98 protein-coding genes, 3 tRNA genes and 2 pseudogenes (1 of these 103 running past the window's edge) are annotated in these 115,343 nt (G+C 61.7%); 67 read left to right on the forward strand and 36 right to left on the reverse strand.

What is annotated here, in order from left to right; translation table 11 throughout:
- Window positions 1–88 precede the first annotated feature (88 nt).
- A protein-coding gene (locus Q390_RS18255) for an IS5 family transposase (protein WP_156949847.1) occupies window positions 89–1,031 on the forward strand; the annotation gives its coding sequence in 2 pieces (ribosomal slippage) (window positions 89–244 and window positions 246–1,031; 942 coding nt in all).
- A gap of 177 nt (window positions 1,032–1,208) precedes the next feature.
- Here the strand turns inward: Q390_RS18255 and Q390_RS0111215 are convergent.
- On the reverse strand, window positions 1,209–1,481 hold the full coding sequence (locus Q390_RS0111215) for an acyl carrier protein (RefSeq protein ID WP_027996146.1): 273 nt from the start codon (window positions 1,479–1,481) through the stop codon (window positions 1,209–1,211).
- A 20-nt stretch (window positions 1,482–1,501) separates the two neighbouring features.
- Window positions 1,502–2,182, reverse strand: a complete 681-nt coding sequence (locus tag Q390_RS0111220) for a phosphatase PAP2 family protein (RefSeq protein ID WP_051603192.1) — start codon at window positions 2,180–2,182, stop codon at window positions 1,502–1,504.
- A gap of 324 nt (window positions 2,183–2,506) precedes the next feature.
- Between Q390_RS0111220 and Q390_RS0111225 the strand changes: the two genes are divergently transcribed.
- From Q390_RS0111225 to Q390_RS19140, 15 genes are read left to right on the forward strand one after another with little or no spacing between them, the layout of a single operon-like run.
- Entirely contained in the window at window positions 2,507–2,794 is a 288-nt protein-coding gene (locus tag Q390_RS0111225) for a phosphopantetheine-binding protein (protein ID WP_027996148.1), read from the forward strand.
- Window positions 2,791–3,435, forward strand: a complete 645-nt coding sequence (locus Q390_RS0111230) for a COG4648 family protein (protein WP_027996149.1) — start codon at window positions 2,791–2,793, stop codon at window positions 3,433–3,435. The genes Q390_RS0111225 and Q390_RS0111230 overlap by 4 nt, the downstream gene beginning before the upstream one ends.
- Window positions 3,422–4,036, forward strand: coding sequence for a LolA-related protein (locus Q390_RS18260; protein ID WP_084153881.1), 615 nt, complete (start codon window positions 3,422–3,424; stop codon window positions 4,034–4,036). The genes Q390_RS0111230 and Q390_RS18260 overlap by 14 nt, the downstream gene beginning before the upstream one ends.
- Before the next feature lie 53 nt (window positions 4,037–4,089).
- Window positions 4,090–4,866, forward strand: a complete 777-nt coding sequence (locus Q390_RS0111240; protein WP_245606907.1) for a polysaccharide deacetylase family protein — start codon at window positions 4,090–4,092, stop codon at window positions 4,864–4,866.
- Between the two features lie 30 nt (window positions 4,867–4,896).
- Window positions 4,897–6,090 carry a beta-ketoacyl-[acyl-carrier-protein] synthase family protein gene (locus tag Q390_RS0111245; protein ID WP_027996151.1) on the forward strand — a complete coding sequence of 398 codons (1,194 nt, stop codon included), beginning with the start codon at window positions 4,897–4,899 and terminating at the stop codon, window positions 6,088–6,090.
- Window positions 6,087–6,548 (forward strand): hotdog family protein, encoded by a 462-nt coding sequence (locus Q390_RS18265; protein WP_037472808.1) that lies wholly within the window; start codon window positions 6,087–6,089, stop codon window positions 6,546–6,548. The genes Q390_RS0111245 and Q390_RS18265 overlap by 4 nt, the downstream gene beginning before the upstream one ends.
- Window positions 6,545–7,894, forward strand: a complete 1,350-nt coding sequence (locus tag Q390_RS0111255) for an AMP-binding protein (RefSeq protein WP_027996152.1) — start codon at window positions 6,545–6,547, stop codon at window positions 7,892–7,894. Before Q390_RS18265 ends, Q390_RS0111255 begins: the two co-directional genes overlap by 4 nt.
- A 1-nt stretch (window position 7,895) precedes the next feature.
- The gene (locus Q390_RS0111260) at window positions 7,896–8,195 is read left to right on the forward strand and encodes a 3-hydroxyacyl-ACP dehydratase FabZ family protein (RefSeq protein WP_027996153.1); all 300 of its coding nucleotides are present in this window, start codon (window positions 7,896–7,898) and stop codon (window positions 8,193–8,195) included.
- Complete coding sequence (locus Q390_RS0111265; protein ID WP_027996154.1) at window positions 8,192–9,118, forward strand: lysophospholipid acyltransferase family protein; 927 nt, start codon at window positions 8,192–8,194, stop codon at window positions 9,116–9,118. The genes Q390_RS0111260 and Q390_RS0111265 overlap by 4 nt, the downstream gene beginning before the upstream one ends.
- Entirely contained in the window at window positions 9,115–11,469 is a 2,355-nt protein-coding gene (locus Q390_RS0111270; protein ID WP_027996155.1) for an MMPL family transporter, read from the forward strand. The genes Q390_RS0111265 and Q390_RS0111270 overlap by 4 nt, the downstream gene beginning before the upstream one ends.
- Window positions 11,453–12,175, forward strand: coding sequence for an alpha/beta fold hydrolase (locus tag Q390_RS18270; protein ID WP_037472810.1), 723 nt, complete (start codon window positions 11,453–11,455; stop codon window positions 12,173–12,175). Before Q390_RS0111270 ends, Q390_RS18270 begins: the two co-directional genes overlap by 17 nt.
- A 39-nt stretch (window positions 12,176–12,214) precedes the next feature.
- Window positions 12,215–12,685, forward strand: coding sequence for a hypothetical protein (locus Q390_RS0111280; protein WP_156949890.1), 471 nt, complete (start codon window positions 12,215–12,217; stop codon window positions 12,683–12,685).
- A gap of 6 nt (window positions 12,686–12,691) precedes the next feature.
- The gene (locus tag Q390_RS0111285; RefSeq protein ID WP_027996157.1) at window positions 12,692–13,492 is read left to right on the forward strand and encodes a beta-ketoacyl synthase chain length factor; all 801 of its coding nucleotides are present in this window, start codon (window positions 12,692–12,694) and stop codon (window positions 13,490–13,492) included.
- Window positions 13,493–13,512: 20 nt separating this feature from the next.
- Entirely contained in the window at window positions 13,513–14,232 is a 720-nt protein-coding gene (gene fabG / locus Q390_RS0111290) for a 3-oxoacyl-ACP reductase FabG (protein ID WP_027996158.1), read from the forward strand.
- Window positions 14,233–14,254: 22 nt separating this feature from the next.
- Window positions 14,255–15,415 (forward strand): 1-acyl-sn-glycerol-3-phosphate acyltransferase, encoded by a 1,161-nt coding sequence (locus Q390_RS19140; protein WP_051603193.1) that lies wholly within the window; start codon window positions 14,255–14,257, stop codon window positions 15,413–15,415.
- On the opposite strand, the gene Q390_RS0111300 is transcribed toward Q390_RS19140, so the two are convergent.
- Genes Q390_RS0111300 through Q390_RS0111315 form a run of 4 tightly spaced genes read right to left on the reverse strand, consistent with a single transcriptional unit; the run spans window position 15,382 to window position 19,093 of the window.
- The gene (locus Q390_RS0111300; protein ID WP_027996159.1) at window positions 15,382–16,257 is read right to left on the reverse strand and encodes a class I SAM-dependent methyltransferase; all 876 of its coding nucleotides are present in this window, start codon (window positions 16,255–16,257) and stop codon (window positions 15,382–15,384) included. The two genes, Q390_RS19140 and Q390_RS0111300, sit on opposite strands and share 34 nt — an antisense overlap.
- 24 nt (window positions 16,258–16,281) lie before the next feature.
- Window positions 16,282–17,061, reverse strand: a complete 780-nt coding sequence (locus Q390_RS0111305; protein WP_037472813.1) for a glycosyltransferase family 2 protein — start codon at window positions 17,059–17,061, stop codon at window positions 16,282–16,284.
- A complete protein-coding gene (locus Q390_RS0111310) occupies window positions 17,061–17,810 on the reverse strand; it encodes a lysophospholipid acyltransferase family protein (RefSeq protein WP_027996161.1) in 750 nt (249 codons plus the stop codon). Before Q390_RS0111310 ends, Q390_RS0111305 begins: the two co-directional genes overlap by 1 nt.
- A 23-nt stretch (window positions 17,811–17,833) precedes the next feature.
- On the reverse strand, window positions 17,834–19,093 hold the full coding sequence (locus tag Q390_RS0111315) for a beta-ketoacyl-[acyl-carrier-protein] synthase family protein (protein ID WP_027996162.1): 1,260 nt from the start codon (window positions 19,091–19,093) through the stop codon (window positions 17,834–17,836).
- Between the two features lie 253 nt (window positions 19,094–19,346).
- On the opposite strand from Q390_RS0111315, the gene Q390_RS0111320 reads away from it, so the two are divergent.
- From Q390_RS0111320 to Q390_RS0111330, 3 genes are read left to right on the forward strand one after another with little or no spacing between them, the layout of a single operon-like run.
- The gene (locus Q390_RS0111320) at window positions 19,347–19,613 is read left to right on the forward strand and encodes an acyl carrier protein (protein ID WP_027996163.1); all 267 of its coding nucleotides are present in this window, start codon (window positions 19,347–19,349) and stop codon (window positions 19,611–19,613) included.
- A gap of 10 nt (window positions 19,614–19,623) precedes the next feature.
- Window positions 19,624–20,886 (forward strand): beta-ketoacyl-[acyl-carrier-protein] synthase family protein, encoded by a 1,263-nt coding sequence (locus Q390_RS0111325; protein ID WP_027996164.1) that lies wholly within the window; start codon window positions 19,624–19,626, stop codon window positions 20,884–20,886.
- Window positions 20,883–21,383, forward strand: a complete 501-nt coding sequence (locus Q390_RS0111330) for a 3-hydroxyacyl-ACP dehydratase FabZ family protein (protein WP_027996165.1) — start codon at window positions 20,883–20,885, stop codon at window positions 21,381–21,383. Before Q390_RS0111325 ends, Q390_RS0111330 begins: the two co-directional genes overlap by 4 nt.
- Here the strand turns inward: Q390_RS0111330 and Q390_RS0111335 are convergent.
- From Q390_RS0111335 to pbpC, 3 genes are all read right to left on the reverse strand, one after another.
- Entirely contained in the window at window positions 21,380–22,543 is a 1,164-nt protein-coding gene (locus Q390_RS0111335) for an alpha-hydroxy acid oxidase (protein ID WP_027996166.1), read from the reverse strand. The genes Q390_RS0111330 and Q390_RS0111335 overlap by 4 nt on opposite strands.
- A gap of 80 nt (window positions 22,544–22,623) precedes the next feature.
- Complete coding sequence (locus Q390_RS0111340; protein WP_027996167.1) at window positions 22,624–24,897, reverse strand: diguanylate cyclase domain-containing protein; 2,274 nt, start codon at window positions 24,895–24,897, stop codon at window positions 22,624–22,626.
- A gap of 92 nt (window positions 24,898–24,989) precedes the next feature.
- On the reverse strand, window positions 24,990–27,299 hold the full coding sequence (pbpC, locus tag Q390_RS0111345; protein ID WP_051603194.1) for a penicillin-binding protein 1C: 2,310 nt from the start codon (window positions 27,297–27,299) through the stop codon (window positions 24,990–24,992).
- 46 nt (window positions 27,300–27,345) lie between these two features.
- On the opposite strand from pbpC, the gene Q390_RS0111350 reads away from it, so the two are divergent.
- A complete protein-coding gene (locus Q390_RS0111350; RefSeq protein ID WP_027996169.1) occupies window positions 27,346–27,864 on the forward strand; it encodes an ImmA/IrrE family metallo-endopeptidase in 519 nt (172 codons plus the stop codon).
- A gap of 23 nt (window positions 27,865–27,887) precedes the next feature.
- On the opposite strand, the gene ppc is transcribed toward Q390_RS0111350, so the two are convergent.
- Window positions 27,888–30,731: a phosphoenolpyruvate carboxylase gene (gene ppc / locus Q390_RS0111355; protein ID WP_037472817.1), complete on the reverse strand. Its 2,844-nt coding sequence runs from the start codon at window positions 30,729–30,731 to the stop codon at window positions 27,888–27,890.
- 82 nt (window positions 30,732–30,813) lie between these two features.
- Here ppc and hemC point away from each other — a divergent pair, with 82 nt between their 5' ends.
- From hemC to Q390_RS19145, 12 genes are all read left to right on the forward strand, one after another.
- Window positions 30,814–31,737 (forward strand): hydroxymethylbilane synthase, encoded by a 924-nt coding sequence (hemC, locus tag Q390_RS0111360; protein WP_027996171.1) that lies wholly within the window; start codon window positions 30,814–30,816, stop codon window positions 31,735–31,737.
- Window positions 31,738–31,755: 18 nt separating this feature from the next.
- Window positions 31,756–32,577, forward strand: coding sequence for a uroporphyrinogen-III synthase (locus Q390_RS0111365; protein ID WP_027996172.1), 822 nt, complete (start codon window positions 31,756–31,758; stop codon window positions 32,575–32,577).
- Between the two features lie 10 nt (window positions 32,578–32,587).
- Window positions 32,588–33,655, forward strand: coding sequence for a uroporphyrinogen-III C-methyltransferase (locus Q390_RS0111370; RefSeq protein WP_027996173.1), 1,068 nt, complete (start codon window positions 32,588–32,590; stop codon window positions 33,653–33,655).
- A 20-nt stretch (window positions 33,656–33,675) separates the two neighbouring features.
- Window positions 33,676–34,959, forward strand: coding sequence for a heme biosynthesis protein HemY (locus tag Q390_RS0111375; protein WP_027996174.1), 1,284 nt, complete (start codon window positions 33,676–33,678; stop codon window positions 34,957–34,959).
- Window positions 34,960–35,120: 161 nt separating this feature from the next.
- Window positions 35,121–35,699 (forward strand): cytochrome b, encoded by a 579-nt coding sequence (locus Q390_RS0111380; protein ID WP_156949891.1) that lies wholly within the window; start codon window positions 35,121–35,123, stop codon window positions 35,697–35,699.
- A 65-nt stretch (window positions 35,700–35,764) separates the two neighbouring features.
- Complete coding sequence (locus Q390_RS0111385; protein WP_027996176.1) at window positions 35,765–36,340, forward strand: YceI family protein; 576 nt, start codon at window positions 35,765–35,767, stop codon at window positions 36,338–36,340.
- A gap of 62 nt (window positions 36,341–36,402) precedes the next feature.
- Window positions 36,403–36,975 carry a YceI family protein gene (locus tag Q390_RS0111390; protein ID WP_027996177.1) on the forward strand — a complete coding sequence of 191 codons (573 nt, stop codon included), beginning with the start codon at window positions 36,403–36,405 and terminating at the stop codon, window positions 36,973–36,975.
- A 100-nt stretch (window positions 36,976–37,075) separates the two neighbouring features.
- A complete protein-coding gene (locus Q390_RS0111395) occupies window positions 37,076–39,943 on the forward strand; it encodes a valine--tRNA ligase (protein ID WP_027996178.1) in 2,868 nt (955 codons plus the stop codon).
- A 41-nt stretch (window positions 39,944–39,984) separates the two neighbouring features.
- Window positions 39,985–40,878 carry a UTP--glucose-1-phosphate uridylyltransferase GalU gene (gene galU / locus Q390_RS0111400; protein WP_027996179.1) on the forward strand — a complete coding sequence of 298 codons (894 nt, stop codon included), beginning with the start codon at window positions 39,985–39,987 and terminating at the stop codon, window positions 40,876–40,878.
- Between the two features lie 91 nt (window positions 40,879–40,969).
- Window positions 40,970–41,893 (forward strand): SIR2 family NAD-dependent protein deacylase, encoded by a 924-nt coding sequence (locus Q390_RS18280; RefSeq protein WP_084153883.1) that lies wholly within the window; start codon window positions 40,970–40,972, stop codon window positions 41,891–41,893.
- 112 nt (window positions 41,894–42,005) lie between these two features.
- Window positions 42,006–43,712, forward strand: coding sequence for a DUF262 domain-containing protein (locus Q390_RS0111410; protein ID WP_051603195.1), 1,707 nt, complete (start codon window positions 42,006–42,008; stop codon window positions 43,710–43,712).
- Window positions 43,709–46,102, forward strand: a complete 2,394-nt coding sequence (locus Q390_RS19145) for a DUF262 domain-containing protein (RefSeq protein WP_027996181.1) — start codon at window positions 43,709–43,711, stop codon at window positions 46,100–46,102. The genes Q390_RS0111410 and Q390_RS19145 overlap by 4 nt, the downstream gene beginning before the upstream one ends.
- A gap of 24 nt (window positions 46,103–46,126) precedes the next feature.
- Here Q390_RS19145 and Q390_RS0111420 read toward each other — a convergent pair whose 3' ends face one another.
- From Q390_RS0111420 to cysM, 3 genes are all read right to left on the reverse strand, one after another.
- Window positions 46,127–46,354, reverse strand: a complete 228-nt coding sequence (locus Q390_RS0111420; protein WP_027996182.1) for a sulfurtransferase TusA family protein — start codon at window positions 46,352–46,354, stop codon at window positions 46,127–46,129.
- A gap of 17 nt (window positions 46,355–46,371) precedes the next feature.
- On the reverse strand, window positions 46,372–46,938 hold the full coding sequence (locus Q390_RS0111425; RefSeq protein WP_027996183.1) for an NUDIX hydrolase: 567 nt from the start codon (window positions 46,936–46,938) through the stop codon (window positions 46,372–46,374).
- Window positions 46,939–47,012: 74 nt separating this feature from the next.
- Window positions 47,013–47,915 (reverse strand): cysteine synthase CysM, encoded by a 903-nt coding sequence (gene cysM, locus Q390_RS0111430; RefSeq protein ID WP_027996184.1) that lies wholly within the window; start codon window positions 47,913–47,915, stop codon window positions 47,013–47,015.
- A 38-nt stretch (window positions 47,916–47,953) separates the two neighbouring features.
- Between cysM and Q390_RS0111435 the strand changes: the two genes are divergently transcribed.
- Window positions 47,954–48,038, forward strand: a tRNA-Leu gene (locus Q390_RS0111435).
- Window positions 48,039–48,212: 174 nt separating this feature from the next.
- Window positions 48,213–48,473: a hypothetical protein gene (locus Q390_RS0111440; RefSeq protein WP_027996185.1), complete on the forward strand. Its 261-nt coding sequence runs from the start codon at window positions 48,213–48,215 to the stop codon at window positions 48,471–48,473.
- Between the two features lie 263 nt (window positions 48,474–48,736).
- Here the strand turns inward: Q390_RS0111440 and Q390_RS0111445 are convergent, their stop codons facing one another.
- On the reverse strand, window positions 48,737–51,865 hold the full coding sequence (locus Q390_RS0111445) for a DEAD/DEAH box helicase (protein ID WP_027996186.1): 3,129 nt from the start codon (window positions 51,863–51,865) through the stop codon (window positions 48,737–48,739).
- Window positions 51,866–52,151: 286 nt separating this feature from the next.
- On the opposite strand from Q390_RS0111445, the gene Q390_RS18290 reads away from it, so the two are divergent.
- From Q390_RS18290 to Q390_RS0111500, 11 genes are read left to right on the forward strand one after another with little or no spacing between them, the layout of a single operon-like run.
- The gene (locus Q390_RS18290; protein WP_051603196.1) at window positions 52,152–55,949 is read left to right on the forward strand and encodes a GH36-type glycosyl hydrolase domain-containing protein; all 3,798 of its coding nucleotides are present in this window, start codon (window positions 52,152–52,154) and stop codon (window positions 55,947–55,949) included.
- Window positions 55,934–56,971, forward strand: a complete 1,038-nt coding sequence (gnd, locus tag Q390_RS0111455; RefSeq protein ID WP_027996187.1) for a phosphogluconate dehydrogenase (NAD(+)-dependent, decarboxylating) — start codon at window positions 55,934–55,936, stop codon at window positions 56,969–56,971. Before Q390_RS18290 ends, gnd begins: the two co-directional genes overlap by 16 nt.
- Before the next feature lie 3 nt (window positions 56,972–56,974).
- Entirely contained in the window at window positions 56,975–58,426 is a 1,452-nt protein-coding gene (gene zwf / locus Q390_RS18295) for a glucose-6-phosphate dehydrogenase (RefSeq protein WP_037472824.1), read from the forward strand.
- Complete coding sequence (locus Q390_RS0111465; protein ID WP_211250453.1) at window positions 58,423–59,124, forward strand: HAD family hydrolase; 702 nt, start codon at window positions 58,423–58,425, stop codon at window positions 59,122–59,124. Before zwf ends, Q390_RS0111465 begins: the two co-directional genes overlap by 4 nt.
- Window positions 59,121–60,212, forward strand: coding sequence for a transaldolase (gene tal / locus Q390_RS0111470; RefSeq protein ID WP_027996189.1), 1,092 nt, complete (start codon window positions 59,121–59,123; stop codon window positions 60,210–60,212). The genes Q390_RS0111465 and tal overlap by 4 nt, the downstream gene beginning before the upstream one ends.
- Complete coding sequence (pgi, locus tag Q390_RS0111475; RefSeq protein WP_037472829.1) at window positions 60,209–61,924, forward strand: glucose-6-phosphate isomerase; 1,716 nt, start codon at window positions 60,209–60,211, stop codon at window positions 61,922–61,924. Before tal ends, pgi begins: the two co-directional genes overlap by 4 nt.
- Window positions 61,921–62,904, forward strand: coding sequence for a 2-deoxy-5-keto-D-gluconate 6-phosphate aldolase domain-containing protein (locus tag Q390_RS18300; protein WP_051603197.1), 984 nt, complete (start codon window positions 61,921–61,923; stop codon window positions 62,902–62,904). The genes pgi and Q390_RS18300 overlap by 4 nt, the downstream gene beginning before the upstream one ends.
- On the forward strand, window positions 62,901–65,030 hold the full coding sequence (gene tkt, locus Q390_RS18305) for a transketolase (protein WP_037472830.1): 2,130 nt from the start codon (window positions 62,901–62,903) through the stop codon (window positions 65,028–65,030). Before Q390_RS18300 ends, tkt begins: the two co-directional genes overlap by 4 nt.
- A complete protein-coding gene (gene pgm, locus Q390_RS0111490) occupies window positions 65,027–66,697 on the forward strand; it encodes a phosphoglucomutase (alpha-D-glucose-1,6-bisphosphate-dependent) (RefSeq protein WP_027996191.1) in 1,671 nt (556 codons plus the stop codon). The genes tkt and pgm overlap by 4 nt, the downstream gene beginning before the upstream one ends.
- Window positions 66,698–66,706: 9 nt before the next feature.
- Window positions 66,707–68,011 carry a glucoamylase family protein gene (locus Q390_RS0111495; protein WP_037472831.1) on the forward strand — a complete coding sequence of 435 codons (1,305 nt, stop codon included), beginning with the start codon at window positions 66,707–66,709 and terminating at the stop codon, window positions 68,009–68,011.
- 5 nt (window positions 68,012–68,016) lie between these two features.
- On the forward strand, window positions 68,017–69,540 hold the full coding sequence (locus Q390_RS0111500; RefSeq protein WP_051603198.1) for a mercuric reductase: 1,524 nt from the start codon (window positions 68,017–68,019) through the stop codon (window positions 69,538–69,540).
- 157 nt (window positions 69,541–69,697) lie between these two features.
- On the opposite strand, the gene pepA is transcribed toward Q390_RS0111500, so the two are convergent.
- Entirely contained in the window at window positions 69,698–70,492 is a 795-nt protein-coding gene (pepA, locus tag Q390_RS0111505; RefSeq protein WP_169737279.1) for a flocculation-associated PEP-CTERM protein PepA, read from the reverse strand.
- 218 nt (window positions 70,493–70,710) lie between these two features.
- On the opposite strand from pepA, the gene Q390_RS0111510 reads away from it, so the two are divergent.
- Entirely contained in the window at window positions 70,711–72,204 is a 1,494-nt protein-coding gene (locus Q390_RS0111510; protein WP_027996195.1) for an FAD-binding oxidoreductase, read from the forward strand.
- Between the two features lie 246 nt (window positions 72,205–72,450).
- Window positions 72,451–73,452 (forward strand): glycine zipper domain-containing protein, encoded by a 1,002-nt coding sequence (locus Q390_RS20120; protein ID WP_051603199.1) that lies wholly within the window; start codon window positions 72,451–72,453, stop codon window positions 73,450–73,452.
- Between the two features lie 113 nt (window positions 73,453–73,565).
- Here the strand turns inward: Q390_RS20120 and Q390_RS0111520 are convergent, their stop codons facing one another.
- The gene (locus tag Q390_RS0111520; protein ID WP_027996196.1) at window positions 73,566–74,189 is read right to left on the reverse strand and encodes a Crp/Fnr family transcriptional regulator; all 624 of its coding nucleotides are present in this window, start codon (window positions 74,187–74,189) and stop codon (window positions 73,566–73,568) included.
- A gap of 224 nt (window positions 74,190–74,413) precedes the next feature.
- On the opposite strand from Q390_RS0111520, the gene Q390_RS0111525 reads away from it, so the two are divergent.
- Window positions 74,414–75,442, forward strand: a complete 1,029-nt coding sequence (locus tag Q390_RS0111525; RefSeq protein ID WP_027996197.1) for a porin — start codon at window positions 74,414–74,416, stop codon at window positions 75,440–75,442.
- A gap of 167 nt (window positions 75,443–75,609) precedes the next feature.
- On the opposite strand, the gene Q390_RS0111530 is transcribed toward Q390_RS0111525, so the two are convergent.
- The 3 genes from Q390_RS0111530 to Q390_RS0111540 are packed head-to-tail and all read right to left on the reverse strand — an operon-like array spanning window position 75,610 to window position 81,589.
- Entirely contained in the window at window positions 75,610–77,076 is a 1,467-nt protein-coding gene (locus Q390_RS0111530; protein WP_156949892.1) for an efflux transporter outer membrane subunit, read from the reverse strand.
- Window positions 77,069–80,260, reverse strand: a complete 3,192-nt coding sequence (locus Q390_RS0111535) for an efflux RND transporter permease subunit (RefSeq protein ID WP_027996199.1) — start codon at window positions 80,258–80,260, stop codon at window positions 77,069–77,071. Before Q390_RS0111535 ends, Q390_RS0111530 begins: the two co-directional genes overlap by 8 nt.
- 12 nt (window positions 80,261–80,272) lie before the next feature.
- Window positions 80,273–81,589, reverse strand: coding sequence for an efflux RND transporter periplasmic adaptor subunit (locus Q390_RS0111540; RefSeq protein WP_084153885.1), 1,317 nt, complete (start codon window positions 81,587–81,589; stop codon window positions 80,273–80,275).
- Window positions 81,590–81,770: 181 nt separating this feature from the next.
- On the opposite strand from Q390_RS0111540, the gene Q390_RS18315 reads away from it, so the two are divergent.
- The 4 genes and pseudogenes from Q390_RS18315 to Q390_RS18320 all read left to right on the forward strand — a co-directional run.
- Window positions 81,771–82,436 carry a TetR family transcriptional regulator gene (locus tag Q390_RS18315; protein ID WP_051603200.1) on the forward strand — a complete coding sequence of 222 codons (666 nt, stop codon included), beginning with the start codon at window positions 81,771–81,773 and terminating at the stop codon, window positions 82,434–82,436.
- Window positions 82,437–82,516: 80 nt separating this feature from the next.
- Window positions 82,517–83,005, forward strand: coding sequence for a hypothetical protein (locus Q390_RS0111550; RefSeq protein WP_027996201.1), 489 nt, complete (start codon window positions 82,517–82,519; stop codon window positions 83,003–83,005).
- A gap of 239 nt (window positions 83,006–83,244) precedes the next feature.
- Window positions 83,245–83,550 carry a hypothetical protein gene (locus tag Q390_RS20340; RefSeq protein ID WP_245606910.1) on the forward strand — a complete coding sequence of 102 codons (306 nt, stop codon included), beginning with the start codon at window positions 83,245–83,247 and terminating at the stop codon, window positions 83,548–83,550.
- A pseudogene (locus tag Q390_RS18320) lies at window positions 83,507–84,627 on the forward strand (gamma-glutamyltransferase family protein); the annotation flags it as partial. The gene Q390_RS20340 and the pseudogene Q390_RS18320, both read left to right, overlap by 44 nt.
- Window positions 84,628–84,731: 104 nt before the next feature.
- On the opposite strand, the gene fabB reads toward Q390_RS18320, so the two are convergent.
- Entirely contained in the window at window positions 84,732–85,961 is a 1,230-nt protein-coding gene (gene fabB / locus Q390_RS0111560; RefSeq protein WP_211250455.1) for a beta-ketoacyl-ACP synthase I, read from the reverse strand.
- Window positions 85,958–86,497 carry a 3-hydroxyacyl-[acyl-carrier-protein] dehydratase FabA gene (gene fabA, locus Q390_RS0111565; protein WP_027996203.1) on the reverse strand — a complete coding sequence of 180 codons (540 nt, stop codon included), beginning with the start codon at window positions 86,495–86,497 and terminating at the stop codon, window positions 85,958–85,960. Before fabA ends, fabB begins: the two co-directional genes overlap by 4 nt.
- A 286-nt stretch (window positions 86,498–86,783) precedes the next feature.
- Between fabA and hemE the strand changes: the two genes are divergently transcribed.
- The gene (hemE, locus tag Q390_RS0111570) at window positions 86,784–87,902 is read left to right on the forward strand and encodes a uroporphyrinogen decarboxylase (protein WP_027996204.1); all 1,119 of its coding nucleotides are present in this window, start codon (window positions 86,784–86,786) and stop codon (window positions 87,900–87,902) included.
- Between the two features lie 608 nt (window positions 87,903–88,510).
- Window positions 88,511–90,670 (forward strand): replication restart helicase PriA, encoded by a 2,160-nt coding sequence (gene priA / locus Q390_RS0111575; RefSeq protein WP_425423947.1) that lies wholly within the window; start codon window positions 88,511–88,513, stop codon window positions 90,668–90,670.
- Between the two features lie 104 nt (window positions 90,671–90,774).
- On the opposite strand, the gene kdpE is transcribed toward priA, so the two are convergent.
- The 6 genes from kdpE to kdpF are packed head-to-tail and all read right to left on the reverse strand — an operon-like array spanning window position 90,775 to window position 98,902.
- Window positions 90,775–91,479 carry a two-component system response regulator KdpE gene (kdpE, locus tag Q390_RS0111580; RefSeq protein WP_027996206.1) on the reverse strand — a complete coding sequence of 235 codons (705 nt, stop codon included), beginning with the start codon at window positions 91,477–91,479 and terminating at the stop codon, window positions 90,775–90,777.
- A gap of 15 nt (window positions 91,480–91,494) precedes the next feature.
- Window positions 91,495–94,260, reverse strand: a complete 2,766-nt coding sequence (locus Q390_RS0111585) for a DUF4118 domain-containing protein (RefSeq protein ID WP_027996207.1) — start codon at window positions 94,258–94,260, stop codon at window positions 91,495–91,497.
- 44 nt (window positions 94,261–94,304) lie between these two features.
- Complete coding sequence (gene kdpC, locus Q390_RS0111590; protein ID WP_027996208.1) at window positions 94,305–94,877, reverse strand: potassium-transporting ATPase subunit KdpC; 573 nt, start codon at window positions 94,875–94,877, stop codon at window positions 94,305–94,307.
- 24 nt (window positions 94,878–94,901) lie between these two features.
- Entirely contained in the window at window positions 94,902–97,001 is a 2,100-nt protein-coding gene (kdpB, locus tag Q390_RS0111595; RefSeq protein WP_027996209.1) for a potassium-transporting ATPase subunit KdpB, read from the reverse strand.
- Between the two features lie 13 nt (window positions 97,002–97,014).
- A complete protein-coding gene (kdpA, locus tag Q390_RS0111600) occupies window positions 97,015–98,811 on the reverse strand; it encodes a potassium-transporting ATPase subunit KdpA (protein WP_027996210.1) in 1,797 nt (598 codons plus the stop codon).
- A gap of 1 nt (window position 98,812) precedes the next feature.
- Entirely contained in the window at window positions 98,813–98,902 is a 90-nt protein-coding gene (gene kdpF / locus Q390_RS19550) for a K(+)-transporting ATPase subunit F (RefSeq protein WP_084153887.1), read from the reverse strand.
- Window positions 98,903–99,234: 332 nt separating this feature from the next.
- Between kdpF and Q390_RS0111615 the strand changes: the two genes are divergently transcribed.
- On the forward strand, window positions 99,235–99,567 hold the full coding sequence (locus Q390_RS0111615; RefSeq protein ID WP_027996211.1) for an I78 family peptidase inhibitor: 333 nt from the start codon (window positions 99,235–99,237) through the stop codon (window positions 99,565–99,567).
- 81 nt (window positions 99,568–99,648) lie between these two features.
- On the opposite strand, the gene hemW is transcribed toward Q390_RS0111615, so the two are convergent.
- The 5 genes from hemW to Q390_RS0111640 form a co-directional block, all read right to left on the reverse strand.
- Window positions 99,649–100,899 carry a radical SAM family heme chaperone HemW gene (gene hemW, locus Q390_RS0111620; protein ID WP_027996212.1) on the reverse strand — a complete coding sequence of 417 codons (1,251 nt, stop codon included), beginning with the start codon at window positions 100,897–100,899 and terminating at the stop codon, window positions 99,649–99,651.
- Window positions 100,900–100,920: 21 nt separating this feature from the next.
- A complete protein-coding gene (gene rdgB, locus Q390_RS0111625) occupies window positions 100,921–101,520 on the reverse strand; it encodes an RdgB/HAM1 family non-canonical purine NTP pyrophosphatase (protein WP_027996213.1) in 600 nt (199 codons plus the stop codon).
- 45 nt (window positions 101,521–101,565) lie between these two features.
- The gene (rph, locus tag Q390_RS0111630; RefSeq protein WP_027996214.1) at window positions 101,566–102,294 is read right to left on the reverse strand and encodes a ribonuclease PH; all 729 of its coding nucleotides are present in this window, start codon (window positions 102,292–102,294) and stop codon (window positions 101,566–101,568) included.
- A 78-nt stretch (window positions 102,295–102,372) separates the two neighbouring features.
- Window positions 102,373–103,278, reverse strand: a complete 906-nt coding sequence (locus Q390_RS0111635) for a PP2C family protein-serine/threonine phosphatase (RefSeq protein WP_027996215.1) — start codon at window positions 103,276–103,278, stop codon at window positions 102,373–102,375.
- Window positions 103,275–104,291, reverse strand: a complete 1,017-nt coding sequence (locus tag Q390_RS0111640) for a serine/threonine protein kinase (RefSeq protein WP_027996216.1) — start codon at window positions 104,289–104,291, stop codon at window positions 103,275–103,277. The genes Q390_RS0111635 and Q390_RS0111640 overlap by 4 nt, the downstream gene beginning before the upstream one ends.
- Window positions 104,292–104,365: 74 nt before the next feature.
- Between Q390_RS0111640 and Q390_RS0111645 the strand changes: the two genes are divergently transcribed.
- From Q390_RS0111645 to Q390_RS0111660, 4 genes are all read left to right on the forward strand, one after another.
- Window positions 104,366–105,283 (forward strand): YicC/YloC family endoribonuclease, encoded by a 918-nt coding sequence (locus Q390_RS0111645; protein ID WP_027996217.1) that lies wholly within the window; start codon window positions 104,366–104,368, stop codon window positions 105,281–105,283.
- Between the two features lie 36 nt (window positions 105,284–105,319).
- A complete protein-coding gene (gene gmk / locus Q390_RS0111650; RefSeq protein WP_027996218.1) occupies window positions 105,320–105,940 on the forward strand; it encodes a guanylate kinase in 621 nt (206 codons plus the stop codon).
- A gap of 18 nt (window positions 105,941–105,958) precedes the next feature.
- On the forward strand, window positions 105,959–106,162 hold the full coding sequence (gene rpoZ, locus Q390_RS0111655) for a DNA-directed RNA polymerase subunit omega (protein WP_027996219.1): 204 nt from the start codon (window positions 105,959–105,961) through the stop codon (window positions 106,160–106,162).
- Between the two features lie 94 nt (window positions 106,163–106,256).
- Complete coding sequence (locus tag Q390_RS0111660) at window positions 106,257–108,533, forward strand: RelA/SpoT family protein (RefSeq protein ID WP_027996220.1); 2,277 nt, start codon at window positions 106,257–106,259, stop codon at window positions 108,531–108,533.
- Between the two features lie 12 nt (window positions 108,534–108,545).
- Here the strand turns inward: Q390_RS0111660 and greB are convergent, their stop codons facing one another.
- The 4 genes and pseudogenes from greB to Q390_RS0111690 form a co-directional block, all read right to left on the reverse strand.
- On the reverse strand, window positions 108,546–109,091 hold the full coding sequence (greB, locus tag Q390_RS0111665) for a transcription elongation factor GreB (RefSeq protein ID WP_027996221.1): 546 nt from the start codon (window positions 109,089–109,091) through the stop codon (window positions 108,546–108,548).
- 75 nt (window positions 109,092–109,166) lie between these two features.
- Window positions 109,167–109,243: transfer RNA gene (locus tag Q390_RS0111670), tRNA-Arg, on the reverse strand.
- A gap of 542 nt (window positions 109,244–109,785) precedes the next feature.
- Window positions 109,786–110,529: pseudogene (locus Q390_RS19555) on the reverse strand (IS5 family transposase).
- Between the two features lie 136 nt (window positions 110,530–110,665).
- Window positions 110,666–110,737 (reverse strand) — tRNA-Ile (locus Q390_RS0111690).
- Window positions 110,738–110,883: 146 nt separating this feature from the next.
- Between Q390_RS0111690 and Q390_RS0111695 the strand changes: the two genes are divergently transcribed.
- From Q390_RS0111695 to Q390_RS0111730, 8 genes are all read left to right on the forward strand, one after another.
- Complete coding sequence (locus Q390_RS0111695) at window positions 110,884–112,218, forward strand: tyrosine-type recombinase/integrase (RefSeq protein ID WP_027996225.1); 1,335 nt, start codon at window positions 110,884–110,886, stop codon at window positions 112,216–112,218.
- Window positions 112,219–112,525: 307 nt separating this feature from the next.
- A complete protein-coding gene (locus tag Q390_RS0111700) occupies window positions 112,526–112,705 on the forward strand; it encodes a type II toxin-antitoxin system HicA family toxin (protein WP_027996226.1) in 180 nt (59 codons plus the stop codon).
- Window positions 112,706–112,716: 11 nt separating this feature from the next.
- On the forward strand, window positions 112,717–113,127 hold the full coding sequence (locus Q390_RS0111705; protein ID WP_027996227.1) for a type II toxin-antitoxin system HicB family antitoxin: 411 nt from the start codon (window positions 112,717–112,719) through the stop codon (window positions 113,125–113,127).
- 128 nt (window positions 113,128–113,255) lie between these two features.
- A complete protein-coding gene (locus tag Q390_RS0111710) occupies window positions 113,256–113,450 on the forward strand; it encodes a BrnA antitoxin family protein (protein ID WP_245606909.1) in 195 nt (64 codons plus the stop codon).
- Window positions 113,451–113,559: 109 nt separating this feature from the next.
- Window positions 113,560–114,438: a hypothetical protein gene (locus Q390_RS19950; RefSeq protein WP_156949893.1), complete on the forward strand. Its 879-nt coding sequence runs from the start codon at window positions 113,560–113,562 to the stop codon at window positions 114,436–114,438.
- A 94-nt stretch (window positions 114,439–114,532) separates the two neighbouring features.
- Entirely contained in the window at window positions 114,533–114,736 is a 204-nt protein-coding gene (locus Q390_RS0111715; protein WP_027996229.1) for a hypothetical protein, read from the forward strand.
- Complete coding sequence (locus tag Q390_RS0111720; RefSeq protein WP_027996230.1) at window positions 114,737–115,027, forward strand: hypothetical protein; 291 nt, start codon at window positions 114,737–114,739, stop codon at window positions 115,025–115,027.
- A 76-nt stretch (window positions 115,028–115,103) separates the two neighbouring features.
- Window positions 115,104–115,343: the 5' portion of a hypothetical protein gene (locus tag Q390_RS0111730; protein WP_037472840.1), read on the forward strand. The gene runs 99 nt beyond the window's last position; the window shows 240 of its 339 coding nt (coding positions 1–240); its start codon is at window positions 115,104–115,106; its stop codon lies off the right edge, out of view.

Here is a 115,343-nt window from a genome sequence, read left to right on the forward strand (position 1 = left end):
AGGAAACTCTGCAAAACCTCCTCCGTTGTCTGGCAGGCGTCAGCCTGCCATGGCATCCTCTTTGCCCATGAAGTAATCGAGCCTTGATCTGAACCTGAGCACCAGAAGAACCCGCAAGCAGGAGTTTCTGGCCCAGATGGAACGCGTGGTCCCCTGGACTGCGCTGGTCGAGCTCATCGCCCCGTACTACCCCGAAGGCAAGAACGGCCGCCCACCCTTTGCGCTGGAGACCATGCTGCGAGTTGCATTTCATGCAGCAATGGTTCAGCTTGTCAGAGTCGGCCATGGAAGAGGCCTTCTTCGATACGCCTTTGTTGCGCGAATTTGCCCAGCTTGACGCCCATGGCCGGCTGCCCGATGAGAGCACCATCCTGCGTTTCCGCCACCGGCTGGAGCGCCATAAATTGGCCGATCAGCTCCTGGCCACCGTCAATGACCTGCTCGAGCAGCGCGGCCTGCTGCTCAGGGCCGGCACGGCAGTCGATGCCACACTGATCGCCGCACCCCGCTCCACCAAGAACAAAGCCAAGGAGCGCGACCCTGAGATGCATTCGAGCCAGAAAGGCAAGCAGTGGTATTTTGGGATGAAGGCACACATCGGCGTAGATGCTGACTCAGGGCTGGTACACACCGTGCGCGGCACCTCGGGCAATGTGGCCGACGTCACTGAAGGCAACAGCTTGCTGCATGGCGCAGAAACCGATGTCTACGGTGATGCTGGCTACCAGGGCTCGCACAAGCGAGCTGATGCTAAAGAGGGAGTCACTTGGCATGTGGCGCTGCGCCCGGGTAAGCGCAAAGCGCTGGACAAGGAAAACAATCCCATCGATGCCCTGACTGACTTGCTGGAGAAGGTCTTGGCCGGCATCCGTGCCAAGGTTGAGCATCCGTTCAGAGTGCTCAAGCGCCAAGTTGGCTACGAGAAGGTGCGCTACCGGGGATTGAAGAAGAACACGCTGCAACTCAAGACGCTGTTTGCGCTGTCAAACCTGTGGATGCTTCGCCATACGTTGATGGCGACGCAGGGGTGAGTGCGCCCAAAAACAGGGCGAGGGCTGCGAATGCGGCAGAAACGCTCCCAGCGGGGAGCGAAAAAGCATGAATTCATGCCTGCTCAGTGCAATATTGCATCCAGTGAAAAATCCAGTGCCTGTAGCACGCTCAGTTATGAGTTTTTCAGACCATTACTAACTGACTGGCATTAGGCCTTATGCCGGCTGATGCTGGTGCAAATAATCGGCCAGACTCAGCAGCGAGCTCCAAGCGCGACGCGTATCCTTGCTATCGGGCATACGGACCCGGTATTTTTTCTGAATCGCCATGGATATCTGCAAGGCATCGAGAGAATCCAAGTCCAGCCGGGACTCAGGACCAAACCACGGCTCATCATCGCGCAGGCCACCGGATGGCTCCGTTTTATCTCCGGCTGCCAGAATATGGGCCTTCAGTTCAGCGCGGAACGCCATATCTTTTTCACTCATGGGGATAAATTTTTAACTAATTAATGGGTGACTTGCCGGAACGACTGGAGCTTCAAATCAAAGACCCTGGAGCCCCAAGCAAATACGATGCCCAAGGCAATGCCGGCCCATACATCCAGCGACACATGCTGCTTGGTCGCCAGGGTCGAATACACAATGGCCAGTCCCCAAAATATCTGGAAGGACTGCCAACGCCAGCCCATGCGCACATCTGCCATCAGCCAGTACAGCCAAAAACTCGAATACACCGCAGCTGCCACATGCATCGAAGGGCAAGCATTGCCAGCCGCATCCACTTCTTTCAGAAAAGACACGCCGGGATACTGCGACCAATCGATAGGGGCCACCGGCACTGCACTGGGTAAATAATAAAAAACAGACAGTGCCAGCAAGCTCATGGCGCCAATCCAAAATCCGAAATTGACCAGCCGCAAGCGATCCGGCATCAGCGTCACCGGCAGCGAGCAGTAAATCCAAAGCGATAAATAAGGCACCAGCGCCACGGGCGCAAACCCCACCCAATCGTCCACCGCCGTGAGCGACATGACCGTCACAGGGTATGCAGGATTTTTAAGAATAAAAAAATACGCCGTAAAAAAAATCGACATGAGCACACTGGTGCCGATAAATTTAAACCAGAAATCAAACAATAAGATACTGCGCCAATTCATCACAGATGGGGCATTGAAATCAGAAGGCATACGGGTGAGGAGAGTCGAAAAATATCGGTAAAGCACGACAGGTCCAAGCCAATGGATGGCCTGGACCTCGCCCTTGGGCCGCAGCGAAAGGCCCCTTGGGCCGCAGCGAAAGGCCCTGAGTATCCGGTAAAACCAACGTGCGCCCCGCACCTGCCCATGGCGAGGTCGCTCGGCAAGAGCACCGCCTTAAAATGCAGCCCTGCTACAGATTGCAAGCTGCGCGCCAGCAAAAATCTGCGCCTAGAAACGCGGCTACCTTTTTCAGGCGGGGGCCCTCTGCAACGACACCGGCCACAACACCGATTTCCCTTGATTTTTCACACCATGACCAACCTATCCAATACCGCAGCAATGAATACCGAACTTGAGCGCGAAGTAGCTGCACTCTTGGTTTCGGCGCTGAATCTTGAAGTGGCGCCAGAAGAGATCGAAGCCGACGCCGATTTGTATGGCGATGGCCTGGGGCTCGATTCGATCGATATTTTGGAAATTGCGCTGGTGGTCTCCAAGCAATATGGCATTCAGATGAAGACCGAAGGCGATGACAATTTTCAGATCTTCAAGTCGCTGCGCAGCCTGAGTGCCTATATCGCGGACAAGCGCACCAAATGACCCGTCTCCAGCGACTGTTGATGATGACGACCATCGCGGTCGCAGGCGCTGCGTACCTGACTTTCAACCACCTGCTGACCATCGACACGCATCCCAGCCTGTGGATGCTGGCGCTGGGAGTCACTCCGGTGACAGCGATTGCCTTGCTGGCCGCTTGGAACTCCCGCCTGCGCTGGTTTGCGCTGTCTCTTCTGGCGTTGCTGGCGCTGGCCGTGTGGGTCTATCTGGAAGATTTACGCCACCACGTCAACTGGCTGTATTTCGTCCAACATGCCGGCACCATGCTTTTGTTGGCTATCACCTTTGGCAGCACCTTGGGACAAGGCGACGCCAACGCGCTGTGCTCACGCGTCACGCGCATGATGCTGCCGGGCCCGCCTGATCTGGCCTATATGCGCTACACATGGAAAGTCACCGTAGCATGGACGGCGTACTTTGTGATCAGTGCCATCGTGTCGGTAGGCCTGTTTTTTTTCGGCCCGCTGGCCGTGTGGTCGTATTTCGCCAATCTGCTCACCCCGGTGATCGTCGGGCTGATGTTTGTCATCGAATATGCGGTGCGGGTGCGGGTGCTGCCGGACAGGCCCCACTTCAGCATTACCCAAACGATCCAAGCGTATCGAGCGTATGAACAGCGTTAAAAAGGCATGGCCCTCATGGTTTCGCTGGCTGCGGCTGTGTGCCGCATCCCTCGGCTTGGCTCTGTCTAGCCACAGCTATGCCACAGACTGGACACTGCCCGATTTGATGCATTCGCTGGCGCAGAAAAAACAGGGCAAAGCCCATTTTTTCGAGAAAAAATACATCGGCATCCTGGACAAGCCGCTGGAGTCCTCCGGCGAGTTGTCCTTTGAAGCGCCGAATCGCCTGGAAAAACGCACCCTCAAGCCACGCCCTGAGTCCATGCTGCTGGATGGCGACAAGCTGACGGTCACTTTGTACGAAAAACAACCGCTCTATCTGCGCCTGCAAGACCGCCCGGAGGTGGCGGCCTTGGTCGAAAGCATCCGAGCCACGCTCAGCGGCGATCAGGCCACGCTAGAAAAAAACTACACCCTCGAATTTTCTGGCACACAAGGCAAATGGCAGCTCACGCTGACACCGGCACCCAAAGCCTTGGCCAAAGTCGTGCGCCAAATTCACATTGGCGGCGCCGATGCCAACATCAAGACCATCGCCTTTGATCAGGCCGATGGTGACCGTGTCGAAATGACCATCTCCACGGCGGTCGCTGCGCCGTGATGGGCTCTGCAGTGCCGCCCACGAGGCCGCGCGCATGGCGCCCTGGTTTTTTCTTGCTGTTCCAACTGGCACTCCATGCAGCTGCGCTGTGGCTGCTCGTCATCTCTCCGCAAAAATGGGGGATGGCGTTGGCCACCGTTGTGGCCAGTCAGCTGATGCTGATGGCAGCGGGCTTGTGGCCACGCAGCACCTGCCTGGGCGCGAACCTGGTGCGCCTGCCTGCGGCTGCGGTGCAACGAGGCGAAGTGGCCGTCACCATCGATGACGGCCCCGACCCCGAGGTCACCCCGCAGGTGCTGGCCATTCTGGCGCAGCACGGTGTCCACGCTACTTTTTTCTGTATTGGCACGCGCGCTGCAGCGCATCCGGAACTGTGCCACTGCATCGTGGCAGCAGGGCACCGCATTGAAAACCACGGTGCACGCCACCCCACGCTGCTATCGCTCTCGGGACCCCCAGGCTGGCGCCGCGAAATTTCAGAGGGGCAACAGATTTTGCAGCGCATCACCGGCCAGACACCCCGCTTCTATCGCGCTGTTGCAGGTCTGCGCAATCCCTTTCTCGCTCCAGTACTGCATCACGCAGGCCTACAACTGACCAGTTGGACCCGCCGTGGTTTCGATACGCGGGAGCGGGATCCTGAAAAAGTCTTGCAGCGCTTAACCCACTCACTCACCGCGGGGGACATCTTGTTGTTACACGATGGCAATACAGCACGCACATCGGTGGGCGAAGCGGTCATTGTGTCGGTGCTGCCCAAGTTGCTGGAGGCCATCCGCAGCCGTGGACTGACCCCGATCACGCTAAACGACGCACTACCTGTCAAGTAGAATTTCAGCGTTTCGCAATGTGAATTTTCCGTGTCTCCCTTACTAATAAAAACCTTCACAACGACCACTGCATTGGGGCGCGGCATTGCGGGCACGCTGGATGCCCTGCGTGCGCAGCGCAGCGGTCTGCGCGAACGCGCATGGGAAACAGTGGATATCACCACCTGTCTGGGCGAAGTGGACAGCTTGGACGACGTGGCTCTGCGCACCGATATGCAGGATTTCGACTGCCGCAACAACCGCTTGGCCCAACTTGCGCTGGAGCAGGATGATTTCATGCCAAGCGTGCAAGACGCCGCCGAGCGCTATGGCAGAAAACGTATCGGCGTATTTTTGGGCAGTAGCACCTCCGGCATTCTGAGTTCAGAGCAAGCCTATCGCCAACGCGACCCTATCAGCGGCGCCCTGCCGGCCAACTACAGTTACCAACACACCCACAGCATGTTCTCCGTGGCGGATTTCGTGCGCCACTACGCCGATCTGCAAGGCCCGGCGTATGTGGTCTCGACCGCCTGTTCATCCAGCGCCAAAGTCTTTGGCATCGCCCAGCGCATGATTCACTGCGGGCTGATCGATGCCGCCGTAGTCGGCGGCGTGGACTCCCTGTGCCTGACCACGCTCTACGGCTTCAACTCACTGCAATTGATCTCCAGCCGCCCCTGTATGCCCTTTGATAGTCAGCGCGACGGCATCTCCATTGGCGAAGGCGCCGCTTTCATCTTGCTGGAACGCGCCGACCATGCCCAGGTGGATGACATCTTGCTCAGCGGCGTGGGCGAGTCCAGCGACGCCCACCATATGTCAGCACCCCATCCCCAGGGACTGGGGGCGCGCCTTGCCATGCAGGCTGCTCTGGACATGGCGCGCCTGCAACCAGAATCAATTGGCTATATCAACCTGCACGGCACCGCGACGCCCAGCAACGATGCCGCCGAAGATACGGGCGTGACCTCGGTCTTTGGTCACACCACGCCTTGCAGCTCCACCAAGGGCCACACGGGCCACACGCTGGGAGCTGCTGGCGGCATAGAGGCCGTGGTATGCGCCCTAGCGCTGCACCATAATTTTTTGCCCGGCGGCGTTGGCACCGTCACGCTCGATCCGCGCCTACATTGCAATTACCTTCTGGCAAACCAGGAACGGGCCATTACCCACGCCCTGAGCAACTCTTTTGGCTTTGGCGGCAGCAATTGCAGTTTGTTGTTCTCCCGGAAAAGGGCGTGAAGATCGACCGCGCCTGGATTCAGCGCCACATTCCACACCAGGGAAGCATGTGCCTGCTCGAAGCCGTCAGGTACTGGGACGACACCGAAATTCAGTGCTACGCCCACAGCCACAGAGCGCTCGACAACCCACTGCGCAATGCACACGGCCTGCCCATCAGCGCTGGCATTGAATATGCAGCGCAGGCCATGGCCGTGCATGGCGCCCTGCTGGCACCGCCCCATCAACTGCCGCAAGTAGGCTATCTCACGAGTGTGCGCAACGTGCAATGGTCGGCGTCCCGGCTGGACGATACAGGGGCCGAAATCACCGTGCAGGCCAGCCGCATCTCGGGTAATGAGGTGAGCCTGCTGTACGACTTCCGTGTTCTGTGCCATGAGCGCCTGCTGCTGTGTGGCCGCGCTGGCGTGATGACCCAACCTCCGGCAGCCACCAAGATCATCCTTGCTGTGCTATGAAGACGCTCCCTCTTTTACCCGGGGCCCTTACTACCCAGGCCATCGCCTATCGCCAGCAGCACCCAGTGAGTCAGGCTGAATTTTTAGGCGACATCTTTGCGCTGGCGGCACGCCTGCCCCAGACCGGGCATGTATTCAACCTGTGCAAGGACCGCTACTGGTTCTCCGTAGCCTTGTTTGCTGCCATCAGTCGCGGCATGGTGAGCCTGTTGCAAAACTCCACAGCCTCAGAAAACATGACTGCGCTGTTCAGCGATTTTCCTGATGCCGTCTGCCTGGGCGAGCAGACCACACCGATGCTGGCGCAGATGCCCTACGTGGTGGTTCCGCACGCCACCCTACCGGCAGCGGGCACAGATCCAGAGATGCCGCAGATCCCCTGCCATCAGCAAATCGTCCGCATCTTCACCTCCGGCTCCACCGGCAAGCCACAAGGCCACAGCATGAGCTTCGGGCGTATGCACCACTGCGCCATAGCGGAGGCAGAACGCCTGTGGGACGTGGCTGGCGGCCCCTGCTCGGTGCTGGGCACCGTATCACCCCAGCATATGTTTGGCCTGGAGGCCACCGTGCTGCTGCCGATCTTTGGGGGCGGTCAGTTCAGCGCACGGCAGCCCTTTTTTCCGGCCGATGTGGCCAGTGCTTTGGCAGAGATGCCCGAGCCCCGTCTGCTGGTTTCGACTCCCTTTCACCTGCGCAAGTTGATGGATGCGCAGATCAGCTTGCCACGTGTCAGCGCCATACTCTCGGCCACAGCGCCGCTGTCACAGGAGTTGGCGCAAGAAGTCGAAGCCCAGTTGAATGCGCCTATGGTGGAAATCTACGGCTCTACCGAAACCGGCGCGCTGGCGACCCGGCGTCCAGCCCAGGACGCCGAATGGACGACCTATTCCGGCATTGCGCTGGAACAGGATCAAGATCAGCAGACCCAAGCCCATGCCAAGCACTTTGATGCGCCACAAACGCTTAACGATGCCGTGGAGCTGCTCAGCCCAACCCGTTTTCGCCTGCAAGGCCGCAACTCCGACATGATCAATATCGTCGGCAAACGCAACTCGCTGGCTTTTCTCAACCAGCTTTTGCTTAACCTGCCTGGCGTGAAAGACGGCGTTTTTTGCACACACGACATCAGCACGGCTGACGAAACTGCCCGCCTAGCCGCCTTCATCGTGGCACCAACACGGACGGGCACCGACATCCTGGCGGCCCTGCGCCAGCATGTCGATCCGGTATTTTTGCCCCGCCCGCTGGTTTTCGTGGAGTCCCTGCCGCGCGACGCCAATGGAAAACTGCCAGCTTCCGCGCTGGCCGCACTGCGCGCCACCCACCTTGCCCCGAGAGTCTGAGATGCCCGTCGTACACCTGCCCTTTGCAGCAGACCATCCCGTGTTTGCGGGCCATTTTCCGGGGCAGCCGATTGTGCCCGGCGTGCTGTTGCTAGATTGGGCGCAAGCCGCCATCGAAGCGCAACTGGGTCAATCCGTCGCAGCGCTGTCCGAGGCCAAATTCCACAGCCCAGCGACTCCTGCCGATACGCTGGAACTTGACTTCGAAATCAGCACCACCGCGGTGCGTTTTGAAATCCGTAGCACCGCACGCAGAATTGCCAGTGGTCGCTTTCCATTGCCTTCCAGTTCGCCCGCATGAGCGAATCCAGCAGAACGCAGGCGCTGGACGACAAGCCGCAATGGATGCAGCGCAAGGAGCGCGGCAGTTTTTTCCTGCTCCAGCTGATGCGCCGCATTTCCCTGGCTTTTGGGCGCCGCCTGTCACGCCCCGTGGTCTATGGCATAGCCCTGTATTTTTTGTTGGCCGCGCCTGCTGTACGCAAGACCTCGCGCAGTTACCTGAAGCGGGTCTTGCAGCGCCGCGCCACCTGGGGCGATTTGTACCGGCATATCCTGGCGTTTGCCAGCACCATCCATGACCGCTTCTACCTGCTCAACGACCAAGCGGATCTGTTTAACATCCAAGTATTTGGTGCAGGACCGATCGCGGAGCACCATGAAAAGGGCCAAGGCCTATTGCTGTTTGGTGCGCACATGGGCAGCTTTGAAGTCTTGCTCGCGCATAGCCGCAACAACCATTTCAACTCCTGCGTAGCGATGTACCCAGAAAATGCCCGCCAACTCAACCGCGCGCTGGCCGCCATCAATCCCCAAGCCATCGCCGACATCATCCCCCTGGGCCAGATCGACTCCATGCTTGCCATCCACCACAAACTGAACCACAGCGCCATGGTCGGCGTCCTGGCCGACCGCGCTGCCGGGCCAGACCAATACCTCAGTCTGCCGTTTTTGGGGGCACCTGCACGTTTCCCGACCGGCCCCTTTCGCATGGCCGCCATGCTGGGGCAGCCCGTCTATTTCATGACAGGGCGCTATTGCGGTGGCAATCGCTATGAGGTGCACTTTGAGCCGTTGGCCGATTTCACCGGAGTCGCGCGCAGCCAACGCGACACAGCGGTGCGTGACGCCTTGCAGCAATACGTCGCCACACTGGAGCGGCACTGCAAGGCAGCGCCCTACAACTGGTTCAATTTTTTCGATTTCTGGGAACCGGCCACATGACCCCAAAACACCGTGCACTGCCGGTGGCCCTCTGGCTTGCCGGCATGCTGGCCTGCCTTTTTGTCATCGTGCAAACCCACTTTGTGGCGGATTTGTCGGCCTTCATGCCGCGCACGCCCAATGCACGCCAGCAACTGCTGATCGACCAGCTGCACGATGGCGCTGTGGCGCGATTGATGATGATGGGCATTGAAGGGGGTGACGCGGCCGAACGCGCGCGCCTGTCCCGCGCTCTGGCCCAAGAGCTGCAAAAAACCGAGCTATTTGTGGCCGTGCAAAACGGACAAGAAGAAACCCAGGAGCACGACCGGGCCTATTTCTTCGACAACCGCTACCTGCTCAGCCCGGCGGTCACTCCCGAGCACTTTGAAGTACAAGGCCTGCACGCAGCCATCAGCAGTTCCATCGACGCGCTTTCTGGCGACGCAGGAATGAGCCTCAAGCGCCTGTTTCCACGCGATCCCACCGGCGAAACCCTGAACCTGCTGGAGCAGTTTTCTGGCCTGAACCAACCGCAGACGGTGGACGGTGCCTGGGCCTCGCGCGACGGCCAACGCGCCTTGCTGCTGGCCTTTACCCGCGCGGCCGGGTCGGACACCGACGCACAAGCCCAGGCGGTAGACACAACACGCGCCCTCTTTAACATGCTGCCGGGACGCAGTGCAGATGCCCGTCTGGTACTGAGCGGCGCGGGCGTGTCCTCGGCAGCCTCGCGCAGCACCATTCAAAAAGAAGTCGGGCGCCTTGCCACCACCAGCTTGGTGCTGGTGGTCTGCCTGCTGCTAGCGGTGTACCGCTCACCGACGCTATTGGTGTTGAGTCTGCTACCCGTGCTGGCGGGGGTGGCGGTCGGCATTGCCGCCGTGAGCCTGGCCTTTGGTCAGGTACACGGCCTGACGCTGGGCTTTGGCACCACCTTGATCGGTGAAGCGGTGGATTTCTCCATCTACTTCTTCATCAACCGCAGCACCCAGCAGGCTTCCAGCAACTTTTGGCGCACCATCTGGCTGGGCGTGCTGACCTCCATTGCCGGCTTTGCGGCCCTCTTGAGCTCCAGCTTTCCCGGCCTGGCCCAGTTGGGTCTGTATTCCATCAGCGGCCTGATCGCCGCCGTACTCGTCACCCGCTACGTGCTGCCGGCGCTGACGCCGCAGCGCTTGACCCTGCGTGATCTCAGCCAGATGGCTACCCAACTGGACGATGGCATCGGACGCGCCGCCACGCTGCGCTGGCCGGCAGCGGTGCTGGCGCTGGCGGCTTGCGGCTCGGTGCTGCTACACAACGGCAGCATCTGGAACAGCCAGCTCTCTGGCCTCAATCCCATTCCGAAGTCTGAACAACAAGCAGACGAGCAACTGCGCGCCGATCTGGGCGGGGCCGATACGCGCTACATCATGGCGCTAACAGCGCCGGATCAGGAGGCCGCACTGCAACAAGCCGAGCGCGCTGGCGCCGTGCTGCAAGAGTTGGTGAAACAGAAAATGCTCGCCGGGTTCAACTCACCCGCCACGGTGCTGCCCAGCATGGCGCTGCAACGTGCCAGACAAGCCGCCTTGCCCGACGTGGCACAGGCACCTGTTCGATTACAGCAAGCCCTGCACGGCTTGCCCGTCCGGGCCGAGCGCCTGGATGGGTTTCTGACCGACCTCCAAACGGCACGCCAACGCCCGCCGTTACTGCGCAAGGATCTGGACGGCACCTCCGCCGTGCTGATGGTGGACGCCATGCTGATTCCACGCGCGGCTGACTACCTGGTGCTGATGCCCTTGCGCCCCATGGCCAATGGCCCGTGGGCAGACCACATTCCGCTAGACGTAGTGCATGGCGCACTGCGCGCCAAGGGTCTGAGCAATGCCGTAGTGATCGACATGCTGGAAGAATCCAGCAGCCTGTTTGATGGTTACCGCCATGAAGCCCTGTGGCTTGCGGGCTTGGGCTGTCTGTGCATTCTGGCGCTGTTGATGGTGTCGCTCCGCTCCTGGCTGCGCACCCTCCGGGTGGTTGCGCCAGTGGCTTGTGCCGTGGTGTGCGTGACGGCAGCCCTCCTGCTCCAAGGCACCCAACTCACCATCCTGCATCTGGTGGGCTTGCTGCTGGTGGTGGCCGTCGGGTCCAACTACGCCCTGTTCTTTGACCGGGGCGCACAAACCGGCAGTATCCACTACCGCCAGCAGACACAAGTTTCTCTGGTCGTTGCGAACCTGACTTCCGTGGGCAGTTTTGGCGTCCTGGGTCTGTCCAAAGTCCCAGTGCTGGCTGCCATCGGCAGCACCGTGGCACCGGGTGCCTTTCTGGCCTTGGTCTTTGCAGCCATCTTCACGCGGGAGCATGTGGATGCGCACACGCACTGATCTGTACGCCGTCCCCCAGCGCAGCGAGACGCTGTTGGTGCTGCTGCCCCCCGCTTTATCCAGCATTGACGACTTTGACGCGCAAGGTTTTGTCAGCGCCGTACGCCAGCGCGATCTACCGGTGGATCTGCTGCTGGCAGATGTCACGGCGCAGCAGGTGCTCAACAGCAGCGTGGTGTCTAAGCTTCATTCCGAGGTTTTACAACCCGCACGCGCCAACGGCTACCGCGCGATCTGGCTGGCCGGCATTTCCCTAGGTGCCTTCAATGCCCTGTACTGCGCCGCCAGCCACGCAGACCAGCTGGCCGGCCTTTATTTGATGGCCCCTTACACCGGCACCGGGGATGTGCTGGCGGAGATTAGGGCCGCCGGCGGCGCAGCCCAGTGGTGTCAAAAGCAGCCATCGCACCAGGATGAACGTACCTGGTGGCAATGGCTGGGCCAGGAGTCGCTGAAAGCACAGTGGCCCACCCCGGTGTATTTCGCTACGGGCGATACGGACCGATTTCTGAGCGGTCAGCGTCTGCTCGCAGATTTACTGCCCCCAGAGCGCGTTCGCCTACTTCCTGGCAGCCACCAATGGCCGACTTGGAAGACGCTGTGGGAAGACTGGCTCGATAACGGCCCACTGGCCTGCAGACCGCAACCAAGACGGTTCAGGACACTGCCGGACCAGCCAGATGACTTACAGCAACCCCTACAATAATTAACAAAACCCATCAACAAAGAGAAGACAAAAATGTCCATGGCCCACACACACAGACAATGGTTGATCGGCTTGTTGCTGGGCGCCTGCGCAATGGCGTCTGCAGTAGCGGCAGACGAAATGGATAGCCCTGTCTACAGCTGCCTGAAAGCCTGGGGCAAGCATCCTTTTGGCAAAAATCCGGAATACAAAACACTGTCCACCTCGGTCAAGGTGTTTGGCATCGGCCATGACACTGTCGATGCTGAGCCGACAAACAGTCCCGCCTTGGTACTGGTCAATCCCAGCGTCAACGTCGCAGGGGGCTCGGAGATTCAGGTGCTCAACCCTTATGGCTGGTACTGTTTTCGCACCACGGTCAGCGTGATGGGTGGCTTGACCATCAAAGCGCATTGCAAATCGCACTTGGCAACGACTTCAGGTGACGTGCTGGAGGTCGGCAATGGCGAAGGCGACAAGGGTGTCACGGTCATGGGATCGACGCAAGTGGAACGCGTTGGGTGTGATTAATCCTGCATGACAACGCAAAACATCTACTTGGACGGCGTAGGCCTGTGGGGGCCCGGCCTGACGGGCTGGGAGCAGTCCTGTGACGTGTTGACAGGGCGCCAGCCTTATGTGGCCGCGCCGACAACACTGCCTACCGTAGAAAAACTCCCCCCCGCCGAACGCCGGCGGGTGGGTGTTCCGGTAAAGCTGTCCCTGGCTATCGGCTGGGAGGCGGCACGCCATGCAGGAGCTGATTTGGCTCACTTGGCCACCGTGTTCTCCTCAACGGAAGGGGACTGTGACAACGCCCATGCCATTCTGGAAACCCTGGCATCCGACAACCGTGCCTTGTCTCCGACGCGCTTTCACAATTCGGTGCACAACGCAGCGTCCGGTTATTGGGGCATTGCCACCGGCAGCATGCAGCCCAGCACCAGCCTGAGCGCCTACGACGCCACCTTTGCTGCCGGCCTGCTGGAAGCAGTCACCCAAGCCCGCAGCAGCGGTCAACCTTGTCTTCTGCTGGCCTATGACACCGCGTTTCCGCAGCCCCTGCAAAGCCTGCGCCCCATCCCTGCCGCCATGGGCGTGGCCTTGGTCATCAACCCACACCAGACTCCGTCCACCCGTGCACTGCTCAAACTGACCCTGAGCGATGCGCCCGCAACGCACATGCCACAGGATGACTTGGAGCAATTGCGCCAAAGCATTCCAGCGGCACGCAGCCTGCCTTTGCTGGCGCTGCTGGCGCAAGCGCGCAGTGGATCGGTGGTACTGGAGTATCTGGACAAGCTACGACTGAACATCGAAGTTTGCAGCGTCACCTGACATTTGAAATAACCATGCAGATGAAACGCGCCTTGGTCACCGGTGGCAGTGGCGCCATCGGGGCTGCCATCTGCCGCCGCCTCGCCGCCGATGGCCTGCATGTGGTGATCCACGCCCACCACAATCTGGCCAGCGCCCAAAATCTGTGCGCCGAATTGCGTGACAGCGGTGGCTCGGCAGAGGCGATTCAGTTTGACGTAGCCGATGGCGACGCCACCCAGATCGCACTGGAGGCGCTGCTGGAAAGCGGGCCGATCCAGGTGCTGGTAAACAACGCTGGCATCCACGATGACGCCGTTTTTCCGGGCATGCAGCGCCAGCAATGGCGCCGCGTGATCGACGTGTCTCTGCATGGATTTTTTAACGTCACGCAGCCGCTATCGATGCCCATGATCCGTACCCGCTGGGGGCGCATCATCAGCGTGTCTTCGGTTGCTGGCATCACCGGCAACCGGGGCCAGACCAACTACGCCGCCGCCAAAGGCGCGCTGCACGCGGCCAGCAAGTCGCTGGCTTTGGAGCTGGCCACACGCGGCGTGACCGTGAATGTGGTCGCTCCCGGCGTCATCAGCTCAGACATGACCAAAGCTCTCTTTGACAAGGATGCCATTGCCAATTTGGTGCCGATGAAACGCGCTGGCAAGCCAGAAGAAGTGGCCGCGCTGGTGGGGTTTCTGGCCTCGGACAACGCGGCTTACATCACCGGCCAGGTCATCTCCGTCAATGGCGGCATGGCCTAACCTGCCCTCTTTTCCTCTTTGCATGTTGCCTCCGCACCTGAACCGCACACACCTGCGTACCGTCGATCACCCCTCTGAATTTGCCGACTGTCGTGACCAGTTTTTGACCACTCCACTGGCCAACAGTCTGTTGCGCTGGTGCTTTCCGGGCCTTTCCCGACAGGCTGTCATCGCACAGACGAAGAAACTGCTACGCACGGAAGACTTCCAGTTCGACTATGTCCAGCCGATGTTGCAGCGCGTGCTGCACGAAACCTCGCAGGGTTTGAGCATTTCCGGCCTGGACCAGCTCCCCACCGACCGTAAATTTTTATTCATCTCCAACCACCGCTGCATCGTCACCGACGCTGCGCTGGTCGCACTGAAGCTGCTGTCCAGCGGCCGAGGCACCTGCAAAGTGTGTGTGGGCGACAACCTGATGAGCACTGCCGGCGTGTCAGAACTCATGCTGCTGCTCAATGGCGTGGTGATCAAGCGCAGCGGCACCCGCCGCGATGTCTACGCCAGCGCCAAGCAGGTGTCTGCCTACTTGGCTCAGCAGATTGAAGAACAGCGTTACTCCATCTGGCTGTCGCAAAGCCCCGGACGCACCAAAAATGGCAACGACCGCACCGACCCGGCCATCATCAAGATGCTGGGCTTGGCGGGCACCGGCAACCATGCTGATTTTGAAAAACTGCACATCGTTCCTGTCGCCATTTCCTACGAATTTGAGCCCTGCGCCACCTACAAGGGGCGCGAGACGCTACTAAAACAAGAGCATGGGGCCTACCACAAGGCCCCTGGGGAAGATCTGGCACAAATCCACAGCAGCCTGACCGCCGATAAGGGCCGTGTTCACCTGGCCTTCGGCGAAGAAATCCGCCTGAATGGCTCTGCAGGGGAAGACGCCGTGCAAGAAGTCGCAGACCAAGTCGATGCGCAAATCTGGCGCCTCTATCGCTCCTGGGAAAGCAACCAGATAGCCCACGCCTTGCTGACCCCGGGCAGCCACGATCTAGACACGCCCTACGCCAAATTCTTCTTGGAAATGATCGCAAGCCAAGTTGCCGAATTGACTGCCATGGGCCTGCCCAGCGCCCCAGCGCGCGAGGCGCTGCTGCAGCTGTATGCGCAACCGGTCTTCAACGCACAGCGTGCAGCCGCACTTCAGCCGGCCTCCAGATCGCAGGGCAAGGCGTAGCCACTGAGCCTGAACCACTGCGCCAGACCACGAAAATCATCTTGCTGCTTGGCTGAAAGGCTGGCGAACGCAACCTTGGCGCGCAGCAACGCCTGCCGATCCACCGAGCGTCGAAACGCCGTCCTAAACACCACCATCAACGGCGCCAGCACTGTCGCATGGCGCTGTACGTCCGGCCCCAGCAAGGCCACGGCAGCAGTTAACTCCTCCACGCTGAATGCAGCTTGGAGGGAGTTGAAGTAATCCTCGGTAAATTGCACTGATTGCTGTAGATCATGGGCGAAGAAATGCTGGGTGCTGCGCAACTTGAGCCTCCCAAAATCCACCAGATAAAGGCGACCCTGCGGCTTCAAAACACGGCGAATCTCCTGCAGGGCGGCGCGCAAAGCAGCCTGATCCGGCAAATGGTGCAAAGACATGGTGCACATCACGCAGTCCATGCTGCCATCGGTCTGCCCCACCAAGCGTGTCATATCTCCCTGCACCAGCGCCACGTTTTCAACCTGGGCACGCGCCAAATTTTGTTGCGCACACGCCAGCATGGCAGCAGAGGCATCCACACCGATAAATTGCACGCCAAGATTAAGACTGGCAATTTGCGCCAGCTGATGGGCTGGCCCACAGGCCAGATCCAGCACGCTATCGCCCGGCTGTAGCAGAGAGGTGATCTGCAAGGCGTTGTACAAATAGAGAAATGCCAAGGCCCCGTTCGTTTCTCCCGCCGCAGAAAAAGACGTGGTTTGCGCCACGCTTTCCATGACCAAATCCGGCTCCGGCACCCTGGGCTGTGAGTGCCACGCCAATCGCTCACGCAGAAGATGGATCAGAACGGGAACAGACATAAACCTCGGTGCACTCGGGTCGATTCAGATGCTTTTTTTTCTCATCATGAGCGCCGGCAGGCGCCACAAGAACCCCAGCATCAAGCGGATATGCATCCAGGTCAGCAACAGGTTGTCGCGGCGGTAGTTGAAATGCGAGACGCCCCCTTCATGCGCTTGCAGGTACTTCACCGGCGCTGGCAAATTGATGGGCGGCACGCCCTCCCAGCACAGGCGCACCGCGGCCTCGGGGTCAAAATCGAAGCGGCGCATCCAGCGCTGGCCCTGCATCACGCGGCGCAGCGGCTCTACCGGATAGACGCGAAAACCATACAGCGAGTCACCAATCCCAGCCCATAAAGTTTCCAGATGGGCCCACCCATTCGACACCTTGCGGCCCCAGACCCGTAGCGCAGGGGCGCTGGCATCGAAGACCGGCACGCCCAGCACCATGGCCGCAGGCGTCGCCGCAGAGCACTGCATGAAGGACTCGATCAGGTTCGCCGGGTGCTGACCGTCGGAGTCCATGCACAAGGCATGGGTGAAGCCCTGCTGCGCCGCCTGATCCAGCCCATGCAGCACGGCGGCGCCTTTACCCTGGTTCTGCGGTAGCACCCACACCCGCAAACCGTCATCGCGGGCGGCCATGTCCTGTAACACGGCAGTGGTGCCATCGGTACTGCCATCCACCACCACCCACACCGGATTCCAATGCGCGCGGGCCTGGGCTACGGTCTCATAGACCTTGGCGCCGGAGTTGTAGCTGGGAATCAGCACCAGATGGTTGGTGGAAGGCAAGGTGCGTTCAATGTGCTGGATATGCATCAGTCAGGTCCGCCCGAGAGAGGGGCAATCTCGCTCTTGAAGTAGTCATGCAAGGTCAACGTGAAAGCCTTGGGGTTGGTCGGCGGATCAAAGCGCTGACCCAGGCGAATGCGAAAGTGCATCGGCATATCCGGGCGCTTGAGCCACGGCCAGCCCTTGCCCAAAAAGCGGCTGTCTTGCTCGATGATGAGGGTCTGGATCGGAACGCCCGAGCGATACGACACATACGCCGCACCAATCTGAAACTCACCCAAGGGCATCGGATCGCTGCGCGTTCCCTCAGGAAACAACAAGAGCTGGCTACCGTGGTGCAACTCGTCCACCGCCAGATTGACGGCCCCGAGAAACAGGTCATTGCGAATGTAGCCAGCCAGACGGGCGCCCGCGCCCCACAACGGGTTGCGCATCAGCGAGGCCTTGAAAATGCAGGTCACATTCGGCAAGCGGGACAACACCATCAACGCGTCCAGCAGGCCCGGATGGTTGACGGCCAAGATCAAGGGGCCGGCGCCGCGCAGGGCATCCAGCGCCGTGATGTCAAAGCGCCCCAAGCCAATGGCACCCAAGAGCCAGATATAAGCCCGAAACCCGAGCGTGGCCATCCAGCGCCCCAGCCACTGGCCCCAACGGCGCGGCAAGACCAGTCCCAGCGGCAAGGCCAGCACCGTCCACAACAAACACCCGACGCCCAGCACCACCAGCGCAAAGCGCAGCCGTGCGGCCGCAAACAGATGGCGAAAAAACAGCATCAGGCAATACTTTTCAAGCAGCGTTAGGCAGCGCTGCCAGCACGAAAGGCCAGCACCGCGTTGCTGCCGCCAAAGGCAAAAGAGTTGCTGAGGGCGGCCTGCAACGGCACATCGCGCAATCCCTCGCCCATCACATGGCGCACGCCCAGGCAGTCCTCCGCCACCTGCTCCAGATGGGCCGTGGGGGGAATTTGCTGCTTGGCCAGTGCCAGCACCGTGATCAAGGCCTCCATCGCACCGACCGCGCCCAGCGAATGGCCATGCATCGATTTGGTAGCACTCACTGCCAGCTGCGCTGCATCGGCACCGAACACCTGCCGCAGCGCACTGATTTCAATCGGATCGCCCTCCACCGTCGCTGTGCCATGGGCATTCACATAGCCGACCTGTGCTGGCACGAGTTGCGCTTCACGCAGTGCCGCCCCCATGGCGCGGGCTTGGCCTTGGGCATCCGGTCGCACCAAGTGCGCGTGGTCGCAGCTTTGCCCAAACCCGGCCAGCTCACAGTAGATGCGGGCACCACGCTGCTGCGCATGTTCCCAATCTTCGAGCACCAGCGCCGCAGCGCCCTCGCCCAACACCAAACCTTTGCGCCCTTCTTGAAAAGGCCGACAAGCGCGATAGGCCGTGTGTTCATCGCCGGACGCCACCACCCGCATGGCCTCCCAGGCGCGCATGATGGTGAACGCCAGCGGCGACTCGGAGCCGCCGGCAACGATCAAGGGCGACTCACCGCGCTGAATGCGCCGAAACGCCTCGCCAATGGAAATGGTGGAAGATGCACAGGCCACCGAATAGGTCAGGCAGGCACTGCCCAGTCCCAGGGCCATGGCGATATGGGACGCTGCAGCATTGTTCATCGCCATCGGCACCGACAACGGCGAGACACGCTGCTTGCCCAGCAGATAGATGTCGCCATAGCCCTTTTCATAGGTCAACATGCCGCCGGTGCCGGTGCCCCAGGACACGCCATAGTCGTCAGAACCCGCATCCTCGCGCGTTAGGCCGGCATCGTCCCAGGCCGAAAATGCCGCCGCCACCCCCAACTGGCTGTAGCGATCCGTCACATGCGTCATCGCAGGGCCAATCGCTTTTTTAGCATCAAACGCGGCACAGGTCACCGCCGGCTGCACTAGGCGCGAGGGCGAGGCAGGGTGCTCATACAGGCGGATGGCGGATTCGCCGCGCATGATGCGGGCAAAAAAATCGTCTGTATCGCCACCAAAGGGGCTCACCGTTCCGAGTCCTGTGACAGCGACTCTGCGGCCAAACGTCTTGCTCATGAATTACGGCGACTTCAATCAATTGGTTATTATTTCCAGCGTGACCATAATCCAGACGACGTATGGAATCTGCACACCGGAACACAAAGGCAGTGGATTCTAAGGCACACAAAATCCCGGAAAACCACTGCCAATTCCCCTGGCTGGTAGCGCATGCCAGGGGCGGGCAGCCCTTGCTGCGCAAGGTGCTGTTCATGACGGCGGCCAACCGGCTCCGATACAATTGACTACCAACGTTAATCCGGCAGCCAGCATGTTATTTGACCAAATCAAGAATTATTTAGTGGAAACGGCAGGTGTTGATCCGCAAAAATTCGAGAACCCGGAATTGAAAGTGGCAGATCTGGAGCTGGACTCTCTGGGCTTGGTCGAAATGCTGTTTGAAATCGAAGATAAATACGGTTTTCAGATACCAGACCCCATGATTTTCCTGCCCATGAGCTTTGCCGAGATGGTGGCGTCGATCAACACCACAGTCCAAGAACACACCGCATCCCAGCTCCCGGTGGCCAGCCACTAACTGACCTTTTGTGTATAAGGTTGTTGTCACCGGCTCCGGCATCATTTGCCCTCTCGGCGCCGACAAAGCCAGCGCCTTTGCTGCGGCCCTGCAAGCGCGCAGCGGCATAGCCCCCTGCCCCCCCGATATAGCAGCCAGACTCCCGCACCTCGTGCTGGCCCAGGCCAGCGCAGACCCACACACCTTGCTGGGACGTGCTGACCAAGGGCTGGACCGCGCCACGCAGTTCGCACTGGTGGCTGCCGCACAAGCCCTTGCCGACGCTGATTTTTCTTGCCCACCCACCGACGCACGGCGTGTGGGCGTCTTCGTCGGCATTGGCTTTGGCGGCTCACAAACCAGTGACAGCCTGTACGCGCGCTTTTACAACACGTTGTCCGACCCGACCCTGCAGCACAAAGACCCCACCGTCATGCACCCGCTGACGGTGCCGCGCATCATGGCCAATGCCGCTGCGGCTGCCATCACCATGCGGTACGGGTTGCTGGGGCCGAGCAATACCTATTCAGTCGCCTGTGCCTCTTCGGCCATTGCCATCGGCGAAGCCTATCGGTCTATCCGCCATGGTTATCTGGATGCGGCGGTGGTGATAGGCACCGAAGCCATGCTCAACCCCGGCGCCATGCTGGGCTGGAATGCCTTGCGCGTCATGGCAAAAGCCGATACCCACGACCCATCGCGCAGCTGCCGCCCGTTCTCCCGTGACCGCAGCGGCTTTGTGATTGGTGAAGGCGCCGCCGCGCTGGTACTGGAAAGCGCCGCGCGCAGCACGCAGCGCGGTGCCCGGGCGCTGGCCGAACTGGCCGGCTACGGCTGCAGCAGTGATGCCCAACACCTGACCGCACCCAGTATCGACGGCCAAGCCGATGCCATGCAGCAGGCGCTGCAAGAAGCTGATCTGGCGCCTGAACAGATCCAGTACCTCAATGCCCATGGCACCGCCACAGATGCCGGCGACGTGATCGAAACGCAATCCATTCACCTGGCCTTTGGCAGCGCCGCCCGGCAGCTGGCGGTCAGCTCCACCAAGTCCATGCACGGCCACCTGATTGGCGCCACCGGTGCCTTGGAACTGGCGCTGAGCATCGAGGCGCTGAACAGCGGATCTCTGCCACCGACGGCCCACCTGGACCAGCCCGATCCCCGCTGTGATCTGGACTACATCCCGCTGCAAGCACGCCACGGCTGCCACGTAGAGGCGGTGATGTCCAACTCCTTCGCCTTCGGCGGCAGCAATGTATCACTGATAGCACGCCGATTTACCGCCCCATGACGCCAACCATTCCAGCGTTTCCTTTCACCCTGGATCGCCAGGCGATTGAACAATTGCTGCCCCATCGGGGGCCCATATTTGCCTGCCAGCAACTGATTGCCCAGGGCCCGCGCCGCTACACTGCCACCGCCCACTGGCCGCTGGACAACGCCCTGATTCAAGGGCATTTCCCCGGCTACCCGCTGGTGCCTGGCGTGATGTTGATTGAAGCGGTGACCCAGCTGGCCGGTGCCGGATTGCTGAGTGCCGATGCCTACGTGCAGTCCTTGCCCGGCGAACGCATCGGTGTGCTGGCGTCGGTGCGGCGCTGTGCCTTCAAACACCCGGTGCTGCCAGAGCAGGACGTTGTTTTTGAAATTACCTGCCGCCAGATCGGTACGGAGGCGGTACAGGTCAGCGCCCAGGCGCTGGTAGACGGCATCGAAGTGGCGCAGCTGGAAACCCTGGTGGCCTACGTCGATAGAAACCAGCTGCCCGGCGCGCCTACAGCGGTTTAGGGCAACGGGTAAGTGCCAGGCATCAGGATCGACCGATCCACCGTCTGAATGTCGGTGTGGCCGCAGAACGCCATGGTGACGTCCAGCTCCTTGTGGATCATCTCCAGTGCCTTGGTCACGCCGACCTCGCCGTAGGCGCCCAGGCCATAGACCATGGCGCGGCCAATCATGGTGCCGCGTGCGCCCAGCGCCCACGCCTTGAGCACGTCCTGTCCCGAGCGGATACCGCCGTCCATCCACACCTCGATCTGCTCGCCCACCGCCGCCACGATGGCTGGCAGTGCGCTGATGCTCGACGGCGCACCGTCCAGCTGGCGGCCGCCGTGGTTGCTGACGACGATGGCGTCGGCACCGCTGTGCACCGCCAGCCGGGCATCTTCCACGTCCTGGATGCCCTTCAAAATCAGCTTGCCACCCCACTGCGCTTTGACCCAGGCCACGTCGGCCCACGACAGCGTCGGATCGAACTGCTCGTTGGTCCACGACGCCAGCGACTTCATGTCGCTGACCCCCTTGACGTGACCGACCAGGTTGCGAAACGTATGCCGGCGCGTACCCAACATGCCTAAGCACCAGCGCGGCTTGGTCGCCATGTCCAGCAGATTGCCCAGCGACGGGATGACCGAGGCGCGCATGTTGTTCTTGATGTCCTTGTGACGCTGGCCAATCACCTGCAGATCCAGCGTCAGCACCAGCGCGCTGCAGCCGGCGCTGCGGGCGCGCTCGATCATGGCCGCCATCGCGCTGCGATCGCGCATCATGTACAGCTGAAACCAGAACGGCACGGTGGTGTGCGCGGCCACGTCCTCGATCGAGCAGATGCTCATGGTGGACAAGGTGAACGGGATGCCAAATTTTTCTGCCGCGCGGGCCGCCTTGATCTCGCCGTCGGCGCTCTGCATACCGGTCAGGCCGACGGGCGCAATGCACACCGGCATCTTCACGTCCACACCCACCATTTTGGTCCCGGTGCTGCGGCCCTGCATGTTCACCGCCACGCGCTGGCGCAGCTTGATGCGCTGGAAGTCGTCCGAATTGGCGCGGTAGGTGCTTTCGGTCCACGAACCGGAGTCGGCGTAGTCGTAAAACATGCGCGGCACGCGGCGCTGGGCGATCACGCGCAAATCTTCAATGCAGGTTATTTTGGACAAATCGGTCATGCGGGGGCTCCTGGTATGGCGGCGGGTGCGTGCATGTTAGGGGCGGCGCAGGCTGCTGCCCAGAGCGAAAAAACGCAGCGTCAGGCGGCGTCAGCAACCCGCTGGGGTGCCATCCCTTCGCCCACAAACAGGCGAAACTGCATCCGGCCGGCCCGCTTGGCGGCGTACATGGCTTCATCGGCATTGCGCGCCAGTTCTTCGAAGGTCTCGCCGTGCTGCGGGAACATGGCAATGCCCCCACTCACACCGATGCGCAGCGCGCACTCGTGCACTTGCAGCGACTGCGCGCAGATGGCCAAAATTTTGCGCGCCACCACACAGGCCTGCTCCACGCTCTCCAGTCCCGGCAACAGCACGACAAATTCATCACCGCCCTGGCGACAAACGCTGTCGGACTGGCGCACCACGGCGCCCAGGCGCTGGGCAAACTCGATCAGCAACAGGTCGCCCACCTCATGGCCCAGCGTGTCGTTGATCTGCTTGAAGCCATCCAGATCCAAATACAGCACCGCCACCTGCTGGCCGGCGCGCCGCGCCAGCGCCAGTGCCTGGGCAGCACGGTCTTGCAACAGCACACGGTTGGGTAAATCGGTCAAAGCGTCGTAGTGCGCTAGGCGGGCCAGCCGCGCCGCCATGGCCACGGACTCGGTGACATCGTGCAGCACCATCACGGCGCCGGTCACCTGGCCGTGGCGATCGGTGATCGGGCTGGCCGATTCTTCGACATCAAACTGCTGGCCGTCGGCACGCTGCAGCACCACCCCGGGCGTCGGCCCGACCGTGCGCGCATGTGCCAGCGCCTGGCACAGCGGGCTGGCATCGCTCGCCCCACTGCCGGCCACGCACAGCGGCGCCACCTTGTCAATGTGCTGGCCGGCCGCAGCAAAAGCCCGCCAGCCGGTCATGCGCTCGGCCACGGGGTTGATGTAGGTCACGCAGGCGTTGGCATCGGTACACAACACGGCATCGCCAATCGACTGCAGCGTCAGGCGCATCAGCTCTTTTTCTTCAAACAGCTCGTTCTCCATGCGCTTGCGCTCGGTGATGTCGGTGATCTGGACAAACACGCCGCGCACCGCCGCCGCACCCGGGGGGAGAGCGCTGTCCATATCGGGCACATAAGAGACGATGGTGAAGCGCTCAACGCCCTGGGCATCGCGCATGGTGCGCTCAAACAATTGCCGTTGGCCCTGCAGTGCCCGCTCGATATACGGCTCTGTGTGGGCGTAGGCCACCGCACCCAACACGGCGCTGATGTGCTTATTGCGCAGCGCCTCGGCAGTCACGCCAAACCAGTGCTGATAGGCCTGATTGGCAAAGCGATTGCACTGATCGCAATCCCAATACGACACCATCGAGGGCAAGTTGTCCAGAATGGTGCGCACATCGTGCTCAGCCCGCTGCAGTTGTGCACTGACCCGCTGGCGCTGCCCCAGCTCGCGCACAAACAGCACCGACAGACCAACGCAGGCAGCCATCAGTACCAGCGCAAAACTGCCCAACAACCAGGCGTTGCGCCCCCAATCCGCCAGGATGGTGTCGGTCGCTTGTGCCGTATTGACGATCAAGGGATAGGCGCCGACGTGCTGGAAGGAGTAGAGACGCCGCACGCCATCGAGCGTGGCGGTGCCGATAAATGTCCCCCGGGTACTGGCCTGCAACTGCAGCATGTTCGGCGTACCGGCAATGCTGCGCCCGACATCGGCGCCCTTGTACGGATAGCGCGCCAGCACCAGGCCATCGCTGCGAAACAAATTGGCGCCGCTCTGGGGCCCCAGATCCAGCGCGCGTAATAAGTCATTGAAGTAGCTCAGCCGCACCGCTACCACCACCACTCCGGCGAACGCGCCGTGGCGATCAAAATAGGCCCGGCTCAGGGGCAACGCAAACTCCTCGCTCAGGTGCGTGCTCTGGGGCTTGCCGATATACAGGCCCTCTTGTGCGCCGCTGCTGTGCGCGACGAAATAATCCTTCGCAGCAATGTTCACCTGCCCGGGCAGGGCGCCATTACCGCGCAGCACGATGTTGCCGTGCGCATCGCTGACGCTCACCGCCGCCACCTCCGGCGAGCGCAGTGAGTGGTCAAACAGCACCAGGGCGCGCAAATCGGGCGCCAGCGCCATGACATCAGGCCGGTTGATCGCAGCGGCCATCCCGACCATCGAGCGGTCCAGGCTGTCCAGCGTGCGCGCCACGCTTTTCTCCAAGGCCTGTACCAGATTGCTATTGGTGGTGCGAGCGTAATTCCACTCATCGTCCCGAATGGTCAGGATGGCGCGCGCAAACAGCGCACCAATCCCCAGCGACAGCAGTAAAGCCAGCACGATCAGGCGACGAGAAAGAGACAAGCGCATACGCTCCAGAAAAATTGAAAACCAAAAATTGTAAAAGGTTGTGGTTTTTTGCGTTGACGCACTGCAAAGGCCCCATGGACGTGCCTGCGATTTCAGTGCACCCGCACGCCAGCACCGCGCACTTCCAGGCGAATTTCGTCCAGCACTTGCCCCTTGCCATCGGTCAGCTGCAGCGTGTGGCGTCCCGGCCAAGGGGGCCACGCGCGCTGCGCGCCCTCGCCCAGCAACTTGCCGTCTAGGCGCCAGCGCAGGCGTGCACCGGCCGGCGCCGGCGACGCTACCAGATGCACACGCTGGTGCGCCGGCGGAATGTCCGGATCCAGCGCCACGATGGCGCCGCTGACCGGCTGGGCAATGCGCACCGCCGTCAAATCAGCGTCAGAAACAGCCGCCATCGCCTTCGATTTATGGTCTTTTGGGCCTCTAGCGCTTACAGTTAGTGCGGTATTAGCTCTGTTTTCAATAGCAAATAACGCCTGCTGTGTGCCCGGCAGAAACCATTCTTGGCGCGCTGCTTCCAACGGCACCGACGGTTCTGCCTGGCCCGGCGCCGCCCCAAAGTGCACTGGCGCCGACACCAGCCCACGCGGCGCTGCCGGCGCGCGGCTGGTCTGCTGCGCGTGCAAATAGGCCATGACAGCGGCCCACACCGGCGCGGCGCCGCTGCTACCGCTGACATCGTGCATGGCCGCGCCGCTGGCATTGCCGACCCACACGCCGACGGTGTAGCGCTGCGACCAACCGACGGCCCAGTTGTCGCGCATGTCTTTGCTGGTGCCGGTTTTCACCGCCGTCCAAAAGCGCGTCGCCAGCACGCTGTCGGTGCCAAAAGTGCGGGCGCGGGCGTTCGGGTCGGACAGGATATCGCCGACGATGAAAGCGGCGTTTTCGTCCAGCGCGCGCTGGAAGACCACCGGCGCAGCCCGCGCCGGCAACAACGCCGGCGCCACCGGGCTAAAGCGCCCGCCATTGGCCAAGGTGCGAAAGGCGTTGCCCAGCTGCAGCAACTGCACCTCGCTGCTGCCCAGCGCCAGGCTGTAGCCAAAGTAGCCACCACTCTCGCGCAGCGGCAGCCCGACGGCCTGCAGTTGCCGAAAGAAGGCATCGGGCGACACCATCACCAGCGCGCGCACCGCCGGCACGTTCAGCGACGACGCCAGCGCGGTGCGCAGCGACACCCATCCTTTGAACTGGCGGTCGTAATTTTGCGGAATGTAGAGCCCGCTGCTGGTCGGAATGTGCGCCGGCGCGTCGTCGATCAGCGAGGCGGCCGTCAACCGGCGTTCGGCGATGGCCTGTGCATACAAGAAGGGTTTCAGCGTGGAGCCGGGTTGGCGCAGCGCCAGCACGGCATCGACTTCCGCCGCTTGGCTCAACGACCCCGACGAGCCGACCCAGGCCAGCACCTCGCCGCTGGCGTTGTCCAGCACCAGCACGGCGCCATCTTCCACATGGGCGCCGCGCAGTTCGCGCAACTGCTGCGCCAGCGTCTGCACGGCAAAGCGCTGCAGGGGTGCGCGCAGCGTCGAGGTCAAACGCAGGGCCGAGGGTGATTTTTTATCTGCCGCCGCCTGCGCCGCTTGCACCAACAGGCGCCGGGCAAAGTGTGGCGCCACGCCCTCGCTGGCGGCGTAATCACGGCGCTGCAGCGCGCCGGTAGTCAACAAATCCAGTGCCTCGCAATCGGGCTTGGCCACCGTTCCGCCAGGCGCCGCCATCTCGCGCAGCACTGCACAGGCGCGCTGCGCCACCAGCGCCGCGCGGGCATTGGGCGCACGCACCAGCGCGGCGGCGACGGCGGCCTCGCGTGCGTCCAGCCCGTGCGCCGCCTTGCCAAACAAGGTGCGACTGAGCGCATCAATACCCACCAGTTCACCGCGAAACGGCACCAGATTCAGGTAGGCCTCCAGAATTTGCAGCTTGCTCCAACGCCGGTCCAGCACCTGCGCCACCACCGTCTGGCCGAGCTTTTGCACCACACCGCGCCCGCCGGGGCGCTGGCGCAAGTCCAGCAGCTGCGGGCCATCGAGCAAGCCGGCCAACTGCATGGTGATGGTGCTGGCGCCGCGGGTGCGCTGGTTCCACAGATTGCCCCACGCCGCTGCGGACACCGCCTGCCAGTCCACGCCGCTGTGGGCGTAAAAACGCTTGTCCTCGCTCAGCACCAGCGCGGTGCGCAGGGCGGGTGAGACATCGGCCAGCGCCACCCACTGGCCTCGGCGCACGCTGGCATCGGTGCGCACACGCTGCAGCACCTCGCCCTCGCGCGACAGCACCAGCGTATCGGAGGGTCGAAAACCGCTCTTTATCTCATCAAAAGTGGCTACAGCCCAGGCAGGAAAAGCGCTATATGCTATTAAAACAAGAGTAAAAAAACGCCCCGACCGGAGGCGGCTTCGCATCGACAAGAAAGAACAAATACAGGCAAACATCACCCGATAATGCCCCATGGCATTATTTGCGGAAGGCATCCTGAAACTGCACTGGGACCAGTCGGTACCGGTGAATCTGGCACGCATTGCCAAAAAAATGGGGGTTACCGTCGCCCTGAGCGACACGCTAGAGCCCTGCGTCTGCATTGATATCAGTGCCAGCAACCACGCCCGCATCACCATTGGCACGCGCCACCCGCTGCTGCTGCAGCGCTACGGCGTTGCCCAAGCCCTGGGCCACCGGGCGCTGCACCACCTGCGCCCCGGCACCGGGCTGCTGCTGCACATCCCCGACGACTTCCGGGTCGATCACCGCCAGCGCATCCACAGCGAGGCGCACCAGTTCGCGCTGGCGCTGATGATTCCGGCCTCGGTGCTGGCCTACAGCGTGTGCGATATGCGCGTCGGCGATCTGCAGGCACTGGCGCACCTGTTTCACGTGCCGCCCAGTTTGATCAAGCAGCGCCTGGCTGACCTGGATTTGCGCCTGGCCAAGCCGCTGACCTTGCAGGTCAACCGGCTGCTGCTGGAATAAACAACAGCCCAGGCGCGGCAACCTCAACCGGTATTGCGCAAACCGGCCGCAATGCCGTTGATGGTGATGTGGATGCCCAACTGCACCCGGTCATCGCCCTCGCCGTTGCGCCAGCGGCGTACCAACTCCACTTGCAAATGGTGCAGCGGGTCGATGTACGGAAAACGGTGGCGAATCGAACGCGCCAGCGCGGTGTTGTGCGTCAGGCGCTGCTTGTCACCGGTGATGCGCGTCAGGGCATCGGCGGTGCGGTGCCATTCGGCCTCGATGGCGCCAAACACCTTTTTGCGCAGACGCGCATCGGTGACCAGTTCGCTGTAGCGGGACGCCAGTGCCAGGTCGCTCTTGGCCAGCACCATGTCCATGTTCGACAGCAGCGTGCTGAAAAACGGCCACTGGCGGTACATCTTGCGCAGCAGCGCCAGCTGGGCTTTGGGGTCTTTGCCGGGGGTATTGAGAAACGCCTCAAAGGCCGCACCAAAGCCGTACCAACCGGGCAGGGTCAGGCGGCACTGGCCCCAGCTAAAACCCCAGGGAATAGCGCGCAGGTCTTCAATTTTTTGCGACGGCTTGCGCGACGCGGGGCGCGAGCCGATATTCAGTTCGGCAATCTCGCGGATGGGGGTGGCGCTGAAGAAGTAGTCGGTAAAACCGGGCGTTTCATAGACCAGCTCACGGTAAGCGCCCATGCTGGCGGTGGACAACTGCGCAGCGGCCTCCAAAAAGGCCGGCGTGGCCGATTTGGTTGGCTGCAGCAGCGTGGCTTCGAGGGTGGCGGCGACCAAGGTTTCGAGGTTGCGCCGGCCAATCTCGGGGTTGGCGTATTTGGAAGCAATCACCTCGCCCTGCTCGGTCAGGCGGATTTGGCCGCGTACCGTGCCGGGCGGTTGCGCCAAGATGGCTTGGTAGCTCGGGCCACCGCCGCGCCCGACGGTGCCGCCTCGGCCATGGAACATCCGCAGCCGAATGGGGGTGGCACCGACACCGTTCACACCGCTGGACAGTTCATCAAACAGCGTGACCAGCGCAATCTCGGCGCGGTACAGCTCCCAGTTGCTGGTGAAAATGCCGCCGTCCTTGTTGCTGTCGGAGTAGCCCAGCATGATGTCCTGCTCGGCGCCGCCGCGCACCACCAGCGCGGCGATGCCGGCCAGCGCATAGAACTCGCGCATGATCGGCGCGGCGTTGCGCAGGTCTTCAATGGTTTCAAACAGCGGCACCACAATCAAATCCGCCTGCGCTTGGCCGTCCAGCGTGCCGCGCATCAAGCCGACTTCTTTTTGCAGCAACAGCACTTCCAGCAAGTCGCTGACGGTTTCGGTGTGGCTGATGATGTAGTGGCGAATGGCGTCCGCGCCGTAGCGCTGGCGCATCTGCCGCGCCGTGTCGAAAATCGCCAACTCTGATTGGGTGTGTTCGCTGTAATCGACGCTGTGCACGCGCAGTGGGCGCGCGTCTTGCAACAGGCGCATCAGCACGGCACGTTTACCGTCTTCGGTCAGGGCACTGTAGTCCGGCTCGATGCGGGCGACCGCCAACAGTTCGGCGACGACGCGCTCGTGCTGGTCGGAGCTTTGGCGCAAATCCACTGTCGCCAGATGGAAACCAAACACCTGCACCGCGCGTATCAGCGGCTGCAAGCGCTCCAGCGCCAGCGCCGCGCCGTGGTGCGCTTGCAGCGAGGCTTCGATGGTGCGCAGTTGCAGCAAAAATTCGCCTGCATTGGCATAAGCGTTTTGCGGCATCACGGCATGGAGCGCCGATTCGCCACCGCTCAAATCGCGCAACGTGGCCGCCAAACGCGCGTAAATGCCGGTCAACGCACGGCGGTAGGGCTCGTCTTGGCGGTGCTGGTTGGTGTCGGGTGAGCTGTCGGCCAACTGCTGCATTTCGCGCGTGACTTCGACCAAGTGGTCTGACAGCGACAGCTCACCGCCCAGCAAATGCACTTCGGTCAGGTAGTGGCGCAGCGCGACTTCGCTTTGGCGCTGCAGCGCTTGCACCAAGGTAGCGGCGCTGACGTTGGGGTTGCCGTCGCGGTCGCCGCCAATCCACTGGCCCATGCGCAAAAAGCTATGCACCTTGTCTTGGCCCAAATCACGCTCTAGGTTGGCGTAAATCTTTGGAATTTCACGCAAGAACGTCGCTTCGTAATAGCTCAGGGCGTTTTCAATTTCATCGGCCACCGTCAATTTGCTGTAGCGCAGCAGCCGCGTTTGCCACAGCTGCGCCACGCGGGCGCTCAGTTGCGCCTCGTTGGCGGCCAGCGCGCGCGGCGTCAGGGCGTCGCGGGCGGCGTTGTAGAGCTGGGCGCGCTCGGTGATGTCGCCGCGCTCGGCCAGCAGCCGGGCAATGTCGCGCTCGGCATCCAAAATGCTTTTGCGCTGCACTTCGGTCGGATGCGCCGTCAGCACCGGCGAAACGTAGCTTTCGGCCAGTGTCTGTGCAATTTGCTGCGGCGCAATGCCGGCCCAGCGCAGGCGCGACAGCGCCACTTCGATACTGCCTTCTTGCGTATCCCCGGCGCGCTCGCGGATGGTGCGGCGGCGGATATGGTGGCGGTCTTCGGCCAAGTTGGCCAGATGTGAAAAATAGGTGAAAGCACGGATGACGCTGACGGTTTGATCGGCGCTCAGGCCTTTGAGCAGCTTTTTCAGCGCCTTGTCGGCCTGCGCGTCGGCGTCGCGCCGAAACGCTACCGACAGCTGGCGCACCTGCTCAATCAAATCAAATGCGGCCACGCCGTCTTGAGCGCGGATCACGTCGCCCAGAATGCGCCCCAGCAGGCGAATGTCTTGGATCAGCGGCAAGTCCTTGTCACTCTTGCGGGCAGCGGGGGTGTCTGGAGGCAGTGGGGGCGTAGTCATGCGAGGGCGGCGGCTGGGGGCAACCAGAGGGGTTTTTGCAGCTGGCCATGCTAGCATCCCCAGCTCCTTTCCTTGACCTGCGGTGACGTCTGTGAATCCCTCTCTCCCCCCCATCGTGATCGCCACACGCGAAAGCCGTCTGGCCCTGTGGCAGGCCGAGCATGTGCAAACCCTGCTGCGCGCACGCGGCCATGATGTCTCGCTGCTGGGCATGACCACGCTGGGCGATCAAATTCTCGATCGCTCGCTGAGCAAAGTTGGCGGCAAAGGCCTGTTTGTCAAAGAGCTGGAAACCGCGCTACAAGACGGCAGTGCCGACATCGCCGTGCATTCGCTCAAAGACGTGCCAATGGAACTGCCCGACGGCTTTGCCTTGGCCTGCGTGATGGAGCGCGAAGACGCGCGCGATGCCTTTGTCTCGCCGCAATACGCCAGCTTGCAAGATTTGCCGCACGGCGCGGTGGTCGGCACATCGAGCCTGCGCCGCCAAGTGCTGCTGCAGGCGCTGCGCCCCGACCTGAAGATTGAGCCGCTGCGTGGCAACTTGGACACGCGCCTGCGCAAGCTGGACGAAGGCCAATACGATGCCATCGTGCTGGCCGCCGCGGGCCTCAAACGCCTGGGACTGCACGCGCGCGTCCGCCACGAATTTGCGCCTACCGAGATGCTGCCCGCCGCAGGCCAAGGGGCGCTGGGCATTGAAGTGCGCAGCAGCCGCCAAGACCTGATCGAAGCGCTGGCGCCACTGGCACACCTGCCGACGTGGATTCGCGTCACCGCTGAGCGCGCCGTCAGTCGCTGCATGGGTGGCAGTTGCTCGATGCCACTGGCCGCCTACGCGCGTCTGGAAGGCGCGGTACTGCATTTGGACGCCGCCTGGGGCGACCCGCAAGGCCGCACGCCGCTGGTACGCGCCAGCGGTAGTTCCCATGCCATCACACTGGAGCAGGCCAACCATCTGGGTGAAGGCGTAGCGGCGCAGCTGCGCGCCGGTGGTGCCGGTTAAACAAGCTGCTACGCACACATGACCACCCCGAGCGTCATCGTCACCCGCCCGCTGCACGAAGCGCAGCAGTGGGTGACTGCGTTGCAGCAGCGCAACATTGAAGCGCTGGCGCTGCCCTTGATCACCATTGGCCCGGCGCCCGATGGGCCGGCGCTGCAGGCGGTGCGCGAGCGCGTCACCGACTACCGCGCCATCATGCTGGTCAGTGGCAACGCAGCGCAGTATTTTTTTGATGAAAATACGGCCTTAACCCTTGCTGGTCAAGCGCTATTAGCTATTAAAACAAGAGTATGGTCGCCCGGCCCCGGGACTGCGCAAACGCTGCAGCGGCTGGGCATTCCAGCCGCGCAGATTGACTGTCCGGCGCACGACGCGGTGCAGTTTGATTCTGAAGCACTGTGGGCGCAAGTACACAGCCAAATCATCCCCGGCGACCGCGTGCTGATCGTGCGCGGCGCTGAAGCCGACGCACCGCCGCAGGGCACCGGGCGCGATTGGCTGGCGCAGCAGATCCAAGCCGCTGGGGGACAGGTCGAATTTGTCGTGGCCTACACGCGCAGCGCGCCCCGCTTCACGCCAGCGCAAATCACCCAGGCCCAGGACGGCGCGCGCAGCGGCGCGCTGTGGCTGCTCAGCAGCTCGCAGGCACTGGCGCATTTGCGCGCTGCCTTGCCCGGCCAAGACTGGCGCAGCGCCTGCGCGTTGGCCACGCACCCGCGCATTGCCCAGGCGGCACGAGCCGCCGGCTTCGGCGCGGTACACGAATGCCGCCCCGCGCTGGAAGACGTCGCCGCGGCCATCGAAGCCGGCTGCACTGTGGGCGCGCCCCGAGCCTCCTAAAATCGCGCCCATGAGTTCTGCGCCCACCCCCGACCTGCCCCCACCCGCCGTGCCCACCAGCGCCCGCCGGGCCGGGCTGTATTTCGCCAGCGCAGTGGCCCTGGCGGCCTTGGTCAGCAGCAGCCTGCTGTGGCAAAAACTCGGTGTCATCCAAGAGCAACTGGCACGGCAAAGTGCCGACACCGGCACCCAGGCGATCGAAGCACGCACCATCGCACGCCAAGCGCAAGAGCAGGTCATTGAAGCCTCAGCCCGCCTGACGGTGGCCGAAACCCGCCTGAATGAAGTGACGCTGCAGCGGCGCCAACTGGAAGATCTGATGCAAAGTTTGTCGCGCTCGCGCGACGAAAATCTGGTGATCGATCTTGAATCGGCGATCCGCGTGGCGCAGCAGCAAGCCCAGCTCACCGGCAGCCTCGAACCCCTGGTAGCGGCCCTCAAAAGCGCCCAACAGCGCATCGAACGCGCCGCGCAACCGCGCTTGGCACCGGTGCTGCGCGCCATCGGGCATGACCTGGAGCACCTGAACAGCACCCGCGTGAATGACACCACCGGCTTGCTGGCGCAGATCGACGAATTGGTGCGCCAAGTAGATGATCTACCGGTGCTCAACGCCGTCGCCCAAGCAGCCTCCGCCCGGCGCATGAACGCGCGTATGCAGACCGACGACAGCGCCGACACCAGCGCTGCAGCGGCAGACGCCCCCTGGTGGCGCACCACCCTGGAGCGCAGCTGGGAAGTGCTGCGCGACGAGGCCCGGGGTCTGGTGCGCGTGAGCCGCATTGACCAGCCCGAGGCCGTCCTGCTGGCACCCGATCAAATCTTCTTCCTGCGTGAAAACCTCAAGCTCAAGCTGCTCAACGCCCGCCTAGGCCTCCTGGCACGCCAATACGACTCGGCGCGCAGCGACTTGGCCAGCGCCACCAATGCGCTGAACAAATACTTTGACCCGGCTTCACGCCGCACGCAAAGCGCCGCCACCGTGCTGCAACAAGCCCAGGCCCACCTGAAGGCCGCCGAACTGCCACGCCTGGATGAAACCCTGTCCGCCCTGGCCACTGCGGCCGCCGGGCGCTAAGCACGCCAGGAATCACCCCCATGCGCGCTGCTCTCTGGTTTCTGGCTCTGTTTGGCGTGGCCGTGGCCTCGGCCCTGTTTGCCGGCAACAACCAGGGCACCGTCACGCTGTTCTGGCCGCCCCACCGCATCGACCTCTCGCTCAACTTGGTGCTGCTGCTGCTGACGCTGGGCTTTGTCACGCTGTACGCCGCCCTGCGGGCGCTGGCCACGCTGTTGGCCCTGCCGCGGCGCGCACGCCGCTGGCGTCTGCACCAGAAAGAGCGGGCCATGCACGGCGCCATGCTCGACGCCGTGGCGCTGTTCATGGCCGGGCGCTTTCTGCGCTCGCGCAAAACCGCCATGGAAGCGCTGAGCCAGGAAGTCACACTGGCCCAGGCCGACGCCCACGTGCCGCACGCACACCAATTGCGCGCCCTGGCCCACCTGGTATCGGCCGAAGCCTCGCAGGCATTGCAAGACCAGCCCCAGCGCGACCACCATTTGCAGCAGGCGCTGCTGCACGCCCCCGACAACGGCACGCAGCACGAACGTGAACTGCGCGAAGGCATCCAGATGCGCGCCGCCCACTGGGCCCTGGCCAACCGCGAGCCGCAGGCCGCCCTGGACTGGCTGACCAGCTTGCCGCAAGGCGCCGCACGGCGCACCCTGGCGCTGCGCCTCAAACTCAAGGCCGCCCGCCGCGCCCGCCACACCCAAAGCGCCCTGGACACCGCTCGCCTGCTGAGCAAACACCGTGCCTTTTCTGCCGAGGCCGGCGAAAGCATCGTGCGCGGCTTGGCCATCGAACTGATCAACGACGCCCACGACCCGGCGCAACTGCAACACACCTGGCAAACGCTCGAAGCCGCCGAGCGCGCCATGCCCGAGCTGGTCATCCACGCCGCGCAGCGGTTGGTCGCTCTGGGCGGTACGCCGGCCACGGTGCGCCAGTGGCTGTTGCCGGTATGGCAAAAAATGGTCGATGCGCCTAGCGCCCTGCCCGAGCACCACGCCACCCGGCTGGTGCGCACGCTGGAATCTGCCCTCGACGCCGTGGACAGCAACTGGCTGGCGCGCATCGAAGCGGCCGCGCAAGCCAACCCGCGCGACACCCGCCTGCAATACCTGGCCGGCATGGCCTGTCTTAAGCGCCAACTCTGGGGCAAGGCTCAACAACTGCTGACGCAAGCGGCGCAGCAACTGCCCGACGCCAGCCTACGCCGCAGCGCCTGGCAGCACTTGGCCGAGCTGTCGGAACGGCGCGGCGACCACACCGCCGCCGCCCAGGCCTGGAAATCAGCCGCCTTAGCATCGGCCGATTGAGCCCAGCTGCACCGCCGGCCCACATCCGCCTGTGCGGGGCCGCTGTGAAAGGGCGTCGGAGCGCGTCAATTCAATTTATTTGAAACAAGGCAACAATTCCATTGAAACTTGGAGAAGCATCAGCTTTCTACACTGCGCCTTCGACTCTTTTTTGTTGTATCTTGAATATTTCCACACCCCCCGATTTCGCCGCCAACGCTCCTGCCCGCTACAGCTCCACTGCCATCGTCCTGCACTGGTTGCTGGCACTGGCCCTGGCAGGAATGCTGGGCATGGGTCTGTATATGACCGGGCTGCCGTTTTCGCCCCAGCGCCTCAAACTCTACAACTGGCATAAATGGGCGGGGGTGGCGGTATTGGCGTTGTCGCTGCTGCGCCTGCTGTGGCGCCTGACGCACCGCCCACCCGCCTTGCCCGTCGCCATGGCACAAACCATGCCCGGCTGGCAAAAAGCCGCCCACCATGGCATGCACCACCTGCTGTATGTGCTGTTCTTCGCCGTACCGCTGATCGGCTGGGCCTACAGCTCGGCAGCGGGTTTTCCCATCGTTTTTCTGGGCCTGTGGCAACTGCCTGACTTTGTGCCGGTGAGCAAGGCACTGGCGGCCTCCCTCAAGCCCTGGCACCAGATCAGCGCCTACACCCTGGCCGCCCTGGCGCTGTTGCATGTCGCCGCCGCTCTGAAACACCAGTGGATCGACCGCGATGGCCTGCTGACCCGCATGTCGCTGCGCAACTGAATCGCCACTGAACCTCTGGCGCACTGCCACACTCTGATCTGCCTTGTCCGTTTTTGAAAGCCTCCATGCAAATTTCCTCTATCGTCTCTGCCCTGCTGCTAACCAGCGCCTCCTTGCTAGCCGTCCAGCCCGCCCTGGCGCAACAAAAACTGGCGCCAGCCGACAGCCAGATCGGTTTCACCACGCGCCAGATGGGTGTGCCGCTGGAAGGACACTTCAAAAAATTTGATGCGCAGGTCACCTTCAACCCTGCGCAACTGGCCAGCAGTCACATCACCGTTACTGTGGACACCGCCAGCGCCACGCTGGGCGCGCCCGAGTCCGACGCCGAAATGCCCAAGGCCACCTGGTTCAACGTGCCACAGTTTCCGCAAGCCACCTTCCAGTCCAGCAGCATCAAGGCGCTGGGTGGCGGCAAATTCGAAGTGGCCGGCAAACTCAGCATCAAAGGCATCGCGCGCGACGTGGTGGCACCCGTCACGCTGGTGCAAAACGGCGCGAACACGACAGCGACTGGCACACTCACCCTTCAGCGCCTGACCTACAAGATCGGTGAAAACGAGTGGGCTGACACCTCAATGGTGGCCAACGACGTGCAGGTCAAATTCAAGCTGGTACTGACCGGCATCGCCAAACTCTGACGCTGCGGCCTCGTTTTTCATTTCTCTTTTTTTTCACCACCCTTTTGCAGGAGCCCCTTGCCATGCGCAAAACCTTTTTCGCCCTCGCCGCCGCCACGTTGCTGGCCGGTGCCGCCCACGCCGCACCCAGCGAATACGCCATCGACCCCGCCCACACCTTTGTGACCTTCGAGATCAGCCACTTTGGCGCCTCGGTCAACCGCGGCCGCTTCGACAAAAAGCAAGGCACGGTGGAATTTGACAAAGCGGGCAAGAGCGGCAAAGTGGACATCAGCTTCGATAGCAACTCGATCAACACCGGCACCCCCTCCTTTGACAAGCACCTGCAAAGCGCCGACCTGTTCAACGCCGCGCAGTTCCCGACCATCCATTTCGTCTCGGACAAATTCCACTTCAATGGCGACAAGGTCAGCGAAGTCACCGGCCAGCTGACGCTGTTGGGTAAAACTGCGCCCGTCACCTTCAAGGCCAACCAGTTCAACTGCTACCAAAGCCCGATGCTGAAACGCGAAGTGTGCGGCGGCGACTTTGAAGCCACCATCGACCGCACCCAGTGGGGCATGAACTACGGCATCGACTGGGGCTTTGCCAAGAACGTGCGCTTGGTGGTGCAGATCGAAGCTATCAAGCAGTAAACACCGCCCGCTAAAATCGGCGCATCCCGCCTTCGTCTAACACTACGGCATCCTTTTGGGATGCCGTTTTCATTTGCACTGCCCTAATCCGATGAGCCCCATGAGCGATACCCCTGCCCAACCCGGCCTTGCCAGCCTGTCCAAATCGTTTGAGCCCGCTGCGTTGGAGGCCCATTGGGGGCCAGAGTGGGAAAAACGCGGCTACGGCGCTGCGGGTGTGCGCGGCACCGGCGTAGCACAGGCAGACGCCGCCTCGTTCGCCATCCAGCTGCCACCGCCTAACGTGACAGGCACGCTGCACATGGGGCACGCGTTCAACCAAACCATCATGGACAGCCTGACGCGCTACCACCGGATGCGCGGCGACAACACCGTCTGGGTGCCCGGCACCGACCACGCGGGTATTGCCACGCAAATCGTCGTCGAGCGCCAGTTGCAAGAGCAGGGCATCAGCCGCCACGACATGGGCCCGACACCGCCCGAGGCGCGTAAAAACTTCGTCTCCAAAGTGTGGGAATGGAAAGAGCAGTCTGGTAACACGATTACCACGCAAATGCGCCGCATGGGCGACAGCGTCGATTGGAGCCGCGAATATTTCACCATGGACGACAAACTGTCCAGCGTTGTCACCGACACCTTCGTCAAGCTGTACCAGCAGGGCCTGATTTACCGTGGCAAGCGCTTGGTGAATTGGGATCCAAAACTGCAATCTGCTGTGTCCGACCTCGAAGTCGAAAGCGAAGAAAAAGACGGCTCGCTGTGGCACATCGCCTATCCGCTGGCCGATGGCTCGGGTCAACTGGTCGTAGCCACGACGCGCCCTGAGACCATGTTGGGCGACGTAGCGGTGATGGTGCATCCCGAAGACGAGCGCTACGCCCACCTGATTGGCCAAATGGTCACGCTGCCGCTGTGCGACCGCCAAATCCCGGTGATTGCCGACGACTACGTCGATAAAGCCTTTGGTACCGGCGTGGTCAAAGTCACGCCCGCGCACGACCAGAACGACTATGCCGTCGGCCAGCGCCATAAGCTGCCGATGATTTGCATATTGACGCTGCAAGCCACCATCAACGACGCAGCGCCAGAAAAGTACCGGGGCATGGATCGCTTTGTGGCGCGCAAAGCGGTGGTCGCCGACTTGGAAGCCGCTGGCCTGATGGTCGAAATCAAAAAGCACAAGCTGATAGTGCCGATTTGCACCCGCACCGGCCAAGTGGTCGAGCCGATGCTGACCGACCAGTGGTTTGTCGCCATGACCAAGGTCAGCGACCAAGACCCGACCGGCAAGAGCATTGCGCAAAAAGCCATCGACGCGGTGGCTTCGGGCCAAGTCGAGTTTGTGCCGGAGAACTGGGTCAACACCTACAACCAGTGGATGAACAACATCCAAGACTGGTGCATCTCACGCCAGCTGTGGTGGGGCCACCAAATTCCGGCGTGGTACGACGAAGATGGCAAGGTCTACGTGGCAAAAAGCGAAGCCGAGGCCCAAGTCCAAGCGCCGGGCAAAACCCTGCGCCGCGATGACGACGTGCTCGACACTTGGTACTCGTCTGCGCTGGTGCCGTTCAGCACCATGGGCTGGCCTGACCAAGGCGACAGCGCTACCGACGACTACAACCTGTACCTGCCCAGCAGCGTGCTGGTGACCGGTTACGACATCATCTTTTTCTGGGTCGCCAGAATGATCATGATGACCACGCACTTCACCGGTCGCGTGCCGTTCAAGCATGTGTACATCCACGGCTTGGTGCGCGATGCGCAGGGCAAGAAGATGAGCAAGTCCGAGGGCAACGTGCTCGACCCGGTGGACTTGATCGACGGCATTTCGCTGGCCCCGCTGCTGGACAAACGCACCACCGGCCTGCGCAAACCCGAGACCGCGCCCCGGGTGCGCAAGGACACGCAAAAAGAATTCCCCGACGGTATCCCCGCTTATGGCGCCGATGCACTGCGCTTCACCTTCGCGGCCTTGGCCAGTCTGGGCCGCAGCATCAATTTTGATAGCAAGCGCTGCGAGGGCTACCGCAACTTCTGCAACAAGCTGTGGAACGCCAGCCGCTTTGTGCTGATGAACTGCGAAGGCCAGGACTGCGGTGTCACAGCCACCGACTGCAGCACCATGGAGTTCAGCCAGTGCGACCGCTGGATCACCTCGCAACTGCAAAAAACCGAGGCCGAAGTCGCCAAAGGCTTTGCCGAGTACCGCCTCGACAACGTCGCCAACACGGTGTACGACTTTGTCTGGAACGAGTTTTGCGACTGGTACTTAGAAATCGCCAAGGTGCAAATCCAGACGGGCAACGCTGCCCAGCAACGCGCCACGCGCCGCACGCTGATCCGTGTACTCGAAGCCATCTTGCGTTTGGCGCACCCGATCATTCCGTTCATCACCGAAGAGCTGTGGCAAAAGGTCGCGCCGGTGGCCGGCTTGGCGGGCGAATCGGTCAGCATCGCGCATTACCCCGAAGCACGGCCTGAAAAAATCGACGAAGACGCTATTGCCTACGTCGCCCGTCTGAAAGGCCTGGTCGATGCCTGCCGCACGCTGCGTGGTGAGATGAGCGTTTCGCCCTCGACGCGCCTGCCGATGTTTGCCGTGGGTGACAGCATGTTCTTGCGCGGTGCCACGCCGGTGCTGCAAGCGCTGGCCAAGCTGAGCGAAGTCAAGGTGTTTGACGACGAAACCGCCTGGCAAGCCGCCGCACAAGCCGCCCCCGTGGCCGTGGTCGGCGAAGCACGCGTGTGCCTGCACATGGAAATCGACGTAGCCGCTGAAAAGCTCCGTCTGGGCAAAGAAATCACCCGTCTGGACGGCGAGATCACCAAGGCCCATGCCAAGCTGGGCAACGAAGCCTTTGTCGCCAAAGCCCCGCCCGCCGTTCTCGCCCAAGAGCAGAAACGTGTGGCAGACTTTGTCGCCACCATCGAACGCCTGCGCGACCAATTGGCCCGTCTGGGCTGAGCCCCAGGCACCTCCTCCACCGTCCCCACTCCGATCACACCATGACCCTTCACACCAACGCTCCCGTTCGTAAAGCCGTGTTCCCTGTGGCCGGCTTGGGCACGCGCTTCTTGCCCGCTACCAAAGCCTCGCCCAAAGAGATGCTGCCGGTGGTAGACAAACCGCTGATCCAGTACGCCGTCGAAGAAGCCTACACCGCTGGCGTGCGCCACATGGTCTTTGTCACCGGCCGCAGCAAGCGCGCCATCGAGGACCATTTCGACACCGCCTACGAACTGGAAAGCGAACTGGAGGCCGCCGGCAAGCACGCGCTGCTGGAGCTGGTGCGCTCGCTGATGCCGGACGACATGCACTGCTCGTTCGTGCGCCAGCCGCGCTCGCTCGGCCTGGGCCATGCCGTGCTGTGCGCCGAACCGCTGGTCGGCAACGAGCCGTTTGCCGTACTGCTGGCCGACGACCTGATGGTCGGTCCGGTGGGCGGCGAATCGGTGCTGGCACAAATGGTGGCGGCCTTTCGCCAGCAAGGCCGCTCGATGCTGGCGGTGCAGGAAGTACCGCAAGACCAAGTCAATCGCTACGGCATCGTCGCCGGCGAGCCGGCCGGTGGCGCACTGATGCGCATCCAGCGCATCGTCGAAAAACCGGCCGTCAAGGATGCCCCCTCGCGCATGGGCGTGGCCGGGCGCTACATCCTGACACCGGCGATTTTTGAGCAGCTGCGCACCCAACCTAAAGGCGCCGGCGGCGAAATCCAGCTCACCGACGCCATCGCCCGCCTGATGGCGCACGAAGCGGTGTACGCCTTCCAGTACGCCGGCAAGCGCTACGACTGCGGTAGCAAGGAAGGTTTCTTAGAAGCCACGGTGGAGTTGGCGCTGCAACACCCGCAGGTGGGCGAAGCGTTTCGTGAGTACCTGAAGACGTTAGAACTCTGATATTGATAGCTGTTAGCGCACGTATCTAAAGGGCTAGCGGCTGTTTTGACTATTAAAGTGGCATAGTAACCAACAGAATCAGGACAGCCGCATGACCGCAGACCCGCAATTGGAAGAAAAGCTCGCGCTGGCCGCTGAATGGATTCGCCGCGCCTCTGGCATGGTGGTGGCAGCGGGTGCGGGCATGGGCATCGACTCGGGCATGCCGGACTTTCGCGGTGACAACGGCTTTTGGCGCGCCTACCCGGCGCTGGGGGCCAGTGGGCTGCACTTTGAAGACATCGCCTCGCCGCGCGCCTTTGACGAGCAGCCGCGCACCGCTTGGGGCTTTTACGGCCACCGCCTGCGCCTGTACCGCGCCACCCAGCCACACGCTGGCTTTGAGCTGCTCCACCAGTGGAGCCAGCGCATGGCGCAAGGCGCCTTCGTCTTCACCAGCAACGTCGATGGGCATTTTCGCAAAGCCGGCTTTGCGCCGGCGCGCATCTACGAATACCACGGCTCCATCCACCGGCTGCAATGCACGGCCAACTGCAACGGCCATATCTGGGACGCCGCCGCCATCCACCCCCAGGTGGACGAAGCCGCCTGCCAAATGCTCGGTGATTTGCCCCGCTGCCCGGATTGCGGCGCACTGGCGCGACCGAATATCTTGATGTTTGGTGATGGCGACTGGAACAGCATGCGCAGCGACACGCAGCAAACGCGGCTGGCGCAGTGGTTAAGTAGCGCCCCAACGCCGCCGCTGGTGATAGAGATTGGCGCCGGCCGCGCCATTGCCACCGTGCGCCACTTCAGCCGGCAGATGCAGCAGCGCGGCAGCCAGCTGGTACGCATCAACCTGCACGAATCGAATATCGACAACCCCGATGCCATCGAGATTGCACTGGGGGCTAAAGAGGCGTTGCAGCGGATTCAGCAGCATTTGACAGATTGGGAATATGTGCTGCCCCCTGTGGTGTCGCGGCCGCTGCTGCCGCTGGAGTCAGTGATGACGCCGAAGCAATTGGAGTAGCTGCCCAGATGTGTTGGCCATCGCCGCCGTCTGAATTGGTGGGTTACGCAGGGGGCGATGAATAAATCAGCTAAGCGTGCAAGATTTTTTAAATACCAAAGAGCAGCAAAAGATGGACTACAAACTGGAACACAGAACCATAGGTTTTGGTATCGACTCTGTCAGTAGGAGGCCAACCACGGGCATCGAGGGGGTTTTTTTCATTCCTGCTTACCAGCGCGGCTACCGCTGGACTGAAGACGAAATCAAAAAACTGCTTGACGATATCTGGGAAACCGAAGGCAAGCCCTATAGCTTGCAACCGGTCGTTGTTAAAAAGCGGGAAGATGGTGCTTGGGAGCTGATTGACGGCCAGCAGCGGCTCACAACTCTCTGGTTGATTCTGCGTTTTATGCAGAAAGGAGATGCGCGCTATACCCTCGAATACGCAACTCGTACTGGCAGCCAGTCATATCTGGCAAGTTTGGATCCGGCGCAGGCGGACAGCAATATTGACTACTTCCACCTCCATAGAGCCCACACCACTATTGCCGACTGGTTTGAAAATAAACTGGGCGCGCAATACAAGCAATTCTTAATCGATGAAATTTTCCGGTTTCTATGCACCTCAGTGCGCGTCATCTGGTACGAGGTGCCAGCCAGCGAAAAGCCCATTCCTCTGTTTACCCGTCTAAATCAGGGGCGTATCCCTTTGACAGATGCCGAACTCCTCAAGGCAGTGTTGCTGTCAAGCGTTGCTAAAAGCAAACCCGGACGTGAAACCGAAATCGCTGCGCAATGGGACGGCATGGAGCGCGATTTGCAGCGCACTGAGATATGGGCCTTCGTTGCGGGAAACGTACAAGACGATGATCGCTATGGCACACGCATCAGCTTGTTGTTAGACACATTGGCGCAGCAGAAAAATCCTGTCAGCGGCACAGCACCTCGCTATCACACCTTCGATACATTACGCGAGCGAGCGGAGAGCGATAGCCTACTATTCTGGCGAGAAGTGGAGACACTGCACGCCCAGATTCTTGGTTGGTTTGAGGATTCACGCGCATATAACAAAATCGGTTTTCTGGTGACGTGTGGCATGTCTATTGGACACATCCAGCGCTGCGCCTTAGAGAGAAATAAAAGCGCTTTTGATGTGTGGCTGATCGAGCAGATCAAAAATATGCTGAAAGTCAGTGCCGACAATCTGGATGAAGGCCTGCGCTACGAAGGCGCCAAGGGCGACTCCAGCGCACTGCAGCAAATACTGCTGCTGTTCAACGTACAAGTCTGTCGTGAACGATTTCCGTTTGAAAAGCATGTGGGGCAAGACTGGACGTTAGAACACATCCACGCGCAGAACGCGCAAAGCCTGAACCGTGCTGAGGAGTGGAACACTTGGCTGATTGAACACCGCAAAGCTCTGGTAGCTATTCAGACGGTCAACAATGCGTCTGATATCCCGTCTTTGATCAACGAGATCGACGATGCTCTCCCAGATATTCATAACTCCCGTTTTGGTGAGCGTTTTCACGCCTTAGCGGCGCGGATACAAAAAATTCTGACTCTTGACGATGAAGGTGCTGACCACACCATCGCTAACTTGGCCTTGCTATCCCGTGGAGACAATGCCGCTCTGAGCAACTCGGTATTCGAGGTCAAGCGGCAAAAAATATTGGCGATGGACAAGGACGGTTATTACATCCCAGCGGCAACCCGTAATGTATTCCTGAAGTACTACACCCAAGCAGATGGTCTGCACCCTCATTTTTGGGGCAGTGCGGATAAGGCGGAATATTTGCAGGAAATAAAAACTCAACTGGCTCCCTACCTGCAATGAATGCTCCTGCCATGACGATAGCCGCCTCGACCTCCAACGCCCCTTCGTTTCATACCAGTCTGGCCCAGCTGTTTGAACAGGCTCAAATTCGGGCTATAGAAATCCCGCTTATCCAGCGCGACTACGCCCAAGGACGCCACAGCGTGCAGGTGGAGGAAATCCGCAAGCGTTTCATCGATAGCATGTATGCCGCACTAGAGAGCCAAAACGGTATTGACTTGGATTTTGTATTTGGCGATGTGGTGGACGGCACTCTGTACCCTCTGGATGGCCAGCAACGCCTAACCACCCTCTTTTTGCTGCACTGCTATCTGGCGTGGCACATCCCCGAAACCAAGAATATCAAGCAGTCTTGGCACGCCTTTAGCTACTCCACCCGCCCCGGCGGACGGGAGTTCTGCCAGTTTCTGACCAATTGCCGTCCCGACATGGAGCAAACCACAATATCTGAGTGGCTGAAAGACCAGACCCGCTATCTGAAAGACCAGACTCGCTATTTGCCCACTTGGAAGCACGACCCCACCATCCAAGGCATGCTGGTGATGTTGGACGCATTGCACCAGCGCTACAGCAATTCACCACCGGAAAGGCGGTACGCACACTGGGAGCGGCTGATCCATCCCACCCACGCCGCAATTCGCTTTCACTTGCTACCCGTTCAGGCGCAAAGCCAAGACACCACCCTGTACGTGAAGATGAACTCACGGGGCAGGCCGCTGACTGATTTTGAAAACTTCAAAGCCGAACTGGAAGCACTGATGCGCGCCAATCCAGCTATCCCCAAGGAGATGCAGGTCGGTTTTTCGCACAAAATCGACACCGATTGGACGGATCTTTTCTGGTCTTATCGAGGAAAAAGCCAAGCGATAGACGAAAAATTTATGCGCTACTTTCGCTTTCTTGCTGAAGTGCTGGCGTGGAAAGCAGGCTGCGACATTGATCAGTCAAAAACTGACCGACAAGCGCTGACCGACTTGGCTGAATACCTCTTGAGTAACAAGGCTGCACAGGCCAGTACGCATACAGACTGGATGGTGCAAGCACTGGATATTTGGATAGAAGCTGATGCCAGCGGAATTAACCGTCGCCGCGCTATCGAGCCTATGTTCAAGCAGCTCTTTAGTCGTGCTGAGGCATCTGCTACTCAACCCTTGCGCGTTTTCAATTTCAAAGATTTTGATGAGTCTCGCATTGGTGTGGATATGCTGCACGCCTGCTGCGAGATGTATGGCACCCGCACCTGGACTCTGGCGCACACCTTGCTTTTTTACGGTGTGCTGTGCGGCTACATAGCATCAATGCCTACGGAGGATTTCCAGCAGCGTCTGCGTCTACTGCGCAATCTGACGGAGGCATCACGGGCCGAAATTCGTGCTGGTTGGCCCAATAACATGCCAAGTTTGCTTGCTGAAGTGGAAAGCGTCATGGCTGGAGGGCTGCTCGATGACATCAAGACCTTCAACCAAGTGCAGGTGGCTAACGAGCAGATAAAGTGTCGCTTTTTGGCTGCCCACCCTGCACTGCAAGAAACTTTGCACCAACTGGAAGACCATGATCTGCTACGTGGCGGACTGACCGTCTTTGATTTGGATCCAGGGCAGGCAGGTACCATCTTTGAGCGCCGCGCTACACAATTCCCCCTGCTTTTCGCATCACCCTACAGCCAAGTCACCGCCGCACTGCTAACCAAAGGCCACGAAGGCCGTGGCCGGTCGCGCAATGCTGGCTATCGTCTTGCCTACTTGGGTGCTCCTCAGCAACGAGACCCATGGGAAAACCTATTTCGTGCCAGAAAAGGGGAGGATCATCCAACCTGCGCGCCTTTAATGGCTTTGCTGGACGACTTGGCTTTTGGAAAGACGCTGGAATTTGTCATAAACGATTTTTTAAACAACCTAGCCGTACCAAAAGACTGGCGCTACTACATGGTGAAGTACGAAGCGATGCGCCAAGGCTATTTAGGCAATCACGTCATCGGCCCTGGTGCTGGTTATGCAATGTGCATGCTCCAAGGTACTTCCTGTGATTTGCGTGGTTACCACTTTGATAGCTACCTTTTGGTCTTGACTGAGTTGGCAGGCCTGACTGCAGAGCAGATTGGCAATGACGATTGGCCTCGCTGTTTTACTGGCGATGGAACTGATGCACGCCACCTTAAGTTGCGCAAAAGTGGGATCAAGATTCAGTGCGTGGACGCCGGATGGCAGTTCAGTAACCTCCCGGCAGATGCCCAACAACGCCTAGTATTTGAGAGCGTAGTAAGTAAGCACCCCGGCTATCAAATTCAAAATTTGCTACACGCTGTACAGCAAAAAAATGGCATTGACACTGAAGACCGACTTGCGCTGGGTGCGCAACTGCTGCGAGAGCTGACAGTAGCAGGGCTCTAATTTTGATTTTTAGCAGCATTGCCCTCAGCGCCGGCGCAGGATGTGGATGAACTCCTTGCCCACCGTCTGCTGCTCCACCAGCTCGTTGCCGGTCTGTTTGGCAAACGCCTGAAAATCGCGCAGCGAGCCGTTATCGGTCGCCACCACCTTGAGCAACTGGCCGCTCTCCATGCCGGCCAGCGCTTTTTTGGCTTTCAAAATAGGCAGCGGGCAGTTCAGCCCGCGCGTGTCAACTTCGGTGTGGATGTCCATGGGGTGTTCTTCAATCTTCAGTCTTTAAGGTCTGCATTCTCGGTGCGGAAAAAATCCACAAACTCTGGCTCAATGCCGCGTCCGCGCAACCAATCGGCCAGCGCGTAGCCGGTGCCCGCCGGCCAGCATTGCAAGCGCTCGGGCCGCACCAAGCGGTAATCGACCAGCTCGGGCGACAGCTGCACGGTGCCGCGGGCCAACGTGTGGAAGGCAATGATGACTTGGTTCATGCGCTGGAAGTCGTAGACGCCAATCAGTTGCAGCGCGCTGATGTCCACGTCCAGGCTGGTTTCTTCCTTGATCTCGCGCGCAATGCCCTCTTGCGGCGTTTCGCCCGCTTCCATGAAGCCGGTGATCAGGCCAAACGCTGGCATCTTCCAAGCGGCATTGCGCGCCAGCAGAATGCGCCCGTCCAACTCGACCACCGCCGCCAGCACCGGCGTCGGGTTGTTCCAGTGCGTCCAACCACAGGCCGGGCAGCGCAGGCGCTCGACATCGCCGCTGTCCTCGGCCTGCGTGATCAGCGCCAACGGCGTGGCGCAGTGGGTGCAAAAGCGGGTTTGGTAAGCTAAAGCGTCATTCATATACTATGAATTTAATAGCTGTTAGCGCATATATCTAAAGGGCTAGAGGCATATTTGGCCATTATTTATCCGTTTTACATCGGAAACACGCCAGTAGACAAATACCGGTCACCCCGGTCGCAAACCACAAACACAATGTGCGCATCGTGCTCGCGCAGCGCAATCTGCTGCGCCACCCAGCAGGCGCCGGCGGCCGAAATGCCGGCAAAAATCCCTTCCTCGCGCGCCAGACGCCGGCACATGTCCTCGGCGTCGTCTTGGCTGACCAGCATCAGCTCATCGACCGCGCGCGGGTCGTAAATCGCCGGCATATACGCCTCGGGCCACTTTCGGATGCCCGGAATGCGCGAGCCCTCTTGCGGCTGCGCGCCAATGATCAGCACGTTGGGGTTCTTCTCTTTCAGGTAGCGCGACACGCCGGTGATGGTGCCGGTGGTGCCCATCGCCGAGACAAAGTGCGTGATGCGCCCGCCAGTCTGCTCCCACAATTCGGGGCCGGTGGTCTCGTAATGGATGCGCGGGTTGTCGGGGTTGGCAAACTGGTCGAGCACCCGGCCCTTGCCCTGCTTGACCATGCTCAGCGCCAAGTCACGCGCGTATTCCATACCGCCGCTTTTGGGTGTCAGCACCAGCTCGGCACCAAACGCCTTCATGGTCTGCGCGCGCTCGATGGACAAGTCCTCCGGCATCACCAGCACCATGCGATAGCCCTTGATGGCGGCGGCCATCGCCAGCGCAATGCCGGTGTTGCCAGACGTCGCTTCGATCAGCGTGTCGCCGGGGGCAATTTCGCCGCGCTCCTCGGCGCGGCGGATCATCGCCAGCGCCGGACGGTCTTTGACCGAGCCCGCCGGATTGTTGCCCTCCAGCTTGCCCAAAATCACATTGCCACGCGCCGCGTTGTCTTGCGCACCAATGCGTTGCAGCGCCACCAAGGGCGTGGCACCGACAGTATCTTCAATCGTCTGATATTTCATGCGCGTACTGTGCCATAATTCGCGTCTTCACAAATACCGCCCGGGTGGTGAAATTGGTAGACGCAGGGGACTCAAAATCCCCCTCCGAAAGGAGTGCCGGTTCGATTCCGGCCCCGGGCACCATCTGATACTCCCAGATAGCATCAAGACGGATCAAACCCGCTACATCTCATAGGTGTAGCGGGTTTTTCTTTGTCTCACGTCACCTCACTTCCCCTCACCTCGTACCATGACATACCGGCAAAGGGATCGTGATGGTCCCTCAAGTCCAAATGTTTTCCACACTAAAGTCTTCTTATGGCTACTAAAACGACGCAATCTAAAGACGCAGCAATTTCCGATGTGCTCAATCAGAACATCGAAGCTGCCGAGCAGATCAAATCTTCTGCCAACGAGTTGGTAGTAGTTCATGCCGTGCTGTCCACGAAAGTGGCAAAGCAGGGAGACGAGGTTGACTTACAGGCTGCAGTGAAGCGCACAGCAGAGATTGAGCAGCAACTGAGCCAGACCGCAGAAGCCTTAGATAGCTCGAACCAGCGACTGAGTGAGATTGATTAAAACAAGACCACAGGGATTCTCACTAAGCAAGAAATAACAGATCAGCTCAATTGATTTTGATCTGGAGGCAACGCGGGTAGCACCCGGTTTATCTCATTCGTCAGGTGGCCGCGATCTACGACATCCGCAATTCCAATCCAGTCGTGGTCTGGAAGCCAATCAACTCACGCCCCCGCGCCATCACTCAAGATGGGCGGCGCCAGGGGTGTTTTCAAAATAAGAACCATCGTTTTTGAATTGAAAACGTATTGGGTATAAAACAGCTATGCCCCGCGCAACACGCTGAACTCCCGAAACCGCCGCGCGGGCAGCGGGGTTGTCAACTGCCAGACGATATTCATCGGACGGGCACCAGTGCTCTCCACCAAGTGCACCGGTCCGCAGGCAATGAACGGCGATTTGCGGTCGGCGCGGACAAATAGCTGGAAGCGCCAGCCGTTGCCGGGGCTGTTCAGGTATTGCTGACCGATGTGCGTTTCTGGCGCAGCGCTGTTCTGGCTTTGCCAGTGAAAGCGCGATGGGCTCATGGCGTAGTCGTGATAGTTCACCGTCTCGTGGTAGCCGCTGCTTTTATCCAGCGTGACAAACATCAGTTCAATGCGCTGGGCTTTCAGGCGCAGCACGCCTTCGCGCGCGGCGGGTCGGGCGACATCCGTCAGCCAGCCGACGGCGGTTTGAATTTCGCGTGAGCTGTATTGGCCATGCAACAGCAGCGGTGTGGCTTCCAACCCCGGCAGCGGCACCGATGGCAGGGTGCTGCGCACTTCCAACACGTCGGCGAGTTCGCGCAGTTCGGTGATGGCGTTCGGATTGCTTCCCAGGCGCGTCAGAAATGGCACGGGGCCGCCGACTTGGCTGCTGGTGCCGTCCACTTGGTAGGCCAGCATTTGCACCAGAGCGGCGTCATGGGAGCTCAAAGACGTATGGGGTGCAGCGGCGCGTTCAGCACCCAGGCGCAGGGCGTCAATCTGGTTTGGTGCGTCGCGGTGGCACAGGCTGGCAAAGCGCCGAGAAAAATAGGCTTCCTCGGGCCCTGGCTCAGACACCAGCAGGCCCGCATCGCGGCGCAGTGCGGACCAACCTGCGCGCCCGCTATCGCGGTAGATGTCGGATAGCTCCAGCCCTTGCTCGTGCAGAAATTCCGCCAAAACCGGCGGCTTACCTTGCAGCGCAGTCAGGGCCTGCAATTCGCGTTGCAGGTTGCGCCAGCCTTGGTTCACATGGCTTTTCAGATGGGCCAGCACGCGCTGGCGTACTTGGTGCTGTAGCTGGATATGGCAGCCGGCAGGCAGGGCCGAAAACTCGTGCTCCAGGCTGTCAATCAACACGCGCCGCGATTGCCCGGTGATGCTGGAGAGCAACCGGTCGTAGCGAAATGCGGCGTTGTGCTGGCCGACAAAATCCAGCACCAAACAGCTTTCTTTGTTCGCGCTCAAGCGCAGCCCGCGGCCCAGTTGCTGCTGGAACAGCAGGGCGCTTTGCGTTGGGCGCAGCAGCAGCAAGGTGTCTACCGTCGGCAGGTCAATACCTTCATTGAACAAATCCACGGTGACCAGCGCACACAGTTCGCCCGACTCCAGCCGCTGGCGCGTACGGGTGCGCTCGTCGCTGGCGGTGTTGCCGTGCACGCACGCGGCGGGCAGGCCAGCGCGGCACAGAAAGTCGGCCATGAAAAGGGCGTGCTCCACCGACACGCAAAACACCAGCGCCCGGCTGGCGCGCGGGTTGGCGCTCAGGCGCGCCCATTCGCGCAGCACCAGCTTGGCACGCACATCGTTGTTGCTGACCAAGTTGGCGACGGCCTGCTGCTCGCCGACGCGGTTCCACGGCACGGCAGAAAAGTCGGTCGCGTCGTCGCAGGCGTAGTACTCAAACGGTGCCAGCAGTTGCAAATCCAGCGCATCCCACAGGCGCAGTTCGACTGCCGGGCTACCGTCGGGCCGTTGGTTGAAATAGCGGTGGATCGGCTGGCCGTCGGTGCGCTCGGGCGTGGCGGTCAGGCCCAGCAAAATCGTTGGCTGGATCGCCGTGGCAAGGGCGTCGAAGCGGTGGCTGGCAATGCGGTGGCATTCGTCCATCACCACTGTGTGCCAGTAGTCCGCGCCCAAAGTGTCCAGCAGCCGGCGCGTGCTCAGCGTGTCAATAGTGGCGAAAAGGTGGTTGTGGTTGTCGGCTTGGTGGTGGCCGCTGAGCAGCTGGCCGAAGCTGCCGTCGCGCAGCACTTCGCGGTAGGTGCGCAGGGCTTGTTGCAGGATTTCGATGCGGTGCGCTACGAACAGCAGGCGCGGCGGGTGTCCCAGTTGTTGGCAGCTTCGGCGGTAGTCGAAGGCGGCCACCACGGTTTTGCCGGTGCCGGTCGCGGCCACCAGCAGGTTGCGCATGCGGCCATGGGCGCGCTCGTTGGCCAGTTGCTCCAGCATGTCTTGCTGGTAGGTTTTGGGCTGGAGCTCAAAGAACGACGTCAGGCTGCTGGACTGCCCCAACTGTCCCGACTCGCGGCCCAAGGCTTGCTCCAGCGCGGTGCGGTGCTCGGTATTGGCTGGGTCGTAATGCTCAAATTCCGGGTCTTCCCACAAGGTGTCGAAGTGCGCAATGGCGCGGGTGTAGAGCTCGCCTTGCGTGCGTTCGGTGAATTTCACCGTCCATTCCAGGCCACCGGCCAGCGCTGCGCCGGTCAGGTTGGCACTGCCGACATAAGCTGAACCAAACCCCGTAGCGCGCCGGAATATCCAAGCTTTGGCGTGCAACCGCGTGCGGCGTCCATCGAGTGACACACGCACTTCGCAGCCGGGCAGGCTGGCGAGTTCATGGACTGCGGCGGCGTCGGTCGCACCGATGTAGGTGGTGGTCAGCACGCGCAGCCGTACCGGTGGTTTGCCGTCAGCCCCCACAGCGGTGATGCGCGTGAGCACGTCGCGCAGCTTGCGCACGCCCGACACGGTGATGAAGCTGACCAAAATATCCACCTGCCCGACGGCGCTCAGCTCGCGGCGCAGTTCGCTCAGCAGCGACGGCGTGCCTTTGCCGGCCGTGAACAGCCACGGCGTCGCCAAGCCGGTCTGCGGCGCCTCGGGGTGTACGCCGTGGTGCAACACCGATGTCAACACGCGCGGCGGGACAGCAATCAGGTCCAGCACTTCGGCCGACTCAGGCGCCAGCCGGCGGCGCAACTCGGTCAGCAGGCCATTGACCAGCGCCAGCTGCGGCTCTATCTGGCCGCCATCTGCCAAGTCATTGAGCACACCGGCCAGCTGGCGGTGCAGCACTTCGGCCAAGCGTGCGCTGTCGGCAATACCAAGAGGGTGAACTTGGCTGGCCGCTGCATCCAGCGCTGTGTGCGCGCGCTCAGTGAGCAAAAGGTCATAGAAGCCCGAAGGCAGTGCACTGGTCAATCTCTACTCCTGCGGGCGATGGGGGTTACGGATGTTACGCAGTCCCTTCAATCATCTGCATTGGCGGCAGAACAAAATATGGGTCAAATCAGCCTCTAAGCCATACCCAACTTGCGCTCATAGCTATCAAATACAAAGTAAACACAGCCTCTCTGATTACGCCTTGCCAGCGCCGCGAGGGGCGGCGTTGTCCTACCCGGTTTCGGCTCCTTGGGTAGAAGACTGGCGGCGCACTGGGGCGTAGCGTGGAGAACCCTCCCCGCTTGCACGCTGTGCGCTCCACGCCATGCCTGATCCTGCTGTGTTGCTTCTCTCCAATGGCCGCTACCACGCCTTGCTGACCGACAGCGGCAGTGGCTATAGCGCGTGGAATGGGCTGGCGCTGACCCGCTGGCAAGAAGATGCGGTGCGCGACCCATGGGGCGCGTTTTGCTATCTGCGCGACAACGCCAGCGGCGTTGTGTGGTCGTCTACCGTGCAGCCGACCTTGCACCGCCCGGAGGCTTGTCAAAGCACTCTGGGGGCCGGGACGGCGCAGTTTTTGCGCGAGGACGATGGCATCCAGGTGCGCAGCACGGTGGTGGTGTCGCCGGACGATGACGTGGAGTTGCGTCGGGTGTGCATTCGCAATCTGTCCGACCGCCCGCGCTTACTCAGCGCCACCAGTTTTGCCGAGATCGTGCTGGCGCCGGCGGCGACCGATGCGGCGCATCTGGCGTTCAGCAAGCTGTTTGTGGAGACGCGCATTGACCCAGCGCTGCACACCATTTTTGCCACCCGGCGCCCGAGTACGCCGCAGGAGACGCGGTGCTGGTGGTTTCACCGGGTGCTGGTCGATCAGGCCGGCGCCAGCGATGCGGCACAGGTAACGCTCGGCGAGGTGTCGTATGAGACCAACCGGATGCGCTTCATCGGTCGGGGGCGCTCTGCCCGTGACCCGCTGGCATTGCAAAGCGATGCACCCTTATCGGGCAGCGACGGCCCGGTGCTGGATGCGGTGGCTGCCATTCGCGTGCCCTTCACGCTGGCGCCCGGCGCGTCCATCACCCTGCACTGGCTGACCGGTGCGGCGCCGTCGCAGGAGGCCTGCACGGCGCTGGCGCAAAAATACGCCACTGCCAGCGCTGTGCAACCGATGCAAGAACACGCCACGGCGTACCGTCAGACCACGCTGGCGCAGTGGGGCGCCAGCGAAGCCGATGCGAAGCTGTACGAGCGTGCCGCCGCCGCCATCGTGTATGCCAACTCGGCTCTGCGCGCGGACGCTGCCACGATTGCCAGCAATCACCGTGGCCAGTCGGATTTGTGGGGGTTTGGCATTTCTGGCGATGTGCCGATCGTGCTGCTCCAGCTCAGTGCCGCCACGCCGGCGCCGGTGTTGCAGCAGGTGGTGCAGGCGCAGGCGTATTGGCGTGCGTTTGGCATTCGGACGGAGTTGGCGCTGCTGTGCGCGCCCCCGCTTTTTGCGCAGGTGCAAGAACTGCTCGGTGCCGGCGCCCATGCCGCGTGGCTGGGCAAACCGGGTGGTATTTTTGTGCTGGACAACGCGCGGTTGGATGACGGTGACCTCACCCTGCTGCAAAGCGTCGCACGACTGGTTTTAAGCGATGCGCGCGGCACGTTGGCTGAGCAGTTGGCGCACGGCGTGGGCGCCGATAACGGCCTGGGCAGTTTTAGCGCGGACGCACGCGAGTACGTCATCACGGTTTCGCCAGCGCAGATGACGCCCGCGCCTTGGGTGAATGTACTGGCCAATCCGGGCTTTGGCACGCTGGTGTCCGAAAGCGGCAGCGCCACCAGCTGGAGCGAAAACGCGCACGAGTTTCGCCTGACGCCGTGGTCAAACGATCCGGTCAGCGATGCCAATACCGAGGCGTTTTATATCCGCGACGATGCCAGCGGGCGCTTTTGGTCGCCCACGCTGCTGCCCACGCGCAGCAGCACTGCGCCCTACACCACGCGCCATGGTTTTGGCTACAGCGTGTTTGAGCACTGCGAGGAGGGCATTGCGTCGCACCTGTGCATGTACGTGGCCATCGACGCGCCAGTCAAATTTGTTGTGCTCAAGCTGCACAACCAGTCCGAGCAGCAGCGGGAGTTGTCGGTCACCGGTTATCTGGATTGGGTGCTGGGCGATGAACGTGTCAAAACGCTGATGCACGTCGTGACGGAACTGGACGCCGGCACCGGCGCGCTGCTGGCGCGCAACAGCTACAACACCGACTTTGCTAGCCGCACGGCGTTTTTTGATGTGGATGCGGGCGCGGCTTCAGTGTGCGCCGACCGGGGTGATTTTTTAGGGCGCTACGGCACGCTGGCAGCGCCAGCGGCCTTGGCACAAGCGCAGTTGTCGGGCCGGGTCGGCGCCGCGCTAGATCCGTGCGCGGCGCTGCGCGTGGCCTTCACGCTGGCGCCGGGGCAGGAGCGCAGCACCATCTTTCGTCTGGGCTGTGGCACCTCAGCGCGAGAAGCGCAGGCGCTGGTGCAGCGCTGGCGCGGAGCCGAGGCCGCCGACGCCGCGCTGGCCGCTGTACACGATTATTGGCAGCGCACCCTGGGCGCGCTGCAAGTGCAAACCCCTGACGCAGACCTGAATGCACTGGCCAATGGCTGGCTGCTGTACCAGGTGATCGCCGCACGCTTGTGGGGGCGCACCGCGTTTTATCAGTCCAGCGGGGCGTGTGGGTTTCGTGACCAGTTGCAGGATGTCATGGCGCTGACGCACGCCCAGCCCGCCTTGGTACGCGAACATTTGCTGCGCGCCGCCGCCCGCCAGTTCATCGAAGGCGATGTGCAGCACTGGTGGCACCCGCCGTCGGGCAAAGGGGTGCGCACACGCTGCTCTGACGACTATTTGTGGCTGGTGCTGGTGACCTGCCGCTACGTCGATGCCACCGGGGATACCGGCGTGCTGGACGAGTCCTGTCACTTTCTGGAAGGCAGCGCCTTGAAGGAGGGGCAAGCCTCGAATTACGAGCTGCCCCGTACCGCAGCACAAAGCGCCAGTCTTTACGAGCATTGCGTACGCGCCGTGCGCCGGGGTCTGCGCTATGGCGCGCATGGCTTGCCGCTGATGGGCACGGGCGACTGGAACGACGGCATGAACCTGGTCGGCGCAGAAGGCAAAGGGGAAAGTGTCTGGCTGGGATTTTTTCTCGTCACTGTGCTGGGCCGTTTTGCACCGCTGGCGCGCCAGCACGGCGACGGGGAATTTGCCGACCTCTGCGAGCGCGAAGCCAGCGCGCTAGTGCAGCGTATCGAGGCCGTGGCCTGGGACGGCGACTGGTACCAGCGCGCCTGGTTTGACGATGGCTCACCGCTGGGCACGGCGGCCAACACCGAATGCCGCATCGACTCGATTGCGCAAAGCTGGTCAGTACTGTCCGGCGCTGCCAGCACGCAGCGCGGCCGGGCGGCGATGGAGGCCGTGAACCAGCAACTGGTGCAACGCGATGCGCAGTTGATTAAGTTGCTCCAGCCGCCGTTTGATACCTCCCATCCCAGCCCCGGCTACATCCAGGGATATGTGCCGGGTGTGCGGGAAAACGGTGGCCAATACACCCACGCCGCCGTCTGGGTGGCCATGGCTTTTGCCGCTCTGGGCGATGCCGAACGCGCCTGGGAGATGCTGAGCTTGCTCAACCCGGCACACCACGGCGACAGCGCCGCCGCAGTGGCGCGCTACAAGGTGGAGCCTTATGTGGTGACCGGCGATGTCTATGCCCTGCCTCCGCACACTGGGCGCGGCGGCTGGTCTTGGTACACCGGCTCGGCGGGGTGGATGTACCAGCTGCTGACCGAATCGCTGCTGGGCCTGCGGTGCAGCGGCAACACGCTGCGCGTCAGCCCTCTCCTACCCGCGCACTGGAATGCGCTTGACATCCAGTACCACTTTGGTGAAACACACTACGACATTCACTGCTGCCGCAGCCCCGATGGCACCGCCGCCGTGGTGCTGGACGGACAGGTGCTGCAAGGCGACCGCATTGCGCTGGTAGACGACGGTTTGTCCCACACCGTCCAGGTTACGGTGCGTAAGCAACCCCAGAGTCAGACGGAGACACCGCCATGCACATCGGAATGATCGGATTGGGACGTATGGGCTCACGCATGGTGAGTCGGTTGCTGGAAAAGGGACAACATTGTGTGGTGCATGACCCGCAAGCGGACGCGGTAAGTCGCTTGGTCGCCCAAGGCGCCGTGGGCACCGCCACACCGGCCGAACTGCTGGCCCAACTGGAGGCGCCGCGCGCCATTTGGCTGATGGTGCCGGCCGCCATCGTCGATTCGGTGCTGGACACGCTGGTACCACTGCTCCAGCCCGGTGACACCGTGATCGACGGCGGCAACTCTTACTACCGCGACGACATTCGACGCGCCGCCACTTTGCAAAAATCTGGCATCCATTACGTGGATGTGGGCACCAGCGGCGGCGTGGCCGGGCTGGAGCGCGGCTACTGTCAGATGATTGGCGGCGAGGACGCCGTGGTGCGCCGGCTCACGCCGATCTTCACGGCGCTGGCACCGGGCGTGGAGGCCGACACGCCTACGCCCGGGCGCACCGCCGGCAGCAGCAGTGCCGAGCAAGGCTTTTTGCATTGCGGCACGCACGGCGCTGGGCACTTTGTGAAGATGGTGCACAACGGCATCGAATACGGAATGATGCAGGCTTATGCCGAGGGTCTGAACATCCTGCACCACGCCAACGTCGGCCAATCCAGTCACACCAACGAGATCAGCGACGCCGAAACCACGCCGCTGCGCCACCCCGAGTTTTATCAATACGACCTGGATCTGCCCAACATCACCGAGGTCTGGCGGCGCGGCAGCGTGATTGCCTCGTGGCTGCTGGATTTAACGGCCGCAGCGCTGGCGCAAGACCCGCAACTTAAGGCCTACGGCGGCCGGGTATCTGACTCGGGCGAGGGGCGCTGGACGCTGGCCGCAGCCATCGACGAAGCCGTGCCGGCGCCGGTGCTCAGTGCAGCCTTGTATGCCCGCTTTGCGTCGCGCGGCGAGGCCGGGTTTGCCGACCAGATCTTGTCTGCCATGCGCCACGGCTTTGGTGGCCACCTGGAGAAAACGCCAGACAAGGAGGCGCCGTAAGCCATGGCAGAGCACAGCCCCCACAGCCCCCCAGCGCACTCAGACGCCTTGGTGATCTTTGGCATCAGCGGTGATCTGGCGTTCAAAAAAATCTTTCCAGCGCTGTATGCCATGGTCAAAAACGGCGCTTTGTCGGTGCCGGTGATTGGCGTGGCCGCAAGCGACTGGACGCGCGAGCAACTGCACCAGCAGGCGCGCAAAAGTCTGCAAGAAGAAACCGGCATGGACGACCCGGCCGTGTGCGAGCGCCTGCTGGCCCTGCTTTTTTATGTGCACGGCGACTACCGCGCGGCAGAGACTTTTTCAGCGATCAAAGCGGCGCTGAAAAATGCCCAGCGACCCGCGTATTACCTGGCCATTCCGCCCTCGCTGTTCACCGTCGTCATCCAGGGACTCCAGAGCGCGGGTCTGACAGAGCAGGCCCGCATCATTGTCGAAAAGCCGTTTGGCCGCGATCTGGCGTCGGCGCAAGAACTCAGCCGTATCGCGCAATCGGCTTTTGCAGAAAACGCCATCTTCCGCATTGACCACTACCTGGGCAAAGAGGCGTTGATGAACCTCCTCTACTTTCGCTTTGCCAACTCCTTTTTTGAGCCGCTGTGGAACCGCGACAACATTGCCAGTGTCGAGATCACGTTGGCCGAGAGTTTCGGTATTGAGGAGCGCGGCGCCTTCTATGAAACCGCTGGCTGCCTGCGTGACGTGGTGGAAAACCACATGCTGCAAATCGTCGCGCTGCTGGCCATGGAGCCCCCGGCATTCCAAGGCTTCAAGGCGGTGCAACAGGCCAAGGCGAATGTCTTTTATGCCATGCGGGCGCTGGTGCCGGGTGACTTGGTGCGCGGCCAATACATCGGCTACCGCAACGAGCCGCATGTGGCCAGCGACTCGGACGTGGAAACTTTTTGCGCGCTCAGGCTGTGGATTGACTCCTGGCGCTGGCATGGCGTGCCCTGGTTTTTGCGCTCGGGCAAGAAGCTGGCCAACACGGCAGCCGAAGTGCGCGTGCACCTGAAACCACCGCCGCAGCGTCTGTTTGACGATGCCGATGCGCACAGGACGCAGGCGAACTATGTGCGTTTCCGGCTCTCGCCCGACCCGGCGATTGCCCTGGCCACCCGCGTCAAATGCGCTGGCGAGTCGTTTGTCGGCCAGCAGCGCGAGCTGTATCTGAGCGAAATTTCACTGGGACACGATCTGCCTTATGAACGCCTGCTGGGCGACGCCATGGAGGGCGACGCCACGCTGTTCAGCAACCAAGAAGCGGTGGAAGCCGCTTGGGCCGTGGTCAATCCGGTCTTGACCGACCACGCGCCGGCATTGCCTTATCCGCCGGGCAGCTGGGGCCCGCCCGAGGCCGATGCCCTGATAGCCGCCTGCGGCGGTTGGCACAACCCTGAAGCACCCGCACCAGCACCAGCACCAGCACCACCACCACCGAGGGCCACCCCATGAATGACATGAACGAGATGAATGACATCGTGTTTTTGCTCGACGTGGACAACACGCTGCTCGATAACGACCAGATCACCACCGACCTGCACGGGCACCTGGAGCGCCAATTCGGTGCGGCCAGCGCACAGCGTTATTGGGTGATTTTTGAGCACCTGCGCCAAGAGCGCGGCTATGCCGATTATTTGGGCGCCTTGCAGCGCTACCGCCTAGAAGCGGAACAGGACATTGAAGACGATGCACGCCTGCTGCAAATGTCCAGTTTCCTAATCGACTACCCGTTTGCCAATCGGCTCTATCCGCAGGCACTGGAGGTGGTCAAACACCTCAGCACCTTGGGGCCCACGGTCATCTTGTCGGATGGTGATGTGGTGTTTCAGCCGCACAAGGTACTGCGCTCGGGCCTGTGGGCGGCCGTCGAGGGGCGGGTGCTGATCTACATCCACAAAGAGCAGCGGCTGGACGCCGTGCAGCGGCATTTTCCGGCGCGGCACTACGTGGTGGTGGATGACAAGCTGCGCCTGCTGGCGGAGATGAAAAGCATTTTGCAAGAGCGGCTGACCAGCGTGTTCCCGCGCCAGGGGCACTACGCAATGGACAGCACCCAGGCAGAGCGCTACCCGCCCGCGGATATCAGCGTCGAGCACATTGGCGACCTGATGCAGTTCCAGGCGGCAGATTTTCTGGAGAAAAAACTATGACCCCCACTGAAAAACTCCATGCCATGGGGCAATCGCTCTGGCTGGACAACATCTCGCGCAGCTTGCTGACCAGTGGCGAGTTGGCACGCTACATCAGCGATTTTTCTGTCACCGGGTTGACCTCCAATCCGACCATTTTTGAGCACGCCATCGGCCAAGGCGATGCCTACGATTCGGCAATTCACCAGCTGACAGCGTCCGGCCTGTCGGGCGAAGCGCTGTTCTTTGAGCTGGCGCTGGAAGATCTGCGCCAAGCGGCCGATCTGTTTCAGGACATCCACCAAGCCACCGGGGGCGTCGATGGCTGGGTGTCGCTGGAGTTATCGCCCCTGCTGGCCAGCGATACAGCGGGCAGCATCCAGGCCGCTGCGCAGCAGCACGCACAGGCCAAACGACCGAATCTGTTCATCAAGATTCCGGGCACACCGCAAGGTATCGGGGCCATTGAAGAGTCGATTTTTGCCGGCGTACCGATCAACGTCACGCTGCTGTTTTCACGCGCCCAGTATCTGGCTGCGGCAGAGGCCTACCTGCGCGGCATCGAGCGGCGGCTTGAGGCCGGGCTCAGCCCCGAGGTGGCTTCGGTGGCCTCGCTGTTTGTCAGTCGCTGGGATGTGGCGGTGCAGGATGCCGTGCCCGCCGCGCTGCACAACCGCCTGGGCATTGCCGTGGCCCAGCAGACCTATCAGGCGTACCGCGAACTGCTGGCCTCACCGCGCTGGCAAAAACTGGCGGCGGCCGGCGCTCGTCCGCAGCGCCTGTTGTGGGCCAGTACCGGCACTAAAGACCCCGCTGCTTCCGACACGCTGTACCTAGATGCACTGGCGGCGCCCGACACCATCAACACCATCCCAGAAAAAACCCTGCACGCCTTTGCCGACCATGGCCAAACCGGCACTGCTATGCCGCTGAACGGCGGCGACGCCGAGGCAGTGCTGGCGTCCTTTCGCCAGGCTGGTGTGGACGATACGGCGCTGGCCACGCAGTTGCAGGAGGAAGGCACAGCGGCCTTCTCCAAGTCGTGGAAGGCCTTGCTGGACAGCATTCAAAAAAAGAGCGCGGCATTGCTCGCCAAGGAAAACCCATGAACACGGTCTCCACGCCCACCGCTGTACCCGCCACCCGCCCCCTGACGCTGACGGAACGGCCCGCTTGGAAGGCGCTGGCCGCACACCACGCCCGCATCGGCACGGTGCATCTGCGCCAGCTGTTTGCCCAAGACCCGCAGCGCGGCAAGCGCTTTGCCGCAGAAGGCGCCGGTCTGTATCTGGATTACTCCAAAAACCGCATCACCGACGAGACGCTGCACTGCCTGCTGGCGCTGGCGCTGGAATGCAATCTGCCGCAGCGCCGTGACGCCATGTTCCGCGGCGATACCGCCAACAGCACGGAAAACCGCGCTGCATTGCACACGGCGCTGCGCGCGCCGGCGGGCGAAAAAATCATGGTCGATGGCGAAGACGTGGTGGGCCCGGTGCACGAAACGCTGGCGCACATGGGCCGCTTTGCCGACGCGGTGCGCTGCGGCGCCTGGAAAGGCAGCACCGGCCGGCGCATCCGCAACGTCATCAACATCGGTATTGGCGGCTCAGACCTGGGCCCGGTGATGGCCTATGAGGCGCTGCGCCACTACAGCCAGCGCGAGCTGACGCTGCGCTTTGTCTCCAACATCGATCCTGCTGCCCTGTTGGAAGCCACGCGCGACCTGGACGCCGCTGAAACGCTGTTCATCGTCTGCTCCAAGACCTTCACCACCTTGGAGACCATGACCAACGCCCATGCCGCACGCGCCTGGGTGGTGCAGGCGCTGGGGGATGACGCTACTCTGGCGCAGCATTTTGTGGCGGTGTCGGCCAATCCCGAGGAAGTGGCGAAATTTGGCATTGCACCGGACAACCGGTTTCACTTCAGCGATTGGGTCGGCGGGCGCTACTCGATGGATTCGGCGATTGGCCTGTCCACCATGGTGGCCATCGGCCCAGAAAATTTTCAGCAGATGCTGTCGGGCTTTCGCGCAATGGACGAGCATTTTTTGCACACACCACTGGAGAAAAATCTGCCAGTGCTGATGGGCTTGATCGCCGTCTGGAACAACAATTTTCTGGGTGCCCGCACGCTGGCGGTGCTGCCTTACAGCCAATACCTGCATCGCTTTCCGGCGTATTTGCAGCAACTGACGATGGAGAGCAATGGCAAGCATGTGACGCTCGACGGCCAGCGCGTGGCCTATGACACGGCGCCGATCTGCTGGGGCGAGCCGGGCACCAATGGTCAGCATTCGTTCTACCAGTTGCTGCACCAGGGCACACGGCTGGTGCCGTGTGATTTCATCGGTTTTTGCCGCAGCCTGGCGCCGCTGGGTGAGCAGCAAAACCTGCTGATGGCCAGTTTTTTTGCCCAGTCCGAGGCGCTGGCTTTTGGCAAGACGGCCAGCGAAGTCGCCGCCGACGGCTGCCCCAACTGGTTAGTGCCGCACCGCACGCTGGAAGGCAACCGCCCCAGCAACACCGTGCTGGCCGAGCAACTCACCCCCGCCAGCTTGGGGGCGCTGGTGGCGCTGTACGAGCACAGCGTATTCACGCAAGGCGTCATCTGGAACATCGACTCGTTTGACCAATGGGGCGTCGAGCTGGGCAAGGTTTTGGCGCAGCGCACTGCAGTAGCGCTGGAAAGCCCCGCCGAGCCAGCACCAGCACCAGCACCGGCACCGGCACAGCCGCAGCCGCAGCCGCAGGTGCATGACAGCTCCACCCACACGCTGATGCAGCGCTATCGCCGTCTGCGCAAGGAATCACCATGACCACGGCAACGATCAAACCGCTCTATCTGCTGCCCTTTGACCACCGGCACTCTTACATCAAGGGCATGTTCCACTTTGACCCGCCTTTGAGTGACACACAGCACGACCACGTGGCGGCCAGCAAGCAACTGATCTACGACGGCTTCAAGGCAGCGGTAGGCACGGGCTTGGCACAAGCCGATGCCGGCATTCTGGTGGACGAAGAGTTTGGCGCCGCCCTGCTCCGCGACGCGCAGGCACGGGGTTTTGTGACCGCCGTGTCGGTCGAGAAAAGCGGTCAGGATGACTTTCAATTTGAATATGGCAACGACTTTGCCGCCCACATTGAAGCCTTCCATCCGACCTACGCCAAAGTACTGGTGCGCTACAACCCGGCCGGCGATGCCGCAGTGAATGCCGCCCAGCGCGAGCACCTGAAAAAGCTTTCGGACTATTGCCAGCGCAGCAGCTGCGGCTTCATGTTTGAGCTGTTGGTGCCGGCCACCGCCGCCCAACTGGCCAGCGTGCAAGGCGACAAGAAAGCCTACGACGTGGAGTTGCGTTGCGATCTGATGCTGCAAGCCATCGGCCAGTTGCAGGATGCCGACATAGAGCCGACGCTCTGGAAAATCGAGGGACTGGACCAACGCGCAGACTGCGAGCGCATCGTCGCGCAAGTGCAGCGCGGCGGGCGCCACCACACGCACTGCATCGTGCTCGGACGGGGTGCCGACATCGCACAAGTCGAGCACTGGCTGAGTACGGCGGCCAGCGTGCCCGGGTTTATCGGCTTTGCCGTTGGTCGCACCACGTTCTGGGATGCCGTAGCCGATGTTGAAGCGCAAAAAATAACGCGCTTGCAAGGCGTGGCCCACGTTGCCGAACGCTATCGCCGATGGATCACCATTTTTGAACAGGGTCTTCGGGCCAGAAACGATGCCGAAAGGGTACCGGCAATACCGGCGGCATCCGCCGTGCACTCTGCAGGAGCATCGACATGAGCAAAACCGCCTCTCTGGATGCGCTGTGTATCACCACGCTGCGCACGCTGTCCATCGATGCCGTGCAAAAGGCGCAATCCGGTCATCCGGGCACGCCCATGGGTGCAGCGCCCACCGCCTACGTGTTGTGGCAACGCTTCCTGACTTATGACCCCGCCCAGCCCGAGTGGCCCAACCGCGACCGTTTTGTGCTGTCAGCCGGCCACGCCTCGGTGCTGCTCTACAGCCTGTTGTTCTTGTGCGACGTGCAGTCCACCGGGCCGCGCACTGGCCAGTCCGCTGGTCCGGCTGTCACCCTGGACGATCTGAAAACCTTTCGCCAAGTGGGTAGCCGCTGTACCGGCCACCCGGAGTACGGCTGGACTGGTGGCGTGGAAACCACCACCGGGCCGCTGGGCCAGGGCGCTGCCACCAGCGTTGGCATGGCGATTGCACAAGAGTGGAAGGCCGCCACGTACCACCGTCCTGGCTTTGCCTTGTTCAACCACAAAACCTACGCACTGTGCAGCGACGGCGACATGATGGAAGGCGTGGCCAGCGAAGCCGCTTCGCTGGCTGGACACTTGCAACTCTCCCATTTGTGCTGGATTTACGACGCCAACCAGATCAGCATCGAGGGCTCTACCGACATCACCTTCACGGAAAACGTCGGCGCGCGCTTTACCGCTTATGGCTGGAGCGTGCTAGAGGTGGCCGACGCCAATGACCTGGAGGCTTTGACAGACGCCTATCTGTACTTTCACATCACCAAAGACAGACCCACCCTGATCATCGTCCACAGCCACATCGGCTACGGCGCGCCCCACAAGCACGACTCACGCGAAGCGCACGGCGAACCCCTGGGCACGGAAGAGGTGCGTTTGGCAAAGCAGTTTTATGGTGCCGATCCGGACGTGCAATTTGATGTCCCAGAGGGCGTGCAGGCCCATTTCAGCGCGCTGTTCGGCAAAAACGGGAGCGCGGCGCGCCAGGCCTGGGAGCGGCAATTTGCGGCCTACCGCGAGCAATACCCCGATCTGGCCGACCAGATCGAGCGGATGGAGCGGGGCGATCTACCCGAGGACTGGGCGCAGCATTTGCCGGCCTTCCCGACCGATGCCAAGGGACTGGCGACACGCGACGCATCGGGCAAGGTGCTGGACGCCATCGCTGCCCATATGCCCTGGCTGATGGGCGGTGCCGCCGACCTCTGGCCATCGACCAAAACCAATTTGCGCTTTCCCTTTGCAGGGGAATTTCAAGCACCCGACGGCCACTTCGATGAGCCTGATAATCGCCACGATTACGCCGGGCGCAATCTGCATTTCGGCATCCGTGAACATGCCATGTGCGCCATAGGCAGTGGCATGGCGCTCTCCCGGCTGCGCGCCTATGTGTCGGGTTTTTTCATTTTTACTGACTATTGCCGTGGCGCCATCCGGCTGGCGGCGTTCATGGGCATTCCGGTCATTTATATCTGGACGCACGACTCCATCAGCCTGGGCGAGGATGGCCCGACACACCAACCGATCGAGCAACTGGCATCGTTTCGGGCCATGCCCGGCATGGTACTGCTGCGCCCGGCCGACGCCAATGAAGTGCTAGAGGCCTGGCGCGTGGTGATGGCCCTGAAAGACCGCCCGGCCAGCCTAGTGCTGACACGTCAAGCACTGCCGACGCTGGACCGCACCCGCTATGCCAGCGCCAGCGGCGTAGCGCGCGGCGCCTACATCCTGGCCGATGCACCGGGTGGCCAGCCCGAGGTGTTGCTGCTGGCCACGGGCAGCGAGGTGGCGCTGTGCATCCAGGCCTTTGAGCAACTTCAAAGCGAAGGCATTGCGGCGCGCGTAGTCAGCATGCCATCCTGGGGTTTGTTTGAAGCGCAAAGCACAGACTACCGCCACGCAGTACTGCCGCCCGAAGTGCTGGCGCGGGTCTCGGTCGAAGAGGCCGCCACCTTGGGCTGGGATCGCTACGTCGGCCCACAGGGCAGCAAGATCGGCATGCATTCCTTTGGACTGTCGGCACCCAGAGAACAGGTCGAGGCGCATTTTGGTTTCACCGTGGTCCATGTCGTCGATGCCGCCAAAAAACAATGTGCACTGCACGCGCCAGTGGATAAAAAAACAAAGTTGAACCCGGTATGAGCACCCTCATCAGTCCCCTTGCCGGCCAGCCGGCACCGCCCGCGCTGCTGGTCAACGTGCCTCGACTGGTGACGGCGTACTACGCGCTCGTTCCAGATGCGGGCGTGTCCGCGCAGCGGGTAGCCTTTGGCACCTCGGGGCACCGTGGCTCGGCGTTCGACACCACCTTCAATGAATGGCATGTACTGGCCATCACCCAGGCCATCTGCGACTATCGGCGCAGCCACGGCATCACCGGCCCGCTGTATTGCGGCAGCGATACCCATGCGCTGTCGGCACCGGCCAGCGCCAGCGCCGTGGAGGTGCTGGCCGCCAATGGCGTTGAAGTGGTACTGGCCACGGACGACGAATACACCCCCACGCCGGCAGTCTCACACGCCATCCTGGTGCACAACCGCGGCCGCACCACCGGCCTGGCCGACGGCATTGTCGTCACGCCCTCGCACAACCCGCCCGACAACGGTGGCTTCAAGTACAACCCGCCGCACGGCGGGCCTGCGGATACTTCCGTCACCGAATGGATAGAGAGCCGGGCCAATAATTTTTTGGAGAACAAGCTCGCTGGCGTGCAACGCATGGCCTATGCCAAGGCGCTGCACGCTGCCACCACCCACCGCCACGACTATTTGAGCGCTTATGTCAGCGACTTGGCCAACGCCGTGGACATGGCGCTGATCCGCAGCAGCCAGCTGCACCTGGGCGTCAATCCGCTGGGCGGCGCCGGCGTGCATTACTGGGCGCGCATTGCCGAGCAATACCGCATCGACCTGACGGTGCTCAGCGACACGGTGGATCCGACCTTTCGCTTCATGACCCTGGACTGGGACGGGCGCATCCGCATGGATCCCTCCTCGCCCTACGCTATGCAGCGCCTGATCGACTGCCAAGACCACTTTGACCTGGTGCTGGCCTGCGACACCGACCACGACCGCCACGGCATCGTCACGCCAGAGGGGCTGTTGCCGCCCAACCATTACTTGGCGGTCATGATCGACTACCTCTTTCAGCACCGCTCGCAATGGCCGGCCACCGCCGCCGTGGGCAAAACCGTGGTCAGTACACAGTTGATCGACCGTGTCTGCAACCGCCTCGGCCGCACCTTGTTGGAAGTGCCGGTGGGCTTCAAATGGTTTTCTGCCGGTCTGTTGGCAGGCGCACTCGGCTTTGGTGGTGAAGAAAGTGCCGGCGCCGCCTTTTTACGCCGCGACGGCAACGTGTGGACCAGCGACAAGGACGGCATCACGGCAGCCTTGCTGGCGGCTGAAATCACGGCCCGCTGTGGCCGTAATCCGGCGGAGCTGTATGCCCAGCTGGGCCAGGAACTGGGCCTGCCGCTGGAGGATCGGGTAGAGGCACCCGCCACGCCAGAGCAAAAGAAACGTCTGGCCGCGCTAACCCCGCAAGACATCCACAACACACAACTGGCCGGCGAAAAAATCAGCAGCGTGCAAAACACGGCACCCGGCAACGGCGCCCCGATAGGAGGCATCAAAGTCAGTACCCAAAATGGCTGGTTTGCCGCCCGGCCCTCGGGCACAGAGGCTATTTACAAAATTTATGCCGAAAGCTTCAAAGACGCCGAGCACCTGCAAGCTCTGCTGCAAGAAGCGCAAGCTCTGGTCGACCATGCCATCGCTCCGTCAGGCGCGGGCAGCAGCCAGCCCTGAAAGGCTCCCATGGATGCAGGTCTGGCCAGCAGCGTAAAGGATGCCGACGAAGCCCTGCTGCATACCCTGCAACAAGAAGCGTTTGCTTATTTTTTGCAGAACATCAACCCCCACAACGGCCTGGTGGCCGACACCACCCGCCCCGGCTCACCATGCAGCATTGCCGTCGTCGGTTTTGCCTTGTCGGCCTACCCGGTCGGTGTGGAACGGGGCTGGATGGCGCGCGCCGATGCGGTGGAGCGCACGCTGGTGGTGTTGCAATTTTTGACCCACAGCGACCAGTCCGGTGCGCCAGACGCTACCGGTTACCAAGGTTATTACTACCACTTTCTGGATATGCAAAGCGGCCAACGCGTGTGGAATTCCGAACTGTCACTGATCGATACGGGGTTTCTGATCACCGGCGTGCTGACGGCTGCGGCCTACTTCACGGCAACCACCGCAGCGGAAACCGAATTGCGCCGCCTCGGCGATGCGCTGTACCGGCGCATCCACTGGCGCTGGGCGCAGCGTGAGCACGCCGCCGTCACCCATGGATGGAAGCCTGAATGCGGCTTTCTCAACTACGGCTGGGAGGGCTACAGCGAAGCCATCCTGTTGTACGTGCTGGGCTTGGGCTCGCCGAGTCACCCGCTGACCACAGAGAGCTATCCGGCCTGGACACTGACATACCAATGGGAAAACCTGTATGGGCAGGATTTTCTCTATGCCGGGCCGTTGTTCATTCACCAGTTCTCGCACGCCTGGCTCGATTTTCGTGACATACAAGATGCCTTCATGCGCGAAAAGAACTGCACTTATTTTGAAAACAGCCGCCGCGCCGCTTACGTGCAGCGCGAATACGCCACCCGCAACCCCTTGGGCTTTACTGGGTACGGGGCAGATTGCTGGGGCATTTCTGCCGGCGACGGACCCAGCGTTGCGCCCCAGACCATCATCGGTCGACACCAGACCTTCTACGGCTACGCGGCGCGCGGCGTGCCCTATGGACCGGACGACGGCACCATCAGCCCGTCGTCCTTGCTGTCCACCTTGGTGTTCGCCCCTGAGATCACCTTACCGGCCCTGCGCAGCGTACTGGCACACGACCCTCCAGGCGACACCACATCGATCCATACCAGCGGTTTCAATGCCTCCGTTGCCCACACCGGGCCACAGGGCTGGCTGTCGGAAGGCGAGTTTGGCCTGGACCAGGGGATCATGGTGGTGATGATTGAAAACTACCGCAGCGGTCTGCTGTGGCGTTTGAATCGCAGCATTCCGTACATACAGCAGGGTCTGCGCCGGGCGGGCTTTCAAGGGGGCTGGCTGTAGCGGCCATGGAACACCTCCATCCCCCCTTCAAACACCCTGCCGGTGGGGTGCATGACCACGAGTTGTGCGAGCATGTCCATCCCGTCCACTGGCGCAATCCGCAGCCACGCGATCCCTACCCTTTGGTGGTCATCGGGGGTGGGCCGGCCGGCTTGGTAGCAGCGCGCAAAGCCGCCAGGAACGGCATCAAGGTGGCGCTGATAGAGCGCGACTTATTGGGCGGTAACAGTTTGAATTTTTCTAGCCTGCCCTCCAAAGCCCTGATTCGCACCTCGCGTCTGTATGCCGATATGCGCAATGCAGTCCATTACGGCGTGTACCCCCCAGCACACATTGAAGTCGATTTTGCGCTGGTGATGGAACGCTTGCGCCGCATTCGCGCCCGCATCAGCCGCATCGATTCCGCGCCGCGCCTGAGCGCCGAGGGCATTGATGTCTTTCTGGGCGCAGCCGCCTTTACCGGCGGCCATACGCTGGAGGTGGATGGCACCCGCCTGCGCTTCAGAAAGGCCTTGATCGCCACCGGCTCACGCTCCATGCTGCCGCCCATTCTGGGACTGAGCGAAGCCGGCTATCACACCAACGAAACTATTTTCGACTTGACGGCATTGCCGGAAAACTTGCTGATCATCGGCGGTGGCCCCGTGGGCTGCGAACTGGCGCAAGCACTGGCACGTCTGGGCTCACGCGTCATCATCGTCCACAAACATCCACTGTTTTTACCCAAGGAAGAGCGCGACGCGGCGCAAATGGTGGCGGACGCACTGGCGCGCGACGGCGTAGAAATCCACCTCAACACCAACGCCATGAAGGTCTGGGTGGAAAACGGCAAAAAATGCGTGCAAACGTGGAATGACGGCAACATCGCCACCATCCGGGTGGATGAGATCCTGACTGGCATTGGCCGCGTGCCCACCGTATCCGGCCTGGGGCTGGACGCGGCAGGCATTGATTACAGCGCCCAGAACGGTATCCGCGTCGATGATTTTTTGCGCACCAGCCAGCGCCACATCTATGCCGCTGGCGACGTTTGTATGGAACACCAGTTTGTCGATACTGCTACAGCATCGGCGCGCATCGCTGTGCAAAATGCCCTCTTTTTAGGGCGCCAACGCATAAGCGAACTGACCATTCCTTGGTGCACCTACACCGACCCCGAGATTGCCCATGTCGGCCTGTACGTGAGGCAGGCGCGCGCGCGCGGCATCCCGGTCATTACCTACACCGTGCCAATGCACGAAGTGGATCGCGCTATTACCGACGGCGAAGAAAACGGCTTTGTCAAACTGCACATCCACGACGGCACTGACAAAATTCTGGGGGCCACCGTGGTGGCACGCCACGCCGGCGAAATGATCAACGGCATCACCCTGGCGATAGTGGCCGGCATCGGCCTGAAAACCGTGGCCCGCGTGATCCACACCTATCCCACCCAGGCCGACGCCATCCACATGGCCGCCCACGCCCACCAAGGTGCCGGCGTCAGCCCCTGGCTCGCATGGTTGATGCGCATTTGGCTACATCGATAAAAAATTGGAAAGCCCCACTCGGCCTGCCGCCGGCACTGCAGAACGTCCTGAAAAGGAAGCACCGCCAGAATAAGGCGACCCATCAACGTCAAAAGCCCCGCTTGCAATGCAAGCGGGGCTGTCGAAGCGAATGTATCGAAGAAGCCGTCAAATCAGCTTACGCCGATTTGCGGCGACGGATGGCGACCAAGCCGATCAAGCTGGCACCGAGCAGAGCCAGACTGCCCGGCTCAGGCACATCGCGCGCTGTGAAGTCTGCACTGGTGCTGGTTGCATTGATCGAGGTGTAGTTGCCATTCAGCAGCACGCCCGATGGGTTGTTGGTAATCGAGTTAAACGAGGTGTTATAGAAAGGGGTTGGATCAATGAAGAAGGTATTACCGAACGCCGTATTCAGGTAGGTATTGGTAGTCGTCAAGGTAGAGCCCCCTTCACTGTTCAGGGTTGCTACTCCAGAGATAAGGCTGCCAGAGCCGATCATTTTTTCGGGTGCAAGGGCCGTGATGGTTGCAGCCCTCACAAGTGCCGCATCGGCGGTCACCACGGTGACAGGACCCTGTGCTCCATACAGGTTATATGACAAAGCCGTGAGATTGAAGACATTACCGGGGACACCATATGTGCCCGAACCCAAAACACCCGTGTAGTTGAATCTCGCGTACATGCTGTAGGCGGTGGTCAGGCCGGTACCGCCAAAAATGGGATTCCCGCTGAGATCGAAGGCGCTGAACACTAGATAGCCGGAACCCGAGATAGTGTCCACACCATCAAACTCTACAAGGGTAGAGGAAGCGCCAGTGATATGGTCAGCGTCAAACGTACCAGGGCCACCCAGCACAGCCGAATCGACGGTAAATAGCGGCAAGGCTTGTGCTTGGAACGTTGCGCCGAAGGTCAGAGCTGCGCCGAGGGTTGCGATGCTCATCGCTTTGTAAATTGTCTTGGTTTTCATGACGAAATCTCCTGTGATGAAAGTGCTGTTAAATGGAGTGGTGCTGCTGGTAGCGTTATAGTTATGCATCAACCGTGCCAGATATAAAACATCAATAAAATCAATGCATTACGAATTCAGGATGGATGAGTTCGAGCTGGACTGAAAAATTTTCCGACACTTTTTTCACTGCAAAGCGGGCGGAGGCTAGCGTTTCACAGCCCGCAAAGGGGTCGTCGATGGAGCATGAACCCGAAAATATTGAAGCCGTACGGCGCTTGGTCCAGGCGGCGCGCGCCACCAAGGTACCGCTGTACCCGATCTCGCGCGGCATGAACTGGGGCTATGGTTCGCGCTCGCCGGTCGTTGCAGGGTCTGAACTGGTGAACCTCGGGCGCATGAACCGCATCCTGAATGCGGATCGCATCTCGGTGGACCACCCGGTGGCCGTCCTAGAGCCGGGCGTGACACAAGGGCAATTGCACGACTTCCTGACGGCACATTGCCCGCAATTGACTTTCAACGTCACCGGTTCTAGCCGCGACACCAGCATTCTGGGCAATGCGCTGGACCGTGGTGTGGGGTATTTCGGGCCGCGGCGCGAAGACCTGTTTGGTCTGGAGGTGGTGTGTGGCTCTGGCCAGGTACTGCGCACCGGTTTCAGGCGGCTGGGGGAACAGTCGCCGCTCGCACACAGCCATCCGTATGGACTCGGGCCGATGCTCGACGGGCTATTTTTCCAGGGTAACTTCGGCATCGTCACCAGTGCCTGTTTCCGGCTGGTTCCGCGCCGGCCGCGCGAAGTGGCCATCTCGATGGCGCTGTCACACGAGAAGAACCTCGCGCCTTTCCTCGACGAACTGGCCAAGCTGAAGCGGGACGGGCTACTCACCTCCGTCACGCACGTCGCCAATCGGGCACGCTCCCACGCCACCCTGGCGTTTGGCATTGCGACGTATCTGGAGCGTCAGTGCGGCGCATCCGCAGAGCAGGTGCGGGTCGAAACCACCCAGGCCTTGAATCTGGTTGCTCCCTTCGAATGGACCAGCCTCGCAGCGGTCACCGGCAACAGTGGCCAAGTCCGCGCCGCGCTGGCAGAGATTGGTGCACGCATGGGCAAGCTGGCCCAGATCAGGCATGTGACGACGGCGCGACTCAACGTGGCGTTCGCGATCGCCGATCGTTTGCGCACACTGCGGCTGACACGGCTGCATGCGGCGGCGCTATCGGCCATTCGGCCGCTGCACGGGCTCGCGCTGGGGGTACCGACCGATGTAGCCATTGAAAACCTGCTGTGGAAGTTCAGCCGCACCGACCTTGCACCGGCGCACCTTGACGAATCAAATTGCGGCTTGCTGTTTGTCAACCCGGCGCTGCCGATGGACGGCGGCTTTGTCGCGGCGATCGTCGAGGAGTTCAAGCACATTGCGCAGCGGCATGGGCACGAGCTCTACGTCACCCTCAACATCGAAACCGCCTCGTCGATGGTCGCGGTCATCAACTTGCTGTTCGACCGAGGGCAACCGGCCGAGGTGGCACAGGCGCATCGGTGCGCCGACGCGCTGCTGGAGCACATCCGGGCCAGCGGGCTGGAGTTATACCGGGCGCGAACGGACAACATGGAGGCTGTGGTGGCCGCCGATCCCGACTACTGGGCCACGGTGCGGGCGTTGAAAGGGGTGCTTGACCCCGACAACATTATCGCGCCGGGCCGCTACAACCTGGCGCGATGATCACGCGGGATCGCACGCCCCCACGCTTTCAAGGCGTGCAGGACACGCGGGCCAAACTCCACGGCAGTCACCCATCTTTTTCGCTCACAGGATCTGTCGGGATTGACTGACAGCTTGCCTACCGACCGCCGCAGAGACTTAGGATTTATGCGGTACCGAGATTAGCAAGGGCTAGCGACTACAGCGGAGCTGGGCCTATACCCCAAGGCGTTCAACACCCCCTTAAAGCACTCTAAGAAAGCACATATGTCTAATAACAACCCGCGTAACCAAGACCCCATCACCGGCACAGAGGGTGCCCATCCGGTCGGCACTGGGGTAGGCGCAGCTGGCGGTGCTGTCGCTGGCGCAGCCATCGGCACGGCAGTCGCTGGGCCTGTGGGCACAGTGGTCGGCGCTGTCATTGGGGGCGTGGCTGGGGGTTTGACTGGCAAGGAGGTAGCCGAAAACTTCAACCCGACCGCGGGTGGCGAGCCGTCCGAGCACAAGGTGGCCACCGGTGTGGGCGCTGCTGGAGGGGCGCTGACAGGGGGTATCTTGGGCTCTGCAGGCGGTCCCGTGGGCACTCTGGTCGGTGCCGCCATTGGCGCAATGACCGGTGGCATGGCCGGCAAAGGCGCGGGCGAAGTGGTGAATCCAAGAGCGGATGACCCATTGAACGAGCACAATCTGGCGGCCGGCACGGGTGCAAGCGCTGGGGCGATGACGGGTGCCGTGTTGGGTGCTGCCGTAGGCCCGGTGGGTGCGGTGGTCGGCGCGGCGATTGGAGGCGTAGTGGGTGCCAAAGCCGGCGAAGGCGTTGCAGCAGTCGTTATTCCTGAGACAGAGGGCGAACTGCATGCGTACAACGTGGCTGCCGGCACGGGCGCGGGCGCCGGTGCACTGACGGGCGCCGCAGTAGGCGTGGTCGGTGGCCCGGTCGGTATGGCAGCGGGTGCGGTAGTGGGGGGCTTGGTGGGTGCCGCCGCTGCGCCCGGTGGCGCTGTAACCATGAATCCAGTGGCGGAGGAATCCTACTGGCGCGGCGCCTACCGCACCCGCCCGGGCTATGTGGCCGGCTATGGCTATGAAGAATACTCGGAAGCTTATCGCTTAGGCTGGGAAGGACAGGGTCGGTATCCTGGACGTCGCTTTGACGACGTCGAAAAGGAATTGCGGGCAGAGTGGGAGCGTTCCAACGCCACATCGCGCTTGACCTGGGAGCAGGCACGCTACTCAGTACGTGACGCTTGGCATCGTGTCGATTGAGAGACCTGACGCAGTTGTCGCTTGGTGCGGCGTCTGCAGCTGTCCTGCCCAAGGCGCTCTCAAGCGCCCTTTATTTTTGCCACTTCAGCGGTGAGCGGCTGTGAGAGGGGGCACTACACGCCGGCGACCTGTTGCAAGGCTTCGGGGCGCAGCACCTGCAGCACATTGCCTGAGCCCGAAACAAGTCCGTTCTCGCGCAGATTGCGCAACACGCGCGAAAACGTCTCGGGAGCAATACCCAGTTGCGCCGCGATCAGGCGCTTGCGCTGGTGCAAGGTGACACGGGCAACGCCGTCTTCGGTGCGCTCCAGGTGGGCCACCAGCCACTGGGCACAGCGCGCCTCGGCGTCTTGCGCCAGCCGACTCACGGCCAGCTCGGTTTGCTGACGATAGCCCGTCGCCATATCACGCAACAAAATTTGTGTGGATGTCGGCAGCGCCTGGACTTCGCGCAGGAACGCCTCCAACGGCTTGCGGCGCAGTTGCACTGCGGTCTCGGCAACCATATCCACGGCGCTGGGCAGATTGAGCAGTGCCGAGGCCGTGTCCAGCCAGAAAGGCCCTTCCACCACCCCCAGCTGGTGGCGCATCTGACCGTCTTCGCGCACCCCTAAAACGACCCGTCCGCTGTCAATATGCAGCACCGAGGTCAGGCGTTGCTGGCGCTGCTGCAGCACGTCGCCAGCGGCAGCCAATTCGCACTCGGCATGGGGGTCAAAAGTCAGGTTTGGCAACATCCGGTCACTGTGCAGGGCAGGTACCCTTGGCGCCTTGCGCAGGATCAAAACACAGTGGTGCAAACGCACAACAAAACGCAACTTTAATGGATGTCCCTTGGATATATAAGGGCACATAGGTCACAAAAGTGACTAAAACTTACTTACCATGCCGCCTGCCCCAGCCACACCGGCCGGGCTGCACCCTGCCGCAAAAGCGGCGTCCCACCCCACTGGAGTACCCGATGAAACACCCCCTGATCGCCCTGAGCGCAGCCTTGCTGTGCGCGGGCGCCGCCCACGCCCAAAGCTCGGTGCAAGTCACCGGCCTGGTTGACCTGTATGCCGGCTCGATGCGCTACGCCGGCGACCCCGGCCAGACCAGCGTGGTCGGCAGCGGCGGCATGACCACCTCGTGGTTCGGCTTCAAAGGCACGGAAGACCTCGGCGGCGGCCTCAAGGCCCACTTCAATCTGACCTCGTTCCTGCGCACCGACACCGGCCAGGCGGGCCGCTTTGAGGGCGACAGCTTCTTTTCACGCGATGCCAACGTCGGGTTGTCGGGCGGTTTCGGCAAGCTGTCACTCGGACGTGATCTGGCACCGAACTTTCTGCCGTCGGTAGTGGCTAACCCGTTTGGCGACTCGTTCACCTTCTCACCGCTGGTGCTGCACATGAACGTGCCGCTGGGCGATCCCTACGCTTCCATCTGGGGCGGCACCACACCTTCCGATACCGGCTGGTCGAACGAGGTGATCTACAGTACGCCCAACATCGGCGGCCTGAGCGCCAATGTGCACTACCAGTTTGGTGAAGTGGCCGGGCGCAGCGGCAAGAAAAATGTCGGCGTGAATGCGCTGTATTTCAACGGCCCCGTGACGCTGACCGGTTTTTATGAACGCGACCAGATCAGCAACCCCTCGCCCAACGCCTTGCTCGGCCGCACCCAGAAGGACTGGATGCTGGGCGGCGCCTATGACTTCAGTGTCGCCAAGGCCTTTGTGAGCTATGGCCAGTCGTCTGCCGACGGCGTGGACACCAAAGCCAAGACGGCGCAGGTAGGCGCTTCGGTGCCGCTGGGCGCGGGCAAGGTGCTGGCCTCCTACGCGCAGACCAAGCTGTCGAACATCGACATTGCGCGCAAGACCTTGACCGTGGGCTATGACTATCAGTTGTCCCAGCGCACCGATCTCTACACCCTGCTGATGAGCGACCGCATCACCGCGCAGCACTCCGGCAACAGCATCGCCGCCGGTATCCGTCACCGCTTCTGATGTCCTAGCTCCAAGCACCGCAAGGTGCTTGGAGCTAGCAAAAAAAGAGCGCCTTGCGCTTGCTCTGCCTATGTTTCAAGGTTAAAAGCACCTGAAACACAGCAGTGACAAGCGCAAGGCGCTCTTCTTTTTGATGATGACAATCGCAGGCGGCCTGCAGGTTCGGCTTACAGCGGCGCAGCAGGCACCGGTGCCGCCTGCGCCTTGTCCGCTTCAGCCGTCCAACCGCCACCGAGCGCCTTGTACAGCGCCACCTGGTTTTGCTGCTGCAACAACGCGGTCTGGGTCAGCGCCTGCTGGGCGGCGAACAGCGAGCGCTGGGCGTCGAGTACGTCCAGGTAGTTGGAGACGCCGTTGCGGTAGCGCAGATCGGCCAAGCGAAAGCTGGTGGCATTGGCCTGGGTTTGGGCGCGCTGCGCTGCCAGCTGCTCGACCAGGGTGGCGCGGCCAGCCAGGGCATCGGCCACTTCGCGGAAGGCGCCCTGGATGGTTTTTTCGTACTGCGCAACCGCAATGTCGCGCTCAGCTTGGGCGACGGCCAGACCGGCGCGGTTGCGCCCAGCATCAAACAGCGGCTGCACCAGTTGCGCTGCCCAGCTCCAGGCACCGACCGCATCACCGCCGCTGAACAGCCCGGTCAGCTGGGTACTGGCGCGGCCAATGGAGCCGGTCAGGCTGATACGCGGAAAGAACGCGGCGCGCGCGGCGCCAATATTGGCATTGGCAGCCAACAGTTGCTGTTCGGCCTGGCGGATGTCGGGACGACGCTCCAGCAGATCGCTGGGCAAGCCGGCCGGCACATCGGCCAACAGCGGCTCGCCACTCAGCCGCTCCGGGCCGGCGGGCAGGTCGGTCGGCATCGGCTGGCCGATCAGCAGCGTCAGCGCGTTCTCATCGAGCGCGCGTTGGCGCTGGGCTTGGGCCAGCGTGGCACGGGCAGCCTCCTGCAACGCCAGCGACTGGGCGTAGTCCAGCTCGGACGCCACGCCGTTATCGAAGCGCAACTTCGTCAGCTTGAGCGATTCGGCGCGCGTGCCCAGGGTGTCGCGCGTCAGTGCCAGCAACTCGTTGTCGGCCAGCCAGCTCAGATAGCTTTGCGCAACCGCCGCCACCAGACTGATCTGCACCGTCTTGCGCGCCTCGGCCGTGGCCAGGTAGCGCGCCTGGGCGGCTTCGCTCAGGGCGCGCACCCGGCCAAAGAAATCCAGTTCAAAGGCGTTTAACGACAAGCCGCCGAGCGCCACGCTGGACACGCCGTCACCGCCGCTGGCACCGGGTTTCTGGCGCGATTGCGACAGGCCTAGGCCGACGCTGGGCAGTTGGTCGGCACGCTGGATGCGGTACTGCGCACGCACCTGCTCAATGTTTAGCACGGCAATGCGCAGATCGCGGTTGTTTTGCAGCGCCAAAGCGATCAGTTGCTGCAGCCGCGCGTCTTGGAAGAAGTCGCGCCAGGCGATGTCGGCTGCCGCTTGGCTCGCCGCGGCACCCGCCGCCTGGCCCGGCCATTGCGTCGCCACCGGCGCCTCCGGGCGCTCGTAGGTCGGGATCATCGAACAGCCTGCCAGCAGCGCCGCTGCGCTCACGGTAGTCAGCGCCAGCAACGAGAAAAGTGGATTTTTACAGTTACGCATGGGGCTTGCCTTCATTTCCTGCTGCATTCGCTACCTGGGCCTGGACACCTGCCGCTTCGGCATGGGCGGCGTACATTTTTTGCTGGCGTGCGCTGCCCTTGAAAAGGCTGCGCACCACCACAAAGAACACTGGCACGAAGAACACCGCCAGCACGGTGCCGGTGATCATGCCGCCGATCACGCCGGTGCCAATGGCGCGCTGGCTGGCCGAGCTGGCGCCCGAGGCCAGCACCAGCGGCATCACGCCCAGCATGAAGGCCAGCGAGGTCATCAAGATCGGCCGAAAGCGCAGGTGGGCGGCTTCCAGTGCCGCCTCGACCACGCTGCGGCCCTGCGCCTGCAGGTCTTTGGCGAACTCGATGATCAGAATCGCGTTTTTCGCCGACAGGCCAATGATGGTGATTAGGCCGACCTGAAAGTAGACATCGTTGGCGTAGCTGCGCAACAAGGTCGCCAGCAGCACGCCGATCACGCCCAGGGGCACCACCAGAATCACCGACAACGGAATCGACCAGCTCTCGTACAGCGCCGCCAGGCACAGGAATACCGCCAGGATGGCAAAGCCGTACAACATGATGGCTTGCGAGCCGGCGAGCTTTTCTTCACGCGATTGGCCCGTCCACTCGTAACCAAAGCCCGGCGGCAGTTGCGCAGCGAGTTTTTCCATCTCGTCCATCGCTGCGCCGGTACTGTAGCCGGGCGCGGCGCCGCCGCTGATGCGCGAGGCCGGGTAGCCGTTGTAGCGCACGGTCTGCATGGCGCCCTTGACCCAGTGCGTGCTGGCAAAAGCCGACATCGGCACCGGCTGGCCCTTGGCGTTGCTGGCGTACAGCTGCATCAAGTCTTCAGGTTGCATCCGCGCCGGCGCATCGGCCTGCACCACAACGCGCTGCAGGCGCCCCTGGTTCGGGAAGTCGTTGACGTAGCGCGAGCCGAGTGCCGTGGACAGCGTGTTGTTGATGCTGGAAAAATCCACCCCCAGCGCATTCGCCTTGTCACGGTCGATGTCGATCTGCAACTGCGGTGCGTCTTCCAGGCCATCGGGGCGCACCTGCGCCAGGATCGGGCTTTTGGCCGCCATGCCCAGCAGCTGGTTGCGCGCGGCCAGCAGCGCCTCGGAGCCGGCACCGGCACGGTCCTGCAGGCGGAAGGTGAAGCCGCTGGCATTGCCCAGCTCAGGAATCGGCGGCGGGCTGAGCGGGTAGATAAAGGCGTCACGGATACCCGAGAGCGCGCCAAAAGCCCGTCCGGCCAGCGACGCTGCATCCTGTCCCGGCCCCTTGCGCTCAGACCAGTCCTTGAGCGTGACGAACGCCAGCGCAGCGTTTTGCCCCTGGCCCGAGAAGCTGAAGCCCAGCACGCCGACCATGCTTTTGACTTCCGGCTGCTTGAGCATGAAACCTTCCACCTGCTCCATCACCTTGGTGGTGCGTTCCAGCGTGGCGCCGGGTGGCAGTTGCACGTTGACCAGCAGCGTGCCCTGATCTTCGGCTGGCAGGAACGAGGTCGGCAGGCGCGTATAGACCAGCGCCACCACACCAATAAGGGCGACGTAGATGACCATGTAGCGGGCGGCGCGGCGCAGGATGCGCGCCACCAGGCTTTCATAGCCTTTGGCGGTGCGCGTAAAACCCCGGTTGAACCAGCCAAAAAAACCTTTTTTCTCGTGGTGGTGGCCAGCCTCGACCGGTTTGAGCAGCGTGGCGCACAGCGCCGGCGTGAGCGACAGCGCCAGAAAGGCCGAGAACGCAATCGAGGCCACCATCACCGCCGAGAACTGGCGGTAGATATTGCCCACCGAACCGGAGAAGAACGCCAGCGGCACAAACACCGAGATCAGCACCAGCGTCACGCCGATGATGGCGCCGGAGATCTGGCCCATCGCCTTGCGCGTGGCTTCGAGCGGCGGCAACCCCTCTTCGCTCATGATGCGCTCGACGTTTTCGACTACCACGATGGCGTCATCGACCACGATGCCGATCACCAGCACCATGCCAAACATGGTCAGCACGTTGATGGAAAAACCCAGTGCCAGCAGCGTGGCAAAGGTGCCCAGCAACGCAATCGGCACCACCAGCGTCGGAATGATGGTGTAGCGGATGTTCTGCAGGAACAGGAACATCACCAGAAACACCAGCACCACTGCCTCGACCAGCGTCATCGCCACCTGCTTGATGGAGATGCTGACGAAGCCCGAACTATCGTACGGAATCGAGTAGGTCACGCCCTGGGGGAAGTAGCGCTGCAGATCGTCCATTTTGTCGCGCACCGCCTTGGCGGCGGCCAGCGCGTTGCCGCTGGGCGTCAACTGCACACCCACGCCGACGGCATCCTTGCCGTTCAGGCGCGCCGCAGTGGCATAGGCCTGGCCACCCAGTTGGATACGCGCCACGTCTTTCAGGCGCACGGTCGAACCGTCGGTGTTGGCACGCAGCACGATGTTGCCAAACTCTTCGACGCTGGACAGCTGGCCATTGACCACCACCGTGGCCGAGATACCTTGGCCAGCGACGTTGGGCAGGTCACCAATGGCGCCCGAGGCGACCTGGGCGTTTTGCGCCTGGATGGCACTGGTGACATCGGCGGACGACAGCGACAAGCCGGCCAGCTTGGCCGGGTCGATCCAGATGCGCATGGCGCGCTCGGTGCCAAACAGCTGTGCCTGGCCAATGCCGGGCAGACGCTGCAGCTCGGGCACAACATTGCGTGCGGCATAGTCGCCCAGGGCCACCGGGTCAATGCTCGGGTCGCTGGACGAGAGAATGGCAAACAGCAGGAAGTTGGAGTTGGACTTGTCCACGCGCACGCCTTGCTGCTTCACCGCATCGGGCAGGCGCGGCGTGGCGCGCGAGAGGCGGTTTTGCACATCCACTTGGGCCAGTTCGGGGTTGGTGCCGGGAGCAAAACTCAGGGTGATGCTGCCGGTGCCGTTGGCCTGGGCCGTGGCTTCCATGTAGATCAGACCGGGGGAGCCATTCATCTCGCGCTCAATGACGGCGAGCACGCTGTCTTCCAGCGTTTTGGCCGAAGCGCCGGGGTAAGCGGCCGAGACCACGATGGACGGCGGCGCGACCGGCGGGTACTGGGCAATCGGCAGCTTGGTGATGGCCAGCGAGCCGAGCACGATGATGAACAGCGCAATCACCCACGCAAAGATGGGCCGGTCAATGAAAAATTTTGCCATGCTGAAGGCTCCTTATTGCGCCGCAGCAGCGGGGGCTGCAGCTGCTGCAGCAGCGGGTTCAGCGGCCGCTGCAGCGGCTGGTTTCGCCGCGGGCGTGGTGGGCGCAGCGCCCGCAGGCTGCCACGGCACGGCCTTGACCGGCGTGCCAGGCGGCATCATCTGCAGCTTCTGGAAGCCATCGACCATCACCTGCTCGCCGGCCTGGAGGCCCTCTAGCACCACCCATTGCGCGCCCTTGGACGCGCCGAGTTGGATCTTGCGCGGCGCCACCTTGCCATCGGCGCCGACCACCATCACGCTGTCGCCCTGCGCGGTACGCGTCACGGCTTGCTGCGGCAAGGTAATGGCGTTGGTTGCCTGGGCCTGCTCCAACTGCACGCGCACATACAGGCCGGGCAGCAATTCGCCCTTGGCATTGGGCACTTCAGCGCGCAGCAAGATCTGGCCGGTGGTCGGGTCCACCGTCAGGTCAGAAAACAGCAGGCGTCCGGGCTGGGCGTAGGTGCTGCCGTCTTCCAGCACCACGCGCACACTGGCGGCGTTGTCGCCACTGGCTTTTTTGAACTGGCCACCGGCCAGAGCAGCACGCAGCTTCATCACATCGGCGGCCGACTGGGTGAAATTGACGTACATCGGGTTGACCTGCTGGATGACCGCCAGCGGCGTGGCCTCGCCCTGGCCGACCAGCGCGCCCTCGGTGACCAGCGCGCGGCCAATGCGGCCAGAAATCGGCGCCGTCACGCTGGCGTAGCCCATATTGATACGCGCCGTCTGCACGCTGGCCTTGCCGATGGCCACGTCAGCCTCGGCCTGCTTTTGCGCCGCCACGGCGTTGGCGTATTCCTGCTGGCTCACCGCGTGGGCCGCCACCAGCGGCTGGTAGCGCCCGGCCAGTGCTGCGGCCTGGGCCTGGTTGGCCTGGGCACGCGCCAGCGTGGCCTGCGCGCTTTGCAGCGCTGCCGCATACGGTGCGGCGTCAATCACGAACAGCAACTGCCCCGCCTTGACGTCGCTGCCTTCGCGAAACACCCGCTTTTGCAAAATACCGGCGGCGCGGGCCCGCACCTGCGCCACCCGCGAGGCCTCCAGGCGACCGGGCAACTCGGTGATCAAGCCCACATCGCCCGGTTGCACCGTGACCACGCCGACCTCGGGCGCGGGCCTGGCCCCCCCCGGCGCACCGGCACCCGCAGGCGCGTCGCTCTTGCCGCAGGCCGATAGCAGCACGGCCACCGACAACCCTCCAACCACCAGACCCCAGCGCACACGCGCACAAGGCAAGACAGGAACAACAGAGGGTGCAATTTTTGTATTGCGCAAGGCGGGCATGATTTTCCTTTGGAGGCGTAGACAGATGCAACCAATACCACAGACAACAGCGGTGCAGTCGGCCATGGACCGCAGCCGCTGGCTGTAACAAATGCATGAAATGGGAGTGTCGCCGCAGTATACATACATTCTAGAATGTATGTATAGTGACCCTATTGACACCTTTGATGGAGAACTTCGCATGGCCAGACGTACCAAGGCAGACGCCCAGGCAACACGCTCGGGCCTGCTCGATGCAGCCGAACAATTGTTTCAGGCGCGTGGCGTATCACGCACTTCACTGAACGACATTGCGGTGGCGGCGGGCACCACGCGCGGCGCCATTTACTGGCACTTCAAGGACAAGGCCGACCTGTTCAACGCCATGATGGAGCGCGTCACCCTGCCGCTGGAGCAGACGCTGAACGTCACGCAGATGGCGCACTCCAGCGACCCAGTGGCCGACATCCGGCACGCCATGCTCGACGCCCTGCGCCTGATTGCCACCGACGAGCAAACACGCCGCGTGCTCTACATCGCCACGCACCAGGTCGAATACACCGACGAACTGGGCGACGTACAGGCACACCGTGTGGCGGTGCACGGCAATTGCGTCGAGCGCAACCGCAGCAGCCTGGCGCAGGCCTTTGCCCGCCAGAGCGTGGTGCCGCCGGTGCCGCTGGCCTGCGCCGCCCACGGCCTGCAGGCGCTGGTGGAAGGGCTGGTGCAGCACTGGCTGCTCGACTCCAGCGCCTTCGACCTGCTGGAAACCGGTCGCAACGCGCTGGATGTGTACTTTGCCGGGTTGGGACTGCGCAGCCACACGGGGCCTTGGGTACACTCGCCAACCACCTCTGCTGCACAGTGACCTGCTCCATGCCTTCTTCACCACTGCCCCCGACCCAGCGCCCCAACGGCCCCCGCAGCCACTGGCTAATTGCCAGCGTCATGGCCGCCGTGGCCTCTCTGGTGGCAGCGTGCAAAGCACCTCCCGAGCCGCTGCCGGCGGAGGCGGCACAAGCCGCATCGCCGCAGGCCCAGAGCCGCCGACCCAGCACCGACCGACCGATCGGCGCCGCCGCCGTGCCTTCGCCGCCCTCCAGCGCAGCCACACCCCGTGCGTACCGCAAGGACGCAGCCACACACCTGTATGGCCTCAACGCCCCGCGCATCTACCACGGCAAGCTGCCGCCCCTGCTGTATGCCATCGGCGTGCTGGAAGTGGACATCGACCGCAGCGGCGGCATCACCCGCCTGCACTGGATGCGCGCGCCGCGCCATGCCCCCGAAGTTGTGGCCGAGATTGAACGTACCGTGCGCGCGGCCGCGCCGTTTCCGGTGCCCGCGCGCCTGGGGCGTGTGACCTACACCGACACCTGGTTGTGGGACAAAAAAGGCCAGTTCCAGCTCGACACGCTGACCGAAGGCCAGCTCTGAGCGCTTCTGAACACTTCTGCGCGTCCCGGCAGAAGTATGAAAATGTGAGCTATTAGCGCTGACATTACATGTGTTTCAGGCACAAAACACCTTAAAAGCCAATGTATATGAGCGCTACAAGCTCATTTATTCATAGCTTTGGTTTGGGCCTGGCCCTACATACCCGCATACCCCGCTGCGCCGTTCGCGGTTAGAACGCAGGGGTCATCCACCCAGGAAACCCTCCAGGAGGCTTACCCATGCACATCCACCACCCGCTGCTGACCCGCAGCTTTGCTCTGGCGCTGGCCAGCCTCACGGCCTGCAGCAGCGCACCGCCCCCAGCCATGCAGGGCAGCTGTGGTGCAGTCCCCGGCCGCCGCGCAGACCGCCAGCGCCACCTACGACTTCGACATGGACGTGTTCCACCCGGGGTGGTGGCACACAACGGCATGGTCGCCACTGAGCAGGCGCTGGCCTCGCGCATCGGGCTGGACATTCTGCAAAGCGGCGGCAACGCCGTCGATGCGGCTGATCGGCCAGCAAGGCGCCAAGGTGTTCTATGAAGGCACCATTGCCCAAAAAATTGCCGCTGAAATAGCACCGCACCCCGGCGCCCTGACGCTGCAAGATTTGCGTGACTACCAAGTGGTCGAACGCGTGCCGACACGCGGCACCTACCGGGGCTACGACATCATCACTATGTGCCGCCGCCCTCCTCCGGCGGTCCGCACCTGGTGCAGATGCTGAACATGTTGGAGCCTTTAGCTGGTAAAGCTAACACTATACATGTCCGCACCTGGTGCAGATGCTGAACATGTTGGAGCCCCTGCCGCTGGCCCAGTGGGGGCCGAACAGCGCACCAACCATCCACTACCTGGTCGAGAGCATGAAGCTGGCCTACGCCGACCGCGCCGAGTACCTGGGCGACCCCGACTTTGTCAAAATTCCACTCAAGGGGCTGACTTCCAAACGCTACGCCAGCCGCGCTGGCCCAGGGCATCCACCCGAACATGGCGCGTAGCAGCCAAAGCATCCAACCCGGCCAGCCGCAAGCCTATGAGAGCGACCAGACCACGCACTACTCGGTGCTGGACAAGGCCGGCAATGCCGTGGCCGTGACCTATACGCTGAACACCAACTTCGGCAGCGGCATCGTCGCCAGCGGCACCGGCATTTTGCTGAACAATGAGATGGATGATTTTTCTGCCAAACCCGGCGTGGCCAACGCCTATGGCCTGGTCGGCGGCGACGCCAATGCCGTGGCGCCAAAAAAGCGCCCCTTGTCATCGATGACGCCGACGCTGGTGCTCAAGGACGGCCAGCCCACCGTGGTCACCGGCAGCCCCGGCGGCGCGCGCATCATCACCACGGTGCTGCAAACGGTGCTCAACACCATCGATTTCGAGATGAACCCCGCCGAAGCCGCCGCCACGCCGCGCGTGCACCACCAGTGGACGCCCGACGAGTTGCGCATCGAAAAAGGCCTCAGCCCCGACACCATCGCGCTGCTGAAACAGCGCGGCCACACCGTGGTGCTGAAACCCGCCATGGGCCGCACACAAACCATCCAGCGACGCGGCGGCATGCTGTACGGCGCCTCGGACCCGCGCAACCTGGATGGCATGACGCTGGGCTATTGAGCCCCCCACAGTCCCACTGCCGTAAAAAAAGCCCTGATCTGGCGATCAGGGCTTTGCTTTTTCAGCGCGCTCTCAGCGCCGTGCTAGCGCCTTGTCAGTGCTGTTTATGCCCCGTCCCAGCGGCGCAGCACCAGGCTGGCATTGGTGCCGCCAAAACCGAAGCTGTTCGACAACACCGTGGTCAGCTGCGCATCGCGCGCCGTGCGCACGATAGGCATGCCATCGGCGGCGGGATCGAGGTTCTCGATGTGGGCCGAGCCGGCGATAAAGCCGCCTTGCAGCATGTACAGGCAGTAAATCGCCTCTTGCACCCCGGTCGCACCTTGCGAGTGGCCGGTGAGCGACTTGGTCGATGAAAACGGTGGCACCGCCTCGCCAAACACCTCGCGCAGCGCGCGCAACTCGGGCAGGTCGCCCACGGGGGTGGAGGTGCCGTGGGTGTTGACGTAGTCGATGGTGGCGTTGCCGGCATCAGCGATGGCTTGGCGCATGCAGTGGATGGCGCCGTCACCAGAGGGGGCCACCATATCCTCGCCGTCGGACGACAGGCCAAAGCCGACGATCTCGGCCAGGATGGTGGCGCCACGCGCCTGGGCGTGCTCCAGACTCTCCAGCACCAGCGCGCCACCGCCGCCGGCGATGACAAAACCGTCGCGATCGACGTCATAAGGCCGCGAGGCTGTCTCGGGCGTGTCGTTGAATTTGCTGGACATGGCGCCCATGCCGTCAAACAGCAGCGCCAAGCCCCACGAGAGCTCTTCGCCGCCGCCAGCAAACATCACGTCCTGCAGGCCAAAAGCAATCTGCTGGGCGGCCATGCCCACACAGTGGGCCGAGGTGCTGCAGGCCGAGGTGATCGAAAAATTGACGCCCTTGATGGCAAATGCGGTAGACAGGTTGGCCGACACGGTTGAGCCCATGCAGCGCGTCACTTGGTAGGGACCAACACGGCGAATGCCTTTGCTGCGCAGCGTGTCGGCGGCTTCGATCTGGTTGGCTGGCGAGCCGCCGCCCGAACCCATGATCAGGCCGGTGCGCGGGTGCGACACCTGTGCGGGCGCGAGCCCCGACTGCGCGATGGCATCTTTGAGCGATACATAGGCGTAGGCCGCAGCATCCCCCATGAAGCGGCGCAGCTTGCGGTCGATGAGCGCATCCAGATCGATCTGCGGCACGCCCGCCACCTGGCTGCGCAGCCCGAGTTCGGTGAACTCGGGCATGGCACGGATGCCGGATTTGCCTTCGCGCAGCGATTCGGTGACGGCCTGCTGGTCATTGCCGATGCACGAGACAATACCCGCACCTGTGATGACGACGCGCTTTTTCGTGATCATGCCGAGACTCCCTCTGTGGGTGCTCCGACTGTCGCGTCGTCGCGTTTGAACAGGCCCACGCGCAGGTCGTTGGCCACGTAAATTTCCTTGCCATCGGCCAACAGGCGGGCATCGCCAATGGCCATCACCAGCTTGCGCTTGATGACGCGCTTGATGTCGATCTCATAGGTCACCTTTTTGACGTCCGGGCCGACTTCGCCGGTGAACTTGACCTCCCCCGCGCCCAAAGCGCGGCCCTTGCCTGGCAGCTGCAGCCAGGTCAGGTAAAAGCCGATCAGTTGCCACATGGCGTCCAATCCCAGGCAACCGGGCATGACCGGGTCGCCCTGGAAGTGACAGGCAAAAAACCACAGATCGGGGGTGACATCCAGCTCGGCGCGGATCAGTCCCAAGCCATGGGCACCGCCGTCGCCATCGATGTGGGTGATGCGGTCAAACATCAGCATGGGCGGCAGCGGCAAACGGCCGCTATCGGGGCCAAACAATTTGCCCTCGCCAGAAGCGATCAATTGGTCGTAGGAAAAAGAATCTGCCATTTTCAGTTGTGCTCCAGAACAGCGGCCGCGGCCGCCTCGGGGTTTCAGTGTGCCTGGTGGGCGCCGGTGCGCCAATCCTCAGCCCGTGCCCGGCAGCTCGCCACAGCCACGCGCTGAAACGTTCTATTATCAAGGCACTGCTGCCAGCGGTTGTGATGCCTGGTTCACGCAGCTTGATATAGCCCGCCTCGGCAGCATAAAAATCGGCCCTTTTGCCAATGCCGCCGACCGCACATACCCCTACAAGCACATTTTCTCGCCACAGCGCTCTGAGACAATCAGGGCCATGAGCACTTCTTTCGCCCCCCTCACCAACGACACCTTCCTGCGTGCCTGCCGGCGCCAGGCCACTGACTACACGCCTTTGTGGCTGATGCGCCAAGCAGGCCGCTATCTGCCGGAATACAAGGCGACGCGCGCCAAGGCGGGCAGTTTCATGGGCCTGGCGACCAATGTGGACTACGCCACTGAAGTCACTTTGCAGCCGCTGGAGCGCTTTGCGCTGGACGCCGCCATCCTGTTCAGCGACATCCTCACTGTGCCCGACGCCATGGGCCTGGGTCTGACGTTTGCCGAGGGCGAAGGCCCGCGTTTTGCCCAATCCATCCGCACCGAGGCCGATGTGGCCCAGCTAGCCGTGCCCGACATGGACAAGCTGCGCTACGTGTTTGATGCCGTCACCAGCATCCGCCGCGCCCTGCATGGCCGCGTGCCGTTGATCGGCTTTTCGGGCAGCCCGTGGACGCTGGCCTGCTACATGGTCGAGGGCAAGGGCTCGCAAGACTACCGCTGGGTCAAGGGCCTGATGTACAGCCGCCCTGACCTGATGCACCGCATCCTGGCCATCAACGCCGACGCCGTGGCGCAGTACCTGAACGCGCAAATCGACGCCGGCGCGCAAGCCGTGATGATTTTTGACAGCTGGGGCGGCGTGCTGGCCGATGGCGCGTTCCAGGAATTCAGCCTGGCCTACACCAGCCGCGTGCTGGCGCAGCTCAAGCGCACGGGTCCGGATGGTCAGGATGTGCCGCGTCTGGTCTTCACCAAGGGCGGCGCGCTGTGGCTGGAAGACATGCGCCCGCTGGACTGTGAAGTGCTGGGCCTGGACTGGACCGCCAACTTGGGCCGCGCGCGCGCCCTGGTCGGCGGCGACGTCGGCGGCCCTGGCAAGGCGCTGCAAGGCAACATCGACCCGAACGTACTGTTTGCACCGCCAGCGCAGATCGAGCAACAAGTGGCGCGTGTGCTCAACAGCTTTGGCCAACCGCACACCGACGCTAGCACCACCGGGCCGACGCACATCTTTAACCTCGGCCACGGCATCAGCCAGTTCACGCCGCCCGAGCACGTCAGCGCGCTGGTCGAAGCCGTACACAGCCAATCGCGCGCAATGCGCCAAAGCTGATCGGGTTGCACCGGCGGGTTGCACCGGCGCGATAGCCGGGCGGGCGCGCTAAGTGATTGATTTATATAGTCACGAGCGACTGCCCTTTTGCTGAGCAAAGTGTTGCAAGCCCCGTGTTTGCAAGGCTTGCCGCCCAACACAAGACAGTTATCCACAAAGTTATCCACAGAAATTCTGAATAGCTGTCAAAACCCCAGGAAAATCAAGCACTTGCGCTGTTGCCGGCGAACAGGGAGTGATTTTCCCGCGTTTACTACCACAAATCGAGACTGACAAAGCCCTTGACACACCGGCCAGATGCAACTTATGCACAAAAAACAAAGGACACTACCGTCCGCTGATGGGCCGCTACAACCGCTCAACCAACCCCAAAAATACCAAAAAAATCATTGATTCATAAGGATTTATTTACCTGCAGCAGTAAATCTGTGACACCCTGAAACCTCACCAAGCCAGCACCTTTGCCATCCTTGCGCGCAGGATGTCAACAAAGTTATCCACAGAAACAGTGCCCGTCGCCCTGAAACGCCTCGCAATGCCCCAGGAGCAGGGGCTGGCAGCAAAATCATGCCTCTGCCTTCCACCCCCGCTGGATCCCACCCTTGCCCTTGTCTACCCTTGTATCACCTCCGTTGCCGCCGCTGTCTGCCGCCCTTGCCACGCCGGCCTTGGTCCCGGTGGCCGTGCAAACCCCGACCCACAGCGGCTTGGGCGAATTGCTCAGCTACGCCTGTGAGCGTCCGCTGGCACCGGGCACGCTGGTGCGCGTGCCGCTGGGCGCGCGCGACGTGCTCGGCGTGGTCTGGGAGGGCGTGGCAGAGCTCCCGCCCGGTAGGAGTGCTCGCCCTGTCAGCGGGGTGCTGGACGGCATCGCACCGCTGGACGCGCACTGGCGCAGGCTGGTGGCCTTTGCCGCACGCTACTACCAGCGCAGCCTGGGCGAGATCGCGCTAGCCGCCCTGCCGCCGCAACTGCGCGACCTGGGCCCCGAGCAACTGGCACGTCGCCTGCGCCGTCCAGCCGCCAAAGCAGGCGCTGGCGCAGCCGAAAACACGACACCTTTGATAGCACTCAGCACAGAACAGCAAAGCGCCATAGCCCAAATCAATGTACATCCTGGGCCGTTTTTGCTGTTTGGCAGCACTGGCAGCGGCAAGACCGAGGTCTATCTGCGCTGCGTGCAGGAGGCGCTGGACGCCAATGCCGACGCGCAGGCGCTGGTGATGGTGCCGGAAATCAACCTGACACCGCAACTGCAAGAGCGCTTCACCGCCCGTTTTGGCGCAGACAGCGTGGTCTCGCTGCACAGCGGCATGACCAATCCGCAGCGCCTCAAAAGCTGGCTGGCCGCGCACAGCGGCGCCGCACGCATCGTACTGGGCACGCGCCTGGCGGTGTTTGCGTCGCTGCCGGGGCTGAAGCTCATCGTCGTCGATGAAGAGCACGACGCCAGCTACAAGCAGCAAGAGGGCGCGCGCTACTCAGCGCGTGACTTGGCGATTTGGCGCGGGCGCGAGCAACACGCCAAAGTCATCCTCGGCTCGGCCACGCCGTCGCTGGAGAGCTGGTACGCCAGTCGTCCCGCGACTGAGGATGACCCCGGCGGACGCTACTTGCGCTTGGAGATGCCCAGCCGCATCGCATCGGGTGACAACGCCGGCAGCCTGCCGGTGCTGCGGGTGGTCAACATGAACCACCAGCCCCGGCGCACGGTGTTCTCGGCACCGCTGCTGGCCGCGCTGCAACAGCGGGTCGAGCGCGGCGAGCAGTGCATGATTTTGCTGAATCGCCGGGGTTATGCCCCGGTGCTGCACTGCGCCGACTGCGACTGGAAAAGCGACTGTCCGCACTGCAGCGCGCACCAAGTGTTTCACCGCATCGACCGCACGCTGCGCTGCCACCACTGCGGCTACAGCGTGCGCGTGCCGCGCGCCTGCCCCGGCTGCGGTAGCCCCGACATCACCGCCATCGGCCAGGGCACCGAGCAACTCGAAGAGCAGCTCAGCCTCCTGCTCGCCGGTGTGCTGCGCCCCGACGGTCAGCCGGCCAAAGTCGCGCGCATCGACACCGACACCACACGACTGAAAGGCACGCTGGAAACGCAATTGGCGCAGGTGCATTCGGGCGAGATCGATGTGCTGATCGGCACACAAATGGTCGCCAAAGGCCACGACTTTCGCCGCATCACGCTGGTAGCGGCGGTGCAGCCCGATGGCGCACTGTTTTCCAGCGACTTTCGCGCGCCCGAGCGCTTGTTTGCGCTGCTGCTGCAAGCCAGCGGCCGCGCCGGGCGCGATGCGCAGTACGTCGCCGCACAGGGCAGCCGCAGCGAGATGTGGCTGCAAACCTTCCATCCCGAGCACGCCATCGTCGCCGCGCTGCGCCAGCACGACTACCCGGCCTTTGCCGCGCAGCAGCTGCAAGAGCGCCGCGATGCCGCCATGCCGCCGTTCGCTTTCCAAGCGCTGGTGCGGGCCGACGCGCGTACGCAAGAGGTCGCGCAAGGCTTTCTGCAAGCTGCCAGCGACGCCGCCCGCGCCCACGCTTTGGCCGGGCTGGAACACATCACGCTGTATCCGCCGGTGCCGTTGACCATCCAGCGCGTCGCCAATGTCGAACGGGCGCAAATGCTGCTGGAGTCGCCCTCGCGCACCGCGCTGCAACGCTTTTTGGCGGCGTGGCAACCGCTGCTGCACGCTACGCGCAGCCAGCCCGAGCACAAAAGCTTGGTGCGCTGGTTGGTCGATGTCGATCCGCTGGCGATTTGACCCGCGCAGCACCTGCTGTAGGTGCATAAATATAGTGTTTTATGCCTCTAGCCCTTATGCAGTAAGCGCTAGCAGCTATGGTTTTAGATTGGCCCGCCAGCCGCTCAGGGCATCAGCCGGTAACCCACCGCCGTTTCAGTCAGCAGGTGGCGTGGCTGGGTAGGCTGCTCCTCGAGCTTTTGGCGCAGGTTGGCCATGTACACGCGCAGGTAGTGGTTGTCTTCAATGTGCGACGGCCCCCACACGGCCTTGAGCAGTTGGTAGTGCGTCAGCACCCTGCCAGCGTGGGTGACCAAGTGCGTCAGCAGGCGGTATTCAATCGGTGTCAGGTGGACCGGCTGGCCTTGGCGCAACACGCGGCGCTGCACTAAATCGACTTCGACCTGACCAAAGCGAAACGGTGCAGGGTCTTCGCCTTGGCGCGCAGCGTTGGTTTGACCGCGGCGCAGCGCCACGCGCACCCGCGCCATCAGCTCGCCCACGCCAAACGGCTTGGTCAAATAGTCGTCGGCGCCGGCATCGAGTGCGGCGATTTTGTCGGCCTCATCCGAACGCGCCGACAGCACGATCACCGGCACATTCGACCAAGCGCGCAGGTCTTGCAGGTAGTGGATGCCGTCGTCGTCCGGTAGGCCCAAGTCGAGGATGACCAGATCGGGGCGGCGCGTGCCGGCGTCGATCAGCCCTTGGCGCACGGTGTCGGTCTCGTGCACTTGCCAGCCCTCAGCCTGCAGCGCAACGCGCACAAAGCGGCGAATGGCGGCTTCGTCCTCAACGATCAGTGCAATGGGGGGTGCTTCAGTGGCCATGGAAAGGTACGGGGACTATAGGAGTGATATGGGCGGCGTAACAGCGGTTTGTGGCTCGGCTTCGTCCTCCGGGGTCGGCAGGCTGGGCGGTGTCCCTAAGGGCAGGCTCAGGTAAAAAGTCGCGCCGCCTAGAGGTGCGCGCTCGGCCCAGATGCTGCCTTGGTGCGCGGTCATGATGGCACGGCAAATCGCCAAGCCGAGGCCGACGCCGGGAATGCTTGATTCACGCTCACCACGGGTGAATTTTTCAAACAGCAGATCGGCACTGCCAGCCGGCAAGCCGGGGCCGTTGTCGCTGACGCACAGCAGCAGATCGGGGCTGCGCACGCTGGCACTGACGGTGATGGTGCTGCCGGGCGGCGTGTATTTGACGGCGTTTTCCAGCAGGTTGCACAGCACACGCTCGATCAGCACCGCATCGAGGTGTACCAAGGGCAGCGCGGCGGGCACGTCGGTGTGCACCGGGTGGCCAGCCAATGCGCCGCGCATTGCCTGTAGCGCGCTGCCCACCACCTCATCGACCGGTAGCCACTGGCGGCGCAGGTGCACCGTGCCGCTTTGCAGGCGTGCCATGTCCAGCAGGTTGTTCACCATGGCATTGATGCGCTGCGCTTCTTGGCGCAGTGCGGCGGTCAGGTCACGCGCTGGCGCTGACAAGTCAGGCAGCGCGGCCAAGGTGTCAGCCAAGCCATAGACCACCGCCAGCGGCGTGCGCAGATCGTGCGACAGCGCCGACAGCAGCGAGTTGCGCAGCCGCTCGGACTCGATACCGACCATGGCCACCTGCGCCACGTCGATGTAATGCACGCGTTCTAGCGACTGGCCAATGATGCGGGCATAGGTCTCCAGCTGTTCGCGCAGCTCGGGCAGCATCACACTGCGCGTGGAGCCGGGGCGCAGCGCCAGCACACCGCGCGTGCGCATCGGCGCTCTCAAAGGCAGGTACAGCCAAGCGCTGCCGGGCAGGGTGTCGGTGAACATTCCGGCGGGTTCGCCTTGGTCAAACGCCCAGCGCGCCGTACCTAAATCAGGCTGGTCGGCCCCGGACAGTGCCACTTGGCGCAGCGACGGCTGCAATTGGTCTTGGGCATCCACAAAATACACCAGCGCCACGCCTTGCACCTCGTTGCCCAAGCTGTGCTCGGCCAGTTGCAGCACCTGTTCCATCTGCAAAGCGCCGGCCAGTTCGCGCGTCAGCTCAAACAGACGCCGGGCGCGCCGCTCGCGCTCGTTGGCCACCTCGGCCTGGTAGCGCAGACCGGCGGTCAGCTGACCGATGATCAGCCCCACGGCCAGCATCACGCCAAACGTCATCAGGTACTGCACGTCCGAGACGGCAAAGCTCATGCGCGGCATGACAAAGAAAAAGTCGAGCAGTCCGACACTGAAAAAAGACGCCAGCACCGCCGGCCCACGCCCCAGCCGCAGCGCCACCACCGCCACGCACAGCAGGTAAATCATGACGATGTTGGCGGTATCAAAGTGCCATTGCAGCGGCCAGCTCAGCGCCGTGGCTCCTAAGCAGGCAGCGGCGGTCAGGCCATAGCGCCGCATGTTGCCACTCCAGCGGCGTTCTTGCTCTTGCGCTTGGGCTTGCTCGCGTGCGGGGCGGCTTAACGGGCTGGGGCGCTTTTTTTGCGTGACTACCGATATCAAATCCAGATCGTCGGCGCTGTCGGCCAGCACCCGGGCCAGCGGCCAGCGCCCGCGCAGCCGCAACCACCAGGGCGGCGTCGTCTCGCGCCCCAGCACCAGCTTGGCCAAGTTGTGTTCGCGCGCATAACCAATTAAGGCGCTGGCCACGTCTTGCGCCGTCAGCACTGCCGTAGTCGCACCCAAGTCAGCAGCTAGCCGCACCACGCGCAAGGTGCGCTCGCGCTGCGCATCAGGCAGGCGCCGCAGCGCCATGGTTTCGACGTACACCGCGTGCCACGGCACGCTCAATTGCTGCGCCAACAGGGCGGCGCTGCGCACCACGCTGTCGGCACCGGGCGAATCGCTGATGGCGCACAAGATGGCACCGTCGGTCTTCCAGACTTGGCCAATGCGCCGGGTGCTGCGCCACGCCTGCACATCGTCTTCGACGCGGTCAGCGGTGCGGCGCAAGGCCAGTTCGCGCAAGGCCATCAGGTTGCCTTTGCGAAAGAAGTTGCTCGCCGCGCGCTCGGCCTGCGGCCCCAAATACACCTTGCCGGCCTTCAGCCGTGCCAGCAGTTCTTCGGCCGGGGTATCGACCATCACCACCTCATCGGCGCGGTCGAAAAAAGTGTCCGGCAAGGTCTCTTGCACCCGGATGCCGGTGATGCCACCGACCACGTCGTTCAGGCTCTCTAGGTGCTGCACGTTGAGCGTGCTGTAAACGTTGATGCCGTTGGCCAGCAGCTCTTCCACGTCCTGCCAGCGCTTGGGGTGGCGCGAGCCGGGCACGTTGGAATGCGCCAGCTCGTCCACCAACACCAGTGCCGGGCGGCGTTGCAGGGCGGCGTCTAAATCAAACTCGGGCAACTCCTTGCCGCGGTACGACAGCGCTTTGGCCGGCAGGGTGGGCAAGCCGGCAAACAGCCCCTGCGTTTCGCTGCGGCCATGGGTTTCGACCACGCCGGCCAGCACGTCCACGCCCTCGGTGTGCAGCTTGTGCGCGGCCTGCAGCATGGCGTAGGTTTTGCCGACCCCCGCCGACGAGCCAAAGTAAATGCGCAGCTTGCCGCGCGCGGTAGCCGCATCGGCCTCGCGCATCTCGGCCAGCAAGGCGTCGGGGTTGGGGCGGTGGTCGTCGGGCATGGCTTCAGTTCACCTGCATTGTGCTGCGCGTGCGGCAGCGGTTTTTAGCGCTGCGCATCCAGCGCCAAGTTCAACTGCAGCACGTTGACGCGCGGCTCGCCCAGCACCGCCAAATCACGCCCCTCAGTGTGGGCCTCGATCAGCGACTGCACCTGCGACAGCGACAGCAAACGCTCGCGCGCCACACGTGCTGCTTGGTATTGCGCCGCTGCCACGCTGATGTGCGGATCGAGGCCACTGGACGATGCTGTCACCAAATCAGACGGCACCGGCTGCAGGTTGCCCGGGTCGGCGGCGCGCAGCGCGGCGATGCGCTCCTGCACCGCGTCCCGCAGCGCTGGGTTCAGCGGCCCTTGGTTAGAGCCGCCCGAAGCGGCGGCGTTGTAAGGCACGGGTGCTGTCGCCGAAGGCCGGCCCCAGAAGTGGTTCGGCGCGCTGAAGTGCTGGCCAATCAGCTTTGATCCGACGACCACGCCATCACGCTCCATCAGGCTGCCGGCGGCTTGGCGCGGAAACACTGCTTGGCCGACGCCGGTGACCAGCAACGGATAGACAAGGCCGGTGAGGACGCTGAGCAGCGCCAACAGCACCAGCGCGGGACGTAACAAGTTTTTCATGACAATTCCTTTGCGCAGACGGCGTCAGATCAGGTGGGTGGCGACCAACAACAGGTCGATCAGCTTGATGCCAATGAACGGCACGATCAGGCCGCCCAAGCCGTACACCAGCAGGTTGCGGCGCAGCAGCGCAGCAGCGCCAACAGCGCGGTAAGGCACACCCTTGAGGGCCAGCGGAATCAGCGCAACGATGATCAGCGCGTTAAAAATCACCGCCGACAAAATCGCCGACGACGGGCTGTGCAGGCCCATCACATTCAGCGCGGCCAACTGCGGGTACACGCCGACAAACATCGCCGGGATGATGGCGAAATACTTGGCCACGTCGTTGGCAATCGAGAACGTCGTCAGCGCGCCGCGCGTCATCAGCAGCTGCTTGCCGGTCTCGACAATCTCCAGCAACTTGGTCGGGTTGGAGTCCAAATCGACCATGTTGCCGGCCTCTTTGGCCGCCTGCGTGCCGCTGTTCATGGCCACGGCCACGTCGGCTTGGGCCAGTGCTGGCGCGTCGTTGGTGCCGTCGCCGGTCATGGCTACCAGCCGACCTTCGGCTTGGTAGTCGCGGATCAGCTGCAGCTTGGCCTCGGGCGTGGCCTCGGCCATAAAGTCATCCACACCGGCCTCGGCGGCAATCGCGGCGGCAGTCAGGCGGTTGTCGCCGGTGATCATCACCGTCTTGATGCCCATGCGGCGCAGCTCGGCAAAGCGCTCTTTGATGCCGCCTTTGACGATGTCTTTCAGCTCGACCACGCCCAGCACCTGCGCACCATCAACCACCACCAGCGGTGTGCTGCCGCGCCGTGCCACGGCTTCGACGGCGCTTTGCACCTCTGCCGGAAAGCGGCCACCGCAGGCCTCAACGTAGCGGCGCACCGAGTCAGACGCGCCCTTGCGGATGCTGCGCTGCGGTGCGGCGGCGTCGCCAAAATCGACACCGCTCATGCGTGTTTGCGCGGTGAACGGCACAAAGTGCGCCTCTAAACCGGCCAGTTCGCGTTCGCGCAGGTTAAAGCGCGTTTTGGCCAGCACCACGATGCTGCGGCCCTCGGGTGTTTCGTCGGCCAGCGAGGCCAGTTGCGCCGCGTCGGCCAATTGCTCTTCGGTCACGCCGGGTGCTGGCACCAACACGCTGGCTTGGCGGTTGCCCAAGGTGATGGTGCCGGTCTTGTCCAACATCAGCACGTCCACATCGCCAGCGGCCTCGACCGCACGGCCCGAGGTGGCAATCACGTTGGCGCGCATCATGCGGCTCATGCCGGCGACGCCAATCGCCGACAGCAAACCGCCAATGGTGGTCGGAATCAGACACACCAGCAAAGCCACCAGTGCGGTGATCGACACCACCGTACCGCTGCCCGCCACGCTCACGTTGAACATCGAGAACGGCAACAGCGTCACCGTCACCACCAAGAACACCAGCGTCAGTGCCACCAGCAAGATGGTCAGAGCGATTTCGTTGGGCGTCTTTTGGCGCTTGGCACCTTCGACCATCGAAATCATCCGATCCAAGAATGACTCGCCCGGATTGACGGTAATGCGCACCACCAGCCAGTCCGACAGCACGCGCGTGCCGCCGGTGACCGACGAGAAGTCACCGCCCGACTCGCGGATGACGGGCGCTGACTCGCCGGTGATGGCGCTCTCGTCCACCGAGGCCACGCCTTCGATCACTTCACCATCCAGCGGAACGGTGCCCATGTCACCGACCTCGACCAGCACCACATCGCCCTTGCGCAGTTCGCCCGACTGGATCGGCAGCCACTGCGCGCCGTAGTGCGGCTCGGTCAGCTTGCGCGCCCAAGTTTCGGTTTTCAGCCCGCGCAGCGCGGCGGCTTGGGCTTTGGAGCGGCCCTCGGCCAGCGCCTCGGCAAAGTTGGCAAACAGCACCGTGAACCACAGCCACAGCGCAATCGCCAAGATAAAGCCCGAGCCCTCGGTGCCGGCCACTGCCGGGTCGCCCAAGCTCATCAGCCACAGCAGGCTGGTCAGCAAGCTGCCGGCGTAGACCACGAACATCACCGGGTTGCGCCACTGCACGCGCGGGTCGAGTTTGGCGAAAGCCTGCACCAGTGACGGTTTCAGCAACGCTGGGTCCAGAAAAGAAAGTTTGTTTTGCGTATTCATGGTGTGGACTCCCTCAAGGCTTCCAGAGCATCAGGTGCTCGACGACGGGGCCAAGGGCCAAGTTGGGTACGTGGTTGAGCAGGCCGACCAACAGCACCACGCCGATCAGCAGTGCCACAAACAGCGGCCCGTGCGTCGGCAAAGTGCCACTACCGACCGGAATGCGGTTTTTGGCGGCCAAGCTACCGGCCAGCGCCAGCACCGGCACGATGACGCCAAAGCGCCCCAGCCACATCGCCACGCCCAGCAGCGTGTTGTAGAACGGGGTGTTGGCCGACAGGCCAGCAAAGGCGCTGCCGTTGTTGTTGGCGGCCGAAGTCAGGGCGTAGAGGATTTCTGAGAAACCGTGCGCGCCGGGGTTGGCCACGCCGAGTCGTCCGCTCTCGGCCAGCACGGCAATTGCCACGCCGACCAGCGTCACCAGCGGGGTGATCAAAATGGCAATCGACACCATCTTCATCTCGTGGCTGGCAATTTTTTTGCCCAGGTATTCCGGCGTGCGGCCAATCATCAGGCCGGCAATAAACACCGCCAAAATGGCAAACGCCAACATGCCGTACAGCCCGGTGCCGACACCGCCAAACACCACCTCGCCCAGCTGCATCATGATCAGCGGCACCATGCCGCCCAGCGGCGTAAACGAGTCGTGCATGGCATTCACCGCGCCGCACGAGGCCGACGTCGTCACCACCGCAAACAGCGCCGTGGCCACCACGCCAAAGCGCGCTTCTTTGCCTTCCATATTGCCGCCGCCTTGCAGCGCACCCACCGCTTGGTCGGCGCCCAGCGCTGCCAGTTGCGAGTTGCCAGCTTGCTCGGCTGAGGTGGCGGCTATGACGCCCACGGCAAACAAAATCACCATCGCCGCCAAAATCGCCACGCCTTGGCGCGAGTCGCCGACCATCTGGCCAAAGAAAAAGCACAGCGCCGCTGGAATCAAAAAGATAGCCAGCATCTGCGCCAAGTTGGACAGCGGCGTCGGGTTTTCGTAGGGGTGCGACGAGTTGGCGTTAAAGAAGCCCCCGCCATTGGTGCCCAGCAGCTTGATGGCCTCTTGCGACGCCACCGGCCCCATGGCCAGCGTTTGGGTTTTTGTGGTCGCATCCTCCATCACCGGCTGACCGGCGGCATCTTGCAACGGTTGGCCCTGCGCATCCAGCTTGGCTTGCTGGTAGCGCGTGGACTCGACCGTGGACACTTCCTTGTAGCCGCTGAGGTTTTGGATCACGCCTTGCCCCACCAGAAACAGCGCAAACACCAAGGACAGCGGCAGCAACACCCACAGCGTGACGCGGGTGATGTCGGCCCAGAAGTTGCCAATACCGCCGGCCAACCGGCTGGCGAAACCACGCACCAGCGCAAAAGCCACGGCAATACCGGTGGCACCCGAGACAAAGTTTTGCACCGTCATCACCAGCATCTGCGTCAGATAGCTCATGGTGGTCTCGCCGCCGTAGCCTTGCCAATTGGTGTTGGTGACAAAGCTGACCGCGGTGTTAAAGGCCGAATCCGGCGACACCGCGGCCATGGCCTGCGGGTTCAGCGGCAGCCAGACTTGCGCCCGCTGCAAGCCATAGGCGACAAGCAAACCAAAAAAGTTAAACAGCAGCAGCGCCAGTGCATAGCGCTTCCAGTGCATATCCTCGTCCGGCTTGACGCCGGCAGCGCGGTAAAAAACGCCCTCCACAGCGTGCATCCAGCGCGGCAAGCGCCCTTGCGCCACTGCGGTCAGCCAGCGCGACAGCGGCCACGCCAACAGCAGCAACAGGCCCAAAAACAGGGCTAAATGAATCCATGCCAAAGAGGTCATGTCAGAACTCCTCGGCGCGCACCAGCGCCACCACCAGATAGATAAACAGGCCGGCAGCGGCCAAGCCACTGAGCCAATACAGTGCGGTCATTTCTGACCTTCCAGTGCGTGGCAGCCCATGGCCAACCCCGCAGCCAAACCCCACAGCACAAGGCACAGGCCCAAAAATACGGCATCCATGGCACTTCTCCCCATTGCAGTTTTCATAGCAACGAGCGTAAAAGTGCGCGCCTCAACGTTCTGTAGAGAATGCGGCGTGGGGTATCAAGATGGCGTAAAGATGCCGGTACACCCACCCTGCCACAGGGCGCTGGCATTACCTGCTGTGACAATTGCAGCGGGCCATGTCAAGGTATGGTTCTGGTTGGCTACGGCGCACAGCGCCGCCTCCTGCTTATGTACTGGATCACTGGAAATATGGATATGAAATTACACAACGCCCGCACCTGGATGGCCTTTTTAGGCGCCGCTCTGCTGACCGGCTGCGCCCTCTCCCCCGTCGGGCCGCCTCCGGCCGCGCAGCCGCAATGGCAAACCCCCGGCCCGCGCGGCGGTGCCTGTGATGCCGCGCCAGCCCAAGGCTTTTTGGGCCAAGCCGGCACGGCCTCAGTGATTGAAAAAGCACGCATCGCCTCGGGCGCCGCCATGGCGCGCGTGTTGCACCCGAACCAGCCGACGACGATGGAGTTCAACCACGAACGGCTGAACTTGGTGCTTGACGGCAAGGGCCGCATTGCAGCGGTGCGCTGCGGCTAAGTACTCTATTTTGATAGCTATAAGCGCACGTATCTAAAGGGCTAGAGGCTGATTTGACCCAAAGATAAGGGTCAAACGCCTTCAATCGGCCAAGAACAGCGCCTGCAGATCGCTCAAAAAATCAAAGCCGCGCTCGGTTGGGCGCACGTGGGTCATATCGCGCTCGATCAGGCCTTTACGTTCAGCCTCGTCCAGCGCCTTGGCAATCGACGTGATGGCCAAGCCGGTGCGCTCGGTGAAGTCCTGCAGCGCAAAACCACTGCGCAGGCGCAGGGCGTTGAGCATGTATTCAAACGGCAGATCGGCGCGGCGCACGTCGGCATCCTGCGACAGCGCGTGGCCGGCCAGCGCGTTGTCCATGTAGCGCCCCGGATCACGGAAACGTGTCTGGCGCACCACGCGGTGGGCAAAACTCAGCTTGCTGTGCGCGCCAGCCCCAATGCCCAAGTAGTCGCCAAACTGCCAGTAATTGGTGTTGTGCCAGCAGGCGTGGTTGGGTTTGGCGTACGCTGATATTTCATAGCGCGCCATGCCGGCCTGGCCGGTCAGCTCGGTGATGCGATCCAGCATGGCGTAGGCATCGTCGTCCGCAGGAATCGCTGGTGGAAATTTGGCGAAATACGTGTTCGGCTCGATGGTCAGGTGGTAAATCGAGATGTGCGGCGGCGCCAGGGCCAGCGCCGTGCGCATATCTTCCGACAGCTCAGCCATGGTCTGGCCGGGCAGCGCGTACATGATGTCCAAGTTGAAGGTGTCAAACGCTTGTGCGGCTTCTTCCACCGCGGCCAGCGCCTGCGCGCGGTCATGCACGCGGCCCAGCGCCTGCAGGTGGCGGTCGTTAAAGCTTTGCACGCCAATCGACAGCCGTGTCACACCGGCGGCGCGAAAAGCGCGAAAGCGGTCTTTCTCGAACGTGCCGGGGTTGGCTTCCAGGGTGATTTCGCAACCCGCCGCCAACGGTAAGCGCGCGCGGATGTCGCCCAACAGGCGGTCGATGGCCTGCGGTGAGAACAGGCTGGGTGTGCCACCACCGATAAAGATGCTGTGGACTTGGCGTCCCCAGACCAACGGCAGCGCGGCTTCGAGGTCGGCCACCAAGGCGTCGAGGTAACGCTGCTCGGGGATACCGCTGCTTTCTGCACCTTTCCATTCGTGCGAGTTGAAGTCGCAGTACGGGCATTTTTTCAGGCACCAGGGCAGATGCACGTACAGCGACAGCGGCGGCAAGCTGGTCAGTTGCAGCAGACCGGGGCGCATGTAGTGCTGGATATCACGCAGCGGCGCCGGTGCGTCTTCAGCGCTGGTAGGAATAATAGGAATCGAATCGACCATGGTGCTCATCCGCTTACTGGTTTACAGCCAGCGCTCGTGCAACAGCGCCAGCATTTGCTGCGATGAGCTGCCGCGGTGGCTGTACGCGTTCTTCACTTCATTGGGTAACTCGGCAAAGGTCTTGCCCAATTGGGGCAGAAACATCACCGGGTCAAAACCAAAGCCATTGCTGCCGCGGCGTTCGCGGGTGATTTCGCCGACCACGCGGCCGACGGCGATCAGCGGCTCCGGGTCTTCGGGGCTGCGCACCGCCACCAGCGTGCTGACCAGGGCGGCACGGCGGTTGTCCTGGCCCTGCAGTTGCTCCAGCAAGGCGCGCACGTTGTTGTCGTCGCTTTTCTCGTAGCCGAACTGCGTGCAGTAATACGCCGTGTCCACGCCCGGCAGACCGCCAAAGGCATCGACGCACAGACCGGCGTCGTCGGCAATGGCCGGCAAGCCCGTGTGGGCGGCAGCAAAGCGCGCCTTGGCCAAAGCGTTTTCAACAAAGGTGCGGTGCGGCTCCTCGGCCTCGCCGACGCCCAGGTCCGCTTGGCGGATCAGCTCCACGCCCAAGGGCGCAAACATCACCTGTAGTTCGGCCAGTTTGCCGCGGTTATTCGATGCCAATACGATTTTCATGGTCAAAATTGCCTCTAGCGCTTATATAACGTACGGTTATAGCTATTATTTTGATAGTGATTGCTGCTGCAACTGCACCAGCTCGGCCACGCCTTTGTCGGCCAGTGCCAGCAGTTGATCTATCTCGGCGCGGGTGAAAGCGGTGCCTTCGGCGGTGCCCTGGACTTCGACGAAGTGTCCAGCACCGGTCATGACGACGTTCATGTCGGTGTCACAGGCGGAGTCTTCGACGTAATCCAAGTCCAGCACCGGCTGGCCCTGCACGATGCCGACCGAGATTGCCGCCACCGGGCCGCGTATCGGCGAGGCGGTCAGCTTGCCGCTGGCCAGCAGCGTGGCCACGGCGTCGCTGGCTGCGACCCAGGCGCCGGTGATGGCGGCCGTGCGCGTGCCGCCATCGGCTTGCAGCACATCGCAATCGAGAACGATAGTGCGTTCACCCAGTGCCTGCAAATCAAACACGGCGCGCAGACTGCGGCCAATCAGGCGCTGAATTTCTTGCGTGCGCCCGGTCTGTTTGCCGCGTGCGGCCTCGCGGTCGTTGCGTTGGTGCGTGGCGCGCGGCAACATGCCGTACTCCGCCGTTACCCAGCCAGCGCCGCTGCCGCGCTGGTGCGGCGGCACTTTCTCTTGCACCGTGGCAGTGCACAGCACTTGGGTGTTGCCAAACTCAATCAGCACCGCGCCCTCGGCGTGCATGGTGTAGTGGCGGGTGATGCGCACCGGGCGCAGTTGGTCAGCGGCGCGGCCGCCGGTACGGGTCAAAGAGGTCATGAAAAAAGTCACCAAAAAAAGAGGCGCGTTGGCGGTGCAGTGACCGCCCGTCATGCGCCGGGGAACCAGGCCGCGCCATCACCCTTTGCGGGCGGCGGAGCGGCGAATGGCTTCGTTGATTTCAGCGATCGAGCGCTCGATGGCATCGTCGTCGAGGTCATCGGTGTCATCAAAACCATCGGGCGAGCCGGCCTGGATGGTGGAGGCAAAAACCCCGCCACCAATGCTGTCGGTGGATACCCCTTGGGTAGACTCGAACAGATCGGGCGTTTCCCACTCCATCGCCACCACGGTGACGTTGTCGCTGGTCTCGCCAGCGGTACGCAAGGCACTTTCCACCAATTCAGGCACGGCTTGCGACACCGGCAGACGCGCCAGGTCACGGGTGATGGCTTCATCGCTGAGCGTGCCCCACAGGCCATCCGAGCACAGCAAAATACGGTCGCCCTGCTGCAGCGGTACGGGGCCGGCCATATCGTAAATCGGCTTGGTGGGCGAGCCCAGACAGGTGAACAACACGTTGCGGTTGATATGCGCCAGGTTGGGCGGAATGTTGCGCAACTCCATGTACGAATGGTCACGCGTGCGTGTGAGCAACTCACCCGCGCGCACCATGTACAAACGCGAGTCACCGCAGTGCACCCAAGTGGCGCAGCCACCCTGCAGCACCGCCGCCACCAGCGTGGTGCGGGGTGAATCGAAGGCGCCTTTGTCGTTGGCATAACGCAAAATCTGGTGGTGGGCGGCCAGCAGGGCCGAAGACAAAAATTCTTGCACATCCGCCAATGCCGGCCTGGCCTGGTGCTGAAAACGGGCGGCGATGGTCTGCAGGGCAATCTGCGCCGCGACTTCGCCCTCGGGGTGCCCACCCATGCCGTCAGCCAGCACAAACAGCCCGGCTTCGCGCGTGTAGCAGTAGCCCATGCGGTCTTCGTTTTTTTCACGGCCACCGCGGCGGCTGATCTGAAAGACGGAAAATTTCATTTGGGTTTGAGCGCCAGACCCGCGGCATCCCCGACTTTTTGCACGTTTTTCTTGGTGTCGGACACCAGGGTGTCGAGCTGCAAGCGCATTTTTTCAGCCACCGTGAGCTTGGTGTACCGGCGCTCGCCTTCGCGCGAGAGTTCTTTTTGCAGTGCAAACACCGACTGCGGGCGCGACAGCGGGTCCATGGCCATGCACCACTCCACCACTTCAATCAAATTATCGGAGTACACACCGCGCAGCTTGGTCAGCGCGATCGAGAGCCGGTCCTTGTCGTGGCGCTGCGGCGCTTCGTGGGGTGGAAAGCCCTGCATACAGGCATACATGCAGGCGCCAATGGCGTAAATATCGGTCCACGGCCCCATGGAAGAGTCGCGCCGATACATCTCGGGCGCGGCAAAACCGGGCGTGTACATCGGGCGGATGAAGTTGCCTTCTTTAGACAGCACTTCGCGCGCGGCGCCAAAGTCGATCATGACCGCCTTGTTGTCGTCGGTGATGAAGATGTTGGCTGGCTTGATATCCAGGTGCAGCATCTTGTGCTGGTGCACGATACGCATGCCGCGCAGCACCTCGTCAAACAGCGAGCGGATAGTGGACTCGCGAAAGACTTTTTCTGCTTTCAGGTCGCGCGCGGTGATGATGAAGTCCTGCAGAGTGGCGCCCTCCAGGTAATTCATCACCATGTAGACGGTTTCGTTCTCGCGAAAGAAGTTGAGCACGCTGACCACCGAGGCGTGCGAGATCTGCGCCAGCGCGCGTCCTTCTTCAAAGAAGCTTTTCAGGCCCAGGCGGTAGAGCGAGAGTTTCTCAGGCTGCACTTTGGGCAGCAAATCGCCGGGTGCGCGCGTGGCCAGCGACGAGGGCAGATACTCCTTGATGGCTACTTGCTGGCCTTCGCCATCGACGGCCAGATAGACCACACCAAAGCCACCGGCGGAAACCCGGCGTATCACGCGATAGCCGCCTATGACGGTATCGGGCGGAAGCGGCGCCGGTTTGGTTTTTGACATATTTTGCGGAGAGAATTTGGGGGGTGCAGCAGAAACCGGATAATCCCCCGATCTCTAGCAACCACACAAGTCCCATGGCAGTTTACAGCATGACCGGATACGCCAGCGCCCAGCAGGACGCATCCACCCAAGGCAGCGATGGCGACGTGCGGACACCCTCTGCACGCCAGCTTGGGCTGGAAATTCGCTCCGTCAATAGCCGGTTTCTGGACCTCTCCTTTCGCCTGCCCGACGAGCTGCGCGCCATGGAACCGGTGCTGCGCACACTGCTGACCAAAAAAATTAAACGCGGCAAAGTCGAAGTACGTGCCGCCATTGAAAACGCCGGCGCTGGCGCGCTGCCCGAACTGTCAACGCGCTTGCTGCAGCGCCTCAATGGCCTGCAGGACGGCGTGCAAGCCTGGCTGCCAGACGCCCGGCCGCTGTCCGTCGCGGATGTGTTGCGCCTGAGCGCGAACACCCAGAGCGACCAGGAAGACTGGAGCAAAACTGTGCCGGCCCTGGCAGAAAAAGCCCTCAAAGCCCTGCTGGCAGCGCGCAAGCAGGAGGGCGAGCGCTTGGCCACCATGCTGCACAAGCACCTGAACCAATTGCGCGGTCTGACCCTGCAGGCGGTACCACTGGTGCCGCAACTGGTCGAGCAGCAACGCCAGCGCTTCATGGAGCGCTGGAAAGAGGCGATGGGTCTGGCCGAAGGCAGCGCCACCCCCGAGGCCGCGCAAGACCGCGCCTTGTCTGAGGCCACCGCTTTTGCCATTCGCATTGACGTGGCCGAAGAAGTCACGCGGCTGCAATCGCATCTCGACGAAATAGAGCGATTGCTGGAACAAGGCGGCGAAATTGGCAAGCGCCTGGATTTTCTGATCCAGGAATTGCACCGCGAGGCCAACACCCTGGGCTCCAAGTCAGCCGCTTTAGAGCTCACGCGGATCAGCGTGGACATGAAGGTGCTGATCGAGCAAATGCGTGAGCAAGTGCAAAATATCGAATAAAGCTTTTATTTTTATAGCGCTCAACGCATATTCGCCATGGATTACCCCGGAAATTTATTCGTCGTCGCCGCACCCAGCGGTGCTGGCAAGTCCAGTCTGGTCAAAGCCCTGCTGGAGCTCGATTCACACATCTTCCTGTCCGTCTCGCACACCACCCGGGCCCCACGCGGCCAAGAAAAGCACGGACGCGACTACTTTTTTGCCTCGCAGCCCGAGTTTGATGCCATGGTGGCCTCCAACGCCTTTGTGGAATGGGCGCACGTGCATGGCCGGCGCTATGGCACCTCCAAAAAAGCCATCGAAGAACGCATCGCCCAAGGCGCTGATGTGATTCTTGAAATTGATTTTCAAGGGGCCCTGCAGATCAAGCAGGCGTTTGCCAATGCGGTCTTGATCTTCATCCTGCCACCCAGCTGGGAAGAACTGCGTTCACGGCTGGAGCGCCGGGGTGAAGACTCGGCCGAAGTGATCGAACTGCGCCTGAAAAATGCTGCTACCGAGATGGCAGAGGCTGCGAAATTCGACTTCGTTATAATCAATGAATTGTTTGAGCGCGCGCTTTTCGACCTGAAAGCCATTGCCCACGCCCAGCGGCTCAAATACGCGGCCCAGCGCCGCGCCCGCGCCGCAACGTTCGAGTCGCTCAATATCCCCTGAAGTCCCCGGAGTACACCCATGGCCCGCATTACTGTAGAAGACTGCCTTGAGCAGATCCCGAACCGCTTTCAACTGGTGCTGGCGGCCACTTACCGCGCGCGCATGCTCAGTCAGGGCCACGCACCCCGCATTCAAAGTCGCAACAAGCCTGCCGTGACCGCTTTGCGCGAAATTGCCGCCGGTAAAGTAGGCATTGAAATGCTCAAAAAAGTGCCGGGTTGATTGTTACCCTGCTGGTACCTATGAAAAAAGCACCGCGCGCGGTGCTTTTTTCATGCTGCCTCCTCGTTATGCACAGGCACGCTACATTTAAGGCATGAATGCGGTGTTGAACACGTCCCCTTCCAACCAAGCTCCCCATCTTGGAAATTCTGGCGCGCCAGGAAACCCTGAAAGCGCTGCGGCCAACGCTGCAGCAGCAAGTTTTGCTGCGCTCACCGAAAAACTTGATTATCTGGATCCGGCCAATATTGAGTTGGTACGCCAAGCCTACCGTTATGCCGACACCGCTCATTTAGGCCAATTGCGTAACAGCGGCGAGCCCTACATCACGCACCCGATTGCCGTTGCCGCGCAATGCGCCAACTGGCAACTCGATGCCCAGGCGCTAATGGCCGCCCTGCTGCACGATGCTATGGAAGACTGTGGCATCACCAAATCGGACCTGGTCGAGCGATTTGGGGCGCCGGTGGCGGAATTGGTCGATGGACTGACCAAGCTCGAAAAACTCCAATTCGACACCCGCGAAGAAAACCAAGCCGAATCGTTTCGCAAAATGCTGCTGGCCATGGCGCGTGATGTGCGCGTCATCCTGATCAAGCTGGCCGACCGCACGCACAACATGCGCACCCTGTCGGACATGCCGCGCAGCAAATGGGGCCGTATTTCCTCTGAAACTCTTGAAATTTACGCTCCCATCGCGCACCGACTTGGACTCAATCAGACCTACCGCGAATTGCAGGATCTGTCCTTCAGGCACCTGCATTCCTGGCGCTACACCACGCTCAACAAAGCTATCAACAAATCCCGCAACCGCCGGCGCGACTTGGTGCAAAAAGTGCAGGCAGACGTGGATACCGTTTTCAGCCGCCTGGGCATGGCGGCGCGACTCGCCGGTCGTGAGAAGACGCTGTATGCCATTTATCAAAAAATGGTGCACAAGCACCTGAGCTTTGCACAAGTCACGGATATTTATGGTTTTCGTGTCATTGTCCCCACTATTACGGACTGTTACACAGCGATGGGCATGTTGCACCAGATGTATAAGCCCGTACCAGGAAAATTCAAGGACTACATTGCGCTGCCCAAGATCAATGGCTATCAATCCTTGCACACTACTCTGGTAGGACCAGCGGGCATCAATATCGAATTTCAGATGCGCACTGAAGAGATGCATGTCATTGCCGAGGCAGGTGTCGCAGCACACTGGCTTTACAAGTCCCAGGACACCGAAGGCAAAGCAGCAGAGCGCCTGGGCACAAAGTGGCTGCAGTCATTGCTGGATATCCAGAATGAAACCCGGGATGCCGCAGAATTTTGGGATCACGTCAAAGTCGATTTGTTTCCCGATGCCGTCTATGTTTTCACCCCCAAAAGCCAAATTCTGTCGCTGCCACGGGGCGCCACCGTAGTCGATTTTGCCTACGCCATCCACAGCAACATAGGTAACCGCACGGCAGCCGCCAAAATCAACAACGAACCAGTCTCTCTGCGCACCGAACTGAAAAACGGCGATGTTGTGGAGATCATCACGACACCGACCTCCTTACCCAACCCCGCGTGGTTAGGCTTCGTGCGCACGGGGCGGGCCCGTTCAAAAATTCGCAATTACCTGAAAACACTGGCGCATGCCGAATCTGAAAGCTTGGGCGAGAAGTTATTGGCGCAAGCCTTGCGCGCAGAAGGTCTGGAGCAATTGCCTCTGTCCAGCGATGAAACACAGCCGATATGGGACAAGCTGCTGCGCTTCACTGGCAGCCGCTCACGTAGTGAACTCATGGCCGATATTGGTTTGGGAAGGCGCATTGCCAGCATCGTGGCCAAACGCGTGATGGTTTTGATGGCTGAGCATGGTCACAAACCAGATGCCTTGTTGCTCACACGCGAGCGTTACAACTCACAAGAGACGCTCTCACAAGGTGGCGTTACTCTGGATGGCAGTGAAAATGCATCTGTCCAATATGCCCGTTGCTGCCGCCCCATCCCTGGCGACAACATCGTCGGCTATCTGGGCCGCGGCGAGGGGCTGGTAGTGCATTGTGCCGAATGCAGCGTAGCCCAAAAATTGCAACACAAAGACAGCGAACGATTTATCACCGTCGATTGGGCTGATGAACCTACCCGTCTGTTTGAAACAAGTGTTATCGTCACAGTCAGCAACGGCAAAGGTGTGTTGGCGCGCATTGCCGAACAGCTGGCACATTCTGAAGCAGACATCACCCATATCGACATGGATGATGAAGTCGCACTGGACACTGTAGATCTTCGTTTTGTCATAGCCGTACACAACCAAGCACACTTGGAAACAGCACTGCGAAACCTGCGCCGCACCCCAGCAGTTTTGCGTGCAGCCCGGACTTTGCCAAGAGGGTAAGCTTAGAAGGCTTTATGCAGGGTAGCCCACTTCGATTATTTCGAGCAGCCGCAGTCCTGCTGGCGTAGAGAGCGTCACCTCATCCCCTTCTCTGGCTTTGAGTAAAGCCTGCGCGACCGGCGACACCCAACTCACTTGAGACTCACGACTGTCTGTTTCATCGATTCCCATGATGGTGATGGTGCGCTGCTGCCCAAAATCATCGATATAGGTGACGGTCGCACCAAAAAACACCTGATCGCTGCCACGATGGGTGCCAGGATCAACAATTTCTGCAATTTCAAGCCGCTTGGTCAGGAAACGGATGCGCCGGTCAATCTCCCGCAAGCGCTTTTTGCCATATAGATAATCGCCATTCTCCGAGCGATCTCCATTGCTGGCGGCCCAGTGGACTATCTCCACCACCTTGGGACGTTCACTATCGATGAGATCAAGTAGCTCTGACCGCAAGCGTGCATAGCCTTGAGGGGTGATGTAATTTTTACCTCCCAACAGCAGTGCTGGCAGGTCAATTTCCTCATCCTCAGCGTCTTTTTCTTTAGTGAAGGCTTTGCTCATGCATGCATCATCTTGGAAAAATTGCATTTTGCAAATAAAAAAGCCCTGCAATTTTTACATTGCAGGGCTTTCAATTGGTGCGGCTGGCAGGAATTGAACCCACGACCCCTTGGTTCGTAGCCAAGTACTCTATCCAACTGAGCTACAGCCGCTAAGCTTTAAATTATAACTTAATTTATAAGCCCTATGAAGAATTTTTTAATTTCACATCAATCTCAATGTGCATTAAGAAGTTCAAGCTGTAATTGTATCGCAGCATTTAGAGCTTTTCAGCCATTTTCCTCATATTTTTCTGACTGCAGTGGCGCATCACAACCTATGCCTGCTGCAATCGAACGCCTCGCCAAGGCCACAAGGGCACGGACAGCCCAGGGATGCGTCAGCCCGGTGACGCCACCTGGGTCAGACAGAATGCCGCACAGATAGCGCTGCTCGGCATCGCTCCAGCGCAGCGCCACGCAAGCTCCCCGCCTGCGGCGCGAAACCAGCATACCCAATGGGCAAGGCTCCCACAGGCAGCACAGTCCACAGCCATTGCATGGAGCACCCTCCGACGGTTTCGGTGGCGCGCCAGGGTACACATGTACCACCTGCCAGTCCGGTGGCTGCGGTGTGCGGGTCATGGGGCTGGATTAGGAAAAATTGCTAGGGCGTGTCATCAATCAATTTCTGCTCGTCAAGCAAGGCTTTACGCTCAAGCAAGCCACACCATGGATGCCACCAAGTGGATGGCGCCCAGAAAGTTGCGTGCCGTCTTGTCATAGCGCGTGGCAATGGCGCGGTATTGCTTCAGGCGTGCAAAGAAATTCTCAATCAGGTGGCGGTCATATGCGCGTGGTTGCTTGTGGGTGCAGCGTGAGGGAATCACAACCTCTTCGCCTTGTTCCAGCAGCGGTTGAACCAGCCTGGTCTGGGCGTCATAGGCTTTGTCTGCAATGACAGTTTGTCCTGGGGTATCTTTGAGCAGAACGTCGGCGCCTTGCAGATCATGGCTCTGTCCGGGTGTGAGGTGAATGCCTGTCGGATTGCCCAGCGCATCGACCGTGGCGTGGATCTTGGTGCTCAGAGCGCCGCGGCTACGTCCAATAGCCTGCTTGTCTGGATCTTCCCTTTTGCACCAGCACTGTGCTGGTGGGCGCGCACGATGGTGGCATCGATCATGACGTATGCGTTGTCTGCGTCCTGCGCCAAAGCCTCAAAAATCTTGCGCCACACGCCGCTCCTACTCCAACGCGAGTGACGGGTATGCACGGACACGGAAATCGCCAAAGCGCTCAGGCAGGTCACGCTAGGGGATGCCGGCGCGGTAGCGGTAAAGCACCGCATCCACGAAAAGTCGATTGTCTCGCGCAGTAGCGCCGGGCTGTCCGGCTTGACCTAGCAGCAAGTCTTTGATGCGCTCCCAGTGTTTATCGGTCAGGGCATATCTTCTGGTCATACTAAGTTACATGGGCTCTGGAATTTTGCCTTCAAGGGCAAGGAAAATTGATTGATGACACACCCTAAATAGCCTGCCTAGCGCCAAAGAAAAAAGGCTTGCTGCTATTTTCATAGCTGCAAACCTTTATCTATCTTGGTAGGGCGTGTAGGACTTGAACCTACGACCAAAGGATTATGAGTCCCATCAAAATACCCTTTGCCACCCTTGATGACCCTAGATAGAATCTATGAAAATCAATGACTTAGGCTCAAATTGGCCTTTTCATCCTTGATTGAAATATGCCGAAATTGGCAAAATCGTCTTACATCCGCCCTTACATCCTTGCCGATGTAAGACTGGCAAGGGGTCAACATGGCAAAAGTGGCTTTCACCGCTGGCAGGGTTTCCGGGTTTAAGTGCCCGCCCGAGAAAAAACAGGCGTTTCTATGGGACGCCATCACCAACGGGCTTGGGGTACGCACTACACCAGCCGGGAAGCCCGCCTATGTGTTTCAGGGCGTCTATCAAGGCAAGGACATACGCCTGACGATTGGAAGCCCAGCCGCTTGGAGCATCCCCAACGCCCAAGCCAAGGCGCGCGAGCTGCAGCGCTTGATTGATGCGGGCAAAGACCCGCGCGACCTCAAGCGTGACGCCGTGGCCGATGCCCAAGCAAAGGGGGCTGCAATAGCTGCCGCTGCTATCGAGGCCGCTGCCCATGCCGTGACCGTGGGCGAAGTGTGGGCGGCCTATGTTGCCGAGCGCACGCCGCAATGGGGCGAACTGCACCGCCAAGACCATGAACGCCTTACCCGCGCTGGTGGTGAAGTCTCCAGCCGGGGCACCCGTGGCCGTGGCGTGACCATTGCCGGGCCGCTCTATCCACTGCTGCCGCTGGCGCTGCGCAACTTGACCGCGCCAGTCGTAGAGGCTTGGGCCGCTGGCGAAGCACAGACCCGCCCAACTGCTGCCCGGCTGGCATGGCGACTGCTGAAAGCGTTTCTAGGCTGGTGCGCTGAACAGCCGCAATATGCGCCCGTACTGCCCAGCACCAACCCAGCCAAGACCCGCAAGGCGCGCGAGGCTTTGGGCAAGCCAACCGCCAAACAGGACTCCCTGCTGAAAGAGCAGCTATCGGCATGGTTTGCCGCCGTGGGCAATATTGGTAACCCTACCGTCGCCGCCTACCTGCAAACGCTGCTGCTGACCGGTGCGCGACCCGGTGAAGTGCTGGCCATGCGCTGGGATGACCTCAACACCCAATGGCATGGCCTGACCATTCGCGACAAAGTGGAGGGGGAGCGCGTCATTCCGTTGACGCCCTATGTCTCGCACCTGCTGCACGGGCTGCCCAGGCGCAATGCGTTTGTATTCGCCAGCCACCGCACCGATGGCGCCTCACTGACCGAGCCGAACCACGCCCACAGCAAGGCCTGCACCGTGGCCGGTATTGACGGCCTGACCCTGCACGGCCTGCGCCGCAGCTTCGGAACCCTGACAGAGTGGCTAGAGGTGCCCGCCGGGGTGGTGGCGCAAATTCAAGGCCACAAGCCATCCGCCACGGCAGAAAAGCACTACCGCGTGCGACCGCTGGATTTACTGCGCCTTCACCATGAAAAGATTGAAGCGTGGATTCTTGAACAAGCCGGCGTGCAGTTCACCAGCACCAACGAGCCGGGAAAGCTGCGACTGGTAAATGAGAATTAATCTCAAATAAGAAAAACCTCACGCGAACTTGTATTTATACAGGTTACAGGGGTTACAAGGGTACAAGCCCCTATCCATGCGGGTTAGAGCTGTAACCCCATAAAAAAAACAGGGGTTACACGGCCATTGGTGCAAATAGTGGTCAAAACAGCATCTAGCCCAATGAATATGTGAGCTAGAAGCTATGATTTATATAGCATCTGCTGGTGCTGGTATCCGCGCTGGCCTGCGCTGCTGGTGGTGACCGCGTGGCGATTAGTGCGCCCGGCGCTTGTCTCGATATCCCTTGATGTGTACCATACACACAATGACCAGCACCGACTTGATACGAGACATGCAGCGCGCCGGGTGGCAACTTGACCGGGTGAATGGCTCACACCACATCTTCAAGCATCCCAACCGCCCCGGCATCGTGGTGGTGCCGCATCCAAAGAAGGACTTAGGGCAAGGACTGGTTAAAGCCATCCGGCGGCAGGCCGGCCTATGAAAGGAAACGCCATGCGCTACCCCATTGCTATCGAACCCGGCAACGACACCACCGCTTGGGGTGTTGTTGTCCCTGACCTGCCAGGCTGCTTTTCTGCTGGCGACACGCTGGAAGAAGCCATGATTGCCGCCGAAGACGCCATCACTGGCTGGATTGAAGCCGCCCTTGATGGCGGGCAAGACATCCCCGCGCCGTCACACATCGAAGCCTTGCGCGCCGTGCATCCTGAGTTTGCCGAATGGCTGTGGGCGCTGGTGAAGGTAGACCCGGCCATGCTGGATGACACCTTGGAGCGGGTGAATATCAGCCTGCCCCGGCGCGTGCTGCACCGACTGGATGCCCGCGCCCGCAGTGCTGGCGAGACACGCTCAGGGTTCATTGCCCGCATGGCCGTAGAAACCCGTGAGGCCGCGCACGCCTAACGAGAGGTGCAACGATATGCCAGCAACGATTAAGACCCGCAGCGGGCGTGTGCTGCACCTGCCGACCCCTGCCGACCCCTGCCGAGGATGCCGCCATCACAGCAGCTGCACTGGCAGACCCTGACGCGGTGCCTTTCACGGAGGCCGAATGGGAGCAGGCCAAACCACTGGTGCGCCGGGGCCGCCCGTTGGGCAGTGGCACCAAGACCCAGGTGACGCTACGGCTAGATGTGGAGGTGCTGGCGCGGTTCAAGGCGACGGGTGACGGCTGGCAAACCCGCATCAATGACGCACTGAAAAGCTGGGTGCAGACACACGCCTAAGAGTTTTCGCCCCAGCCTAGCTAGCGCCTAATTACCGCTGGCGAAAAGTCGGACACCTTCACCGACAGGCAGGGGCACTTATTGAAGCGGCACCTTGAAGGGGTGTGTGATGAATGTGGTTGTTTTGATTGATGGCCGAGAGGCTATTCCTGTCCGTGCCATTCCGCTGCTGACAAATTGGGCATCAATGTCGCCTGATATTGTTGCGCGAGTGCTGGCCGCAGATGAGGATGTTTTCGGCTTCGAGGGGTTACAGGCTTATCACCTTGAAGCCGGATTACCGCGCCAAATACTCCCAGTGTGGTGGAAAAAATCTTGCGTCAGGGAATTGAAGGCACTGAGTGAACGACTAGAAAGCACACATGCAGGGCATGAAACCCAACATGCGCAATGGCGAGATGAATCGCTGTTGTTACTTCCTGCTGGTGCCTTCGTCTGGAAAGATGAATACACAACCCTTCATGATTCAAACTGGGCATCGCGCTTACGGGAGAAAAGACACACAGCTTGGCTTCTGAATAAATGCGCGGATAGAAACGAAGAAATCGATGATGCTGAAGAACCATCGTTCATGCAAAAAATTGCGATACGGCGAGTAGATGAAGAGTTCGAAGCATGGCGAACACTTGATTTTTCCCCGTTCATCCCGTCTATCAATCGCCAGAATAGTGTCATGGAGGGCTTCGCGCCGGTAGGCGGGGAGTCGCCAGCGCTAGCGCCTGCTACAGCACCCCAGCCAACACAACGACGCACATGGAAGGTAGTCGCTGGCCCATATATCACCGAAACCATACGGGCGGGGCAATATGCAACTGCAAAGCAATTGTTCAATGCATTGGAGAGTCGCGCTGGGTCTAGCGGCTCGCCGTTTGAGAAAGGCACTGGGGATAACCGTGGCACGCTTTTTGTGCATGAAATAGCACAGCCGTTGACCCTGAAAACCGTACAAAACAATTGGAAAACACTGCTAGCTGCTGCCAATAAATAGCCAAGTAGCGCCCGCAGTTCCCCGAGGGATTACAGGGAACACAGGGAAATCATATTTCACCTTTTAGCAATTCAATGAATGCGAAAGGTGAAACATGACAGCAAACGAATTCCCGCCGCTGGAAACCGTCTTCAAACCAGTCCTGACAACACGCGAATACTGCTATTACAGCAACTTTGCCGAGCAAACCGCATGGCTGCACGCCTGCAAGGAAACCGGGCCGGTGCGCCCTATCCGCATTGGTCGCCGCTTGGGATGGCCTACCAAGGCAGTCAAACAACTGTGCGGGGTGGCGTAAATGATGATTCGCACCACCGACCTGCTGGCACTGGCACAAGCCGCCCTCAAATTTGCCCAAGCTGCCCGTGAAGTAACCCAGCACAAAGAGCAACTCACGGAGGCCTACTACGAATGGCGCAGCGCCAATGGCAAGTGGGGCATTCACATCGCCCGCGATGATGAAAATTGGAACGCCATGATGGTGGCGACTGACGGCGAATACCGAGAACTCCAAAACGCCAAAGGCCGCAAGCGCCGCGCCGAGAAAAAGCTGCTGGCGCTGGCTGGTGAAGCGGAGGCCGTGGAATGAGCGCCGCCATCAATCACTTGCTGTTGCGCGCCTGGTGCGCTGCGCCGTCCCGCTGGTTTCGCAAAGGGGGCGCGTAATGAAGAAAACGCCCACCGCAACCACAGTCACGGTGAGCGCCCCATACAAGCGCAAGTTTACCGGAACCGACAACCCGCGCCACTTGCGCGCCATCACGGCCATGCTGCGCCGCCCCATCAGCCGCAAAGAACTCGACAGCGTGGCAGGTGCCAGCAACAGCCCCGAGCTGGTGGCCGAACTGCGCCGTCGTGGCCTTGATGCACCTTGCGAGCGAATCAGCTTTATCGACCGTGACGGC

The sequence above is a fragment of the Simplicispira psychrophila DSM 11588 genome, from assembly GCF_000688255.1.
GTDB classification, from domain to species: domain Bacteria; phylum Pseudomonadota; class Gammaproteobacteria; order Burkholderiales; family Burkholderiaceae_C; genus Simplicispira; species Simplicispira psychrophila.

Excerpts from the sequence above, each read along its gene's own strand:
- Q390_RS0111215 (WP_027996146.1), bottom strand. The coding sequence starts at position 1,481 with ATGAGTGAAAAAGATATGGCGTTCCGCGCTGAACTGAAGGCCCATATT.
- Q390_RS0111220 (WP_051603192.1), bottom strand. The coding sequence starts at position 2,182 with ATGCCTTCTGATTTCAATGCCCCATCTGTGATGAATTGGCGCAGTATC.
- Q390_RS0111225 (WP_027996148.1), top strand. The coding sequence starts at position 2,507 with ATGACCAACCTATCCAATACCGCAGCAATGAATACCGAACTTGAGCGC.
- Q390_RS0111230 (WP_027996149.1), top strand. The coding sequence starts at position 2,791 with ATGACCCGTCTCCAGCGACTGTTGATGATGACGACCATCGCGGTCGCA.
- Q390_RS18260 (WP_084153881.1), top strand. The coding sequence starts at position 3,422 with ATGAACAGCGTTAAAAAGGCATGGCCCTCATGGTTTCGCTGGCTGCGG.
- Q390_RS0111255 (WP_027996152.1), top strand. The coding sequence starts at position 6,545 with ATGAAGACGCTCCCTCTTTTACCCGGGGCCCTTACTACCCAGGCCATC.
- Q390_RS0111260 (WP_027996153.1), top strand. The coding sequence starts at position 7,896 with ATGCCCGTCGTACACCTGCCCTTTGCAGCAGACCATCCCGTGTTTGCG.
- Q390_RS0111265 (WP_027996154.1), top strand. The coding sequence starts at position 8,192 with ATGAGCGAATCCAGCAGAACGCAGGCGCTGGACGACAAGCCGCAATGG.
- Q390_RS0111270 (WP_027996155.1), top strand. The coding sequence starts at position 9,115 with ATGACCCCAAAACACCGTGCACTGCCGGTGGCCCTCTGGCTTGCCGGC.
- Q390_RS18270 (WP_037472810.1), top strand. The coding sequence starts at position 11,453 with ATGCGCACACGCACTGATCTGTACGCCGTCCCCCAGCGCAGCGAGACG.
- Q390_RS0111280 (WP_156949890.1), top strand. The coding sequence starts at position 12,215 with ATGGCCCACACACACAGACAATGGTTGATCGGCTTGTTGCTGGGCGCC.
- Q390_RS0111285 (WP_027996157.1), top strand. The coding sequence starts at position 12,692 with ATGACAACGCAAAACATCTACTTGGACGGCGTAGGCCTGTGGGGGCCC.
- fabG (WP_027996158.1), top strand. The coding sequence starts at position 13,513 with ATGAAACGCGCCTTGGTCACCGGTGGCAGTGGCGCCATCGGGGCTGCC.
- Q390_RS19140 (WP_051603193.1), top strand. The coding sequence starts at position 14,255 with ATGTTGCCTCCGCACCTGAACCGCACACACCTGCGTACCGTCGATCAC.
- Q390_RS0111300 (WP_027996159.1), bottom strand. The coding sequence starts at position 16,257 with ATGTCTGTTCCCGTTCTGATCCATCTTCTGCGTGAGCGATTGGCGTGG.
- Q390_RS0111305 (WP_037472813.1), bottom strand. The coding sequence starts at position 17,061 with ATGCATATCCAGCACATTGAACGCACCTTGCCTTCCACCAACCATCTG.
- Q390_RS0111310 (WP_027996161.1), bottom strand. The coding sequence starts at position 17,810 with ATGCTGTTTTTTCGCCATCTGTTTGCGGCCGCACGGCTGCGCTTTGCG.
- Q390_RS0111315 (WP_027996162.1), bottom strand. The coding sequence starts at position 19,093 with ATGAGCAAGACGTTTGGCCGCAGAGTCGCTGTCACAGGACTCGGAACG.
- Q390_RS0111320 (WP_027996163.1), top strand. The coding sequence starts at position 19,347 with ATGTTATTTGACCAAATCAAGAATTATTTAGTGGAAACGGCAGGTGTT.
- Q390_RS0111330 (WP_027996165.1), top strand. The coding sequence starts at position 20,883 with ATGACGCCAACCATTCCAGCGTTTCCTTTCACCCTGGATCGCCAGGCG.
- Q390_RS0111335 (WP_027996166.1), bottom strand. The coding sequence starts at position 22,543 with ATGACCGATTTGTCCAAAATAACCTGCATTGAAGATTTGCGCGTGATC.
- Q390_RS0111340 (WP_027996167.1), bottom strand. The coding sequence starts at position 24,897 with ATGCGCTTGTCTCTTTCTCGTCGCCTGATCGTGCTGGCTTTACTGCTG.
- pbpC (WP_051603194.1), bottom strand. The coding sequence starts at position 27,299 with ATGCGAAGCCGCCTCCGGTCGGGGCGTTTTTTTACTCTTGTTTTAATA.
- Q390_RS0111350 (WP_027996169.1), top strand. The coding sequence starts at position 27,346 with ATGGCATTATTTGCGGAAGGCATCCTGAAACTGCACTGGGACCAGTCG.
- ppc (WP_037472817.1), bottom strand. The coding sequence starts at position 30,731 with ATGACTACGCCCCCACTGCCTCCAGACACCCCCGCTGCCCGCAAGAGT.
- Q390_RS0111365 (WP_027996172.1), top strand. The coding sequence starts at position 31,756 with ATGACCACCCCGAGCGTCATCGTCACCCGCCCGCTGCACGAAGCGCAG.
- Q390_RS0111370 (WP_027996173.1), top strand. The coding sequence starts at position 32,588 with ATGAGTTCTGCGCCCACCCCCGACCTGCCCCCACCCGCCGTGCCCACC.
- Q390_RS0111375 (WP_027996174.1), top strand. The coding sequence starts at position 33,676 with ATGCGCGCTGCTCTCTGGTTTCTGGCTCTGTTTGGCGTGGCCGTGGCC.
- Q390_RS0111385 (WP_027996176.1), top strand. The coding sequence starts at position 35,765 with ATGCAAATTTCCTCTATCGTCTCTGCCCTGCTGCTAACCAGCGCCTCC.
- Q390_RS0111390 (WP_027996177.1), top strand. The coding sequence starts at position 36,403 with ATGCGCAAAACCTTTTTCGCCCTCGCCGCCGCCACGTTGCTGGCCGGT.
- Q390_RS0111395 (WP_027996178.1), top strand. The coding sequence starts at position 37,076 with ATGAGCGATACCCCTGCCCAACCCGGCCTTGCCAGCCTGTCCAAATCG.
- galU (WP_027996179.1), top strand. The coding sequence starts at position 39,985 with ATGACCCTTCACACCAACGCTCCCGTTCGTAAAGCCGTGTTCCCTGTG.
- Q390_RS18280 (WP_084153883.1), top strand. The coding sequence starts at position 40,970 with ATGACCGCAGACCCGCAATTGGAAGAAAAGCTCGCGCTGGCCGCTGAA.
- Q390_RS0111410 (WP_051603195.1), top strand. The coding sequence starts at position 42,006 with ATGGACTACAAACTGGAACACAGAACCATAGGTTTTGGTATCGACTCT.
- Q390_RS19145 (WP_027996181.1), top strand. The coding sequence starts at position 43,709 with ATGAATGCTCCTGCCATGACGATAGCCGCCTCGACCTCCAACGCCCCT.
- Q390_RS0111420 (WP_027996182.1), bottom strand. The coding sequence starts at position 46,354 with ATGGACATCCACACCGAAGTTGACACGCGCGGGCTGAACTGCCCGCTG.
- Q390_RS0111425 (WP_027996183.1), bottom strand. The coding sequence starts at position 46,938 with ATGAATGACGCTTTAGCTTACCAAACCCGCTTTTGCACCCACTGCGCC.
- cysM (WP_027996184.1), bottom strand. The coding sequence starts at position 47,915 with ATGAAATATCAGACGATTGAAGATACTGTCGGTGCCACGCCCTTGGTG.
- Q390_RS0111440 (WP_027996185.1), top strand. The coding sequence starts at position 48,213 with ATGGCTACTAAAACGACGCAATCTAAAGACGCAGCAATTTCCGATGTG.
- Q390_RS18290 (WP_051603196.1), top strand. The coding sequence starts at position 52,152 with ATGCCTGATCCTGCTGTGTTGCTTCTCTCCAATGGCCGCTACCACGCC.
- gnd (WP_027996187.1), top strand. The coding sequence starts at position 55,934 with ATGCACATCGGAATGATCGGATTGGGACGTATGGGCTCACGCATGGTG.
- zwf (WP_037472824.1), top strand. The coding sequence starts at position 56,975 with ATGGCAGAGCACAGCCCCCACAGCCCCCCAGCGCACTCAGACGCCTTG.
- Q390_RS0111465 (WP_211250453.1), top strand. The coding sequence starts at position 58,423 with ATGAATGACATGAACGAGATGAATGACATCGTGTTTTTGCTCGACGTG.
- tal (WP_027996189.1), top strand. The coding sequence starts at position 59,121 with ATGACCCCCACTGAAAAACTCCATGCCATGGGGCAATCGCTCTGGCTG.
- pgi (WP_037472829.1), top strand. The coding sequence starts at position 60,209 with ATGAACACGGTCTCCACGCCCACCGCTGTACCCGCCACCCGCCCCCTG.
- Q390_RS18300 (WP_051603197.1), top strand. The coding sequence starts at position 61,921 with ATGACCACGGCAACGATCAAACCGCTCTATCTGCTGCCCTTTGACCAC.
- tkt (WP_037472830.1), top strand. The coding sequence starts at position 62,901 with ATGAGCAAAACCGCCTCTCTGGATGCGCTGTGTATCACCACGCTGCGC.
- pgm (WP_027996191.1), top strand. The coding sequence starts at position 65,027 with ATGAGCACCCTCATCAGTCCCCTTGCCGGCCAGCCGGCACCGCCCGCG.
- Q390_RS0111495 (WP_037472831.1), top strand. The coding sequence starts at position 66,707 with ATGGATGCAGGTCTGGCCAGCAGCGTAAAGGATGCCGACGAAGCCCTG.
- Q390_RS0111500 (WP_051603198.1), top strand. The coding sequence starts at position 68,017 with ATGGAACACCTCCATCCCCCCTTCAAACACCCTGCCGGTGGGGTGCAT.
- pepA (WP_169737279.1), bottom strand. The coding sequence starts at position 70,492 with ATGAAAACCAAGACAATTTACAAAGCGATGAGCATCGCAACCCTCGGC.
- Q390_RS0111510 (WP_027996195.1), top strand. The coding sequence starts at position 70,711 with ATGGAGCATGAACCCGAAAATATTGAAGCCGTACGGCGCTTGGTCCAG.
- Q390_RS20120 (WP_051603199.1), top strand. The coding sequence starts at position 72,451 with ATGTCTAATAACAACCCGCGTAACCAAGACCCCATCACCGGCACAGAG.
- Q390_RS0111520 (WP_027996196.1), bottom strand. The coding sequence starts at position 74,189 with ATGTTGCCAAACCTGACTTTTGACCCCCATGCCGAGTGCGAATTGGCT.
- Q390_RS0111525 (WP_027996197.1), top strand. The coding sequence starts at position 74,414 with ATGAAACACCCCCTGATCGCCCTGAGCGCAGCCTTGCTGTGCGCGGGC.
- Q390_RS0111530 (WP_156949892.1), bottom strand. The coding sequence starts at position 77,076 with ATGCGTAACTGTAAAAATCCACTTTTCTCGTTGCTGGCGCTGACTACC.
- Q390_RS0111535 (WP_027996199.1), bottom strand. The coding sequence starts at position 80,260 with ATGGCAAAATTTTTCATTGACCGGCCCATCTTTGCGTGGGTGATTGCG.
- Q390_RS0111540 (WP_084153885.1), bottom strand. The coding sequence starts at position 81,589 with ATGCCCGCCTTGCGCAATACAAAAATTGCACCCTCTGTTGTTCCTGTC.
- Q390_RS18315 (WP_051603200.1), top strand. The coding sequence starts at position 81,771 with ATGGCCAGACGTACCAAGGCAGACGCCCAGGCAACACGCTCGGGCCTG.
- Q390_RS0111550 (WP_027996201.1), top strand. The coding sequence starts at position 82,517 with ATGGCCGCCGTGGCCTCTCTGGTGGCAGCGTGCAAAGCACCTCCCGAG.
- Q390_RS20340 (WP_245606910.1), top strand. The coding sequence starts at position 83,245 with ATGCACATCCACCACCCGCTGCTGACCCGCAGCTTTGCTCTGGCGCTG.
- fabB (WP_211250455.1), bottom strand. The coding sequence starts at position 85,961 with ATGATCACGAAAAAGCGCGTCGTCATCACAGGTGCGGGTATTGTCTCG.
- fabA (WP_027996203.1), bottom strand. The coding sequence starts at position 86,497 with ATGGCAGATTCTTTTTCCTACGACCAATTGATCGCTTCTGGCGAGGGC.
- hemE (WP_027996204.1), top strand. The coding sequence starts at position 86,784 with ATGAGCACTTCTTTCGCCCCCCTCACCAACGACACCTTCCTGCGTGCC.
- kdpE (WP_027996206.1), bottom strand. The coding sequence starts at position 91,479 with ATGGCCACTGAAGCACCCCCCATTGCACTGATCGTTGAGGACGAAGCC.
- Q390_RS0111585 (WP_027996207.1), bottom strand. The coding sequence starts at position 94,260 with ATGCCCGACGACCACCGCCCCAACCCCGACGCCTTGCTGGCCGAGATG.
- kdpC (WP_027996208.1), bottom strand. The coding sequence starts at position 94,877 with ATGAAAAACTTGTTACGTCCCGCGCTGGTGCTGTTGGCGCTGCTCAGC.
- kdpB (WP_027996209.1), bottom strand. The coding sequence starts at position 97,001 with ATGAATACGCAAAACAAACTTTCTTTTCTGGACCCAGCGTTGCTGAAA.
- kdpA (WP_027996210.1), bottom strand. The coding sequence starts at position 98,811 with ATGACCTCTTTGGCATGGATTCATTTAGCCCTGTTTTTGGGCCTGTTG.
- kdpF (WP_084153887.1), bottom strand. The coding sequence starts at position 98,902 with ATGACCGCACTGTATTGGCTCAGTGGCTTGGCCGCTGCCGGCCTGTTT.
- Q390_RS0111615 (WP_027996211.1), top strand. The coding sequence starts at position 99,235 with ATGAAATTACACAACGCCCGCACCTGGATGGCCTTTTTAGGCGCCGCT.
- hemW (WP_027996212.1), bottom strand. The coding sequence starts at position 100,899 with ATGGTCGATTCGATTCCTATTATTCCTACCAGCGCTGAAGACGCACCG.
- rdgB (WP_027996213.1), bottom strand. The coding sequence starts at position 101,520 with ATGAAAATCGTATTGGCATCGAATAACCGCGGCAAACTGGCCGAACTA.
- rph (WP_027996214.1), bottom strand. The coding sequence starts at position 102,294 with ATGACCTCTTTGACCCGTACCGGCGGCCGCGCCGCTGACCAACTGCGC.
- Q390_RS0111635 (WP_027996215.1), bottom strand. The coding sequence starts at position 103,278 with ATGAAATTTTCCGTCTTTCAGATCAGCCGCCGCGGTGGCCGTGAAAAA.
- Q390_RS0111640 (WP_027996216.1), bottom strand. The coding sequence starts at position 104,291 with ATGTCAAAAACCAAACCGGCGCCGCTTCCGCCCGATACCGTCATAGGC.
- Q390_RS0111645 (WP_027996217.1), top strand. The coding sequence starts at position 104,366 with ATGGCAGTTTACAGCATGACCGGATACGCCAGCGCCCAGCAGGACGCA.
- gmk (WP_027996218.1), top strand. The coding sequence starts at position 105,320 with ATGGATTACCCCGGAAATTTATTCGTCGTCGCCGCACCCAGCGGTGCT.
- rpoZ (WP_027996219.1), top strand. The coding sequence starts at position 105,959 with ATGGCCCGCATTACTGTAGAAGACTGCCTTGAGCAGATCCCGAACCGC.
- Q390_RS0111660 (WP_027996220.1), top strand. The coding sequence starts at position 106,257 with ATGAATGCGGTGTTGAACACGTCCCCTTCCAACCAAGCTCCCCATCTT.
- greB (WP_027996221.1), bottom strand. The coding sequence starts at position 109,091 with ATGAGCAAAGCCTTCACTAAAGAAAAAGACGCTGAGGATGAGGAAATT.
- Q390_RS0111695 (WP_027996225.1), top strand. The coding sequence starts at position 110,884 with ATGGCAAAAGTGGCTTTCACCGCTGGCAGGGTTTCCGGGTTTAAGTGC.
- Q390_RS0111700 (WP_027996226.1), top strand. The coding sequence starts at position 112,526 with ATGACCAGCACCGACTTGATACGAGACATGCAGCGCGCCGGGTGGCAA.
- Q390_RS0111705 (WP_027996227.1), top strand. The coding sequence starts at position 112,717 with ATGCGCTACCCCATTGCTATCGAACCCGGCAACGACACCACCGCTTGG.
- Q390_RS19950 (WP_156949893.1), top strand. The coding sequence starts at position 113,560 with ATGAATGTGGTTGTTTTGATTGATGGCCGAGAGGCTATTCCTGTCCGT.
- Q390_RS0111715 (WP_027996229.1), top strand. The coding sequence starts at position 114,533 with ATGACAGCAAACGAATTCCCGCCGCTGGAAACCGTCTTCAAACCAGTC.
- Q390_RS0111720 (WP_027996230.1), top strand. The coding sequence starts at position 114,737 with ATGATGATTCGCACCACCGACCTGCTGGCACTGGCACAAGCCGCCCTC.